Source organism: Bathymodiolus japonicus methanotrophic gill symbiont, from assembly GCF_019721995.1.
Lineage (GTDB): Bacteria > Pseudomonadota > Gammaproteobacteria > Methylococcales > Methylomonadaceae > Methyloprofundus.
Genome location: NZ_BLYC01000009.1, coordinates 1 through 108,993, shown reverse-complemented (window position 1 = coordinate 108,993; position 108,993 = coordinate 1). Strand labels below are relative to the sequence as shown.

The following is a 108,993-nucleotide window of genomic DNA, read 5'->3' as shown; positions in this document are numbered from 1 at the left end:
CCTCCAATGTTCAGTGGACACACTTCTTTCCCCATGCCAAACGTGGCACAGAGGCAATGAATGACATTGGTATTTTACCCCATTTTCATGGGATTTTATGTCATGATCATTGGAAGCCCTACTATAAATATGATTGTACTCATTCGCTTTGTAATGCACATCATTTGAGGGAATTAACGCGCGCCTGGGAGCAGGATAAACAGGAGTGGGCGCTTGAAATGAAACGACTACTTGAAAAAATGAATGATGCCGTCAATGAAGCAGGTGGCATGCTACTACATAAAGAAGCAGAAAAATGGAAGGTAGAATACAGAGAATTACTTGGCAAAGCGGAGATCGAATGCCCACCACCCGATAAGCCTAAAGAAGTAAAACGGGAGCGAATAAAACGCAGTAAAGCTAGAAACTTACTGGAAAGGCTGATTAATTATGAAGAGGATGTCTTGCGCTTCATGACAAATACCTGGGTGCCATTTACCAATAATGCCGCAGAAAATTCGATTCGGATGGCCAAGGTTCAACAGAAAATATCCGGCTGCTTTCGTAGTACCAAGGGTGCAGAGATATTTTGTCGTGTCAGAGGGTATTTATCAACGTGCCGTAAACAAGGTCTAAGTGCAACTCAGGCAATGACCTTGGTCTTTGAGGGAAAGTTACCTGAATTTGCTTTATAATTTCATTGAACTACTCAGCTTCGCTGAGTAGTTACGTCTATGCTTAATTCCGGTGTATTAGGGCTATCAGGAAATTCGGCAAAAACCATGGCACTGGTGCGTGTTTCTGTCGCCAGTATTTCAACTAGCCGTGCTGCAGAATATAAGCCATCATCAAAGCCAAACCAGCGGTCATTAAAAAACAGATGACCACTCATTTCTCCTGCAAAAATAGCGTTATTTTCCTTAAGCTTGGCTTTCATCAGCGAGTGCCCGGTTTTCCAGATAGTGGGTGTGCCGCCATTTCTTATTATTTGCGCTGGTAAATTACGGCTACACTTTACATCATAGATAATTTCAGCTCCGGGTTTTTTAGCCAGAATAAATTTGCTAAACAGCATCATTTGCCGATCTGGCCAAATAATTTTTCCATAGCTATCCACGACACCCAGTCGGTCTCGATCTCCATCAAAAGCAAGTCCCACATCGGCCTGATGCTTTTCAACTGCTGCAATTAAATCAACCAGGTTTTTAGGATTACTCGGATCGGGGTGGTGATTTGGAAAAGTACCATCTATGTTGCAAAACAACTCAACCACTTCACAGCCCAGGGTTCTAAATAATATTGGCGCTATTTTACCGGCAACACCATTGCCTGCATCGATCACTACTTTTAAGCCGCGGGCAAGTTTAATACTGAAGTTTCCCAATTATTGAGTAGCTGAAATACACAATGCTGGTGTATCGAGGTTTATTTTAGGTGGTTTTGCCATGTTTATCATCAGTGTTCCCATTGAAAGAAGAAGTACCTAAACAAAGCAGCCTATAACCTACCTGAAGGTAGCACCACTCGAATATTTCCATCTTTTTGATTTTAATCACTTATAACAGCAAATAGACACTCTGTAGGCACCGTAAAGAAACAACAAATAATTTCAAATAAAGCTTGCAATTGCCGAAAAAATTTTCTAAAAATTTCCGTTTTAATCACCTCATAAACGGATATCACCCATGCTTAAAGACCTACCACTCTCTGAACATATTCACCAACACTGCAATGAAAGTATGGAACGTGCCCTGTTAGCAGAGCGTCATCCTTTGTGGGCTCGTTCATGCCCAGAGTTGAAGGATATCGACTTTATTCGCCTTGGGTTATTACGCTGTATCAGTGTAGTCGATAGTGGTCGCCATTTCCTCCAAACCAATGAACAGATTTATGGCCAGCGGCTTCCCCACTCAACGTATTTTAAATCACTGAAGTCGCATAGACGAACAAGTATGCTTGAGGCATTTGAACAGCAGAGCTATCATCTTCACGCTGAAACACTGCTATCGTAAGGCATTGATTATCTTAAAGCATTCCCGGAACTTGACGAATACACCATAGAAGCAGCGGATGGACATTTTATTGATCATGCCTGCCATACTGAAAAAAACAGCAAGGGAAAGTTTATGCAGCCGGGGGGATTTACGCGTTGAATCTCAGAAGTGGGTTTCTCAGATTTCTTTGTCTGGTGACAAACGGAACTCAGAGACATCAAGAAATACCTGTGTTACGAGATCATATTGAAAAGCAAAACAAGGGAAATAACAGCTCTCAGAAACATCTCTATGTCTACGATAAAGCCGTCACCGACTTTGTCTGGTGGGATCGGCAGAAACGACATGCTAATTACATGATTTCAATGCTAAAAGAAAATTCAATTGCGACTCTGGTTGAGTCTATCCCTTTTGACTCCCGCCATGAGATCAATACAGGGGTTGAAGCATACAGTGTGTACGAAAACAAGGGCATCAAATTTAACGTGGTGGATTACCGTGATCCAGAAACCGGAAAACTTCACCGGTTTGTGACAACCTTGCCAATGACTATTAACCATGGAACCATTGCCATGCTGTATTTCAAGCGATGGACGATTGAAAAGACATTCAATAACACTAAAAGTAATTTCAAGGAAACTAAAGCTTGGTCTTCCAATACCCGCTCACTTGAAAATCAAATGCGCCTGACTGCAATGAGCTATAATTTAATGCGCGTGTTTGAAGAGATTTCAAAAACACAACTGCCAGAATTGATTCATCCATCGGATAAAAAATATAGCGAGGCTCTGGAGATAAGGCAGCAACAGGCTCAAAAACGAGATCGTTTTGTGAATCCATTATTTTTCTAGGCAAGAATATCTCGTATCAGCTCGTATACCATTCGGGCAGTTCAAAACGCAATAATAACAGGAATGTCTTTACAGTGCTTTATGAGCTCTCTTGTGGCGAGGTTAGTTTCACGGCCTCAATTGATAGGGGAGCACTGATGCATCTGCCAGAACCTTACTAAAGTCTGGGCTGGATATGCGACCATCTTTGGCAGTAACAAGAGTTTTAATGCCTTTATCTACTGCTTCGCTGCCTAGAGCCCGGCCTATATCGTAGATAATCTCTGTAGTCAGCGTTTTATCAACGATACCGCGGATATCATAAGCGCGAAAAATAACATCCGTTGGACTGGATTTTTTCACTGCAACGGCTTGTTCGGTTTTGGGCAGAGGGCTTAAAGTCGGTTCAATTTTAGTGTTTGTGCAGGGCTTTTTATGGGTAAATTCAGGTAGCGAAATGATGGCTTAGGCCTCTTCGCCTTGCACATCCTTTACTTCAATTCCGACTAGTTGCGTGTCAAGAAAAGGCGTATCGGTTTCCTGAGTGTGGATCTCAAATGCTTTTGGGGTATTCGTGCCGGCGATGTCGTTTTCTCGCTTAAACTGAATAATGGAAGAAATAAAACTGCCCATCACTTTCAACTTAACCGGGTAGTTACCATTTGCATGTCCTAGTAATAAATCCTTAGTAGCTTGCAGAATAGAGTGCTGGTCGGTAATTAATAATGAGCGTAATTTTCTATAGCCTAGATAGCAAGTAAGAGCTGAAATAATAGCGGCAAAAAATATAATTCCCGGAACGGTGTACGCGAGCGTTAAATCAAGGCTGTCCTGATACCAATACGAGATAGTCCAGGCAGTATTTTTTACTTTGAATTCGTGATGCCTTGCTGATGATTTTAGAGCCGCTTTGCCATGAGAAAATAGCACGACATTGGCCTGCTTCAGTTCGATATAAGTCTGCTCATCGGTGAGTATTTTAAAATTTTGTTGCAGATCTTGAAAATCGACACTTGCCAGAATTACCGTAATAACCTGTCCATCCTGCTCGATACCATGGGTAATTGCCAAGTGACTATTTTCGCCCTGCTCGCCTTGAATTAAAGGGTGTTGCGGCTTTTGAAAAGTATTTTTTACCAGGTCTAAATCCGCATAGCCCATATGCGGGGTAATTGAATTATCCGGTTTATTGTCGGAGGGTAGCAATAATCTGAAGGCCATTGCATCCGGCAAATAGGCGCTCATCTGTTGCACCTGGACTTTAGCGCGTGGCAGATCCGATCGATTCAATGTATTAACAATCTCGGGTGATTGAGCTATATTACGTAGGGTTTCGCTTAATAACTGAGTGCGGGTAGATATGCTTTGTGCAATGCCTTTTACTAATCCATTTAAGGCGGTAGCTTTTATCTGATCATCGTGGGCTTGTGCGAGATAGAAAACACCAGCGCCGGTCAGTGTCGTTATTAGAATAACGGCTATGGCGATAAAAGAAAAAATACGTCCCATATATACTGATACCTGTAGTTTAAGCTAGTGCAGCATTCATTGACTGCTATGTTCCGCAGATAATAAATGTATTTGCCTCTTCTACTTCCTGCTCCTAGTGGATGAATTAAACGTTTGTTAATGACGCCCCGTATGCCCAAAGCCGCCAGCGCCACGCTCTGATTGCTCAAATTCAGTAACTATTTCAAAGTCAGCCTGTACTACTGGTACAAATACCATCTGGGCAATCCGTTCGGCTATTTTAATGGTAAACGCTTGCTGTCTTCGATTCCAGCAGGAGACAAATACCTGACCCTGGTAATCAGAGTCAATCAGTCCGACCAGGTTGCCGAGTACGATACCATGCTTATGTCCTAGACCAGAGCGTGGTAATAAAACTGCTGCAAGCTGAGGGTCATCGATATGCAGGGCGATACCAGTGGGAATTAGTATTGTTTCGCCTGGCTGTAGAAGCGTATCGGCCTGCAGACAGGCACGCAAATCAAAGCCTGCAGAGCCATTAGTCGCATAAGCGGGCATAGGAATTTCATTACCCAGACGTGCGTCCAGTATTTTAAGCTGTATTTTTTGCATGTAATCTCTCGGCAATTAAAGTCAATAGCTGACTGGCAAGCTGTGGTTTATCCGTCATAGCGAGTGTTTTCTGGCCGTTTTGCCAATACACTTGTAATGCATTATGATCAGAGTCAAAGCCCCCTTCTGCCAGGCCGACCCAGTTAGCAGCAATCATATCCAGGTTTTTACGCTTTAACTTGGTTTTGGCGTAGTGCTTCAGATCCTGGGTTTCTGCAGCAAAGCCAACGCTAAATGGCGGATTGTCTAAATTAGCTACACTGGCAACGATATCTTTGGTTTTGACTAAGTTTAGTTCAGTTTGCTCATTTTGTTTTTTGATTTTTTCCGGCTGTACATTTTCTGGGGTGTAATCCGCGACGGCAGCAGCGGCAATCATAATATCTTGTCCGATAATATGCTGCATGACAGCGTTATACATATCGGCGGCGCTCTCTATTAAAATGGTATTAACATGCCTTGGCGCCGAAAGTGCAACCGGGCCACTGATCAGAGTAACTTGTGCACCGAGACGTTGTGCCTGCTCTGCCAATGCATAACCCATTTTTCCAGAGCTGTGATTACTAATATAGCGTACTGGGTCTAATCGTTCACGGGTGGGGCCTGCTGTAATCAGGACGTTTTTTCCTTGTAAAAGGGCAGGAGCACTCTGTGCCATTATATGTTGCAAAATGGCTTGCGGCTCTCTCATGCGCCCGGGACCTACATCCCCACAGGCTTGACTACCTTGGTCTGGGCCAATAAATATCACGCCATGGCTGCTTAAGCGCTGAATATTTTCCTGCGTTGCAGGTTTGAGCCACATTGCCTGGTTCATTGCGGGGGCTATATAAACCGGACATGTAACTGCAAGATATAAAGTGCTTAATAAATCATCTGCCAGCCCATGGCTGAACTTCGCCATGCTGTTTGCTGTTGCTGGGGCAATTAATAGCAGATCTGCCCAGCGTGCCAGATTGATATGTCCCATGGCATTTTCCTGATCCGCGTCCAGCAACTGAGTGTGCACGGGGTGAGCAGATAGGGCCTGAAAAGTCAGCGGGCTAATAAACTGGGTCGCAGATGCGCTCATAACGACTCTGACATCATAGTTATGCTGGGTTAATAGCCTAAGCAATTCGGCTGACTTATATGCGGCAATACCACCAGTGATACCTAAGAGGATGCGCTTCAATGAGAAATACCCTGAAATATTTAAAGTTGGTATTATGGCAAGACTTGGGTTTTTCTTCTATGCTTAAATCAATAAATTAACGTTGTTGCAGTAAATGTATTCAATGTATGGGAATTAAAGACTGGCCTGCCGATCAGCAGTCTAGAGAAAAATTATTGGCTCATGGCACTAAAGAATTAACCGACGCGGAACTATTGGCGATATTCCTGCTTACTGGGAGTCCGGGAAAATCAGCGGTAGATTTAGCGCAGGATTTATTACTTGAATTTACCTCCTTGCGCGCCTTGATGCAGGCCGACTGTGCCACTTTTACTCAGGCTAAAGGGCTGGGTAATGCAAAATATGCACAATTGCAGGCAGTATTGGAAATGGCGCGAAGGCATACTTTTGAAGAGCTGGATCATGGCGATGTATTAACCAGCCCAGAAGCGACGGGTGCTTATCTAAGTAATCAGTTAAGGCATTATCCGCATGAAGTGTTTGCCTGCCTGTTTTTAGACAATCAGCACCATATCCTGAAATTTGAGGAATTGTTCAGCGGGACAATTGATGGTGCCAGTGTCTATCCCCGTGAAGTCGTCAAAAAAGCCCTGCAGCATAATGCCGCCGCAGTAATTTTTGCGCATAATCACCCGTCCTGAATTTCCGAACCTAGTCAGGCTGACCAGATGATTACGGCTAAATTAAAAGATGCTTTAGCATTAATGGACTGAAGTTTCCCAATTATTGAGTAGCTGAAATACACAATGCTGGTGTATCGAGGTTTATTTTAGGTGGTTTTGCCATGTTTATAGCAAACCCCTACTTAATTCCCCTTAGGCAATAGCATTTGAAACGAATGAAAAGACTATTTTTTCATATAGTTGTAGCATAGTTTCAATTTTACCATAAATAATTATTGGGAAACTTCAGTTAATGGATATACGCGTACTGGATCATTTTATTATTGGTGATGGTATGCCGTATTCATTCGCAGAGCATGGATTATTGTAGGGCGGTATAACGTAGCGTTTTCCGCCCTTTATGCAGCATTGAGTTGTATTAGATGGAGTCTAACGCATTTAATCGTTCGGATTACTGCCGGAAAACGTTACGCTATTCCAGCCTACGCGCTAGCGGTTAATTTAAGCTCTGCTTCATGGTATTTCTGGCTACTGATTGCGGCAATCTCATCCGGTAATTTAGGTCCTGGTGCAGTTTTATCCCAGTCTAATGTTTCTAAATAATCACGGATAAACTGCTTGTCAAAGCTGGGTGGGCTGATACCTGGCCGGTATTGATCTGCAGGCCAGAAACGTGAGGAGTCAGGGGTTAATGCCTCATCTATTAAATAAAGAGTGCCTTTATCATCCAGGCCAAATTCAAATTTGGTATCTGCAATAATAATGCCGCGCTGTTTTGCGTATGCAGCAGCAGTGGTATAAAGCTCTAGGCTAATATCCCGTACTTGTGTTGCTAATGCTTCGCCTAATAAGTGGATGGTTGCTGCAAAAGATATATTTTCATCATGATCACCAACCGCTGCTTTGGTTGATGGTGTATAAATTGCAGCAGGTAATTGTTCTGCCTGTTGTAGTCCTGGGGCTAGTTTAATACCACAGACACTGCCAGTTTGCTGATAGTCTTTCCAGCCAGAGCCAATTAAATAGCCGCGTACTATCGCTTCTACCGGAAGTGGCTGCAATTTTTTGACAATAATGGCGCGACCCTCGATTTGTGCACGCTCATTTGCATCGGGAACAACGTCCTCTAATTTAAGGTCAGTCAAATGATTGGGAATAATACCCTGCATTTTGTTAAACCAGAAATTAGATACCGATGTCAGAACCCGACCTTTGCCTGGAATGGGGTCAGGTAAAACCACGTCAAATGCCGATAAACGATCAGTAGTGACGATTAGCAGGTGATGCTTGTCTACATCATAAATATCACGCACTTTTCCGCGCGCACGTAATTTAAGATTAGAGATAGACGATTCAAATAAAGCCGCAGGTGCATGCATATTGATCTGATGGGATTAAATAAAAGAATGCGCACTATTTTATATGATTATCCGGTTTGCAGCTAAAAAATGCGCTTTTCTGGCTTGCCTGATAGACAGGCATCGGCCTATTACAGGTATGGGGTGTGTCGTGATCTAACTTACGTTAGGTGAAACAGCCTAGTGTGGAGAGGGGCGCTTGAATTCAGCGAAAGCTTAGTCAAGTCAGGCGATTTAATTTTTACTGCTATGCGCCGGGCAGAAGTGACAGTACACTGGGTATTAAGCAACAAAACAGAATAAGCTTTCATATAAGCGCTTTTTTTTCCAGCCAGCAAACTGACTATCATCAAAAGGCAGGTCATTATCAATGGCATATTCATAACAGCTTCTGAATAAACGCGCGGTTCTAAAAGCATGTAACTCGTCATCAGGGCTAATAGTGTTGACATTGCCAACCTGAAAAGTTTTATTTTTAGCTTTGCCGTCACAAACCCAGAAAACGGTGTAGCACAGATAGCTTTTATCTTTTCTACGGTCGAACTTAATGGTTCTGGAGACGCCGGTTAATCCGGTTGTGGTTTTATTCTTGGCTTTAAAAAACGGGGCTTGCTACCTTTTAAAACAATTAACATTTGATCACGCCACGCAATAGCAGCTTTTATGGATTTTCCCTTGCCACCCCAGAGCTTATGTGAAAAATATCGGCTATTTTCTTTACCGCGTCTTACAATTCGAACCTGAAACCCCAAAGGATCCGGCTCGGTAATATGTTTCTGCTTTATCATAATAAGCTGAAGTTTCCCAATAATTATTTATGGTAAAATTGAAACTATGCTACAACTATATGAAAAAAATAGTCTTTTCATTCGTTTCAAATGCTATTGCCTAAGGGGAATTAAGTAGGGGTTTGCTATAAACATGGCAAAACCACCTAAAATAAACCTCGATACACCAGCATTGTGTATTTCAGCTACTCAATAATTGGGAAACTTCAGATAATAAGTTCACCTAGCGCAATTAAGTTACTTTGTCGATAAATCATGTTGTAGTGTTTCCTTGTTGTATCTGGTTTATTTCTACGGTATTTATCGGTAAAGACAGCTATCCTTTGCTGTCATAAAAATTGTCACATGGCGATTATCTTCGGGGAGTCGCTATTTTTGCGAAAGCTTGTTTTGGGCATCCCAGCCCAAGCAAGCAGCAAAAACTTAACGCGACCACTTATGCCTCCGGCGGCCCCGATTCGTCCTCGTCACCTCGTCCCGACCCAACAAGGGGTCGGAACATAGGCTCCAAATGACTTGACGCCGTGTCGGATGGCCTTTTATTTTGTCTCCACCTTCGCTAACGCTCAGACTCCGACAAAACAACGGCCCTACGGCTATCGCGGACTAAAAATCTTCACTTCGCTAAAGCTCCGTTTCCAGGATTTTCAGCGAATGTTTCCAGATAAAAATAAGAAAGGGCTTGCTGTTTTGTGAGCGACTCCGAGAATTTTTTTCTGTTTTGTGAAATACCTAGCATTTTAGTGTAGAATTTCACAATCCCACTTTAAGAGTGGGCATGATTTTTGAACATATTCACGAGCATTAAACTTAGGAGAAACACATGAGTGTATTAGTAGGTAAGCAAGCACCAGATTTTACGGTTCCTGCTGTTTTAGGTAACGGCGAAATTGTTGACTCTTTCAGTTTTTCTGAAGCAACACAGGGTAAATATGCGGTTGTGGTGTTTTATCCATTAGACTTCACGTTCGTTTGCCCTAGCGAATTAATCGCACTGGATCATAGAATGGACGAATTTACGAGTCGCGGGGTAGAAGTGATTGCGGTTTCAATTGACTCGCATTTTACGCATAATGCATGGCGTAATACACCGATCAATGACGGTGGTATTGGCCAGGTTCGTTACACAATGGCAGCGGATATGGCACATTCAATTGTTAAAGATTACGATGTAGAATGTGATGCACCTGCGGTAGCTTATCGAGGTAGTTTTTTAATTGATAAAGAAGGGTTGGTTCGTCATCAAGTTGTTAACGACTTACCTTTAGGACGTAATATTGATGAAATGTTGCGCATGGTTGATGCGCTGCAATTCCATGAAGAGCATGGTGAAGTTTGCCCCGCAGGCTGGAGCAAAGGTGATGCAGGTATGGACGCATCGCCAGCGGGTGTTGCTTCATATCTAAGTGAAAATTCAGACAAACTATAAATCAGTTTATAGTAAATAACTGAAGTTTCCCAATTATTGAGTAGCTGAAATACACAATGCTGGTGTATCGAGGTTTATTTTAGGTGGTTTTGCCATGTTTATAGCAAACCCCTACTTAATTCCCCTTAGGCAATAGCATTTGAAACGAATGAAAAGACTATTTTTTTTCATATAGTTGTAGCATAGTTTCAATTTTACCATAAATAATTATTGGGAAACTTCAGTAAATAATAAAGCGGGCTATTTTTTATAGCCCGCTTTTTTTGTGCCAGCAAGATACTCATAGTAAGCAAAAAAAGAATTAAGCTGGTATGTTCTTTGACAGAAACCACCTAAGTGCTTTTGGTTTTAGTCAGCATTTTTAATAGCTGTCCACGTGTAAAGTAAACGCCGATACAGGCAAGTACGATAGAAATAAGCGTTTCGCCTATCACTGTCATGGAAATGGCAAAGCCCAGGGTAAATCCAATAAAGCCTATTAAGGCCCATTTAAAGCCATTTTCCCCGTGACGCTTGCCGGTCTGGAAAAAGATGATGACGGTGGCAATTGCCGCTAGCTTAATTAAAATTAACATTTTCAATTCCTAATTTTTGTCGTCATGAAAAATTTTCTGATAAACAGAGTGTTTTTTTGAAGTCTAAATAATTGGGTAGTTTATAATGTCAAATAGAACTTGCATAGAACTGTTTATCAAAAGAATTCAATAGCTGCGCTCATAAACAGTATAGCCAGGCAATGGAACTGCGCCGCGAGATATGTGCAGTCGTTTTAAAAACTTAGCATTAATTCCGGGAGATAAGTGATGGGAAAGATACTTAAAGGTATTTTAATATTTGTTTTTGCACTGGTATTCCTGATCGTTTCTGCGGCAATCATTATTCCATTAGTAGCCGATTTAAACGATTATAAAACTGAAATGGAAGTTGCTGTGCATGAGCAAACAGGACGAAACCTAAAGATAGAAGGTGAGCTGGATTTATCTGTATTTCCATGGCTAGGTGTATCTACGGGAAAAATAATTTTAAGTAATGCAGCCGGGTTTGCAGGCCAGCCTTTTGTCATAATTGGCGAGGCGGATATTAAAGTCAAATTACTGCCGTTATTTTCCAAACATATAGAAGTAAGTACCGTGGTATTAAAAGGCCTGGAATTACATCTGGAAAAAAACCAGCAAGGCATGGCTAACTGGGAAGACCTAGGAGCACAAAATACGGGCGATGAACAGCCAGCTGAGCTAACTGAAAAGGAGGTCAGCAAAGCAAAGTCAGCTGGTGTGCAGGCACCAGAGCAGGAAATGGCGACAGAAGAAGCGGCTATAGATTTAACTGCAATCAAAATTGGCGGACTTGTTATACAAGACTCTCTGGTCAGCTGGGATGACCAGCAAGCGGGACAACATATCGTTGTTAAAGAATTTAACTTTAGTTCTGGCGCCGTCGTTTTTAATCAACCTATCGCCCTTAAAATGGGGTTTTTGCTGGAAAATGCCGACCCTGCAGTAACCGAGCGATTAACGCTATCGACCAGCCTGGTTATTGATGAGGCATTACAGAAAATTCAACTGGCAAATTTTCATCTGGATTCTGCGACCAAAGGCGAGTCTATTCCGGGGGGGCAAATAGATACACAGCTGGAATCCGAGTTTAGTCTGGATCTGCAGGCACAAACACTAGCTGTAAAAAATATACAGCTAGCCACAAATTTAATGCAATTAACGGGCGAATTAAATGCCAGCAAGCTAAACACTGATTTGCAATATACTGGAGCTATACAGATTGCACCTTTTAGCCCTAAAAAGCTGATGCAGCAATTAGCGATAGATGTACCTGAAACAAGTGATAAACAGGTGTTACAACAGTTTGCAATGGGTTTTGACTTACAAGGTAGCGCGGACTCGGTAGTGCTGGAAAGTCTAAAAATCATCCTGGATGATACGAATATTAAAGGCTCTGTAAGTGTTCGGCAATTTAACCAGCCAGCCATTACATTTCAGTTAGCGGTAGATAATATTGATGTTGACCGTTACTCTGCGCCCAAGCAGAAATCCAGTCCGGCAAAAACATCACCAGCGGTGAAACGCAAAGCACATGCTACTGAAACTGACTTGCTACCAATGGACACCCTGCGCACACTCGATATCAATGGCGACTTAAAAATCGCCAGACTAAAAGCAGCGCAATTAAACATGGCGGGAGTCAGCTTAAATCTACAGGCTAGGCAGGGAATATTAAAGACCCGACAAACGATTGATCAGCTTTATCAAGGAAATTATAAGGGGCAAATCACTATCAATGCCAAGGGAAAAATGCCGGTCATTTCTCTTAATGAAAAAATTGCCAATGTTCAGTTAGAGCCTTTGTTAACGGATCTGCAGCCCAATAGCAAAGCAAAAATAAAAGGTCTTGCGAATATTGCCGCTAAACTAAGAACCACTGGTAATACTATGCCGGCGATAAAATCTGCACTGGGCGGTACGCTGAATTTTTCATTAGATAAAGGCGCGGTCAGAGGGTTTAACCTGCAAAAAATAATAGACTTGGGCAGACTTGCTGCCCAAGGTAAGAAAATGCGGCAGAGCTATGCTGATGAACAAACCCTGTTTACTGTTATTAAAGGCTCCGCGACGATTAAAAAGGGCATAATTAATAACCCCGATTTCCTGGCAGAATCCTCAACCATAGAAGTTAAAGGCGGAGGAACAGCAAACTTAGTTAATGAAGCACTGGATTATAGGGTTGTTGCAAAAGCTAAAAAAGGCGGTAAGAATATTGCTAACCGCCCAGTTGCTATAAAGGTAGGGGGGACATTCTCAGAACCGAATTATGTAGTCGATTTAACAGCGATAAACGAAATGATGACCGATGAAGAAAAACAAAAAGTGAACAAATTTATCGATAAACGCGAAAAAGAAATCGATAAAGCTCTGGGAGAAGGCACCGGTAAAGCCGTTAATAAATTATTAAAAGGCTTTTTTAACTAGTGTCGCAGCTATTTTGATGAATAGGATGATTATAAGCTGTTGATTATAAAAAACAGCACAATGAACAATTGAATCATCCAGTACGGTGCTGCACTATGTTGATTTGATGGGGGGGGCTGAGATTTGCTGATCTAGCTACGCCCCCAAAAAAATAATTAAATCCCATATTGCCGCTGATATGCTTTGATCGCAGCAATATTTATATTATAAGATTTATCGGCAGCAATAAATTCAATAATATGCTCTAGGGCAACTATTGAGATAACCGGCATGGCAAAGCGCTCGCTCACTTCCTGTATCGCAGAAATATCATTTTCGCCTTTTTCCTGTCTATCCAGCGCAATTAATACGCCTGCGGGCGTTGCTCCAGCATCATTTATGATGATTACTGACTCGCGTACAGACGTTCCTGCCGTAATGACGTCATCCAGAATCAGTACATTGCCTTTTAAAGGTGCGCCAACCAGACATCCCCCTTCGCCATGATCTTTGGCTTCTTTACGGTTAAAGGCAAACGGAATATCGCTGTCCTGGATTTGTGCATATGCGATAGCGGCCGCACTGACTAATGGAATTCCTTTATAAGCGGGGCCATATAAAATATCCACTTTTATACCTGAATGTATTAGTGCCTGCGCGTAAAATTGTCCAAGTTTAGCTAATTGCGCACCGCTGTTAAATAGACCCGTATTAAAAAAATAAGGGCTGGTACGCCCAGATTTTAATTGAAATTCGCCAAATTTTAAGACCCCGCAATCCAGCGAATATTGAATAAATTGTTTTTGATAATCAAGCATCTGTAGTATCCGTGCCAAGAAAGTTTTCTAAAATATTGTCCAGAAAATGCCAGCCTTTTTCTGAGCACTGGTAGTAGTGTTGTTGGTGTTCTAGTAGCAGCTCTTGCTGCAGACAATTTGTCAGAGCCGGCTGTAGGGATTGTGCAGGTAGCCCTGTTCTTTGCATATACGTGGCAAGACTAAAGCCCTGTTTTAAGCGCAAGTGATTCATAATAAATTCCAGTGGCAAGTCACCCTGCTTAATTTCCTGGCATAGTCTATCATCTTTAATTTGCCTGAGATATTGCTCCGGCTGTTTCGGTTTTGAGGTACGTACGATGTTGTTTGGCAAGCTGCGCGTAATTTTGCCATGCGCGCCTGCGCCTATGCCTAAATAATCACCGAAAGACCAGTAGTTAAGATTATGTCTGCATTGCTTACCCTTTTTTGCATAGGCAGAAATCTCATATTGCTGATAACCGTGTTCAGCTAATAGCTTTTGACAAGCGAGTTGCTGGTTAAAAATAGCATCATCACCCGGTAATACCGGCGGGTATTTATGAAAATAGGTATTTGGCTCCAGCGTTAGCTGATAAAAGGAAATATGCGCTGGTTGTAGTTCTATGGCTTGTTGTACATCATGCAAGCTATCATGCTCCTCACTCTCTGGCAGGCCAAACATTAAGTCCAGATTAAAATTATCAAAGCCTGCCTGCCTGGCGATTGCTACTGCGTGAATAGCTTCGTCTGCTGAATGCACTCGTCCCAGGCGTTTTAAATGTGCATCGTTAAAGCTCTGTATCCCAATTGATAAGCGGTTAATGCCAATCGCCCGGTAATCAGTAAATTTATCACTTTCAAAAGTGCCTGGATTAGCCTCCAGGGTAATTTCTATATCATCGGCAAACACTAGATACTGTTGCATAGCTGTTAGCAAACGGTCTAGCTGATTGGCTGAAAACAGGCTAGGCGTTCCCCCACCCATAAAAATGCTTTGAATAGGTCGTGCTTCATGGAACTCGGCGATATCCTGATCCAGGTCGTTAAGCAGCGCATCAATATAATGAACTTCTGGCAAGTCACCTTTAACCGCATGTGAGTTAAAATCACAATAAGGACATTTTTGAATACACCAGGGAAAGTGTATATACAAACTAAGCGGCGGTAAGGGGGTGTTTTGCATAAAGTGATGATAATATTGCAGCAAATACTGCGCTAGCATGCGTTTACTGGCAGTTATACAGGCGTATTAAATTTTTCTGATTATACGCAAATTATGTAGCTGAAGCGTAATAATGATCAGCTTGTTTTTTGATCAATTTAAAGCATAAGAGTCTAGTTTAAATTTCTTATCGATAAATACTGAAATATATATGCCCAGCATATATACTCATATGTTCTGACTGTTCTTAATCTATGTACAAGGTCCTCAATGAATATTCATGAATTTCAGGCTAAGCAGCTATTTAGAGACTACCTGATTCCTGTTCCCGACAGTATTGTCGTGACGACTGCCGATGCGGCATCTACTGCTGCACAAACTTTAGCCGGCGATAGCTGGGCAATTAAAGCGCAGGTGCATGCCGGTGGGCGTGGCAAAGTAGGAGGTGTGAAAATTGCGCAAACGGCGGTAGCGGCAAGCGAATTAACCGCAGCAATGCTGGGCCAACGTCTAGTAACCAAGCAAACTGGCACGGAAGGTCTGCCCATTAATTCAGTGTTAGTAGAGAAAACCTCGGACATTAAACGTGAATTTTACCTTAGTTTACTAGTCGACCGGCAAAAGGAAAAGCTCTGTTTTATTGCCTCTGCATCAGGTGGAATGGATATCGAAGCCGTTGCCGAGCAAAATCCGGAAAAAATCATCAGCGTATTTATTAATCCGGCTGCTGGTCTGCAGCCTTATCAGTGCAGGCAAATAGCCTTTGCACTTTCCTTGCAAGGCTTACAAATAAAAGCTCTGCACAGCATTATGTCCGGTATGTTAAGGCTGTTGCTGGATAAAGATGCTAGTCAAATAGAGATCAATCCCTTAGTTGAAATAGCAGACGACAGCCTTATTGCCCTAGATGCTAAAATCAATTTCGATGATAACGCACTGGCCTTGCATAAGGACATCACGGCATTACGCGACACCACTCAAGAGGATGAAAAAGAAAACAAGGCAAAGCAATTTGACCTTAGCTATATTACTCTGGACGGCAATATAGGCTGCATGGTTAACGGCGCAGGTCTTGCGATGGCTACCATGGACCTAGTAAAGCTTAAAGGTGGGACACCTGCCAATTTCCTGGATGTCGGTGGTGGGACTAACATAGAAAAAGTTACCGAGGCATTTAAGCTGATTGTCTCGGATAAAAATGTACAGGCGGTACTGGTGAATATATTTGGTGGTATCGTGCATTGTGATGTTATTGCCCAGGGTATTCTTGGCGCGTTACAGCAAATTAAAACTAACTTGCCGGTTATAGTCCGGCTGGAAGGAACCCACGCAGAAGAAGGACGTTTGCTATTGCAGGGGGCCGCGCCAAATATATTTTCTGCGGATAATCTGGATCATGGAGCCGAACAAGCGGTCAGCCTTGCAGGAGCACGTTTATGAGTATTCTGATTGACGAGCACACCAAAGTTATTTGCCAGGGCTTTACCGGCAAGCAAGGCACCTTTCACTCGCAGCATGCTTTAAACTATGGGACCAAATTGGTTGCAGGCGTGACTCCAGGGCGAGGTGGTTCCGAGCATTTAGGCTTACCAGTATTTGATACAGTACAACAAGCCTATGCAATCACTAAGCCTGATGCCAGCGTTATTTATGTACCGCCATTTTTTGCTGCGGATGCTATTTTAGAAGCGGTAGATGCAGACATTAAATTAATCATCTGCATTACCGAAGGCATTCCAGTATTACAAATGTTGCGGGTCAAAGCGGCAATGGCAACAAGCGATGCGTTGCTCATCGGCCCTAACTGCCCAGGTATTATCACCCCTGAAGCCTGCAAAATAGGTATTATGCCCGGCAGTATACATCTGCCCGGATCTATCGGCATCGTCTCCCGCTCCGGAACATTAACTTACGAAGCTGTGCATCAGACTACCCAGCAAGGCCTGGGGCAAAGTACCTGTGTCGGTATCGGCGGCGATCCTATCCACGGCATGAATTTTATTGATGTAATCAGCCGCTTCCAGGCAGATGACTCGACTCAGGGTATTATTATGGTCGGTGAAATTGGCGGTGGCGAAGAGGAAGAAGCGGCCGAATATATTAAAAATCATGTGACTAAGCCTGTGGTAGCCTATATTACCGGCTTAACCGCGCCAGCAGGCAAACGCATGGGACATGCAGGCGCTATCGTCACCGGCGGCAAGGGAACAGCAGAAGGTAAAGTTTCTGCATTAAAAGCGGCAGGAGTTGAGGTGGTTAATTCACCTTCAAAAATGGGCATAGCCATGAAAGAACTTATTTCAAATGGCTAACAGTATAAATAACATCAGTGTTCCCATTGAAAGAAGAAGTACCTAAACAAAGCAGCCTATAACCTACCTGAAGGTAGCACCACTCGAATATTTTCATCTTTTTGATTTTAATCACATCATAAACGGATATCACCCATGCTTAAAGACCTACCACTCTCTGAACATATTCACCAACTCGGGGAGTCGCTATTTTTGCGAAAGCTTGTTTTGGGCATCCCAGCCCAAGCAAGCGGCAAAAACTTAACGCGACCACTAATGCCTTCGGCGCCCCAGACGTCCTGCGTACGTGCCACTTCGCCATTACCATCGTAAACTCGGTGCTGGCTTCGTAACACTCCCTCAAATGACTGGACGGCGTTTCGGAATGCCTTTTATTTTGTCTACACCTACGCTAGCGCTACGATTCCGACAAAACAACGGCCCTACGCCTTCTGGGGACTACCAGCCCTCGCTTTCGCTCTCCATGGCTGGCAGCGACTGCAATGAAAGTATGGAACGTGCCCTGTTAGCAGAGCGTCATCCTTTGTGGGCTCGTTCATGCCCAGAGTTGAAGGATATCGACTTTATTCGCCTTGGGTTATTACGCTGTATCAGTGTAGTCGATAGTGGTCGTCATTTCCTCCAAACCAATGAACAGATTTATGGCCAGCTGCTTCCCCACTCAACGTATTTTAAATCACTGAAGTCGCATAGACGAACAAGTATGCTTGAGGCATTTGAACAGCAGAGCTATCATCTTCACGCTGAAACACTGCTATCGCAAGACATTGATTATCTTAAAGAATTCCAGGAACTTGACGAATACACCATAGAAGCAGCGGATGGACATTTTATTGATCATGCCTGCCATACTGAAAAAAAACAGCAATCGGGGAGTCGCTATTTTTGCGAAAGCTTGTTTTGGGCATCCCAGCCCAAGCAAGCAGCAAAAACTTAACGCGACCACTTATGCCTCCGGCGGCCCCGATTCGTCCTCGTCACCTTGTCCCGACCCAACAAGGGGTCGGAACATAGGCTCCAAATGACTTGACGCCGTGTCGGATGGCCTTTTATTTTGTCTCCACCTTCGCTAACGCTCAGACTCCGACAAAATAACGGCCCTACGGCTATCGCGGACTAAAAATCATCACTTCGCTTAGGCTCCGTTTCCCTGATTTTCAGCGGGGGAAAGTTTATGCGGCCGGGGGGATTTACGCGTTGAATCTCAGAAGTGGTTTGCTCAGATTTCTTTGTCTGGTGACAAGCGGAACTCAGAGACATCAAGAAATACCTGTGTTACGAGATCATATTGAAAAGCAAAACAAGGGAAATAACAGCTCTCAGAAACATCTCTATGTCTACGATAAAGCCGTCACCGACTTTATCTGGTGGGATCGGCAGAAACGACATGCTAATTACATGATTTCAATGCTAAAACTCGATGTTCAAGTTTTTCCATCCCATTGCCATCAAACTCTTACCTTCACCCAGCAGAACAATACTTTAATGATGGTGTTGGCTCTAAGCGCCCTAAATCTCTGCCAATCATATGTTTTCCTGATGGCATCAGTTGAAACACATCCTTTATTAATTCACCTAACTCTTTCAGCTTATCACCAGGATCTGGAAACTCTAGCAATGACGTGATGAACTCAAGCAGTACATCCATTTGAGACTTGCGCTGTAAGCTTCCTACGGTATACGCAGGTAGTTTGCTTTCAATGTGGGCTATTTGCTCTGGGTGAAGGAGAAGGCAATGGTCAAACAAAAGACTCAGAATCAGGCCACGGCTTGATCCCTCTTCATCTAATTGTTTGGCCTCACGCCCCCATCCTTCATAAAGCTTCCAGTCCTCAAAGAAAACCTTAATCAGCCATCTCAGCGTATAGGCTTGAATAATATCTTGTGTGCGCCAAGTCAGGTCTGTCGCCACTAAATAGCGATAGTCGTTTTCACCGTCATATTTTAAGGCAATGACAAAGCGTTTTTTACTGTGAGAACTCACCTTTAATCGTGCACTGCTGACAGTCACTTTAATCTCTTTTCCGCCACGTACACGTATTATCTGATCAATGCCTTTGTTAATCGAATTAAAGTAGCTCTCGACTGACCTTATTCTACCTCTATATTCAATATTTTGGTTTTTACGTAATTGGCTAATCACCTGCGAGCCTCCAGATTCTTTAGCGGCTTCGTCCATAAAGGCTTTTTCACCATACAGCGCATCAAGCCAGTACGCCTTTAATTTTAATCAGGCTATGCGCAACTTTAAACTCTTTTAATAAGCCTAATGCAATCTCTGTTTTGGTCGGGTAGGCACTGTCACGTTCAGGCTTAATAGGCCGATCTTTTTTTGCTATACCGCTCTTTTTCAACCGTTTATCTTCTTTATCCCACTGCTTTAAGGCTGGATCCGGCATATAAAAGAAAAAACCGACAGGCACTGTAATGGATGAGGTAACTAGCAGCAATAATACTATCGTTTGTCCATTAACATACCCGCCGGAGCCTTTGTGTTTCTGCTTGTAAACCTTATAAATACGTTTTGTAGACTTAGATCGTGCTCGGTCTGATTCATCAAAGGCCAACACACCTTCAGTAATGCCATAACGTTTTAAAATTAAGACCACACTCACCCGTAGCAACCAGTCCCAGGGTATACTTGCTTTACGAAACCCCCAGGATAATGCGGCTACTTTGCAATCTCCAAGGCTTGCTCGCTCAAACTTAGCCCAGCAAACAGAGTTCATTAGCAGTATGCCCGTTAAACAAGTGCCCAACCAAGCGGCTTGAATCCGTGTCAAAGCGGCTCTGGGTTTTAGCTGATTGAGCGCATCATTTAAATCGTCAATATAGCTTTGGATAAAGGTGGCTGGGGCATTCATTAACATGGGCTTACACCGATAAAATTACAACAACTTCAGAATACCTGATTTTACCTTCTCAATATCAAAAACTTGAACATCGAGTAAAAGAAAATTCAATTGCGACTCTGGTTGAGTCTATCCCTTTTGACTCCCAGCATGAGATCAATACAGGAGTTGAAGCATACAGTGTGTACGAAAACAAGGGCATCAAATTTAACGTGGTGGATTTCCGTGGTCCAGAAACCGGAAAACTTCACCGGTTTGTGACAACCTTGCCAATGACTATTAACCCTGGAACCATTGCCATGCTGTATTTCAAGCGATGGACGATTGAAAAGACATTCAATATCACTAAAAGTAATTTCAAGGAAACTAAAGCTCGGTCTTCCAATACCCGCTCACTTGAAAATCAAATGCGCCTGACTGCAATGAGCTATAATTTAATGCGCGTGTTTGAAGAGATTTCAAAAACACAACAGCCAGAATTGATTCATCCATCGGATAAAAAATATAGCGAGGCTCTGGAGATAAGGCAGCAACAGGCGCAAAAACGAGATCGTTTTGTGAATCCATTATTTTTCCAGGCAAGAATATCTCGTATCAGCTCGTATACCATTCGAGCAGTTCAAAACGCAATAATAACAGGAATGTCTTTACAGTGCTTTATGAGCTCTCTTGTGGCGAGGTTAGTTTCACGGCCTCAATTGATAGGGGAACACTGATGATGAATAATGTAATTAACTAATCATTTAGATATCGAGGATAACATGAAAAAAACGACCCAAACTTTAACAACTATCGGTTCTGCAGTTGCTGCAACATTCGCGGCAGGTGCTGTTAATGCAGAGAGCAACCCATTTGCCATGAGTGAACTGAGCAGTGGCTATATGCAACTTGCAGAGTCGGATAAAGCGGGCGAAATGAAGTGGGGTTCTAAAATGAACATGAACAAGCAAAAAGAAGCTTCGTGTGGTGAAGGTTCATGTGGCAGCATGATGGAAAATGGCAAAATGAAAAAAGGTCTGGAAAATGCCTGTGGCGCAATGATGAAAGGCAAAGAAGGTGCTTGTGGCGATATGCAAGGAAAACCAGCCGCTAAAAAAGTAAAAAATAAAGGCTATTCAGTCAGTAAAACAGGCTGGGGTAAAAAATCCACATCTGATGACATGCAAAAAGGCATGGACATGAAAGGTATGGAAGGAAAATGCGGGGAAGGAAAGTGCGGCGGCATGATGCAGGGTGGACAAATGAAAAAGGGCATGGAAGGCTCATGCGGTGACATGATGAAAGGCAGTGAAGGTAGTTGTGGCGCGATGATTTCACCTGAAAAAGCAGCGGGTGAGTAAATTAAGAGTATTCCACATAAATTGATTTATCCGTCAGGTTTTTAATGTAAAGTTTGTTTGGAATCTAAGTTAAAAGCCCGGCTTGATTACAACCGGGCTATTTTTTGTCTATTACTCGATGTTCAAGTTTTTCCATCCCATTGCCATCAAACTCTTACCTTCACCCAGTAGAACAATACTTTAATGATGCTGTTGGCCCTAAGCGCCCTAAATCTCTGCCAATCATATGTTTTCCTGATGGCATCAGTTGAAACACATCTTACGCTGAAAATCATGGAAACGGAGCTTAGCGAAGTGGTGATTTTTAGTCCCTGATAGGCGACAGGGCAATTCGCTGATTCGACGTGTGCTAGCAGCACGCGAGAGGAGCAAGAATTGCATTCCGAATAGCCGTCCAGCCAGTGAGGTAGTAATGACGAAGCGGCTTTTGTGCGTAGTCGTTGCGGACGCAGGGCGTTCAGGGCATCTCCCATCCGCTGCGTAGGTGACGAATTATGGCGACAGGAGTCCCGGAATTTCGTGAGGTAGCATGGCGCGGCCTGAATGCCGCTTGATATGGTTGGCTATTCCATGTAAGAGGGCCGACTGCAGGGAAGAGTGTACTACCGCAGTTTCTGCCTTGCTTACGCGCCTGATTAATGAGATGTAGTATCTCGGATTTAGAACTGGCTTCGATACTGTCGTCAGTTTCATCATCATTGTCATCGCCGTTATTGTCTCCCCAGCTATAATTAACTGAGGCTACACCAGACTGATAACCAAAGGCTTTCATGGTTAGGTTGACGGTTGTAGCCCCGGTAAATTTGATATATTCTTTGCCTGGATTTGAGCCATCGCCGTTATATCCAGACCACTCTATGTCTATGCCCTGGTAAGTGATTGATGCTGCTGAACTGCCATGTAAAAGCCCATTGGGCCAGGCGATAATAGCGGAACTCGTCGCTGTATCATAGAGCTGGATATCCACATCCGACTGTGCATCCATGTCAATTTTAAGATTGTTGACCCCTGTGGGTATATCACCAACCTTTACGGTGGCATCTTTTGCAATTTGCTGCTGAAAAGAACCATTGCCACTAGCAGGCGTATCACAATTTGTCCCTCCCCAGGAATAATTAACATTTGCAATACCAGCATGATAACCAAAAACTTTCATAATAAAAGCCCGGCTTATTGGGGCTGATGGATCGTTGTTATCAGATAACTTTATAAATTCATTGCCAACTCCGGTATCATCGCCATTATATCCTGACCATTCAATTTTAATTCCATGGTATACGGTACTTTGATGTCCCGAACCAGATAAAATTCCATTAGACCAATGAATGGTTTTCTCTCCCGTTTTCTTATCGTAGAGCTGAATATCAATATCTACCGTAGCCGTTAAAAAAAATCAATTACTGAAAGTCCAATAGGTACTTCTCCTATTTCAACAATACCGTTTAATGGAATTTCTTGCTGAAAAGCCCCGCTTCCTCTTCGGCATTATGATTTTCAGGGCAAAAATCAAATGCAGCATTAGCCGCATTTGGAGTTAGTAAAAACAGGTAAATAAGTGAATATAAAAATAATTTTAGTTGCATAACAGCCCTCTTTTAACCCATCTTCGTCACTATTGATGATGTAGTTGTTATAAATCAATTGGTTGAAATTTTAAAAAGTAGCCAGTTGGCACTACAGATTTTGTGTTTTTGTATAAAACGTTGGATTTTTTAGAGTATTTTTGTCGCATGTAAATTACACTCAAATAATGATGATTTTTTTGACAAAAGTCAATGAATTTATCGACAAAAATAATATAAATGGCACTACAAAACTTTCAAAAAAAACACCATTGATTTTAAAGAGAATTTTTCGACAAAAAATCGCTTAAACCGATGAATCAATGGCTTAGAAAGATGAAAGTGACGAAGATGGGTTAATAAGTTGAGCCTAGGGCTCTAACTCAGATTCTAGTTAATGATGTAGTGCATCATTCGCTGAAAATCAGGGAAACGGAGCCTAAGCGAAGTGATGATTTTTAGTCCGCGATAGCCGTAGGGCCGTTATTTTGTCGGAGTCTGAGCGTTAGCGAAGGTGGAGACAAAATAAAAGGCCATCCGACACGGCGTCAAGTCATTTGGAGCCTATGTTCCGACCCCTTGTTGGGTCGGGACGAGGTGACGAGGACGAATCGGGGCCGCCGGAGGCATAAGTGGTCGCGTTAAGTTTTTGCTGCTTGCTTGGGCTGGGATGCCCAAAACAAGCTTTCGCAAAAATAGCGACTCCCCGAAGTATTAAGCAATTACTATGCCAATATGACTGTATGTCAATGCTGTTTGTAATCTTATTGATTCTCTGCATATTTTAATAAGCTGAAAGGAATGGGTTGATATCAACTTGTCTAATATGCCCGACAAATGCTTAACTTTTCTAGCAGTGTATAAAATGTGATGGAAGTTAATGTTATGTCATACTTTGAAATAAAAAGAAAGATAGAGGTCTTGTAGATGAAATAATCTAATTTTTTCTTGTCATATACAAGCGACGAGCTCAGGGGTAGAGCTAATGATTTCCAATTAAGCTAAAACATCAGTTGAGCACGCTGTTGAGCAGCATCTGGGCGCGAAAGACAAAACAGGCGCGCCATGCTACCTCACGAAATTCCGGGACTCCTGTCGCCGTAATTCGTTCACCTACGCAGCGAATAGGAGATGCTCCAGCCGCCCTGCGTCCGCCACAGACTGAGCACAAAGCAGCTCAGTCATGGCTACCACAAATGGCTCTACGGCTATTCGGGATAAAATTTTAGCCTCCCTCGCGCGCTATCGCGCACTTCGGATTGGCAAATTTCCCTGCGCCTTCTGGAGACTATCAGCCCGTCCGGGGCTGACAGCGAAAGCTTGAAGAGAATGGCCTCGGTCCTTGTCGAGATCTATCGCTGAAAATCCTGGAAACGGAGCTTTAGCGAAGTGAAGATTTTTAGTCCGCGATAGCCGTAGGGCCGTTGTTTTGTCGGAGTCTGAGCGTTAGCGAAGGTGGAGACAAAATAAAAGGCCATCCGACACGGCGTCAAGTCATTTGGAGCCTATGTTCCGACCCCTTGTTGGGTCGGGACGAGGTGACGAGGACGAATCGGGGCCGCCGGAGGCATAAGTGGTCGCGTTAAGTTTTTGCTGCTTGCTTGGGCTGGGATGCCCAAAACAAGCTTTCGCAAAAATAGCGACTCCCCGATCTGCAAGATTTTGTATGCAGATTGCTTTACAAAACCTGAAGTGGGTTCGACTCACTAAATGGGTGAGTGGGGAAAAGTTGATTAGACTCAATATGCAATAACTTATGCAGTTAGTTAGTGTTTAACTGATCTTTTATACTCGATGTTCAAGTTTTTGATATTGAGAAGGTAAAATCAGGTATTCTGAGGTTGTTGTAATTTTATCGGTGTAAGCCCATGTTAATGAATGCCCCTGCCACCTTTATCCAAAGCTATATTGACGATTTAAATGATGCGCTCAATCAGCTAAAACCCGGAGCCGCTTTGACACGGATTCAAGCCGCTTGGTTGGGCACTTGTTTAACGGGCATACTGCTAATGAACTCTGTTTGCTGGGCTAAGTTTGAGCGAGCAAGCCTTGGAGATTGCAAAGTAGCCGCATTATCCTGGGTGTTTCGTAAAGCAAGTATACCCTGGGACTGGTTGCTACGGGTGAGTGTGGTCTTAATTTTAAAACGTTATGGCATTACTGAAGGTGTGTTGGCCTTTGATGAATCAGCCCGAGCACGATCTAAGTCTACAAAACGTATTTATAAGGTTTACAAGCAGAAACACAAAGGCTCCGGCGGGTATGTTAATGGACAAACGATAGTATTATTGCTGCTAGTTACCTCATCCATTACAGTGCCTGTCGGTTTTTTCTTTTATATGCCGGATCCAGCCTTAAAGCAGTGGGATAAAGAAGATAAACGGTTGAAAAAGAGCGGTATAGCAAAAAAATATCGGCCTATTAAGCCTGAACGTGACAGTGCCTACCCGACCAAAACAGAGATTGCATTAGGCTTATTAAAAGAGTTTAAAGTTGCGCATAGCCTGATTAAAATTAAAGGCGTACTGGCTGATGCGCTGTATGGTGAAAAGCCTTTATGGACGAAGCCGCTAAAGAATCTGGAGGCTCGCAGGTGATTAGCCAATTACGTAAAAACCAAAATATTGAATATAGAGGTAGAATAAGGTCAGTCGAGAGCTACTTTAATTCGATTAACAAAGGCATTGATCAGATAATACGTGTACGTGGCGGCAAAGAGATTAAAGTGACTGTCAGCAGTGCACGATTGAAGGTGAGTTCTCACAGTAAAAAACGCTTTGTCATTGCCTTAAAATATGACGGTGAAAACGACTATCGCTATTTAGTGGCGACAGACCTGACTTGGCGCACACAAGATATTATTCAAGCCTATACGTTGAGATGGCTGATTGAGGTTTTCTTTGAGGACTGGAAGCTTTATGAAGGATGGGGGCGTGAAGCCAAACAATTAGATGAAGAGGGATCAAGCCGTGGCCTGATTCTGAGTCTTTTGTTTGACCATTGCCTTCTCCTTCACCCAGAGCAAATAGCCCGCATTGAAAGCAAACTACCTGCGTATACCGTAGGAAGCTTACAGCGCAAGTCTCAAATGGATGTACTGCTTGAGTTCATCACGTCATTGCTAGAGTTTCCAGATCCTGGTGATAAGCTGAAAGAGTTAGGTGAATTAATAAAGGATGTGTTTCAACTGATGCCATCAGGAAAACATATGATTGGCAGAGATTTAGGGCGCTTAGGGTCAACAGCATCATTAAAGTATTGTTCTGCTGGGTGAAGGTAAGAGTTTGATGGCAATGGGATGGAAAAACTTGAACATCGAGTTATAGGAATAATGGCTTATTGCTTTTTAATACGCTCAATTGTAGTCGTAGTCGATTTGCCAGCTACAAAATCAAGAATTTCAACTTTGCCGCCTGCGGTAATTACAGCTTCTGCGCCGACAACGTCTTCAGGCTTATAGTCACCGCCTTTTACCAGCACATCCGGTAAAAATTTATGATAAATACGTTCTGGGGTTTCCTCAAAGAATGGAATCACCCAATCCACACAACCTAGTGCAGCAATAATAGTCATTCGGTCGGCTAATTTATTAATCGGGCGCGACTCGCCTTTTAATTGCTGTACTGATTCATCGGAATTGATGGCGACTACCAGTCGGTCACCTAGTAGCCTGGCTTGCTCAAGATAGGCAACATGGCCAGCATGTAAAATATCAAAGCAGCCATTGGTCATCACGACTTTTTCACCGCTATGCTGGGAAAAGTTGATTTCTTTTTGTAATTCATCTTCAGTGACCACACCGCTAATATTTTCCTTATCGCCATGCAAGGCTCGATTAAGTTCATGGCTACTCACGGTCGATGTTCCAAACTTCCCTACGACGATCCCTGCCGCCATATTTGCCAGGTGCATGGCATGTTGTAAGTCTAAACCTGAAGCCACTCCTAGCGCCATGCTGGAGATTACGGTGTCTCCTGCGCCTGTAACGTCAAAGACTTCCCGTGCATGGGTGGGTAAAAAATGCGCTGCATCTTGTTTAATTAATGCCATGCCATGCTCACTTAAAGTGACCAACAAGGCATCGATATTATATTGTGTTAATAAAGTCTGGCCTTTGCTGACTAGTTGCTTATTGTCCTGACATTCGCCTACAACTGCCTGAAATTCAGCCCGATTGGGTGTGATTAATGTGGCTCCCTGATAACGGGAAAAATCGCTACCTTTTGGATCGACAAAACTTTGCACACCTTGTTTATTCGCAAGTTCCAGTAATTGTGGAATATGCGCTAAAACACCTTTAGCATAATCTGAAAAGATAACTACATCTACGGTTGTCAGTGCTTTACTATAGTGTTCTAGCAATTCTGCATAGTTAAAGTCGACTAATGACTCTTCAAAGTCCAGGCGTATTAGCTGCTGATGCTGGGCAACGATACGTAATTTACATGTGGTAGGTGCATGAGTACTTTTAATAAAATCACAGGAAACCCCCTTTGCTGCTAGCAAATTTTCTAGCTCTCCAGCTTTGGTATCATTTCCAACAATGCCCAATAGCTTCACATTAGCTGCTAAGGAGGCAATATTTAATGCGACATTTCCGGCACCGCCTGCGCGTGCATCTTTCTTGGTGACTTTGACGATAGGGACAGGCGCCTCTGGCGATACGCGTGAGGTTTGGCCTGACCAGTAATAATCCAGCATTAGGTCGCCGACCACCAGGATATTCAAGCCTTTAAAGTCAGGTATTTCACTAATCATTATCGACCTCGTTCATTTTCAATTTCATCTACCATTTCACACCACCAGTGGTAAATTAATTGGTGTGCTTCCTGAATACGTGCGGTAGTTTTGGACGGTATAACAATTGCCATATCGACCTGCGCTTTTAAGCGCCCACCATCACCGCCCATTAAACCAATGACTGACATGTTTTGTTGTTTTGCAGCAAGGCTCGCCTGAATAATATTTTCGCTATTACCTGAAGTTGAAAAGGCAATTAAGCAATCGCCTTCCGCACCCAGCGCTGCAACCTGACGGGAATACAGGCTATCAAAGCTGAAGTCATTGGGGTGTGCGGTTAGTATTGAGGTATCAGTAGTCAAGGCAATAGCTGGATAAGCGCGGCGATTTTTATGGTAACGAATTACTAGCTCGGCAGCAAAATGTTGGCAATCTGCCGCGCTACCGCCATTACCGCAGAGCAGTATTTTGTGGCCGGAAATCAGGGTGCTGATAATCAGCTTGGATGCGGCGCTGATCAGTGGCTTATAGTCAGCTAACTGCTTAATCAGTTGCTGGTGTTCTTGTAGAACATCAGTAAAGTCATTTGTTACTGTCGACATTTGAATCCTGATTGTTTGGTTTGAGACGTGTAATTAGCACTATAGATTTCTGCTGCTTAGCGATTTACCGTTCTGATAAGCGGCATACTTATGTTATTTACTGATAATATAGTATTACGTGCAGGACAGGATATCAGCATTGCCGACTAAAGATTATGGGATAATATTTGTGCTTGAATTATAACACCTTAAGCTATGACCCAAAAATACATAGAAAAAATTTTACGTTCCAAAGTATATGATGTCGCCATAGAGAGTCCGCTGGATTTCGCACCGGCCTTGTCGAAGCGCTTTAATAATCAGATTTTATTAAAGCGTGAAGACCTGCAAGCGGTCTTCTCATTTAAATTGCGTGGTGCCTATAATAAAATTGTATTTCTTAGTGACCACGCCAAACAGCGCGGTGTAATAGCGGCGTCAGCAGGAAATCATGCCCAGGGTGTGGCATTATCCGCGCATAAGCTCGGCATTAAAGCGCTGATTGTCATGCCTATAACAACACCCGAAATCAAGGTGAATTCAGTACGTTCGTGGGGGGCAAAAGTCGTTCTGTATGGCGATTCATTTGATGATGCCTATACGCATGCACTGGAGTTGGCAACGCAGAAACAGCTAACTTTTATACACCCTTACGATGATTCCGATGTGATAGCCGGGCAAGGCACAGTGGCGATGGAAATATTGCGCCAGAAAACAGATACGATAGACGCGATTTTTGTGCCTGTAGGCGGGGGTGGTTTGATTGCAGGTATAGCGGTGTATGCAAAATTTGTTCGCCCGGATATTAAGATTATCGGGGAGTCGCTATTTTTGCGAAAGCTTGTTTTGGGCATCCCAGCCCAAGCAAGCAGCAAAAACTTAACGCGACCACTTATGCCTCCGGCGGCCCCGATTCGTCCTCGTCACCTCGTCCCGACCCAACAAGGGGTCGGAACATAGGCTCCAAATGACTTGACGCCGTGTCGGATGGCCTTTTATTTTGTCTCCACCTTCGCTAACGCTCAGACTCCGACAGAATAACGGCCCTACGGCTATCGCGGACTAAAAATCTTCACTTCGCTAAAGCTCCGTTTCCAGGATTTTCAGCGTTGGTGTCGAGCCGGATGATGCCGATTGTTTAAATCAGGCACTTAAGGCAAACAGGCGGGTGACTCTAAAGCAGGTTGGGCTGTTTGCCGATGGCGTGGCAGTCAAGCAGATAGGTAAAGAGCCGTTTCGCTTGGTCAGAAACCTGGTAGATGAAGTGATTACGGTTAATACCGATGAAATTTGTGCGGCTATTAAGGACATTTTTGATGATACCCGTTCCGTCTCGGAGCCTGCTGGTGCGCTAGCAGTCGCAGGCTTAAAAAAATATATCGAAACAGAGCGGGTAAATGATAAAAGCCTGGTTGCCATAGAAAGCGGAGCAAATATGAATTTTGATCGCTTGCGTTATGTTGCGGAGAGAGCTCAGGTCGGTGAGCATAGAGAGATACTATTGGCGGTCACTATACCCGAGCACCCCGGGAGCTTTCTGGCTTTTTGTAAATTATTAGGCAAACGCAGTATTACCGAATTTAACTATCGCTATTTTGATTCAGCATCAGCACAGATCTTTGCCGGTATTTCCAGTAGAGGTATTGATGCAGATAAAGCGGAAATTATTAGCCAGTTGCAAAGCAGAGGCTTTGCTGTCACCGATATGACGCATAATGAGCTGGCAAAAGAACATATTCGTTATATGGTCGGAGGTCATGCGCCTCGTGCATTAAATGAAGTGATTTTCAGCTTGCAGTTCCCCGAACGGCCAGGTGCATTACTGCGCTTTTTAAGCGCTTTGGGGAGTCAATGGAATATCAGTTTATTTCATTATCGTAATCATGGCGCGGCTTTTGGCAAGGTTTTACTCGGGGTGCAAATCGCAAAGTCCGAGCAAGCTGCGCTGCAATTATGCTTTGATGCCTTGGCCTTTCGTTATACCGAGGAAACCAGCAACCCCACAACCCCACATATCAATTGTTTACTGGTGGACAGGGTTAGGCTTTAGGATTCCAGTATTTGCTTTAACGCAGAATGGCCCTGCTTAAATACTGGCCAGCCATCACCCGTTAATACAGTACCTATCGCTGATAGATTTGCAAGGCGCGTGACGGATTGTAGAGCTAGGTTCCGGTCAGATAGTTTTGCATCGGGTAGCAAGCATAGTTCTCCAGCGATGTGCGAGCGGATTAAGTCGCCCGTTATCAGCGTACTATCGTCTAGCACTAAAGCGAGTTCACCCGGGGTTTTAGAGCCGTTCAGTTGATAAGCAATGAGTTCTGAAACAATTTCTTCATTATCAGTAATCCAGCGCTCACAGGCGATAGGAAATGTTTCGCGCTCCCCTATCGGACCGACAATTGTAGCCCCAGTTTGCGTAGCAATATTTAGCGCATCGCGGCAATGATCGCTGTTCGTTATAACGATAATACTCGCACCGCCTAATGCTTGCAGGTGTTTAAAATCATGCTCCGATAGTTCTATTGGGTCAATCAGCACATTGCCTGACACACGTACCCAGAGGACACTGTGAAAATCCAGGTTGCGTTCCTGATTAAATTCGGACCAGCCAAACAGGTCCTTTCTATGTAGTTGTTTCATATTTAATTCTCATTATTTAGGGAGTAAAAAAGCTTTAGCTTTTTTCAATGACAGAAAGAACTAAAGCGATCATCAGTGTTCCCCTATCAATTGAGGCGGTAAAACTAACCTTGCCACAAGAGAGCTCATAAAGCACTGTAAAGACATTCCTGTTATTATTGCGTTTTGAACTGCCCGAATGGTATACGAGCTGATACGAGATATTCTTGCCTGGAAAAATAATGGATTCACAAAACGATCTCGTTTTTGAGCCTGTTGCTGCCTAATCTCCAGAGCCTCGCTATATTTTTTATCCGATGGATGAATCAATTCTGGCTGTTGTGTTTTTGAAATCTCTTCAAACACGCGCATTAAATTATAGCTCATTGCAGTCAGGCGCATTTGATTTTCAAGTGAGCGGGTATTGGAATACCAAGCTTTAGTTTCCTTGAAATTACTTTTACTCGATGTTCAAGTTTTTGATATTGAGAAGGTAAAATCAGGTATTCTGAGGTTGTTGTAATTTTATCGGTGTAAGCCCATGTTAATGAATGCCCCAGCCACCTTTATCCAAAGCTATATTGACGATTTAAATGATGCGCTCAATCAGCTAAAACCCGGAGCCGCTTTGACACGGATTCAAGCCGCTTGTTTGGGCACTTGTTTAACGGGCATACTGCTAATGAACTCTATTTGCTGGGCTAAGTTTGAGCGAGCAAGCCTTGGAGATTGCAAAGTAGCCGCATTATCCTGGGTGTTTCTTAAAGCAAGTATACCCTGGGACTGGTTGCTACGGGTGAGTGTGGTCTTAATTTTAAAACGTTATGGCATTACTGAAGGTGTGTTGGCCTTTGATGAATCAGACCGAACACGATCTAAGTCTACAAAACGTATTTATAAGGTTTACAAGCAGAAACACAAAGGCTCCGGCGGGTATGTTAATGGACAAACGATAGTATTATTGCTGTTAGTTACCTCATCCATTACAGTGCCTGTCGGTTTTTTCTTTTATATGCCGGATCCAGCCTTAAAGCAGTGGGATAAAGAAGATAAACGGTTGAAAAAGAGCGGTATAGCAAAAAAAGATCGGCCTATTAAGCCTGAACGTGACAGTGCCTACCCGACCAAAACAGAGATTGCATTAGGCTTATTAAAAGAGTTTAAAGTTGCGCATAGCCTGATTAAAATTAAAGGCGTACTGGCTGATGCGCTGTATGGTGAGAAGCCTTTATGGACGAAGCCGCTAAAGAATCTGGAGGCTCGCAGGTGATTAGCCAATTACGTAAAAACCAAAATATTGAATATAGAGGTAGAATAAGGTCAGTCGAGAGCTACTTTAATTCGATTAACAAAGGCATTGATCAGATAATACGTGTACGTGGCGGAAAAGAGATTAAAGTGACTGTCAGCAGTGCACGATTAAAGGTGAGTTCTCACAGTAAAAAACGCTTTGTCATTGCCTTAAAATATGACGGTGAAAACGACTATCGCTATTTAGTGGCGACAGACCTGACTTGGCGCACACAAGATATTATTCAAGCCTATACGTTGAGATGGCTGATTGAGGTTTTCTTTGAGGACTGGAAGCTTTATGAAGGATGGGGGCGTGAGGCCAAACAATTACAGGCGCGCCATGCTACCTCACGAAATTCCGGGACTCCTGTCGCCATAATTCGTTCACCTACGCAGCGGATGGGAGATGCCCTGAACGCCCTGCGTCCGCAACGACTACGCACAAAAGCCGCTTCGTCATTACTACCTCACTGGCTGGACGGCTATTCGGAATGCAATTCTTGCTCCTCTCGCGTGCTGCTAGCACACGTCGAATCAGCGAATTTCCCTGTCGCCTATCAGGGACTAAAAATCACCACTTCGCTAAGCTCCGTTTCCATGATTTTCCATCAGTGTTCCCATTGAAAGAAGAAGTACCTAAACAAAGCAGCCTATAACCTACCTGAAGGTAGCACCACTCGAATATTTCCATATTTTTGATTTTAATCACTTATAACAGCAAATAGACACTCTGTAGGCACCGTAAAAGAACAACAAATAATTTCAAATAAAGCTTGCAATTGCCGAGAAAATTTTTCTAAAAATTTCCGTTTTAATCACCTCATAAACGGATATCACCCATGCTTAAAGACCTACCACTCTCTGAACATATTCACCAACACTGCAATGAAAGTATGGAACGTGCCCTGTTAGCAGAGCGTCATCCTTTGTGGGCTCGTTCATGCCCAGAGTTGAAGGATATCGACTTTATTCGCCTTGGGTTATTACGCTGTATCAGTGTAGTCGATAGTGGTCGCCATTTCCTCCAAACCAATGAACAGATTTATGGCCAGCTGCTTCCTCACTCAACGTATTTTAAATCACTGAAGTCGCATAGACGAACAAGTATGCTTGAGGCATTTGAACAGCAGAGCTACCATCTTCACTCTGAAGCACTGCTATCGCAAGACATTGATTATCTTAAAGCATTCCCGGAACTTGACGAATACACCATAGAAGCAGCGGATGGACATTTTATTGATCATGCCTGCCATACTGAAAAAAACAGCAAGGGGAAAGTTTATGCGGCCGGGGGGATTTACGCGTTGAATCTCAGAAGTGGGTTGCTCAGATTTCTTTGTCTGGTGACAAACGGAACTCAGAGGCATCAAGAAATACCTGTGTTACGAGATCATATTGAAAAGCAAAACAAGGGAAATAACAGCTCTCAGAAACATCTCTATGTCTACGATAAAGCCGTCACCGACTTTGTCTGGTGGGATCGGCAGAAACGACATGCTAATTACATGATTTCAATGCTAAAAGAAAATTCAATTGCGACTCTGGTTGAGTCTATCCCTTTTGACTCCCGCCATGAGATCAATACAGGGGTTGAAGCATACAGTGTGTACGAAAACAAGGGCATCAAATTTAACGTGGTGGATTACCGTGATCCAGAAACCGGAAAACTTCACCGGTTTGTGACAACCTTGCCAATGACTATTAACCCTGGAACCATTGCCATGCTGTATTTCAAGCGATGGACGATTGAAAAGACATTCAATAACACTAAAAGTAATTTCAAGGAAACTAAAGCTTGGTCTTCCAATACCCGCTCACTTGAAAATCAAATGCGCCTGACTGCAATGAGCTATAATTTAATGCGCGTGTTTGAAAAGATTTCAAAAACACAACAGCCAGAATTGATTCATCCATCGGATAAAAAATATAGCGAGGCTCTGGAGATAAGGCAGCAACAGGCCCAAAAACGAGATCGTTTTGTGAATCCATTATTTTTCCAGGCAAGAATATCTCGTATCAGCTCGTATACCATTCGGGCAGTTCAAAACGCAATAATAACAGGAATGTCTTTACAGTGCTTTATGAGCTCTCTTGTGGCGAGGTTAGTTTCACGGTCTCAATTGATAGGGGAACACTGATGTGATTTTCAGCGGATGAAGAGGGATCAAGCCGTGGCCTGATTCTGAGTCTTTTGTTTGACCATTGCCTTCTCCTTCACCCAGAGCAAATAGCCCGCATTGAAAGCAAACTACCTGCGTATACCGTAGGAAGCTTACAGCGCAAGTCTCAAATGGATGTACTGCTTGAGTTCATCACGTCATTGCTAGAGTTTCCAGATCCTGGTGATAAGCTGAAAGAGTTAGGTGAATTAATAAAGGATGTGTTTCAACTGATGCCATCAGGAAAACATATGATTGGCAGAGATTTAGGGCGCTTAGGGCCAACAGCATCATTAAAGTATTGTTCTGCTGGGTGAAGGTAAGAGTTTGATGGCAATGGGATGGAAAAACTTGAACATCGAGTATAAGCAATACGCTGAATTTTATATTGCTGACGTAGATATTCTATGGCGATACCACAGTCGTTAAACACACAAAATCCTGCTGCGATATTTCGGCGCGCATGATGCAAGCCCGCAATCGGAATAAACGCGCGCTGGTATTCATTGCGCATAATGCGATCTACTGCAGCACAAACTGTACCGGCGACGAATGAAGCGGCTTCATACATACCAGTAAATGCGGGCGTGTCACCCTGATCTGGGTATCCTGTACCCAGTATTGATTGCTGCTTTACCTGTTCGACATAAGCATGGGTGTGAAATAATTCCAGCACTTTTTGACCTATTGTCTGTGGGGGCAGTATATCAACTTTTTCTTGTAGCGATTGCCGGTAGAATTCCTGCTCAAAGACATGATGTCGCATAGGACCGAAAGGATGGTCATTGCCAAAACCATACGCCGCTAGCTCATTGCCTAGATATACGCAGCAGGAATGTTGGATCATCTTTATGCTGTGTCCAATTTAAGCTGGCGTTTATTCATCTGCATTATGAAACTCAGGTACTAATTGCTTTAACTGTGCCTGAATTTCTGCATCGTTGCGGGTTTTGCAGGCGGCTAATAAATTTGCCATTTGCTGCTCCCAGACATCCTGCTCATAGCGCCTGGCTTTTGCTAAAAACAGCTTTTCAAAGCCGGTGCCGAGTAATTGCTCCTGCTCGTGAAATAATTCTTCATGTAATTTCTCACCTGCGCGTAGGCCGATATATTCTATTTTAATATCTGAGCCGACACTTAAGCCGCTTAGCTGTATCATTTCCTCTGCCAGGTAACTGATCTTTATTGCCTTGCCCATATCCAGTACATAGATTTCGCCACCTGCGCCGACAGCTTCGGCATTCATAATCAGCCGGCAGGCCTCGGGTATCGTCATAAAGAAACGGGTGACATCAGGGTGAGTCACGGTAACAGGCCCGCCCGCTTTAATTTGCTCTCTAAATAAAGGCACGACACTACCGGCTGAATCCAGTACATTGCCAAAGCGTACGGTGATAAAAGATGTGTTTTCTGCCAGTGTATTCAAGTTCTGGCATAAAATTTCGGCGGCTCGCTTGGTTGCACCCATGATATTGCTGGGATTAACCGCCTTATCGGTAGAGATTAAAACAAAGCGCTCAATATTTTTAGCCAGGGCAACTTCCGCGACATTTTTTGTACCGATTAAATTATTGGTCACTGCAGCCAGTACCTGCTCTTCTAATAATGGCACATGTTTATAAGCCGCCGCATGAAAGATAACGTCCGGCTTTTCATTGCGAATTAGCTCCTCTACAGCAGTACGGTCAACCACATCACCTAATACAGCACTGAGCTTTAAGTCAGGAAAGCTTCTCCGCAAATTTGAGTGAATTTGATATAAATTAAATTCAGAGTGCTCGTAAATAATTAGCGCTGCAGGTGCCACTCCGGCAAGTTGACGACACAATTCAGAGCCGATAGAGCCACCTCCGCCAGTAATTAGAATTCTCTTGCCCGAGAGACTGGATTTAATCTGTTTCCAGTTCAGGTTGACTGGCTCACGACCTAGAATATCATCAATAGCAACGTCGCGCAGATTGCCCCTGGAGATAGTATTAGAGAGTAGCTCTTTAACTGAAGGCAGGGTTTTAAATGGGGTTTGGGCGCGCTCACACGACTCCACCATACGTCTCATTTCCAGGTCAGAAGCTGATGGAATCGCAATTAGAATAATATCGGCATTCAATCTAGTGGTATATTCTACAATTCTGCTGGTATCAAAAAGAACTTGCAGACCACGTATTGAACGGCCTTTTTTGCGCTTATCATCGTCCACAAAAGCGATGGGTAATAAAGAGACTTCATCCTGCAATAAATCTCTGGCCAGCATCTCTCCAGCAGCACCTGCACCGATAATCAGAGCGCGCTGGGCAGCAGATTCATGTTTTACCCAGTCCTTGTAGTAGCGGTAGAATAGCCGTGGAATGCTAAGAAACAGCAACAAAAAGCTGGTATATAGTGGTAATACCGAGCGCGGCATAAATTCCATGCGGTTATAAACGAACAGGCTACCGGCAAGAAAGAATACACCGAAAAAAACTGCCTTAAAGATCCTGATTAAATCAGGTAAGGAGGAAAAACGCCAGACCCCCATATATAGGCCGAAATACCAGAAAATAACGGACTGGCTGATAATAACATAGGGTAAATAGGCCAAGGCATTATTAAGGTAGTCGCTAGGAATAAGTTCTAAATCAAAGCGAAGCCAGAAAGCAAGTAGCCAGGCACATGCGACCATAAAAGCATCATGGCTAGCAATGGTTAAGCGTGATCTAAATGCAAAGTTACTATTGAGCACTTAATGCCTCGGTAAGTTGTAGGTGGTTATATGACTATGTTGTAATAATTATAGCGGTGACAAAGCAAAGACTATATTGGCATTGAATAGGTAGATAATCAATAAAATTCAATTTGCTTAATAAAGTTTCATTACTGAAGTTTCTTAGAAATTCATCAAGCAACCATTCGCAATAAAACGGCTACCACCGAATTTACAGGGGAGCTGCTGTATTTGGGGCAAACCCTTTCAAAATCCGGATCCAAAGCCGCTTCGGCAATGATGCGGCGGATATCTGAAAATGCGAAACTGGCTCGCCCCTTCACTTTGTGCCGACGTTCCGGATCGGTTTTTAAACGATCCGCGTAAATCCACGTCAGCGTTGTTGCCATCATACAGAAGTTCAAATGGTTGGTCACTGCCTGCGCATTTCGACACTGACTTTTCTGACTCCCTATGTCTTGCTTGAGCGCTTTGAACCCGGATTCTATTTTCCATCGCGCACCATAATACTCAATAATCTGTGTGACGGATAAACTTAGATCGGTCGTAAACAAAGCAATCCACTGTGTGCGACGAAACACCCAGACAACCTGAACGGGTCGTTTCAATGTTTTCAGCATGACAACGCGACTATAAGCCCTGACTTCACGCTGTTTTCCATAGAGATTCACGGTATACGATCGGGCCTTCGCTGAAAATCATGGAAACGTAGCTTAGCGAAGTGGTGATTTTTAGTCCCTGATAGGCGACAGGGCAATTCGCTGATTCGACGTGTGCTAGCAGCACGCGAGAGGAGCAAGAATTGCATTCCGAATAGCCGTCCAGCCAGTGAGGTAGTAATGACGAAGCGGCTTTTGTGCGTAGTCGTTGCGGACGCAGGGCGTTCAGGGCATCTCCCATCCGCTGCGTAGGTGAACGAATTATGGCGACAGGAGTCCCGGAATTTCGTGAGGTAGCATGGCGCGCCTGTAGCTTTGTAAACAGGCTTCCATAGGCCATTGTTGCCAAACCAGCTATCAGTGACTGTCAATATCGGAGCGGTGGAAAAATGTTCTGCAATTGCAATCAGCATTTGAGCCGCCTGAGCCATCTTGGTCTGGAAAGGAACGACATCACCTCTTATCGTGGCGGTTTCTTTTTTTGCCTGAATTGTTTTTAAGGGGAGATAAAATCGGAAATCTAAAAATAAGTACGCCCAGCGACCTTTGACCTGTTTCAGCAACCTTACCGATACAATATTTTGTGCCCATGGATATTTGCTTTGATTCGATTTGGCCGCGTGGTCAAAAATGGCTTCACAGCCGAAGATATTTTTGCCTACTTTAGCGATAATGGAGTCATCCAGTGCAACCAATATGCGCCCATCTGTTTCAGGAGACGGAATCAGCTCCCAGATAGTTTTCCACAGCCCAGCCCACGGCAAAGTTGAAGAAGCCATGAAAGTGTAAAAGCGCTTATTCTTGATCTCAAACCCAAACAACGTATCAAGGCAACGCCAAAGATTAGAGGTCATTGATGACGTAAAAGGAACGATAATGGACAGGATCGTGTAAACGAACAGAGAGGCTCGTTCGCGGCCTAAAGTGGTTTTGGAAAAATGATCTTGAAGCGGGAGTAAAATATCGCGTAAAATGAACATGAATGAGGTCGTTTTATTTGTATAATCAATGTGTTATAAACTTTCATTATACAGTAAAACTAGGCCTCATTCACGATTAACCTGTTGTTTTTAAAAGGAATTCAAGGCTTTTAATCAGCGGAATGCCATTAATATTAGTAATATCTAATATTTCAGAAAAATAAGCATTAGTTGATATTCTTATGCTTTAAAAACCAGGAAACTTCAGTTTCATTATAATAGTGCAAAAAAGTAACTAAGGGATTTAAGCAATGATTTTTGTAACAGGCGGTGCTGGTTTTATAGGTGCAAACTTTGTGCTGGATTGGCTGGTTGAAAATGATGAGTCAGTGGTGAATATCGACAAGCTCACTTATGCAGGAAACCTCGAAAGCCTGGCTTCATTGGAGAGTGATAAGCGGCATATCTTTGTACAGGGCGATATAGGCGATGCTAGCTTAATGGCGGAGTTGCTGGAAAAACATCACCCGCGCGCAGTGATTAATTTTGCTGCCGAATCTCATGTAGACCGGTCGATTCACGGCCCTGAAGCATTTGTACAAACCAATGTTGTCGGTACATTCCATTTACTAGAAACGATACGTGCCTACTGGAATAAACTTGAGGGAGATAATAAAGCTGATTTTCGCTTGCTACATGTCTCTACAGATGAGGCCTATGGCTCATTGGCAAAGGATGATCCTGCATTTACTGAAATGCATCGGTATGAGCCGAATAGTCCTTATTCAGCCAGTAAGGCAGCGAGTGATCACCTGGTTCGCTCATACCATCATACTTATGGCCTGCCGGTGCTCACGACCAATTGTTCCAATAATTATGGGCCGTATCATTTCCCCGAAAAGCTGATCCCGTTAATCATTGTTAATGCACTGGCTGGTAAGCCTTTACCTGTTTATGGTGATGGCCAGCAGATACGTGACTGGCTATATGTAAAAGATCATTGCAGTGCCATCCGGCGAGTTTTGTCTGCAGGGACGACAGGTGAAACCTATAATGTTGGCGGCTGGAATGAAAAGCCTAATCTTGAGATAGTGTATACCGTTTGTAGTTTACTAGACGAATTACGCCCGCGCGCAGATAAACAAAACTATGCCGAGCAAATTAGCTTTGTCACTGATCGCCTGGGGCATGATCGGCGCTATGCTATTGATGCGCGGAAAATCGAGCATGAATTGGGCTGGAAACCTGCAGAAACTTTCGTTACCGGAATACGTAAAACAGTGCAGTGGTATTTAGATAATCAGCAGTGGGTCGTAAATGTGCAATCGGGTGCTTATCGAGACTGGCTGGAAACAAACTATCAGGATTAAGCCGTGAAAATACTTTTACTAGGTAAAAACGGACAGGTGGGCTGGGAGCTTCATCGCAGCCTGGCTCCTCTAGGTGAGTTGACCGCTTTAGATAGAAACAGCAAGAACTATTGTGGCGATTTATCAAACCTTTCGGGTTTGGCAGATTCTATTAGAGCTATTCGGCCTGATATTATTGTTAATGCTGCAGCGTATACCGCTGTAGATAAAGCCGAAGATGACATCGAGCTAGCACAAACAATTAATGCCTCTGCAGTTGCTGTGCTGGCTGCAGAGGCAAAGGCTCAGGGTGCATGGCTGGTGCATTACTCGACAGATTATGTTTTTGCAGGGGATGGGACAAAGCCGTGGCAGGAAAGCGATGCAACCGGACCGTTAGGCATTTATGGCGCAACTAAATTGGCTGGGGAGCAAGCGATACAACAGTCTCACTGCAAACATCTTATTTTTCGTACCAGTTGGGTTTATGGGGCACGGGGCAATAATTTTGCTAAAACAATGCTGCGCCTGGCCGGAGAACACGATAGCCTAACGGTGATTAATGACCAGATTGGCGCGCCCACCGGGGCTGATTTACTGGCGGATGTAACTGCCCATGCAATTCGCGCGGTATACTCACAACCTGAATTAGGCGGACTGTATCACTTGGCCGCCGCAGGTGAAACGTCATGGCATGGCTATGCGAGCTATGTGGTCGATACCGCGCAAAAAATGGGACATCCTTTAAAAACGGGACTTGATGCTATTAAGCCAGTGCCAACCAGCGCATTTCCTACGCCAGCCAAACGACCTAATAATTCCCGCTTGAATACCGCCAGGCTACAAGCTAAATTTGCGTTAACGCTACCACCTTGGCAGGTAGGTGTATCGCGTATGTTAACTGAATTTTTAGAAAAATAAGCTGATGCATTATCCTAGAAAAATCAGTTGAGCGCGGACACTAGTGCAAGATATTGGTTTCGCAGTGCTTTCAAAAAATCTTAGATTCACCTATAGGATAATTGGACATTTTTTGAAAGTGCTGTGGGATCAATAGTTTGTACTAGAAACCGTGAGCAACTGATTTTTTAGGATTATGCCTGGCAAAGGCTAGCTGCTCGAAGAGCAGCATATCTTCTATGCAATTACTTTAAAACTGTATGTTATGAAAATTATCCAGACTAATATTCCCGATGTTATTATTCTTGAACCTAAAGTCTTTGGCGACAGCCGAGGTTTTTTCTTTGAAAGTTTTAACCAGCAGGCATTTAACCAGGCAACTGGTTTAGATGTGCAATTTGTTCAGGATAATCATAGCCGTTCTGCACAAGGAGTTTTGCGCGGCCTGCATTACCAGGTTCAGCAAGCACAGGGAAAATTGGTGCGCGTTACCAGTGGCTCAGTCTACGATGTAGCCGTAGATATTCGTCAATCGTCTCCGACGTTTGGTCAGTGGGAAGGGGTGGAATTAAATGCAGAGAACCATCGCCAGCTCTGGGTGCCAGCAGGATTTGCGCATGGCTTTGTGGTGTTAAGCGAGAGTGCTGATTTTCTGTATAAAACCACCGATTATTATGCACCGGAATATGAGCGTTGTATTGCCTGGGATGACCCTGCTATTGGTATAGACTGGCATTTTGATGGGGAGCCGCTGCTTTCAGGAAAAGATCAGCAAGGGGCATTATTAAAAGACGCTGAGCTTTTTGCTTGAGCAGTAGATAAAAATATAATAGTGTAGGGCGTGGCTTTAGCCTGCAAATATGCTGGGGTTATGAGTGGCAGGCTAAAGTCACGCCCTACTCTGAAGTGTAAGCAAAGCAAGGATTAGTTAAATGAGTGCGGAAAAAATATTAGTTACAGGCGGTGCAGGCTATATTGGTAGCCATGCCTGTGTTGAGCTACTACAGGCCGGTTATGATGTAGTGGTTATCGATAATTTATCCAATAGTAAACCTGAGTCTTTAGTACGGGTAGCAAAAATTACAGGCAAAGTGTTGAACTTTGTAGAAGCGGATATTTGCGATAAGCAGGCGTTAAGGGATATTTTTAGCCAGCATAAAATATATGCAGTGATGCATTTCGCGGGGCTTAAAGCGGTAGGCGAATCCTGTGAGCAGCCGATCAAATATTATCAAAATAATGTGTACGGCACCTTGGTTTTAACCGAAGTAATGCAGCAATTTGGCGTTAAAAAAATTATATTTAGTTCCTCTGCAACAGTTTATGGCGAGCCAAATACAGTCAAATATACGGAAGACCTGCCGGTGTTCGGTGCAACTAACCCTTATGGCAAATCGAAAGCAATGGTCGAAGATATGTTACAGGATCTGCCTGTAGCGGATGCTTTGTCTAAAAGCAGAGACCCTTGGAAAATTATCTTATTGCGCTACTTCAATCCGATCGGTGCGCATATTAGCGGCTTGATCGGTGAAGATCCTAATGGCATTCCCAATAATCTGGTACCTTATGTTTCGCAGGTTGCAGTGGGTAAACTGGAGCAATTATCTGTATTTGGGGATGATTATCCAACCCTAGATGGAGCCGGGGTGCGCGATTATGTCCATGTTGTGGATCTGGCAAAAGGGCACTTAAATGCACTGCAGGCCTTAAACAAAATTACTGGCTGCAAGGCCTATAATCTCGGGGCTGGTAAAGGTTACAGTGTACTGGAAATAATCGCTGCCTTTGAGCGTATTACCGGAAAATCTATTAGCTATAAAATTGTCGAGCGCCGTGTAGGAGATATTGCCGAGAATTATGCGGACCCCGGTTTGGCTTTGCGCGAACTAAACTGGCAAACAGAAAAAAACCTGGATGATATGGTTGCAGACACCTGGCGCTGGCAAAGTGCCAACCCGAATGGATATGAGTAGCAGTGATGGCTATAGAAATCGAACGTAAATTTTTACTCGCAAATGATAACTGGCGCGCCTTAGTCTCAAAATCAATCAACTATCGCCAGGGCTATTTAAATAGTGACCAGCATAGTTCGGTCAGGATTAGAGTCAGTGATGACACCGCTAAGATCAATATTAAAAGCGCGACTATCGGCGCTCAGCGTCATGAATATGAGTACGATATACCGGCGCAAGATGCGCATGAGCTTTTAAATACCCTGTGCCATCAGCCGCTGGTAGAAAAAACTAGACGCCTTGTTGTAATTAATCAACATACCTGGGAGATTGATGAATTTGCAGGTGAAAATCAGGGCTTGATTGTTGCAGAAATTGAGCTATCAGATGTCAATGAGACATTTGAGAAGCCTGGCTGGGTAGGCAAAGAGGTCACAGAAGATGTGCGCTATTACAATAACCAGCTAGCCAAACAGCCATATACGCGCTGGTAGCTGTGTCTTTTTTGCAACCGCTGTCAGCCCCGGACGGGCTGATAGTCTCCAGAAGGCGCAGGGAAATTTGCCAATCCGAAGTGCGCGATAGCGCGCGAGGGAGGCTAAAATTTTATCCCGAATAGCCGTAGAGCCATTTGTGGTAGCCATGACTGAGCTGCTTTGTGCTCAGTCTGTGGCGGACGCAGGGCGGCTGGAGCATCTCCTATTCGCTGCGTAGGTGAACGAATTACGGCGACAGGAGTCCCGGAATTTCGTGAGGTAGCATGGCGCGCCTGAAATGTTGTAAAAATGTAAATTAGCAATTATACTTATTCTCATGAAACAGATAATTGCTATATTCTTTTTGCTTTCGCTAACCTTAATGCCGAGCCTTGTTAATGCTGACACGTTAGCGCTATCCGTCGCTGAAAATCATGGAAACGGAGCTTAGCGAAGTGGTGATTTTTAGTCCCTGATAGGCGACAGGGCAATTCGCTGATTCGACGTGTGCTAGCAGCACGCGAGAGGAGCAAGAATTGCATTCCGAATAGCCGTCCAGCCAGTGAGGTAGTAATGACGAAGCGGCTTTTGTGCGTAGTCGTTGCGGACGCAGGGCGTTCAGGGCATCTCCCATCCGCTGCGTAGGTGACGAATTATGGCGACAGGAGTCCCGGAATTTCGTGAGGTAGCATGGCGCGCCTGTCGCGGCCATGGCTTTAGCATCTAAAGTAATATCACCTAACGGCGTTCTGAATGCCTCGGCATGAAAAAGTGACAGCCCGGTAAAAGCGACGGTATGAGACGGACCTAATAATAGTACCCGCTTGATACTGCTACATTGGGGTTGCAGACGGGCATAAGCAAAGCACATGCAGCGATCGCGCCTGAATAAATATAGCCTGCATGCGGTACGATAATCGCTGGTGGTGCTTTATCTACTGGAGAAACTTTCAGCAGGTAGTCAGCAATCATGGCTTTTAAAATGTCCGGATTATCAGGATAAAACGAGCCAGCGACTGCAGGTTGACGTATACGCTTCATATTTTTTTCCCTGTAATTATTCTCTTTATTTTTTAACTATATAGGCTAATTGATGTTAAATTACAAGTTCCTAAGTAGGAGTTTATGATAAACAATGTTGGAGGGGAGTTATGCATACTAAAGAAAATGATACAACAGTCATCGCAACCCACTACTGGCATGACCTGGGTGATGGGCGCATACAATGTGACTTGTGTCCTCGGTTTTGTAAATTACATGAGGGACAGCGAGGCTTGTGTTTTATGCGCCCAAATCAAGGTCAGCAAATTGTCCTGACCAGTTATGGACGCTCTAGTGGTTTTGCCATTGACCCGATTGAAAAAAAGCCACTGAATCATTTTTATCCAGGCTCCTCAGTACTTTCATTTGGTACGGCAGGTTGTAATCTGGCCTGTAAATTCTGCCAAAACTGGGATATTAGTAAGTCACGCGAAATGGACTCGATAATGAGCATTGCCGGGGCTGAAAAAATTGCCCAGAAAGCGGCCGAACTCGGTTGTTTAAGTGTTGCCTATACCTATAATGATCCGGTTATCTTCCACGAATACGCTATTGATACGGCAATAGCCTGTCGCGAATTAGACATCAAATCCGTTGCTGTTTCAGCAGGCTATGTATGTCCAGAACCCAGAGCCGAGTTTTATCAAGTGATGGATGCGGCAAATATAGACTTAAACTCGATGTTCAAGTTTTTGATATTGAGAAGGTAAAATCAGGTATTCTGAAGTTGTTGTAATTTTATCGGTGTAAGCCCATGTTAATGAATGCCCCAGCCACCTTTATCCAAAGCTATATTGACGATTTAAATGATGCGCTCAATCAGCTAAAACCCAGAGCCGCTTTGACACGGATTCAAGCCGCTTGGTTGGGCACTTGTTTAAGGGGCATACTGCTAATGAACTCTGTTTGCTGGGCTAAGTTTGAGCGAGCATGCCTTGGAGATTGCAAAGTAGCCGCATTATCCTGGGTGTTTCGTAAAGCAAGTATACCCTGGGACTGGTTGCTACGGGTGAGTGTGGTCTTAATTTTAAAACGTTATGGCATTACTGAAGGTGTGTTGGCCTTTGATGAATCAGACCGAGCACGATCTAAGTCTACAAAACGTATTTATAAGGTTTACAAGCAGAAACACAAAGGCTCCCGCGGGTATGTTAATGGACAAACGATAGTATTATTGCTGCTAGTTACCTCATCCATTACAGTGCCTGTCGGTTTTTTCTTTTATATGCCGGATCCAGCCTTAAAGCAGTGGGATAAAGAAGATAAACGGTTGAAAAAGAGCGGTATAGCAAAAAAAGATCGGCCTATTAAGCCTGAACGTGACAGTGCCTACCCGACCAAAACAGAGATTGCATTAGGCTTATTAAAAGAGTTTAAAGTTGCGCATAGCCTGATTAAAATTAAAGGCGTACTGGCTGATGCGCTGTATGGTGAAAAAGCCTTTATGGACGAAGCCGCTAAAGAATCTGGAGGCTCGCAGGTGATTAGCCAATTACGTAAAAACCAAAATATTGAATATAGAGGTAGAATAAGGTCAGTCGAGAGCTACTTTAATTCGATTAACAAAGGCATTGATCAGATAATACGTGTACGTGGCGGCAAAGAGATTAAAGTGACTGTCAGCAGTGCACGATTGAAGGTGAGTTCACACAGTAAAAAACTCTTTGTCATTGCCTTAAAATATGACGGTGAAAACGACTATCGCTATTTAGTGGCGATAGACCTGACTTGGCGCACACAAGATATTATTCAAGCCTATACGTTGAGATGGCTGATTGAGGTTTTCTTTGAGGACTGGAAGCTTTATGAAGGATGGGTGCGTGAGGCCAAACAATTAGATGAAGAGGGATCAAGCCGTGGCCTGATTCTGAGTCTTTTGTTTGACCATTGCCTTCTCCTTCACCCAGAGCAAATAGCCCGCATTGAAAGCAAACTACCTGCGTATACCGTAGGAAGCTTACAGCGCAAGTCTCAAATGGATGTACTGCTTGAGTTCATCACGTCATTGCTAGAGTTTCCAGATCCTGGTGATAAGCTGAAAGAGTTAGGTGAATTAATAAAGGATGTGTTTCAACTGATGCCATCAGGAAAACATATGACTGGCAGAGATTTAGGGCGCTTAGGGCCAACAGCATCATTAAAGTATTGTTCTGCTGGGTGAAGGTAAGAGTTTGATGGCAATGGGATGGAAAAACTTGAACATCGAGTTATAACTTTAAAATCGAAGGCCGGGCTAACTCATGACTAGTTGCCAGATTTCAGTAACCTGTTTGCGTATGTCAACAAGTTCATCTTGATTTATGATGGGTTTATTCCCTTGCAAGGTTGCTTTATGACCACGATCACGAAAAATAACATAGGCTTGCCTGAGTGTATCAACATACTCCTGGCTGAGTAACTGCAGTCCTGCCAAGGTATTTAATAAACGTACGTTATCGGTAAACTGGGTTAATTCGGGGTGGTTTTCCGAGTAAGCTAGTACATAGTACTGTACGATAAACTCTATATCGGTAATGCCACCAGTCCCTTGTTTTAAGTAAAAGATATTCTGGTCGCTCTTATCCAGAGATGCGCGCATTTTTTCGCGCATTTCACGTACTTCCTGTTTTAAATCAGCCGTATTTCTAGGTAAACATAAAACTCTCTGCCGAATCGCAGTGTATTTTTCCTGTGTTGCTGGGTCGCCAGTAACAAACCGTGCGCGAACCAGCGCCTGGTGCTCCCAGGTCCAGGCATCTTTGTTCAGGTAACTCTCATAGCTATTTAAAGGCGAAGCCAGTAAGCCGGAATCACCATTTGGGCGCAAACGCATATCTATTTCATAGGTCATGCCGGATAACAATTGCGTGTTAAGCAGGCTGCGGATACGCTGGCTTAAGCGAGCATAAAATTGCGCGCTACTGATTTGCTTAGCACCATTGGTCAAGGCATTGGCATCAGGGTAGTCGTAAATAAAAATTAAATCCAGATCAGACGTATAGCTGAGTTCCATGCCACCCAACTTGCCAAACCCTACGATGCCAAAGCGTATATTATCCTTATTGGTTCCGAGAGGTATACCATGTTTTTCCGCTAACAAGCCCCAGGCAATATTGACTGTCTGCTGCAAAATAACGTCAGCGATATAGCTTAAATAATCACTCACCACCATTAACGGCGCAGCGCCCATAATATCGGCAGCAGCGACACGAAGTACATTAATCTGCTTGAATTTACATAGCGCGATCATCAGTTGCTCTATATCAGCCTGAGCTATTTTTGCCAGTAGTTCGACTAATTGCTGCTCTAATTCGGCCCTGTCTAATGGGTCATACAGTGAGCGTGTGTCCAGTAACTCATCAAATAATGCCGGATATTTGGATAAATACTCACTAATCCATGAGCTGGATGCTGTCAGTTCAATTAATTGCTGCAGAGCATGTTCATTTTCTGCTAATAAGGATAAATAAACGTTTCGCCCGGCCATGGTTTTAAATATGCTGCACAAGCGCTGTAAGATGATGTGGGCGTTGTTAGTATGCGCAAGGGAAGCAAGTATTTGTGGCACTAACTTGTCCAGTGTCTGCATTCCTTTACTGGATAAGCGCTTTATAGCCGAACTGCTTTTAAGTTGTTGCAGGATATTTAAAATTGTCTCCGGCTTACGATAGCCCAGTTCTGCTAACAGGTTTAAACTGGTTTCCTCGTCGGCTTTGCCCATCCAGATTTTCTCACTGCTGGTAGGCGGAGCGACCGATTCCTGTATGGAAAACACCTCGACAAATACATTCTCTACTTGTTCGCGGACTAGCTCTAGGTCAGTTTTAAAACTGTGCCAGTCAGGATAACCCAGAGAAAAAGCTAAAATAGCCTTACCCTGTTCAGAGCTGGGTAAGTTGTGCGTCTGTTTGTCCTGAAATTCCTGAATATGGTTTTCAACGCGGCGCAGAAAACGATAGGCGCTACGTAATTGCGCGCTTTCTTCGCTAGAGATTAAGTTCTTTTCGCCTAATAGCCTAAGAATAAGCTGGATACGACGCTCTTGTAATTCAATATCCTGTCCGCCACGGATAAGTTGAAATGCCTGGCCTATAAACTCGATTTCACGAATACCACCAGGGCCTAGCTTAATATTATCCAGGCTATCTTTACGTTGTAATTCCTGAGTAATTTGCAGTTTCAGTGTGCGTAACTCTTCAAATGCACCATAGTCCAGGTAGCGACGATACACAAACGGCTTGATCATTGCCATAAACTGCTTACCACCCTGCTTATCGCCTGCGACGGGGCGAACTTTGACCATAGCATAGCGTTCCCATTCGCGCGCCTGTGTTTGGTAATAATGAACCAGCCCATCAAATGTCATGATCACCGGACCACTATCACCAAACGGGCGTAGGCGTATATCGGTTCTGAACACAAACCCATCAGCAGTAATTTCATCCAGAATTTTAACCAGTTGCCGACAGATACGGCTAAAAAATTCGCCATAGCTGGTTGTTTTGCGGTCTGCTAAAACACCGTCTTGTTGGTAGGCAAAAATAAGATCTATGTCTGACGAATAATTAAGTTCCCAGGCACCCAGTTTGCCCATGCCTAAAACCACCAGCCCTTGCTCAGTGCCGTCGGTTAAAACCGGAGTACCAAATCTATTGCAAGCCTGCTGATATAAAAAATCGAGGGTAAATTGAATACAGCTTTCGGCTAATGCAGTTAAATCAGACAGCGTTTCATCCAGCTCAGACCAGTCAGCTAAGTCACGCCAAGCGATGCGTAGCATTTTCTTATTGCGGAACTGGCGTAGCAGTTGCATCAATGCTGCGTCATTCTGAATCGTGTTGCTGTCGAGCAGGCTTTTATACTGACCACATACATCAGCATTAAATAAGTCTCCACTGTTAATTAAATCCAGCAGAAACTTAGGTTGACGCATACAAGTCTGGGCAACATATTCGCTACAACAAAAGATCTTAGGTAGTGTGCTGATGACTTGCTGGTTTTCAGGTAACTCAAGCGAGAGCCGCTGCAGTGAATCAGCGAAATGCTGGATATGCAGGTTTGTAGTATCGTGCAGTTGGGAGGGAATATTTTCCAGGGAAAACATGAGCTTCTCTATGTTAAATACTGTACGCAGTGGCATGTCTAGCGGACTTTAGTCCGCTAGACAAAATATACAGCAAGCATGCGGACTAATTCCGCTCTACGCCAGTTTGTTAATTGTTAAGAAGATTTACTTCTACGCGGATTTCTACGTGGTTTTTTATCCGCTTTGCCCACGCTTCTACGTGAATCTTTATTCTGCCTGGGGACTTCGCCTTCTTTAACTGGAGAGATATTTAATTTTTGTCCGGCTACACGGGGAGCTTGCAAGCCTTGAAAAACCTCGGCCGGCATTCCTTTAGGTAAATCTACGATGCTAAAGTCAGCGTGCATATCAATCTGGCCGATTTCCTTGCCATTTAACCCTGCTTCATTAGCAATTGCACCCACGATATTACCCGGTTTGGCACCATGGTCTTTACCTACTTCTATACGGTAACGCTGCATACTACCCTGTAATGTTGCGCCGCCTTTACGCTTGACTGAGCCCCTGTCACGCTCTCGTCCGGCCCGCTCTTTAGTTTTTGCAGGTTTTTTCAGCAATAAAGGTTCGTCACCCTGTACTAGTTTCGCCAGGGCAGCTGCAACTTCAATTGCCGGAACATCATGTTCAGCTTCGTATTGCTCAATTATGTTAGTGTAGAATTCTAATTCTTCATTAGCCAGGGTGTCGGTAATTTGCTGCTTAAACCGGTTAACGCGCTTGTCGTTAATCATCTCGGTCGAAGGCATTTCCATGAGTTCGATACGTTGCTTGGTCGCACGCTCTATTGCGCCTAGCATGCGCTTCTCTCGGGGCGCGACAAACAAGATCGCATCTCCGGTTCTACCGGCACGACCGGTACGGCCTATACGATGTACATAGGCTTCGGTATCGTAAGGAATATCATAGTTTATCACGTGGCTAATACGTTGCACATCCAGGCCTCGTGCAGCGACATCGGTAGCAATAAGGATATCCAGCTTGCCATTTTTTAATTTAGCGATGGTTTTTTCACGCTGGCTTTGTGCTAAATCGCCATTAATCGCAGCAGCAGAAAAACCGCGTGCGGCTAGTTTTTCAGCCAGTTCGATAGTTGAGTTTTTAGTGCGCACAAAAATAATCATGCCATCAAAGGTTTCAGCTTCCAGGATACGCGTGAGCGCATCAAGTTTATGCATGCCACTGACAGTCCAGTATCGCTGGCGTATGGTTTCAGCGGTAGTCGTTTTGACTTTAATAGTGACGTGTTCAGGGGCGCGCAAATAATTATTCGCAATACGGCGAATCGCGGTTGGCATGGTAGCTGAAAACAGGGCAATCTGGCGTTGCTCGGGCAATTGCTCTAAGACCCATTCGACATCATCGATAAAGCCCATGCGTAACATTTCGTCCGCTTCATCCAGAACCAGGCATTTTAAGTTATTCAGCTTTAAAGTCCCTTTGCGCATATGATCCATCACTCGACCCGGTGTACCTACCACGACATGTGCACCGCGTCGTAGCATGCGCAGTTGTCCTGAGTAATCCTGGCCGCCATAAATGGGCGCGACATGAAATCCTTTAATAAATTTAGCGTATTTTTGAAATGCTTCAGCAACCTGTATCGCCAGTTCACGGGTAGGGGCTAAAACTAATACTTGAGGGTCTTTTTGTTGCAGGTCTAGATTTGACAATAACGGCAAGGCAAAGGCGGCTGTCTTACCGGTTCCGGTCTGCGCCTGGCCCAGCACATCCCTGCCTTGCAGAATTAATGGAATTGTCAGTGCCTGAATCGGTGAAGGCGTTTCATAGCCTACCGCATCCAGAGCTTTAAACAGTGGATCAATAAGTTTTAAATCGGAAAATTTTGGAAGTGATGGTACTTCGGAGGTCATTAAGCGTTCCTACTTGTGCAGCATCTATATTGGATAGATGCGTAAATGGTTATAATTTTAATTTAATATCAATGGGGTATACAAATAACTCTATCTATTAGGGCTACGCGGTGCAGTACTAGTGTGTTTGAGTCAACATGGTTTATAGAATCCTGTGGCGATGTATGATGAGTGTCGCGTGGCAGAATAAAAAAAGCTACCAGATATTAAAATGTTACTCATTATGATACCCTACATACTCGTTTTATGCGCGGCTTATTATAGAAACGATGCTGGGCAAGCTATTTTTGCTAACGGGTTCATCAGTGTTCCCCTATCAATTGAGGCCGTGAAACTAACCTCGCCACAAGAGAGCTCATAAAGCACTGTAAAGACATTCCTGTTATTATTGTGTTTTGAACTGCCCGAATGGTATACGAGCTGATACGAGATATTCTTGCCTGGAAAAATAATGGATTCACAAAACGATCTCGTTTTTGGGCCTGTTGCTGCCTTATCTCCAGAGCCTCGCTATATTTTTTATCCGATGCAGGCGCGCCATGCTACCTCACGAAATTCCGGGACTCCTGTCGCCGTAATTCGTTCACCTACGCAGCGAATAGGAGATGCTCCAGCCGCCCTGCATCCGCCACAGACTGAGCACAAAGCAGCTCAGTCATGGCTACCACAAATGGCTCTACGGCTATTCGGGATAAAATTTTAGCCTCCCTCGCGCGCTATCGCGCACTTCGGATTGGCAAATTTCCCTGCGCCTTCTGGAGACTATCAGCCCGTCCGGGGCTGACAGCGGATGAATCAATTCTGGCTGTTGTGTTTTTGAAATCTCTTCAAACACGCGCATTAAATTATAGCTCATTGCAGTCAGGCGCATTTGATTTTCAAGTGAGCGGGTATTGGAAGACCAAGCTTTAGTTTCCTTGAAATCTGAAGTTTCCCAATAATTATTTATGGTAAAATTGAAACCATGCTACAACTATATGAAAAGAATAGTCTTTTCATTCGTTTCAAATGCTATTGCCTAAGGGAAATTAAGTAGGGGTTTGCTATAAGCATGGCAAAACCACCTAAAATAAACCTCGATACACCAGCATTGTGTATTTCAGCTACTCAATAATTGGGAAACTTCAGCTTGAAATTACTTTTACTCGATGTTCAAGTTTTTCCATCCCATTGCCATCAAACTCTTACCTTCACCCAGCAGAACAATACTTTAATGATGCTGTTGGCCCTAAGCGCCCTAAATCTCTGCCAATCATATGTTTTCCTGATGGCATCAGTTGAAACACATCCTTTATTAATTCACCTAACTCTTTCAGCTTATCACCAGGATCTGGAAACTCTAGCAATGACGTGATGAACTCAAGCAGTACATCCATTTGAGACTTGCGCTGTAAGCTTCCTACGGTATACGCAGGTAGTTTGCTTTCAATGCGGGCTATTTGCTCTGGGTGAAGGAGAAGGCAATGGTCAAACAAAAGACTCAGAATCAGGCCACGGCTTGATCCCTCTTCATCTAATTGTTTGGCCTCACGCCCCCATCCTTCATAAAGCTTCCAGTCCTCAAAGAAAACCTCAATCAGCCATCTCAACGTATAGGCTTGAATAATATCTTGTGTGCGCCAAGTCAGGTCTGTCGCCACTAAATAGCGATAGTCGTTTTCACCGTCATATTTTAAGGCAATGACAAAGCGTTTTTTACTGTGAGAACTCACCTTTAATCGTGCACTGCTGACAGTCACTTTAATCTCTTTGCCGCCACGTACGCGTATTATCTGATCAATGCCTTTGTTAATCGAATTAAAGTAGCTCTCGACTGACCTTATTCTACCTCTATATTCAATATTTTGGTTTTTACGTAATTGGCTAATCACCTGCGAGCCTCCAGATTCTTTAGCGGCTTCGTCCATAAAGGCTTTTTCACCATACAGCGCATCAAGCCAGTACGCCTTTAATTTTAATCAGGCTATGCGCAACTTTAAACTCTTTTAATAAGCCTAATGCAATCTCTGTTTTGGTCGGGTAGGCACTGTCACGTTCAGGCTTAATAGGCCGATCTTTTTTTGCTATACCGCTCTTTTTCAACCGTTTATCTTCTTTATCCCACGGCTTTAAGGCTGGATCCGGCATATAAAAGAAAAAACCGACAGGCACTGTAATGGATGAGGTAACTAGCAGCAATAATACTATCGTTTGTCCATTAACATACCCGCCGGAGCCTTTGTGTTTCTGCTTGTAAACTTTATAAATACGTTTTGTAGACTTAGATCGTGCTCGGTCTGATTCATCAAAGGCCAACACACCTTCAGTAATGCCATAACGTTTTAAAATTAAGACCACACTCACCCGTAGCAACCAGTCCCAGGGTATACTTGCTTTACGAAACACCCAGGATAATGCGGCTACTTTGCAATCTCCAAGGCTTGCTCGCTCAAACTTAGCCCAGCAAACAGAGTTCATTAGCAGTATGCCCGTTAAACAAGTGCCCAACCAAGCGGCTTGAATCCGTGTCAAAGCGGCTCCGGGTTTTAGCTGATTGAGCGCATCATTTAAATCGTCAATATAGCTTTGGATAAAGGTGGCTGGGGCATTCATTAACATGGGCTTACACCGATAAAATTACAACAACCTCAGAATACCTGATTTTACCTTCTCAATATCAAAAACTTGAACATCGAGTTTTAGTGTTATTGAATGTCTTTTCAATCGTCCATCGCTTGAAATACAGCATGGCAATGGTTCCAGGGTTAATAGTCATTGGCAAGGTTGTCACAAACCGGTGAAGTTTTCCGGTTTCTGGATCACGGTAATCCACCACGTTAAATTTGATGCCCTTGTTTTCGTACACACTGTATGCTTCAACTCCTGTATTGATCTCATGCTGGGAGTCAAAAGGGATAGACTCAACCAGAGTCGCAATTGAATTTTCTTTTACTCGATGTTCAAGTTTTTCCATCCCATTGCCATCAAACTCTTACCTTCACCCAGCAGAGCAATACTTTAATGATGCTGTTGGCCCTAAGCGCCCTAAATCTCTGCCAGTCATATGTTTTCCTGATGGCATCAGTTGAAACACATCCTTTATTAATTCACCTAACTCTTTCAGCTTATCACCAGGATCTGGAAACTCTAGCAATGACGTGATGAACTCAAGCGCTGTCAGCCCCGGACGGGCTGATAGTCTCCAGAAGGCGCAGGGAAATTTGCCAATCCGAAGTGCGCGATAGCGCGCGAGGGAGGCTAAAATTTTATCCCGAATAGCCGTAGAGCCATTTGTGGTAGCCATGACTGAGCTGCTTTGTGCTCAGTCTGTGGCGGACGCAGGGCGGCTGGAGCATCTCCTATTCGCTGCGTAGGTGAACGAATTACGGCGACAGGAGTCCCGGACTTTCGTGAGGTAGCATGGCGCGCTTGGGCTTGACCCCCTCTTCATCCGCTGAAAATCATGGAAACGTAGCTTAGCGAAGTGGTGATTTTTAGTCCCTGATAGGCGACAGGGCAATTCGCTGATTCGACGTGTGCTAGCAGCACGCGAGAGGAGCAAGAATTGCATTCCGAATAGCCGTCCAGCCAGTGAGGTAGTAATGACGAAGCGGCTTTTGTGCGTAGTCGTTGCGGACGCAGGGCGTTCAGGGCATCTCCCATCCGCTGCGTAGGTGAACGAATTATGGCGACAGGAGTCCCGGAATTTCGTGAGGTAGCATGGCGCGCCTGAACGTTTTAAAATTAAGACCACACTCACCCGTAGCAACCAGTCCCAGGGTATACTTGCTTTACGAAACACCCAGGATAATGCGGCTACTTTGCAATCTCCAAGGCTTGCTCGCTCAAACTTAGCCCAGCAAACAGAGTTCATTAGCAGTATGCACGTTAAACAAGCGCCCAACCAAGCGGCTTGAATACGTGTCAAAGCCGCTCCGGGTTTTAGCTGATTGAGCGCATCATTTAAATCGTCAATATAGCTTTGGATAAAGGTGGCTGGGGCATTCATTAACATGGGATTACACCGATAAAATTACAACAACCTCAGAATACCTGATTTTACCTTCTCAATATCAAAAACTTGAACATCGAGTAACACTAAAAGTAATTTCAAGGAAACTAAAGCTTGGTCTTCCAATACCCGCTCACTTGAAAATCAAATGCGCCTGACTGCAATGAGCTATAATTTAATGCGCGTGTTTGAAGAGATTTCAAAAACACAACAGCCAGAATTGATTCATCCATCGGATAAAAAATATAGCGAGGCTCTGGAGATAAGGCAGCAACAGGCTCAAAAACGAGATCGTTTTGTGAATCCATTATTTTTCCAGGCAAGAATATCTCGTATCAGCTCGTATACCATTCGGGCAGTTCAAAACGCAATAATAACAGGAATGTCTTTACAGTGCTTTATGAGCTCTCTTGTGGCGAGGTTAGTTTCACGGCCTCAATTGATAGGGGAACACTGATGAATTTTTTGTGGATAAAGTCAGCTCATAAATCAACAGCAAATCGGTTCCTGGGTACTTGAGTTCTGTTTGATTCAGTTGTTCAAATAACTTTTCTATAGACTTTATTACTTATGAGTAGAGAAGTACAATGTATGCAAATTAGAAGCTATTTCTTCACTTTTTCGGGCAATATATCTGCTTCTGTCACAAACAACGATTGTCATAGCTGCCTTGCCATTGGAAAATCGATTGTCGATGAAGTCAGCCGGGCAGCCATTGTGCAAACTTATCTTCAACTCTCAACTCTTTCCAAGCCATGTGCAGGGGTATTCAACCTAAAAACCACCAAACACCTGCTCGTCTATTTCCTTGCGCAGGTGATTCAGCACGACCTTTCCCGATCCAGGTGAAAACACCGCCAGATCCAGTGCTTTCTGCGGCATTAAAATAGCCCTTTTGTTTAGTAATTTTTTTAATTGTAATTTTTCATTACTGCTAAAGCGCCATTGGGCGGCAACTTCATCAAAGTAACTTTCTTTAACTTGTTTATCCAGCAGAGCTAATTGACGTAGCTGCTGATTATATTCTTCTATCATTGGCAAAGCACTCTGTATCCAGAGGCTAACCTGAGCAGCTTTGATTTGTCCGGTGTGATTGAGCTTATTATCTGAAATAACTTTTATGCACTGGATTAATTCGCTAGAACTAAAACGCATTGCTGTTTCATAAAAAGCGGCGGCCTCCATTTCATACAGCGATGCGGACGGGTAGTCCGACTGTGGTCTGGAAACCGTGGTAACAGTGAGAGTGGAACAAGGCGGTGTAGCGACTAATTGCGGATAATAACTACGCCCACTATCCTGATCGACAATTTTGTCAGCAGAAAAAACACTGCCTAATGCATGCATACCATGCCCTGCAATACCGATATTAAGTAACACCGGCAAAGCAGGGCTGGGAAATAACGCCAGGCAATAGGCCACACCAGCGGCCATTGCTGATTTACCAATACCGGTTACTGTTACTGTTACTGTTACGGTGAAATTGTTATTTCTATAAATACCAAACGCAGTGGTCGACAGGTCTTTTTTTAACTTAAAATGCTCGATTAACGGCTTCGCTTCACAGGGCAAGGCAACGAAGATATAGCAAAAGGGATCAGACATAGTATCTTAGAGCGACTAGTGCAGCACCGTGTTGAATAAATGAACACATAGGTGAAACATTAATGTTAAATCAACAACATAAAAAACCTATCTATCAAAGAAAAACAGGTGCTGCATTAAATAAACCCATGTTTTGTAACCGCGACCGAAATAATATAGCCAAAACAGGCTAAGGCCAGTACAAAAGCAGCCCAGCGTTTTATGCCCGTACTGCGCATTGCCATCACCCCAAAGCCTATATAGGCGATTAACATCACTAACTTCGTCAAAATCCAACCAAATTCACCTGCCATCCAGTTGCGCTGAAAGACCAGACCAATACCACTCAACAATAAAATTGTATCAATCACATGCGGGGCAATTTTAGCTATCTTAGGCTGCAACCAGGAAGGTTTAAATTGCACCAGAATAATACGGGTGATAAAGCCGCCAACAGACAGCACGATAAAAAGCATATGTATAGATTTAAGCATCGATTTTCCTCAGAGAAAGTTGCCTGCACACCAATCTGTCAATATAGGTGCACAGCTAAAATTTATTTCATTTTTTTATATAGCCAGTCAAAACCATCTTTTATCATTGCAAATAATTTAGGAAAAAACTCTAACCTGATTATTCTTCCTATAACTCGATGTTCAAGTTTTCAGCTATAACTGGGCTAAGAAAAGTAAATTTTTCCGGCTTTGTTTTATAAGTGATTGATTTACAATGATGTTGATGCTTTCTTTGTCAGTAAAATTATCAATAAAATCAATCAGTTAAAAAACTTGAACATCGAGTATAACTGAAGTTTCCCAATTATTGAGTAGCTGAAATACACAATGCTGGTGTATCGAGGTTTATTTTAGGTGGTTTTGCCATGTTTATCATCAGTGTTCCCCTATCAATTGAGGCCGTGAAACTAACCTCGCCACAAGAGAGCTCATAAAGCACTGTAAAGACATTCCTGTTATTATTGCGTTTTGAACTGCCCGAATGGTATACGAGCTGATACGAGATATTCTTGCCTGGAAAAATAATGGATTCACAAAACGATCTCGTTTTTGAGCCTGTTGCTGCCTAATCTCCAGAGCCTCGCTATATTTTTTATCCGATGGATGAATCAATTCTGGCTGTTGTGTTTTTGAAATCTCTTCAAACACGCGCATTAAATTATAGCTCATTGCAGTCAGGCGCATTTGATTTTCAAGTGAGCGGGTATTGGAAGACCAAGCTTTAGTTTCCTTGAAATTACTTTTAGTGTTATTGAATGTCTTTTCAATCGTCCATCGCTTGAAATACAGCATGGCAATGGTTCCAGGGTTAATAGTCATTGGCAAGGTTGTCACAAACCGGTGAAGTTTTCCGGTTTCTGGATCACGGTAATCCACCACGTTAAATTTGATGCCCTTGTTTTCGTACACACTGTATGCTTCAACCCCTGTATTGATCTCATGGCGGGAGTCAAAAGGGATAGACTCAACCAGAGTCGCAATTGAATTTTCTTTTAGCATTGAAATCATGTAATTAGCATGTCGTTTCTGCCGATCCCACCAGACAAAGTCGGTGACGGCTTTATCGTAGACATAGAGATGTTTCTGAGAGCTGTTATTTCCCTTGTTTTGCTTTTCAATATGATCTCGTAACACAGGTATTCCTTGATGCCTCTGAGTTCCGTTTGTCACCAGACAAAGAAATCTGAGCAACCCACTTCTGAGATTCAACGCGTAAATCCCCCCGGCCGCATAAACTTTCCCCTTGCTGTTTTTTTCAGTATGGCAGGCATGATCAATAAAATGTCCATCCGCTGCTTCTATGGTGTATTCGTCAAGTTCCGGGAATGCTTTAAGATAATCAATGCCTTGCGATAGCAGTGTTTCAGCGTGAAGATGATAGCTCTGCTGTTCAAATGCCTCAAGCATACTTGTTCGTCTATGCGACTTCAGTGATTTAAAATACGTTGAGTGGGGAAGCAGCTGGCCATAAATCTGTTCATTGGTTTGGAGGAAATGGCAACCACTATCGACTACACTGATACAGCGTAATAACCCAAGGCGAATAAAGTCGATATCCTTCAACTCTGGGCATGAACGAGCCCACAAAGGATGACGCTCTGCTAACAGGGCACGTTCCATACTTTCATTGCAGTGTTGGTGAATATGTTCAGAGAGTGGTAGGTCTTTAAGCATGGGTGATATCCGTTTATGAGGTGATTAAAACGGAAATTTTTAGAAAATTTTTTTTCGGCAAATGCAAGCTTTATTTGAAATTATTTGTTGTTTTTTTTACGGTGCCTACAGAGTGTCTATTTGCTGTTATAAGTGATTAAAATCAAAAATATGGAAATATTCGAGTGGTGCTACCTTCAGGTAGGTTATAGGCTGCTTTGTTTAGGTACTTCTTCTTTCAATGGGAACACTGATGATGTTTATAGCAAACCCCTACTTAATTCCCCTTAGGCAATAGCATTTGAAACGAATGAAAAGACTATTTTTTTCATATAGTTGTAGCATAGTTTCAATTTTACCATAAATAATTATTGGGAAACTTCAGTTCTATAAAAGCCAGGCTATTTATAGAACTGAAGTTTCTTAGAAACTACCCACATAAAGGCGAATGAAGCGCCCATGCCAACACCTGCGACCATTATCAAAGAAGCAAACATCGGCGATAACTTAGTTAACCACCAGGATAGAATATCAACAATCAGGAACGCATACGGCATGCTAATAGCAACACTTTTGTAAAAAGTTGAAGCCGTAGTAGAAAAGCTAAAAATCAGCCCGACAAACATAAAAATAAAGCTGATACCAAATAAATGAATATGCGACACCCGGGTTAATGAGCTAAATGTTGCGCCTTCATCCTGTTTTGCAAGTTCTTTGATATTTTCAAATTTAGTAAAGTCAGGAATCCCTGATGCGCCTTCGTTATGGCACATTTGACACTTCGCTTCAATAATTTTCTGCGGCTTTAGATGTGTGAATTCCTTCTCTAATGCACCATCGCGCACCCATTGCATCAAGGTAAACCGTTCTTGCTCGGTGGCTTTATCTTTCATAGAACCATTGAGCTTAGTCTCCAAAACAGTTCCCGAGGGGTTACCATAATAACTGTAAACAATCTGAAGTTTCTTAGAAATTCATCAAGGAACCATTCGCAATAAAACGGCTACCACCGAATTTACAGGGGAGCTGCTGTATTTGGGGCAAACCCTTTCAAAATCCGGATCCAAAGCCGCTTCGGCAATGATGCGGCGGATATCTGAAAATGCGAAACTGGCTCACCCCTTCACTTTGTGCCGACGTTCCGGATCGGTTTTTAAACGATCCGCGTAAATCCACGTCAGCGTTGTTGCCATCATACAGAAGTTCAAATGGTTGGTCACTGCCTGCGCATTTCGACACTGACTTTTCTGACTCCCTATGTCTTGCTTGAGCGCTTTGAACCCGGATTCGATTTTCCATCGCGCACCATAATACTCAATAATCTGTGTGACGGATAAACTTAGATCGGTCGTAAACAAAGCAATCCACTGTGTGTGACGAAACACCCAGACAACCTGAACGGGTCGTTTCAATGTTTTCAGCATGACAACGCGACTATAAGCCCTGACTTCACGCTGTTTTCCATAGAGATTCACGGTATACGATCGGGCCTTTTGTTGTACTGTTTTTGCCATGTCTGTGGCTGCCCCCAGACGCTGCCCGTACTTTTTATTCCGCCCCCTCTGCTTGGGTTTTCTTTTTTCTGGACGATCGTACAGTACATTATTGCACCTTAACCTAGAGAGAATATTAAACAGGCTTCCATAGGCCATTGTTGCCAAACCAGCTATCAGTGACTGTCAATATCGGAGCGGTGGAAAAATGTTCTGCAATTGCAATCAGCATTTGAGCCGCCTGAGTCATCTTGGTCTGGAAAGGAACGACATCACCTCTTATCGTGGCGGTTTCTTTTTTTGCCTGAATTGTTTTTAAGGGCAGATAAAATCGGAAATCTAAAAATAAGCACGCCCAGCGACCTTTGACCTGTTTCAGCAACCCTACCGATACAATATTTTGTGCCCATGGATATTTGCTTTGATTCGGCCGCGAGGTCAAAAATGGCTTCACAGCCGAAGATATTTTTGCCTACTTTAGTGATAATGGAGTCATCCAGTGCAACCAATATGCGCCCATCTGTTTCACTCGATGTTCAAGTTTTTGATATTGAGAAGGTAAAATCAGGTATTCTGAGGTTGTTGTAATTTTATCGGTGTAAGCCCATGTTAATGAATGCCCCAGCCACCTTTATCCAAAGCTATATTGACGATTTAAATGATGCGCTCAATCAGCTAAAACCCGGAGCCGCTTTGACACGGATTCAAGCCGCTTGGTTGGGCACTTGTTTAACGTGCATACTGCTAATGAACTCTGTTTGCTGGGCTAAGTTTGAGCGAGCAAGCCTTGGAGATTGCAAAGTAGCCGCATTATCCTGGGTGTTTCGTAAAGCAAGTATACCCTGGGACTGGTTGCTACGGGTGAGTGTGGTCTTAATTTTAAAACGTTATGGCATTACTGAAGGTGTGTTGGCCTTTGATGAATCAGACCGAGCACGATCTAAGTCTACAAAACGTATTTATAAGGTTTACAAGCAGAAACACAAAGGCTCCGGCGGGTATGTTAATGGACAAACGATAGTATTATTGCTGCTAGTTACCTCATCCATTACAGTGCCTGTCGGTTTTTTCTTTTATATGCCGGATCCAGCCTTAAAGCAGTGGGATAAAGAAGATAAACGGTTGAAAAAGAGGGGTATAGCAAAAAAAGATCGGCCTATTAAGCCTGAACGTGACAGTGCCTACCCGACCAAAACAGAGATTGCATTAGGCTTATTAAAAGAGTTTAAAGTTGCGCATAGCCTGATTAACCCATCTTCGTCACTATTGATGATGTAGTTGTTATAAATCAATTGGTTGAAATTTTAAAAAGTAGCCAGTTGGCACTACAGATTTTGTGTTTTTGTATAAAACGTTGGATTTTTTAGAGTATTTTTGTCGCATGTAAATTACACTCAAATAATGATGATTTTTTTGACAAAAGTCAATGAATTTATCGACAAAAATAATATAAATGGCACTACAAAACTTTCAAAAAAAACACCATTGATTTTAAAGAGAATTTTTCGACAAAAAATCGCTTAAACCGATGAATCAATGGCTTAGAAAGATGAAAGTGACGAAGATGGGTTAAAATTAAAGGTAACTACTCAGCGTACGCTTAAAATCAGGGAAACGGAGCCTAAGCGGAGTGATGATTTTTAGTCTCTGGTAGGCGACAGGGCAATTCGCTGATCCGAAGTGCGCTAGTAGCGCGCGAGGGAGGCAAGAATTGCATTCCGAATAGCCGTCCAGCCATTTGAGGTAGACTTAACTGAGCAGGGTTTTGTGCGTAGTTGAGTAGTTGAGACGGACGCAGGGCGACCAGGGCATCTCCCATTCGCTGCGTAGGCGAATGAATGTTGGTGACAGGAGTCCCAGAATGTTGTGAGGTAGCATGGCGCGCCTGAATAATTAAAAAAGTTCTTGACAGGGTTTTAGTCTGGTTTTTGTGATTTTTAGTAAACTGCCCAACAGTCGATTAATCCACGCTTTATTGCTTCTATCGCTATAGTCATCACAAAATGTCCCCTTAAACATCTACGACCTCGAAGAACTTTTTTATTCGCCTTACAATCGCTTAAAACAAGGAAAATTCGGGATTTAAAACCCATGAGATAATAAGCCTGTCCTTAAAGCAATACAGGTTACCCTTTGAAAATAGACTTCATCGATGTTGATTCCGCAATCAGTCATGCCAAACAGTTACTTGAAACTGAGCGTGATATATCGCCTGCGCTAAAATCAGCACTGGAAGTGATTCTATTATTAGTCACGGTATTACTCAATCGAGTGACACTGAACAGCAAAAATAGCAGTAAACCACCTGCAAGTGATCCCAAACGTAAAAAAGGGAATCGAAAAAAATCAGATAAGCCTTCTGGCGGACAAAAATCGCATGTCGGCACGACACTTCAAAAAATAGATGACCCGGATGAAATCGAGATCATTACCATTGATCGCCGTACCTTGCCAAAAGGGCGATACACGGCAGATGGCTTTGAAACACGCCAGGTATTCGATATTGATATCTCAAGGGTAGTGACAGAATACCAGGCGCAACGGTTGATAAATGGAAAAGGTCAGTGTTTTATCGCTCCTTTTCCAGATGAGGTTACTAAGGCTGCGCAATATGGTAATGGGATAAAAGCCCATGTGGTTTATCTTTCGCAATATCAGTTATTGCCCTACAACCGAATACAGGAGTATTTCGCTGATCAATTAGGTATGCCGATTAGTGAAGGCTCTATCTATAATTTCAATGAACTGGCCTATGAGAAGTTGGCTGGGTTTGAAACTATCAGTAAAGAACACTTAGTCGAATCAGCGTGCATTCATGCGGATGAAACAGGCATTAATATTAATGGTAAGCGCCATTGGCTACATGGGGCCTCCAATGTTCAGTGGACACACTTCTTTCCCCATGCCAAACGTGGCACAGAGGCAATGAATGACATTGGTATTTTACCCCATTTTCATGGGATTTTATGTCATGATCATTGGAAGCCCTACTATAAATATGATTGTACCCATTCGCTTTGTAATGCACATCATTTGAGGGAATTAACGCGCGCCTGGGAGCAGGATAAACAGGAGTGGGCGCTTGAAATGAAACGACTACTTGAAAAAATGAATGATGCCGTCAATGAAGCAGGTGGCATGCTACTACATAAAGAACAGGCGCGCCATGCTACCTCACGAAATTCCGGGACTCCTGTCGCCGTAATTCGTTCACCTACGCAGCGAATAGGAGATGCTCCAGCCGCCCTGCGTCCGCCACAGACTGAGCACAAAGCAGCTCAGTCATGGCTACCACAAATGGCTCTACGGCTATTCGGGATAAAATTTTAGCCTCCCTCGCGCGCTATCGCGCACTTCGGATTGGCAAATTTCCCTGCGCCTTCTGGAGACTATCAGCCCGTCCGGGGCTGACAGCGGCAGAAAAATGGAAGGTACAATACAGAGAATTACTTGGCAAAGCGGAGATCGAATGCCCACCACCCGATAAGCCTAAAGAAGTAAAACGGGAGCGAATAAAACGCAGTAAAGCTAGAAACTTACTGGAAAGGCTGATTAATTATGAAGAGGATGTCTTGCGCTTCATGACAAATACCTGGGTGCCATTTACCAATAATGCCGCAGAAAATTCGATTCGGATGACCAAGGTTCAACAGAAAATATCCGGCTGCTTTCGTAGTACCAAGGGTGCAGAGATATTTTGTCGTGTCAGAGGGTATTTATCAACGTGCCGTAAACAAGGTCTAAGTGCAACTCAGGCAATGACCTTGGTCTTTGAGGGAAAGTTACCTGAATTTGCTTTATAATTTCATTGAACTACTCAGCTTCGCTGAGTAGTTACAATTAAAGGCGTACTGGCTGATGCGCTGTATGGTGAAAAAGCCTTTATGGACGAAGCCGCTAAAGAATCTGGAGGCTCGCAGGTGATTAGCCAATTACGTAAAAACCAAAATATTGAATATAGAGGTAGAATAAGGTCAGTCGAGAGCTACTTTAATTCGATTAACAAAGGCATTGATCAGATAATACGTGTACGTGGCGGCAAAGAGATTAAAGTGACTGTCAGCAGTGCACGATTAAAGGTGAGTTCTCACAGTAAAAAACGCTTTGTCATTGCCTTAAAATATGACGGTGAAAACGACTATCGCTATTTAGTGGCGACAGACCTGACTTGGCGCACACAAGATATTATTCAAGCCTATACGTTGAGATGGCTGATTAAGGTTTTCTTTGAGGACTGGAAGCTTTATGAAGGATGGGGGCGTGAGGCCAAACAATTAGATGAAGAGGGATCAAGCCGTGGCCTGATTCTGAGTCTTTTGTTTGACCATTGCCTTCTCCTTCACCCAGAGCAAATAGCCCGCATTGAAAGCAAACTACCTGCGTATACCGTAGGAAGCTTACAGCGCAAGTCTCAAATGGATGTACTGCTTGAGTTCATCACGTCATTGCTAGAGTTTCCAGATCCTGGTGATAAGCTGAAAGAGTTTGGTGAATTAATAAAGGATATGTTTCAACTGATGCCATCAGGAAAACATATGATTGGCAGAGATTTAGGGCGCTTAGGGCCAACAGCATCATTAAAGTATTGTTCTGCTGGGTGAAGGTAAGAGTTTGATGGCAATGGGATGGAAAAACTTGAACATCGAGTTTCAGCAACCTTACCGATACAATATTTTGTGCCCATGGATATTTGCTTTGATTCGATTTGGCCGCGTGGTCAAAAATGGCTTCACAGCCGAAGATCTTCTTGCCTACTTTAGTGATAATGGATTCATCCAGTGCAACCAATATGCGCCCATCTGTTTCAGGAGACGGAATCAGCTCCCAGATAGTTTTCCACAGCCCAGCCCACGGCAAAGTTGAAGAAGCCATGAAAGTGTAAAAGCGCTTATTCTTGATCTCAAACCCAAACAACGTATCAAGGCAACGCCAAAGGTAAGAGGTCATTGATGACGTAAAAGGAACGATAATAGACAGGATCGTGTAAACAAACAGAGAGGCTCGTTCGCGGCCTAAAGTGGTTTTGGAAAAATGATCTTGAAGCGGGAGTAAAATATCGCGTAAAATGAACATGAATGAGGTCGTTTTATTTGTATAATCAATGTGTTATAAACTTTCATTATACAGTAAAACTAGGCCTCATTCACGATTAACCTGTTGTTTTTAAAAAGAATTCAAGGCTTTTAGCCAACGGAATGCCATTAATATTAGTAATATCTAATATTTCAGAAAAACAGGCGCGCCATGCTACCTCACGAAATTCCGGGACTCCTGTCACCATAATTCGTTCACCTACGCAGCGGATGGGAGATGCCCTGAACGCCCTGCGTCCGCAACGACTACGCACAAAAACCGCTTCGTCATTACTACCTCACTGGCTGGACGGCTATTCGGAATGCAATTCTTGCTCCTCTCGCGTGCTGCTAGCACACGTCGAATCAGCGAATTGCCCTGTCGCTTATCAGGGACTAAAAATCACCACTTCGCTAAGCTCCGTTTCCATGATTTTCAGCATAAGCATAAGCATAAGCATAAGCATAAGCATAAGCATTGGCTGATATTCTTATGCTTTAAAAACTAGGAAACTTCAGTAATATTAATTAGGAGTAGGTAATGGGCTTGTTAGATATGTTATGGTTGATGTTTTTATTTTTCTTGATGATCGCCTGGATATGGGTAATTATCGGAGTGATTAGCGATATTTTTCGCAGCAAGGACTTAGGTGGTTGGGGTAAGGGCTTCTGGGCATTGTTTATTATCATTCCCTGGCTGGGAGTCTTGTGCTATCTGATTGCCAGAGGCTCGGAAATGCATGAGCGCTCTCTGCATATGCTGGCCGAATCTGAAAAAATACAGCGGGCACTCCCTCTGTTGCTGATGAACTTGCCAAGCTAGCAGAGCTTAAAGATAAAGGCGTTATTAGCGAAGCAGAGTTTAACGCGCATAAAGCCAAATTGCTTGCCTGATTTACAAAACTAGAGTTTTAATATGTGGTTAGTAGTGTCTGGAATAGCAGGTTTATTTGCAATTTCAGATACTGTTTTTTCTTTTAGCTGCTGCAGCCGCTTTCATTTTATTAATCGCAGCTTGGCGTTTTTCTGCTTTGGCTTGTTTATCTTGCGCTTCTTTTGCTCTGCGTTGCTGCTGATTTTGATAGCGTTTTTTTGCTAAACTAGTCTGAGTTGACTGTTGATCTTTAATAATCAGCTCACCTTTTGCGCTGCGAAAAAATTGTACTAAGGGAATATGGCTAGGGCAGACTATATCGCAACAGCCGCATTCTATGCAATCAAATAACTGGTGGTCCTGACATTGCTCTAATTGCCTGGAGCGGCTATACCAGTATAGTTGTTGCGGCAGTATTTCAACCGGGCAAACACTTGCGCAATCACCACAGCGGATGCAAGGCATAGGTGCTTGGCTTTGTACAAGTTCACTAGTCGTCATTGCTAACAGACAGTTAGTCGTCTTGGTTACGGCAATATCATCAGTACTCAATGCGATGCCCATCATCGGGCCACCCATAATAAGGCGTTGTACATTGGGGTTGTACCCGTTGCATTGTTCGATTAAGTGCTTTATCGGCGTGCCAATTCTTGCGCGTATATTTTTAGCCTGCTTTATCCCTGCGCCGGTGACGGTAATAATGCGCTCAATTAACACCAGGCCTAAACAAATAGCCTGATAGACAGCGTAAGCCGTGCCTACATTCTGACAAACAATACCATGCTCTGAGGGGAGTGCGTTTGCGGGTATTTTTTGTCCGGTTAATACATTAATTAATTGCTTTTCGCCGCCCGTGGGATAAATAGCTGGAACTGTGGCTATTTGAATGCCTTGTCTGCTGGCCGCCTCAAGCAAAGCTTGCCGGACTGCTGGCGGGGTATTTTCTATGGCAATCATGCAGCGTTTAGCTTGCAAGATATACTGTATGATTAAAGCACCCTGTATAACTTGCTCAGCATGGGCTTGCATTAAACTGGCATCGCAACTGATATAGGGTTCGCACTCTGCGCCATTGATAACCAGGGTATGTATAGACTGGCCAGTGGCTAACTTTTCAGCTGTAGGAAAAGCAGCCCCGCCTAACCCGACGATACCGGCTTGAGCGACTTTATTGCGTAACTCATCGGGAGTTTCGAGTTTATAATCAAGACAGGGGGTTAGAGGATTCGCTTCATCCATTCCATCAGTTTCGATGATAATGCAGGTATCCTCCAGGCCAGAGGGGTGTGCGATGATACGCGATGCAATTGCTTTTACTATGCCCGAGCTTGCCGCATGGATTGGGGTAGCAAAAGGGCTTTGAGGGGTGGCAATAATTTGTCCTTTAAGTACTCGTTGCCCAGGCCCAACTATAGGTTGGGCATAGTTGTCTGAGCGTTGTAATAAAGGATAAATTAATTCCGGCGGTAGCGTAGGTTCACTAATTTCAGTGACCTGTTTATGGCCTTCCAGAGCTATCCCCCCAGGAAACGACCATTGTTTAATCATCAGCTGATTTCCATTGCCATAACTCAGGGCTGTTTTCCAGCGGTTGCATAATAATGCAATCAACAGGGCAAGGCGCAATACAGAGTTCGCAACCTGTACATTCAGAGGCGATGACTGTGTGCATCTGTTTAGAAGCCCCTAAAATAGCATCAACCGGACAAGGGGGGATACATTTAACACAGCCTATGCAGTCCTGTTCAATGATAAAGGCAACAGCAGGAGCGCTGGTTTTGCCAAATTCTGAATTTAATGGTTTGACTTCTACACCTAGCAAATTTGCTAGTGCAGCGACTGCTTCTTCGCCTCCTGGTGGGCATTGGTTGATATCAGCTACACCACTGGCAAGCGCTTCAGCATAAGGGCGACAACCCGGGTATTTACATTGCCCGCATTGAGTCTGGGGTAATAAGGCATCAATTTGCTCAATCAGAGGATCCCCCCGCACTTTTAAATGCCTGGCTGCAAAGCCTAAGCCTAGGCCTAGTAGGGCAAATAAAATACACAGATATAGCATTAGGCGAGGCCAATAAATCCCATAAAAGCCATCGACATTAAGCCTGCTGTAATCAGCCCTATCGATGCGCCCTGAAAAGCAACGGGAACATCGGCGACATCAATACGTTCGCGTAGGGCGGCAAATAAAACTAACACTAGTGTAAAGCCCATTGCAGTGCCTATACCAAAAAGTATAGATTCAATAAATGTGTGCTCAGCCTGAATATTTAATAATGCGACGCCTAAAACCGCGCAGTTAGTGGTGATTAACGGTAAATACAAACCTAATAAGCGGTGTAGTGTTGGACTGAGTTTATGCAATAAAATTTCAGTAAACTGTACCACGACAGCAATGACTACGATAAAACTAATGGTACGCAGGTATTGAAGCTCTAGTGGTAATAGCAGATATTCATATAATAAATAACTACTGACTGAAGCCAGGGTTAAGACAAAAGTGGTTGCCATCCCCATGCCTATCGCTGATTCTAATCTCCTGGACACGCCCAGAAAGGGACATAGCCCGAGGAATTTTACCAGCACAAAGTTATTAACCAGAATAGTACTGAGTAGTAGCAGTAGGTAGTGCTTCATACCTTATGTTTATCGACAATATTTCAGCAATAATTGATTAGTTTCCCTTCTGCTTACATAGGCAGGATCAAATTCACCGCCAAGCCACTCAAGCATTTCTGTATATGCTCCATGCTCAGGGTCCTTCAGAACCTCCAGTAAATCAGCATAGCCCCAGGTACCTCCACAATCTTCAGGAGGGCAAGCGCGTTTGCTAGTAATACAGTAGGGAAGTTTTTTGTCAGGATCAAAAGCTAATATTTTTTTCCAGGGTAATTTTATGCATCCAGCCATCACCAAAATCATATTCATAGATTATGTGGTCTTTCTCTGCTTTGAGTAGCTGTGACAAGCGTGTCGTTGTTTTATCTTGAATTTCAAAGCCCTCGATTGCAAAATCAGCATCTTTGATGCCATAAAATTTCTGATCTTGAGAAATAAACTGGTGTAAGTGTGAATTTGTCCAGCCCATAGCTATCTGCAGTGCCAGGTGGAAGGTATCCAGCTTAATATCACTATTGACTAGCAAGCGTCGCCAGATAGGCGGTTTTGTACCTTCCAGCGAGATTTTTAACTGATACGTGGAGCGTAGCTGTTTAATATTCATTAATCAGGTGCCTGTGTTAATGCAAATGCGAAGCCAGCCAGCGCTCTGCTGCTTCTATAGTTAATCCTTTGCGTTTAGCATAATCTTCCAGTTGCTCGGGGGTGATTTTTCCGACATTAAAATATTGCGAATCAGGATGAGCAAAGTACCAGCCACTTACTGCCGCTGTGGGATACATGGCGAAACTGTCGGTTAATTCAATCGTTGTATTGGCCTTTACATCCAGTAGTTCAAATAGTTTTGCTTTCTCTGTATGGTCTGGGCAGGCAGGATAACCCGGTGCTGGGCGTATGCCTTTATAAGACTCTTTAATTAGCTGCTCATTACTCATCTGTTCATCATCAACATAACCCCAGTGATTTTTACGTACCTCAAGGTGCATGTATTCAGCTAATGCCTCTGCCAAGCGGTCAGCCAGGGCTTTGAGCATAATGGAGTTATAGTCGTCATGGTCTTTTTCAAATTCGGTCAATTTTTCTTCTATGCCTATGCCAGCAGTCACGGCAAAGCCGCCTATATAGTCTTCTAGGCCACTCTCTACAGGCGCAATAAAGTCAGACAAACAGTAATTAGGTCGCCCCGGGGCTTTAATATTTTGTTGACGTAAGTGATGCAAAACGTCTAACTGTTGGTTACGTGATTCATCTGTATAAAGAATAATATCATCACCGTCGCTATTCGCAGGGAAAAAGCCAATTACTGCTTTTGCCTCTAGCCACTGTTCAGCAATGATTTGCTTAAGCATTTGTTGCGCATCTGTAAATAAATTACGCGCATGTTTGCCTACCAGTTCATCTTCCAGAATCTTTGGGTATTTCCCGGCTAATTCCCAAGTCTGGAAAAAAGGGGTCCAGTCTATATAATCCACTAGTTTTTCCAGCGGGAAATGGTCGATGACTTCGACACCTAATTTTTTAGGCGGTATCGGGCTGTGATTTTTCCAGATAAATTTATTAGCGCGAGCAGCCTGTAGGTTATGCTGCTTGGTTTTTGCCTTACGGCCTTTATGACGTTCACGTACGACCTCGTATTCCTCTTTGATACCTTTAACATAAGCATCTCTATGCTCGTCACTCAATAAATTAGAGGCAACACCTACCGCGCGGGAGGCATCAGGTACATAGATGGTTGCACCCGAGTAATGCTCTTCAATTTTAACCGCAGTATGTGCGCGTGAAGTGGTGGCGCCGCCAATTAATAGAGGAGCGGTGAAGTTAAGGCGTTGCATTTCTTTAGCCACATGCACCATTTCTTCCAGTGAGGGCGTAATCAGTCCGCTTAAGCCGATAATATCAACATTTTTCTCTTTGGCTACTTGTAGTATTTGCGGTGTAGGCACCATTACGCCTATATCAATCACATCATAGTTATTGCACTGTAAAACTACGCCAACGATATTTTTACCAATATCATGTACATCTCCTTTTACAGTTGCCATCAGAATTTTACCGTTGCTCTGAATATCACCTGATTTTTCGGCTTCCATAAATGGCATTAAATAGGCCACAGATTTTTTCATTACCCGTGCAGATTTTACTACTTGAGGTAAAAACATTTTTCCTGCGCCGAACAAGTCTCCTACAACATTCATACCATCCATGAGGGGGCCTTCGATTACATGTAGGGTTTTTTCGGCTTGTAGGCGAGCCTCTTCAGTATCTTCGATGATAAAGTCGGTAATGCCTTTGACTAAAGCATGTTCTAGGCGTTTATTCACCGGCAGATTACGCCATTCCAGGTCTTCGACCTTATTAACAGCGGCATCACCACGATATTTTTCAGCGACTTCCAGAAGTTTATCAGTGCCTTCAGCATCGCGGTTAAGCACGACGTCTTCGACGGCATTGCGTAATTCATCAGGAATATCCGCGTAGATAGCGAGCTGTCCAGCATTGACAATCCCCATGTCCATGCCTGCTTGCACTGCATGGTAAAGAAATACGGCATGAATGGCTTCACGTACCAGGTTATTTCCGCGAAAGGAAAAGGAAACATTGGATACGCCGCCTGAAATCATCGCATGAGGGCAAGTGCGTTTGATTTCACGTGTTGCTTCGATAAAGTCTACGCCATAATTATTATGTTCTTCTATGCCGGTTGCGATAGCAAAGATATTAGGGTCGAAAATAATATCCTCAGGGGGGAAGCCCACTTGCTCGATCAGAATTTTATAGGCACGCTGACAGATATCGACTTTTTTATCAAAGGTATCGGCTTGTCCTTGTTCGTCAAAGGCCATGACGATAACTGCTGCACCATATCGGCGGACAAGTTTTGCCTGCTGAATAAAGTTGTCTACCCCTTCTTTCATAGAAATGGAATTAACAATCCCTTTTCCCTGTATGCACTTTAATCCGGCCTCAATAATTTCCCACTTAGATGAGTCGATCATAATAGGGACTTTGGAGATATCCGGCTCGGAAGCGATTAGGTTAAGAAAATGCACCATTGCTTCTTTGGATTCCAGCATGCCTTCATCCATGTTGATATCGATGATTTGCGCACCATTAACCACTTGCTCGCGCGCGACATCCAGTGCAGTGTCGTAATCTTCTTCAACAATTAGTCGTTTAAAGCGTGCAGAACCTGTGACGTTAGTACGTTCGCCCACATTAACAAATAACGAGTCACTGTCTATGGAAAAAGGCTCAAGTCCTGCAAGCTGGCAGCGCGTTCCGATCTCGGGTATTTTTCGGGGCGCATAAGGGCTTACTGCATCAATAATTGCTTTAATATATTCAGGAGAGGTGCCACAGCAGCCGCCAATAATATTTAGATAACCATTTTTTGCCCAGTCGGCAATTTCTGCCGCCATATCTTCTGGCAATTCATCATATTCACCAAATTCATTGGGCAGGCCTGCATTGGGGTGAGCTGAGACATAAGTATTTGCATGGTCTGCTAACTCCTCCACGTATTGGCGCATTTTCTGTGCACCTAATGCACAGTTAAAGCCAATGGATATGGGGTTTATATGGTTAAGTGAGTTCCAGAATGCAAGCGCAGTTTGACCGGATAGTGTACGGCCTGACGCATCGGTAATGGTGCCAGAAATCATTACCGGTAATTCGATATTATGCTCTCCAAAATAGCTGTCGATAGCAAAAATTGCGGCTTTAGCATTGAGTGTATCAAATACGGTTTCAATCAATAAGATATCGGTGCCACCGTCAACCAGCCCTTTTACGGCTTCGCTATACGCCTCTACTAATGCATCAAAGCTGATATTGCGAAACGCAGGCGCATTGACATCAGGTGACATCGAGGCCGTTCTATTGGTTGGACCCAATGTGCCAGCTACAAAACGAGGTTTGTCGGGTGTTTCCCTGGTTGCTTCTTCTGCCGCCTGTTTTGCAATTTTTGCTGACTCAAAATTAATCTCATACGCCAGTGACTGCATATTGTAGTCAGCCATTGCAATAGTTGTGGCGTTAAAGGTGTTGGTTTCGATAATATCGCAACCAGCATCCAGATAAGCCTTGTGAATCGCTTTGATAATATCTGGCTGAGTCAGCGACAGTAAATCATTATTACCTTTTAAATCAGAATCCCAATCTTTAAAGCGCTCCCCTCTATAGTCTTGTTCTTCCAGATGGTAGTCCTGAATCATAGTGCCCATTGCGCCGTCTAAAAATAAAATGCGTTGAGCAAGTTGCTGGGTTAAAAATTCTTTTTTATTCATGTGGATCACTTGACGTTGTAGCTATTAGGTTTGCTTGCTAAGGCTAAAGATGGTTTACTAAGTAACGTTGATAATATTACTCTACTGAAGTTTCCCAATTATTGAGTAGCTGAAATACACAATGCTGGTGTATCGAGGTTTGTTTTATGTGGTTTTGCCATGTTTATAGCAAACCCCTACTTAATTCCCCTTAGGCAATAGCATTTGAAACGAATGAAAAGACTATTTTCTTCATATAGTTGTAGCATGGTTTCAATTTTACCATAAATAATTATTGGGAAACTTCAGTTACTCTATATGTATGGAGGGTTCATGTTTAAGCCTACACTTAAACAAGTTATTCAAAGCGTATTAGCAGCGGCTATTGGTGTGCAAAGTAACGCAAATCGTGAGAGAGATTTTGAACAGGGTTCATTAACTAGTTATCTGGTTGTTGGTGCAATTGCGACAGTACTGTTTATCGTAATATTGCTCTCCATTGTATCGCTTATTCTTTAAGTCGTGTTTTCGATACATGCACTCTTTATGCTTAAAAGTAAAAAGCCCAGCTAGAAACTGGGCTTTTTTGTTATACGCTATGTGTGAAGCTTAGTCAGATGTCTTGAAGCTGTTTATAATGCCGACAAAAACATCAGATATGCCACTGACAAGATTTGCAACGTTTAAATCCTCTTTTAAAATGTACTTTGTTCTAACAAAGGCAACGCTTAACCAGCCCATAAGCAGAGGCAAAAGTTCAAATAGAATACCTAATACGGAGCCAAAGAAGCCTTCTTGAAGACCGCCACTACCACCACTGCTTGTTACTCGGTCGCCAATGTCGGTTAGATCGCGCTCATATTCACCACCTATATCATTGCCAAAACCATCAATAATAAATATATTTAAATTATAAAACAGTACCTGCACAACAATAAATAATACCGCTGCACCTGCTGTCCAGTATAGGACGTTACCTGCTTTTGCGCGCACTGTTGTTCTATATATCCAGATTGCAATCAAAATTGTTAATACGCCACCAAACATTATTATCCCCTTGTGTTTTTGTTATTTTTTAAACCCGAATCCTACTAAATTATTTTTATTCTGTGTAATGCTGACGACACAGTTTCAAAGCAACTAGTATTATAAACATCTAAACATTATTATGACAATTTATCAGGAAAAAATATAGCAGCCTGACAAGATTAGCGACTACGTCTTAAGGTTCAAAGTAGAAAACTGAAACAAGATTGTTGCTGTGGAATAGTAAGAAATTCTTGACTTCAAAAAATCATTCCGTATCATATAACGTTCATTTACTGTCATATTTTGACGTAATAACTATTAATAAATCACAAGAAGGTAGAACACTCATGGGTGCAATATTAGACGTTACTGAAATGTTAAAAGAGCCAGAAGGTATGGCTATCGCTGCAGTAGTTATCGCTGCAGGTTATTTCTTCGTAAAGTGGGTTTTCGCAGAGCATGAAGACGACGAATAAGTAAAAAGCTTTTTAGCATTACTTACTATAAAACCTGTGAGTTTCTTAACTTGCGGGTTTTTTATGGCTGTCACTTTTTAACATGTAAATTCTAGTCGCAGGTTTTGAAGGCTCCCATTTATGCCTGTTCTAGTCACGCGCTGTCACAGTACTTTACATCTTTAGTTTCCCCGCCCCTGCTATTTATTTTTGCGAAAGCGAACGCAGGTTGTTGTGTCTTTACTACCCTGTGCATCAGTGTTCCCCTATCAATTGAGGCCGTGAAACTAACCTCGCCACAAGAGAGCTCATAAAGCACTGTAAAGACATTCCTGTTATTATTGCGTTTTGAACTGCTCGAATGGTATACGAGCTGATACGAGATATTCTTGCCTGGAAAAACAATGGATTCACAAAACGATCTCGTTCGCTGAAAATCATGGAAACGGAGCTTAGCGAAGTGGTGATTTTTAGTCCCTGATAGGCGACAGGGCAATTCGCTGATTCGACGTGTGCTAGCAGCACGCGAGAGGAGCAAGAATTGCATTCCGAATGGCCGTCCAGCCAGTGAGGTAGTAATGACGAAGCGGCTTTTGTGCGTAGTCGTTGCGGACGCAGGGCGTTCAGGGCATCTCCCATCCGCTGCGTAGGTGAACGAATTATGGCGACAGGAGTCCCGGAATTTCGTGAGGTAGCATGGCGCGCCTGTATAAGTGATTAAAATCAAAAAGATGGAAATATTCGAGTGGTGCTACCTTCAGGTAGGTTATAGGCTGCTTTGTTTAGGTACTTCTTCTTTCAATGGGAACACTGATGACCCTGTGAGTAAAATTCCATTATAATTTGTACTCTTATTACCGATAGGCGAGTATCAAATGCTAAGCATGGTTTCACAAATTATTGAGCGCTATCATCGGCGCCGAGCTCCTGCCTTTATCATTGGCATGTTTCGTATTCTCTATGGCATGGTTGTGCTCCAGGAAGTAATATTCCTACTCTATTTTAATCATCTTATCTTTGACCCTGTCCCTTATATAGATGTAGAGTTCCCGATGATCCCGTTGTTTCTGGGCTTGTGGGCGATAGTTGCTGGCTGCATTATCCTGGGATATAAAACGCAAACAACCATTATTGCAAACTATATTTTCTGGATAGTCTTCGTTAATTTCACGCCCATGCAGCGGGATTTTGATGGAGGCTTTGATTTATTTATGGTCGGTATCGGCTTTTTCCTGATCTTTATGCCGATAGGGCGAGCCGTATCTATTGACAATTTAGTTTATAAATTGCAATTCAAATTTCAGCATCAGCCTGCACTGCCTAAAACCTGTAGTGCATTGAGTTTATTGTTTCCGGTGCTGATTTGCCTGGGCTTTTTATATCTGGATTCGGCAATTCATAAATTATTTGCACCGCACTGGCTTAATGGCCTAGGTGCGTGGCTGCCATCTACCATGCCCTATTATGTGTCGGCACTGGATTTATCGTGGATGTTGAATCAGCAGGTTTTACAAAAATTCATTGGTTATCTAATACTGGTTTTTCAATTTAGCTTTATGTTTTTTTTCTATCGGCGCTGTTTTCGTCCCATATACTTGCTAGTGGGTGCGGGCTTGCATATAGGCATTAGCATTAGCCTAAATATTTACCCCTTTGGTCTGGGTATGCTAGCTGTGTATATACTAATGGTGCCATTTTCCTGGTGGCAGGCATTGGCAGACCAGTTTATCTATCAGAAGTCAGCGCTAGCTGTTTTTTATGATGGCGATTGTCCTTTGTGTAATCGCACCGCCACAATTATTAATCACTTTGATGTATTGCAAGGCGTGGTTTTTAAAGATCTGCAGACCCAGGCAGATTCTGCGCCACAGTTGCAGGTCTATGATCAGCAGGTTTTATTAGCGGATTTATATGCAGTTGATTTGCAAGGTAAGGTTTATTCCGGGGTTGATACTTATATTCAGATTTTCCATAAAATGCGTTATATGGCGATATTTTCTTGGCTTATGCGTGTGCCGGGGATTTATCATTTGGCGCGAGCAATATACCGCCGCATTGCCGATAATCGTGCGCGCAATGCCTGCTATGAATTTTGTTTGCCAGCAGTTGCCGAAAAATCCTATCCGCTGGATTTGTATACCCGTATCTTTGAAAATTATGCGCAACATAAGCCTCGGCAATTCAGGTTCAGAATGGCCAAGATTTTTATGGTGCTGGTGATATTGCAGCTTAATAGCAGTATTCATTATGGGTTTTTATATCGCTTTTACGATTTATCCCGTATCGAAAGCCCGCTGGTTAATCAGGCTCGCTTGCTGAGTAATTCGGTATTAATGCTATCGACTACCTTTTTAGGTATTACTCCACATGCGCTTTATTTGCATGACCACTTTGAGGGGTATGAGGATTTGCTGGCAATCAGCTATATTGATGCACAAGGGCATGAGCAGTGGTTGCCGTTTATTAATGAGCAGGGACGAATGTTGGCGCCGAACTGGGGGAGAGTGCATTCGATGTGGGCTAATATTGCAGTGACGCCGAATATCAATACTGACAGATTGAGTAAGTTTATTATGAAAGTAACTGCATTCTGGGGAGCTAAAGTAGGCCTGGACCTAAATCAGGCGCAGTTTATTATTAAGCATAAAAAAATTAAATCGCCGCAGCAGTGGGTGTTTAATTTGCGCAAAGAGAACTTATCTGGAGCCTGGACAAATATAGGTACAGCAACCTGGACTAATAAGCATTATCAGCTGGAATTGCAAACTATTAAATAGCATTATTAATAATTTCAATGGTCTATGGGTTTTATGAGATGGTGCGTGATGTTTTTAATAGTCAACTTATACGACTTAAGAGATAAAATTCAAAAAAATGGTGTTGCATCAAAACTATTGCCGTGATATAAATTGTCCCGTGCTTTTAATTAGTACGAAACAACAATAATAATTTCTATCCTGAGGAGGATTACATGAAAAAAGTATTATCACTAATAGCTATCTCTCTAATGTTAATCGGCGGAACTGGTTGCATGGATGATCCAGATATGAGTAGACAAAAAGTTTCTAGCTCTATCTCTTTGTAAGAAATTTTTATAGAAGAGCCTGGGGAAGCTTTCCGGGCTTTTTTATGTTAAAAAAGCCGTAAGGCTTATGCTAATTGATTTCGCAATTAGTTCTAAATTCTAGTAGTACCCCGTCATTTCAGTAGCAACACATTGCTTGGTCGCACTATCAGTGAGACTAATAGAAAACACATCTTCTATGCAAATAATTTATTCGTTATAAAAAAGTTAAAATTCAGAGTTAAAATAACTGGGTAGGTCGTTGTGAGACACAAGAGGAGTGTAATACTCGATGTTCAAGTTTTTCCATCCCATTGCCATCAAACTCTTACCTTCACCCAGTAGAACAATACTTTAATGATGCTGTTGGCCCTAAGCGCCCTAAATCTCTGCCAATCATATGTTTTCCTGATGGCATCAGTTGAAACACATCCTTTATTAATTCACCTAACTCTTTCAGCTTATCACCAGGATCTGGAAACTCTAGCAATGACGTGATGAACTCAAGCAGTACATCCATTTGAGACTTGCGCTGTAAGCTTCCTACGGTATACGCAGGTAGTTTGCTTTCAATGCGGGCTATTTGCTCTGGGTGAAGGAGAAGGCAATGGTCAAACAAAAGACTCAGAATCAGGCCACGGCTTGATCCTTCTTCATCTAATTGTTTGGCCTCACGCCCCCATCCTTCATAAAGCTTCCAGTCCTCAAAGAAAACCTCAATCAGCCATCTTAACGTATAGGCTTGAATAATATCTTGTGTGCGCCAAGTCAGGTCTGTCGCCACTAAATAGCGATAGTCGTTTTCACCGTCATATTTTAAGGCAATGACAAAGCGTTTTTTACTGTGAGAACTCACCTTTAATCGTGCACTGCTGACAGTCACTTTAATCTCTTTGCCGCCACGTACACGTATTATCTGATCAATGCCTTTGTTAATCGAATTAAAGTAGCTCTCGACTGACCTTATTCTACCTCTATAGTTTCTCAGATAAATAATTTCCAAATTTGGAGCGCTTAAACTTAGGCGGTAACAACGAAATCTTCCCGCAATTTTTGCATAACACAAATCACTTTACTGGCATCATGCATATAAGTGTTAAAAGTTTGCACAACTGAATCATGAAGATCTTCAAAAGTTTTAAAATACTTCATATGAGTCGAATCGCGTTTCGTATTTTTCCATAATTTCTCAATCGGATTAAAATCCGGCGAGAACGCAGGGAGACGTTCTACTGTCAAACGATCTACATTAGCTAACTTAAATTCCTTAATAACACCGCTTCCATGATACGGGGCACCATCTTCAATTAGAATAATCTTGCCTTTATAATAAGCCAGCAATTGTGTTAAAAACTCAACATAGCTTTCACCATTAAAACGCCCAGATGTTTCAGCGTGTTGTAATATCATTGGCTTATAACTCTCGATTAAGACGTTGTCGGCAATAGAATATATCGCTTCCATAAAAAGCTTCTGTGTTGGATATTTCTCATTCGCTGAAAATCAGGGAAACGTAGCCTAAGCGAAGTGATGATTTTTAGTCCGCGATAGCCGTAGGGCCGTTGTTTTGTCGGAGTCTGAGCGTTAGCGAAGGTGGAGACAAAATAAAAGGCCATTCGACACGGCGTCAAGTCATTTGGAGCCTATGTTCCGACCCCTTGTTGGGTCGGGACGAGGTGACGAGGACGAATCGGGGCCGCCGGAGGCATAAGTGGTCGCGTTAAGTTTTTGCTGCTTGCTTGGGCTGGGATGCCCAAAACAAGCTTTCGCAAAAATAGCGACTCCCCGATTTTAAGCTTTTAAGAATAGCTAAAAATTCTTGAGGCAGCCCAGCTTCTTTTAAAAGTCTAAGTGACTTTGGTTTTATCTCATAAGCCAATGATTCTCGGTATTGAAAACTCCCTCCTTCGAGTTCGATCGTACCAAACATTTTCAACCCTTTTCGAATCCCTGATGTTTTCACTGTGGGTTGCTCTCCTATTGGAGCCCAGGTTCGTGCCAATGAACCCCACATAGCAAATGACACCTCATCACCGAATAAAACGACACTCTTTTCTTCTACCGCCTTTTCCATCAATTTATTTTTCTGGTCTTTAGTTAACTTTGACTTCCGACCACGTCCTTGATAGTGTTGCCCTATTAACCAACCGACACCTTTATGCATGAATGTTTTCAGCCAATTTATAATGGTTTTTTCACAGACTCCCATTAGGCGTGCTATTTCTTTGATTCCCATGCATTCACTGAACCAGAGTAGAGCTTGAGTTAATCGATATAAACGAATATTACTTAGCTTGAGAGCTGTCGCCATATTTTTTTTTAGTCGGTCTACAATTGACTTTGAAAAAGTGAGGGATACCATTTTTGACTGTTTCCGTTAGTGTTGGGACGAAAATTATAAGCCAGTTTCCCCTCTGTCGTTTTTGTTTGTTCGGAAATTAATTTTCTGAAAGTCTATAGCAGCAATAATACTATCGTTTGTCCATTAACATACCCGCCGGAGCCTTTGTGTTTCTGCTTGTAAACCTTATAAATACGTTTTGTAGACTTAGATCGTGCTCGGGCTGATTCATCAAAGGCCAACACACCTTCAGTAATGCCATAACGTTTTAAAATTAAGACCACACTCACCCGTAGCAACCAGTCCCAGGGTATACTTGCTTTACGAAACACCCAGGATAATGCGGCTACTTTGCAATCTCCAAGGCTTGCTCGCTCAAACTTAGCCCAGCAAACAGAGTTCATTAGCAGTATGCACGTTAAACAAGTGCCCAACCAAGCGGCTTGAATCCGTGTCAAAGCGGCTCCGGGTTTTAGCTGATTGAGCGCATCATTTAAATCGTCAATATAGCTTTGGATAAAGGTGGCAGGGGCATTCATTAACATGGGCTTACACCGATAAAATTACAACAACCTCAGAATACCTGATTTTACCTTCTCAATATCAAAAACTTGAACATCGAGTAATAGCATAGCTCTTTCGTTATTGCAGTTAAAAAGCTAAAGCTTTAATATTCCTGTGTTGGAGTAATCAGTGGCTGGAACTAACAGACATCGGAAAATGGCAACCCATTTTTTATAGAATGCCTGCATTGCATAAAAAATGGGTCGAAGCTTTTGTGTTTCGCCTTGCGCTGATATTTACTCTTATCTTTGAAAATAATGGCCTTGTTAAAAGAATGTGCATATTTAGCGACCAGATTTCTGGCCTCTGGAGCACTGTTTTTCTGTTGCTTTTTGCGTTTCTTCATAGCATCGCTCCTGCTAGTTTGGTGATAAAATCATTTCTTTTGTGCAAAACTCCCGCGAACAAATTAAAATACTTGTTTGATCAATTTTAAGACAAGTCTGTGTTATTTACAAAAGAATTTGATGTCATTATTATCGGGGGCGGTCATGCGGGTACTGAAGCTGCATTGGCCGCTGCACGCACCGGGGCGCAAACGCTATTATTAACGCAAAGCATTGAAACTTTGGGGCAAATGAGTTGTAACCCTGCGGTAGGGGGTATCGGTAAAGGACATTTAGTTAAAGAAGTGGATGCGCTAGGCGGGGTCATGGCGCGTGCAATCGATCATGCGGGCATACATTTTCGTATATTAAATGCTAGTAAAGGCCCTGCCGTGCGGGCAACCCGTGGGCAGGCTGACCGAGAGTTATATAAGCAATTTATTAGAAATACCCTGGAAAACCAGCCAAAGCTGATGCTATTTCAGCAGGTGGTGTCGGATTTACTGGTTGAGTCTGGAGCGGTGGTCGGAGTGGAAACCCAAATGGGTTTGCAGTTCAGGGCAAAGTCTGTGGTGTTAACGGCGGGTACTTTTCTAGGAGGTAGAATTCATATCGGCCTGCAGAACTATACCGGTGGGCGCGCAGGCGATGCCGCATCGATTGCTTTGGCGGAGCGCTTACGCGAGCTACCTTTTAAAGTGGCTCGCTTGAAAACTGGAACGCCGCCACGGATTGATAGGCGCACGATTGATTTTTCTAAATTAGAGCAGCAGCATGGCGATACGCCGGTGCCGGTTTTTTCCTTTATGGGAAAAGCCAGTGATCATCCGCAGCAGGTTCCGTGCTATATAACCCGTACTAATGAACAGACGCATGATATTATTCGTGGCGGACTGGATCGGTCGCCTATGTATGCCGGTGAGATCGAAGGTGTTGGGCCGCGCTATTGTCCCTCGATAGAAGATAAAGTCGTGCGCTTCGCCGAGCGGACTTCGCATCAGATTTTTATCGAGCCTGAAGGCTTGAATACCAATGAATATTACCCAAATGGTATTTCAACCAGCTTGCCCTTTGATGTGCAGTATCAATTTGTACGCTCTATGCAGGGTTTTGAGCAGGCGGAAATTGTGCGCCCGGGTTATGCGATAGAATATGATTTTTTTGACCCCAGAGATTTAAAGACATCTTTAGAAACAAAACATATGCCAGGGCTATTTTTTGCTGGGCAGATTAATGGTACAACGGGCTATGAAGAAGCGGCAGCGCAAGGCTTGATAGCAGGGTTGAATGCTGCCCGCAAAGCACAGGATAAAGAAAGCTGGTGTCCGGGACGGGATGAAGCCTATATTGGCGTGATGATTGATGATTTAATTGCCAACGGAACCATAGAGCCTTATCGAATGTTTACCAGTCGTGCTGAATATCGTTTATTATTGCGTGAAGATAATGCTGATTTGCGCTTAACTGAGAAGGGGCGGGAATTAGCTTTAGTCAGTGATGCGCAATGGCAGTTTTTTAATGAAAAGCAGGCGAGTATCACTAATCTTCAGCAACAGCTAAAAGCAAAGTGGATAAGAAAAGCAAGTCCAGAAGCTGAGAAGGTTGCAGCAATCTGGGGTAAGCCTTTATCGAAGGAGGCTAATTTAATGGGTCTATTAAGCCGGCCTGAAGTGGATATTATTCGGTTGATGCAGTTTTCAGGTGTGTCGGGCATGACTGAGCAGGTTGCTCAGCAGGTTGAGATACAGGCGAAGTATGCGGGATATATAGAACGACAACAGCAGGATATTGATAAAGCAAGGCGCTATGATCATTTGCAGATTCCGGGGGATTTAGATTTTAATCTGGTTAAAGGCTTATCTAATGAGGTGCGAGAAAAATTCAATACGCAGCGCCCTGAAACGCTGGGACTGGCTTCCAGAATACCTGGCATTACGCCTGCGGCTATTTCCTTGTTGCTTATTTATATGAAAAAGAAAAATGGTTGATGCTCGTCAGCTACTATGCGCAGGAATGGAGCAGTTAGGGATAGCCGCAACGGCGGAGCAAGTGGATTTATTGCTGGCCTTTGTCGGTCTGATCGAGAAGTGGAATAAAGCATATAATCTCACGGCGATACGCAATCGTGATGAAATGCTGCGCTTGCATATATTGGATAGCCTGTCGATCTTGCCTTATATTTCGGGGCAAAAAATTATTGATGTGGGCACGGGAGCGGGTCTGCCGGGTATTCCTCTTGCGATTTTTATGTCTGATGTGCAGTTTACTTTGCTGGACAGTAATTCCAAGAAGACGCGCTTTGTACAGCAAGTGATATTGGAATTAAAATTAAGCAATGTAGAAGTTGTACACAGCCGGGCTGAAAATCTGGGACGAGAGGGAGAATATGGCGCGGTATTGAGCCGGGCTTTTGCTAGTGTAAATGACATTAAAAATTTAACCGAATATTTGTTACAGCCCGAGGGTGTTTTAATCGCCATGAAAGGCCAGGTTCCTGAGGTAGAATTAAAAAAAATTAAGCAAAACTATACAGTGAATTCTATTGTACTCCCGGGTGTTGAGGCGGAGCGGTGCGTGCTACGGATAAATAAAACATGACAAAAATAATTGCAGTAACCAATCAGAAAGGCGGCGTAGGTAAAACCACCACGAGTGTAAATCTAGCTGCATCTTTAGCCGTTGCTAAGCGTAAAGTGTTGTTAATTGACCTAGATCCACAGGGCAACGCTGCAATGGGTTGTGGTATTGATAAATCTAATGTTGCCTATTCAAGCTGTGATTTGTTAATTGAAGATATGCCCATATCGGAAATAATTATTCATATGCCAGAAGTGGGTTTTGATGTCATTGCGGGAAATGCCGATTTAACCATGGCCGAAGTGCAGCTAATGAAGATGACTCAGCGTGAGCGTCGTCTGGCAAGCGCATTGCAGCAGGTTCGGGGTGTGTATGATTATATTCTGATTGATTGTCCGCCTTCCTTGAATATGCTGACCTTGAACGCCATGGTTGCAGCGGATAGTGTTTTAGTTCCTATGCAGTGTGAGTATTATGCCCTGGAAGGTTTGTCGGCGCTGATGGATAGTTTGCGCAATATCCAGGAAACTGCGAACCCAGGTTTATATCTGGAAGGTATCCTGCGTACTATGTTTGATAATCGTAGTCGTTTAACAAAGGATGTCTCTGAGCAGTTACTTGAATATTTTGATGATAAAATTTTTCGCACCTGTGTGCCAAGAAATATAAGGCTAGCTGAAGCGCCGAGCCACGGTATGCCAGTTTTGCAATATGATAAAAATTCGCGTGGAGCGATTGCGTATATTGCGCTGGCTGGTGAGTTAATTAGAAAAGAAAATAAATAAGCTTATGGCAGAAAAGAAAAGAGGATTAGGCAAGGGGCTGGGTGCTTTAATGGGCGAGCTGGGAGGTGGTGCAAAGGAGCAGGAAAAAAATAATGCATCTACTTTGCCTGTAGAGCATCTGCAACGCGGAAAATACCAGCCGAGAAAAGATATAGACCCTGAGCGCTTGCAAGAGCTTGCTGAGTCGATCAAGGTCCAGGGCATAGTGCAGCCTATTGTGGTTAGAGAGGTTGGTTATAACCGCTATGAAATTATTGCCGGTGAGCGTCGCTGGCGAGCCGGGCAGTTAGCTGGTTTGGCCGATGTGCCCGTACTGATAAAGGACATTGATGATCGTGCCGCAATCGCAATTTCTTTGATAGAAAATATTCAGCGTGAAGACTTAAATCCTCTGGAAGAGTCAGGCGCGTTTCATAGGTTGATAGACGAATTTGATTTAACCCACCAGCAAGTTGCAGAAGCAGTAGGCAAGTCAAGGGCTGCGGTGACAAACTTGTTGAGGCTTAATGATTTGCAGTCTGAAGTTAAGGGTCTGCTGACAGAAGGAATGCTAGGTATGGGGCATGCGCGTGCCTTATTGAGCCTGGAGCCTGAAAAGCAGATTGTTCTGGCGAAAAGAGTCGCGGAAGAAAGCTTGTCGGTACGTGTGACAGAAAAATTAGTACACGATGCGCAACAAGATAAGCCTGAAAACAACGCGCATATTAGTGTGCAGGGGCATGAAAGGGTAATAGACCGAGATACACGGCGATTGCAAGAGGCAATGACTGACTTTCTGGGTGCTAAAACCACCATTAAGCATAAGCAAAATGGACAGGGCTCTGTGGTTATCAGCTATAACAGTCTGGATGAATTAGATGGTATCGTTTCGCGCTTCGATATAAATACTGATAGCTGAGTTGTTGCAGCGTGCCAACTTTAGCGTCTTGCTTAGAACAAGAACCAGCTTGCTTTGTACGCGATATATTTAAGCCCGGAAAATCCATCCTTGCTAAAATTTGTTCTGAAAGATATAATTCCTCTATTATTTTATCGGGTTTTGTGTGAGAAAAATACAAAAGCTCTCAGTTGTAAACATGATTCTTGTTGGGCAAGCACTTATTATTTTGCTTGTTATTGCAGGATTTTTTATGCTGGGTGATGGTTTAAGTGCTAAATCTGCTTTTTATGGTGGCTTAGCAGCATTAATTCCTAACTGGTATTTTGCACGTAAAATCAAGCAACACAATGGTCAGGAAGCCAGAATAATAGTCCGGGCGTTTTATGCTGGTGAATCTGGCAAGTTAATACTTACAGCAATACTATTTGCACTGATTTTACAGGATCCAAGAATAGATTTTATGGCTGTATTAACAGGCTATATGGCAGCATTAACAGTTTTTTGGTTTGCGTTATTTATACGCAAATATTAATTATTTTGAAAGCGAGGAAAAATGGCTTCTGAAGAACACGCGGCGGAAGGCGCAACAGGATATATTGTCCACCATCTAACACCGTTGTCAGTAGGTGAAGGTTTCTGGGCTTTACATTTAGATACCTTGTTTTTCTCTGCCGTTTTAGGTGCGCTATTTATCTGGTTTTTCAAAACAGCGGCTGAAAAGGCAACTATCGGAGTGCCGGGAACAGTGCAATCCATAGCTGAAATGCTGGTCGAGTTTGTCGATCAGCAAGTTAAAGATACTTTTCATGGTAAAAGCGCACTAATTGCGCCGCTGGGACTGACGATTTTTGTCTGGGTATTCTTGTGGAATTTTATGGATTTATTTCCGGTCGATATATTGCCTTTGGTCGCTGGCATGATGGGCATGGAATATATGCGCGTGGTTCCCAGTACTGATTTAAACGCGACCTTTGCGCTTTCAATCAGTGTGTTTATCCTGATTATCTTTTACAGTATTAAAATTAAAGGTGTTTTTGGTTTTGCCAAAGAGCTGACCTGTACGCCTTTTGGTCCATGGATGATGCCATTCAACTTGCTATTAAAGCTGGTTGAAGAAATAGCAAAACCTATTTCACTTGCTTTACGACTCTTTGGTAATTTATATGCGGGCGAGCTGATCTTTATCCTGATCGCTTTGCTACCCTGGTATATACAGCCACTGTTAAGTTTTCCGTGGGCTATCTTTCATATTCTGATTATTACTCTGCAAGCGTTTATCTTTATGGTATTAACTATCGTATACCTAAGTATGGCGCATGAAGATCATTAATATAAGAACAACACTAACTATTCAACTTTAAATATAACAATACTTTTGGAGGTATTATGGAACTTGCAGCGTTGATTGCTGATGTACAAGGTATGACTGCTATTGCAGTAGGTCTGGTTTTAGGTATGGGTGCGATGGGGACTGCGATAGGCTTTGGTCTATTGGGTGGTAAGTTCCTTGAAGGCGCTGCTCGTCAACCAGAAATGGTACCTATGTTACAAGTTAAAATGTTCGTTGTTGCGGGTCTATTGGATGCGGTAACTATGATTGGTGTTGGTATGGCGTTATTCTTCACATTCGCTAACCCATTCCTGTCTGCTGTTGAAGCGGTTGCAGGATAAGACACTCGCGTAAGTTATTTTAACCGCAACATGAGGAAGGCTAGTGAGTATTAATGCTACGCTAATCGGTCAAATGATAACCTTTACACTTCTGGTATGGTTTACCATGAAGTATATTTGGCCACCACTAATTGGCGCTATCGAAGAACGTAAAGAAAAAATTGCCGAAGGATTGGCAGCGGCAGAAAAAGGCCAGGAAGATATGGAACGCGCAGCAAAAAGAGCTGCAAGCGTTTTGAAAGAAGCCAAGCAACAATCAGCTGATATAGTGAATCTTGCGCAAAAGCGGGCGAATGAGATCGTAGAAGAATCAAAAGATACCGCTAAAAAAGAAGGCGAGCGGTTGCTTGAAGCGGCTCAGGCGCAGATTGCCCAAGAAATGCAAAGAGCGCAAGAGCAAATGCGTAAAGAAGTCTCTGCGCTAGCGTTAAAAGCAGCAGGACAGATTCTATCGCAGGAAATTGACAAAGCTAAGCACAAAGAGCTACTCGGCAAAGTATCTGAGCAATTAGGTCAAGCGTAATGAGTGAACTAGCAACTTTGGCAAGACCCTATGCAGAAGCCGTATTTAAAAGAGCAAAGGAAACAGGCAATTCTGAGGAATGGTCTGATACTTTAGCTTTTCTAACGGCAATTATGCAGGACGAGAGCTTGGCTGCAATTGTGAATAACCCACGAGTTGACGAAGATAAATTAAAGGCACTATTGCTGGATATTTGTCAGGATCAAACCACTGAAGAAGCTAAAAACTTACTTAATCTATTAATCGAAAATGGCAGGTTAAATTTAGTGTCACATATTGCGGAATTATTCGAGAAATATAAGGCTGAAGATGAAGGTTATGTCGATGTTGATGTGATAACGGCTTATGCTTTAACCAAAGTAGAAGAGAAAAGTTTTGCGACATCACTACAAAAGAAATTCAATAAAAAAGTAAATATCACAGCAAGTATTGATAAAACTTTAATGGGTGGCTTTTTAGTAAAAGCAAGTGACCGTGTGATTGACGGCTCAATCAGTGGTCAACTTCAACAACTAGCTAAAAGGATCTAACAGCTTAGACTGAGAAAAAATATGCAATTAAATCCATCTGAAATAAGTGATCTGATTAAGAAACGGATCGAAAATTTCGACGTTAACGTCGAAGCGCATACGGAAGGTACCGTAGTCAGTGTGACTGACGGTATTTTAAGAGTGCATGGTTTGTCTGAAGTGATGCAGGGCGAAATGCTTGAATTCCCTGGTGACTCTTATGGTATGGCTCTGAACCTAGAAAGAGATTCTGTGGGTGTGGTAATGCTAGGTGCTTACCAGCATATCACTGAAGGCGATATTGTTAAATGTACCGGTAAAATTTTAGAAGTACCCGTCGGTGAAGCATTACTAGGGCGTGTCGTAGATGCACTAGGTAATCCTATTGATGGTAAAGGTGAAATTGATACGGAGCTATCATCACCGGTAGAAAAAATTGCTCCGGGCGTTATTGCCAGACAATCAGTTGATCAACCAGTACAACTAGGTTTGAAATCTATTGATTCGATGATTCCGGTAGGTCGTGGACAGCGCGAATTAATTATTGGTGACCGCCAGACTGGTAAAACAGCGATTGCGATTGATGCGATTATCAATCAAAAAGGCACAGGTATTAAATGTATCTATGTAGCCATTGGTCAAAAGCGATCTTCAGTTGCCAATTTGGTACGTAAATTAGAAGAGCATGGCGCGATGGATCATACCATCATCGTTTCTGCAACGGCTTCTGAATCAGCTGCTTTACAATTCATTGCGCCTTATACAGGGTGTTCAATGGGTGAGTTCTTTAGAGATAAAGGCGAAGATGCGCTAATTATTTATGATGATTTGACTAAACAAGCCTGGGCTTATCGTCAAATGTCATTATTATTACGTCGTCCACCAGGCCGTGAAGCCTATCCTGGAGACGTTTTCTATATCCACTCGCGTTTATTAGAAAGAGCATCACGTATTAATGTGGATGAAGTAGAAAAGCTAACCGGCGGTAAAGTTAAAGGTAAAACGGGCTCATTAACAGCCTTACCTATTATTGAAACGCAGGGTGGTGATGTATCTGCATTCGTCCCTACCAACGTTATTTCAATTACTGATGGACAGATTTTCCTTGAGTCTGATTTATTCAACTCAGGTATACGTCCAGCGGTTAATGCGGGTTTATCTGTCTCTCGAGTGGGTGGTGCAGCGCAAACTAAAATCATCAAGAAATTAGGTGGTGGTATTCGTCTTGATTTAGCTCAATACCGTGAATTAGCAGCGTTTGCTCAATTCGCCTCGGACCTGGATGAAGCGACACGTAAGCAAATTGAACGTGGACAGCGCGTTACCGAGCTAATGAAGCAGGATCAGTATTCACCGATGTCTGTTGCGCAAATGGCTGTTTCATTATATGCCGCAAACGAAGGATTTCTGGATGACTTAGAAGTCAATAAAGTCCGTTATTTTGAAGATGCATTGCAGTCATACATGGGCTCAGAGCAATCTGCGCTAATGGCGAAAATTAATGAGAAAGGCGATTTTAGTGATGAAATCAAGCAGGGTATTCGTACTGCGATAGAAAGTTTCATTAAAACAAGTAGCTGGTAAAAAGGGTCGCAAATGGCTGTTGGTAAAGAAATACGTACCCAGATCTCGAGTATTAAAAATACTCAGAAGATCACGCGAGCAATGGAAATGGTTGCTGCAAGTAAAATGCGTAAGACAAGGGAAAGGATGGAGGCAACACGCCCCTACTCAAAAAAGATTAGTCAGATTATTAAACATCTGGCACATGCTAATCCTGAGTACAAACACCCTTTTCTGGTTGAGCGTGAAGTAAAGCGGATTGGTGTTATTATTGTTAGTTCTGACCGGGGCTTATGTGGTGGTCTGAATTCAAATTTATTCAGAAAAACCCTAAGGCAGTTAACCCAGTGGGATGGTGATAATATCGAAGTCGATATTTGTACGATAGGTGGCAAAAGCGCAAGTTTTTTTAGCCGCTTAGATACAAATATGGTTGGACAGGCTGCTAAATTAGGTGACACGCCACATTTAGATGACGTTATCGGTGTCATTAAAGTGATGCTGGATGCCTATCATGTGGGCACCATTGATGAACTATATGTTATGTACAATGAGTTCGTTAACACCATGACACAAGAGCCTACCGTTAGCCAATTACTTCCTGTTGTAGCAACTGACTTAGAAGATGACACACTAAAAGGTCACTGGGATTATTTATATGAGCCAGATGCCAAAGAAGTTTTAGAAAATCTTTTAACACGTTATATAGAATCCATTGTTTATCAAGGCTTGGTTGAGAATAACGCCTGTGAACAGGCAGCCAGAATGGTTGCAATGAAAAGTGCTTCAGATAACGCGGGGAACCTTATTGATGAATTGCAACTTGTTTATAATAAAGCAAGACAGGCGGCGATTACTCAGGAAATTTCAGAAATTGTTGCTGGTGCTGCGGCAGTTTAATGCTTGCAGAGCAATTTAGTATTTAAGAGGACGACACAATGAGTTCGGGTAAAATCGTTCAAATTATTGGTGCGGTAGTGGATGTTGAATTTCCACGGGAAGCGTTACCAAAAGTTTATGACGCACTAAATGTAGAAAGTGCAGGGCTGACTTTAGAAGTTCAGCAACAATTAGGTGATGGTATAGTTCGCTCTATTGCCATGGGTACTACAGATGGTTTAAGCCGTGGATTGGAAGTTAGCAATTCTGGCGAAGCAATCAAAGTGCCGGTAGGAACAAAAACTTTAGGACGTATTATGGACGTGCTGGGTAATCCTATTGATGAAAAAGGCCCTATTGGCGAAAAAGACAAATGGGTTATTCATCGTGAAGCACCTTCTTATGAAGACCAGGCTCCGGCTAACGAGCTTTTAGAAACAGGTATCAAGGTTATCGACCTGGTTTGCCCGTTTGCTAAAGGGGGTAAGGTTGGACTGTTCGGTGGTGCCGGTGTGGGCAAGACCGTAAATATGATGGAGTTAATCCGTAATATTGCGATTGAGCACAGTGGTTACTCAGTATTTGCCGGTGTTGGAGAGCGTACTCGTGAGGGTAATGATTTCTACCACGAAATGACAGATTCAAACGTAATTGACAAGGTATCGTTAGTTTACGGTCAGATGAATGAGCCACCAGGAAACAGATTACGTGTTGCCCTTACGGGTTTAACTATGGCGGAATACTTCCGTGAAGAAGGCAATGATGTACTCTTCTTCGTGGATAATATATACCGTTATACACTAGCGGGAACTGAAGTATCGGCGCTACTAGGTCGTATGCCATCAGCGGTAGGTTACCAGCCTACACTAGCTGAAGAAATGGGCGTACTACAAGAGCGTATTACTTCGACTAAGACAGGTTCAATTACTTCAATCCAGGCGGTCTACGTACCGGCGGATGATTTAACCGATCCATCACCTGCAACAACGTTTGCTCACTTAGACGCCACCGTTGTACTTTCTCGTCAGATTGCCGAGCTAGGTATTTATCCAGCGATTGACCCTCTGGATTCAAATAGTCGCCAGTTAGATCCATTAGTGATTGGCCAAGATCATTATGACGTAGCTCGTGGTGTACAAGGTATCTTGCAGCGCTATAAAGAATTACGCGATATTATTGCGATTCTGGGAATGGACGAATTATCTGAAGAAGATAAGTTAACCGTCACCAGAGCACGTAAAGTACAGCGTTTCTTATCGCAGCCTTTCTTTGTTGCTGAAGTCTTTACAGGCTCGCCAGGTAAGTACGTAACACTAAAAGATACAATTGCGGGTTTCAAAGGTATTATTGATGGTGAATATGACGAACTTCCTGAGCAGGCTTTCTATATGGTGGGTACCATAGATGAAGCGGTTGAGAAAGCGAAAGGAATGTAATCTGTTGATTAATAGGAAACATTATGGTTATGCAAGTACATGTTGATATAGTAAGCCCAGAGAAAGAAATTTTCTCTGGGCTTGCAGAAATGGTTTTTGCACCAGCTGAACTGGGAGAAGTAGGTATTTCACCTCGTCATGCGCCATTAATATCTAAACTAAACCCAGGGGAAGTTCGCGTCAAAGTAAGCGATAAAGAAACCCATGAGTTTTTTGTTTCCGGTGGGTTATTAGAAGTACAGCCACATTTAGTGACGGTACTCGCTGATGCTGCAATCAGAGCAAAAGATATTGATGAAGCCGCTGCATTAGAAGCAAAAGCTAAGGCAGAAGAAGTACTAGAAGATAAGTCTGGTAAGATTGATTATGCAACCGCTCAGGCGCAACTAGACGAAGCGATGTTGCAATTAAGAGCACTGGATAGACTTAGGAAACGTGCTTCGTAAGTAATTCGTACGTTTTAAACACAAAAGCCCGATAATGGAAACGTTATTGGGCTTTTTTTGTTTTTGGGAAGACGTTAAATATATTCCTGAATCCAGTTAATTAGTTTATAATTTTTATAGTGTGTAGAATACACACAATGAACAGTCGAGAGATTATTAAAAAGTTAAAGAATGATGGCTGGGTACTTTACCATGTGAAAGGTGATCACCATCAATTTAAACACCCAGAGAGACAGGGAAAGTGTAATGGTCAACAAAAACCGGACACTGTTTAAGACACTTTCCTATAAAATCCACTCTCAAATTGTAATGGTGATTGATAACCTAATTTTGAGTGAGCACGTTTACCGTTATAAAAAGCTACACATCAATAATGCTATTGATTGCTGCTTCTTTGGTTCTAAAGTTTTGGTCATTTAACTCCTCATGCTTAAGGCTGCGGAAAAAGCGTTCTGTTGGCGCATTGTCCCAACAGTTACCTTTTCGACTCATACTCTGCTGCATTTGCATGATATTCAGGTGTTGACGATACTCATTGCTTGCATATTGGTGGCCTCTATCCGAGTGGTGCAATACACCGGGCGCGGGTTTTCTTCCCCCGCTGTCAGCCCCGGACGGGATGATAGTCTCCAGAAGGCGCAGGGAAATTTGCCAATCCGAAGTGCGCGATAGCGCGCGAGGGAGGCTAAAATTTTATCCCGAATAGCCGTAGAGCCATTTGAGGCAGCCATGACTGAGCTGCTTTGTGCTCAGTCTGTGGCGGACGCAGGGCGGCTGGAGCATCTCCTATTCGCTGCGTAGGTGAACGAATTACGGCGACAGGAGTCCCGGAATTTCGTGAGGTAGCATGGCGCGCCTACCCCCCCCGCTGTCAGCCCCGGACGGGATGATAGCCTCCAGAAGGCGCAGGGAAATTTGCCAATCCGAAGTGCGCGATAGCGCGCGAGGGATGCTAAAATTTTATCCCGAATAGCCGTAGAGCCATTTGTGGTAGCCATGACTGAGCTGCTTTGTGCTCAGTCTGTGGCGGACGCAGGGCGGCTGGAGCATCTCCTATTCGCTGCGTAGGTGAACGAATTACGGCGACAGGAGTCCCGGAATTTCGTGAGGTAGCATGGCGCGCCTGCTCAAATTCACGACTCAGCGTATTCGGTGAAATGGAATGGTTATGATCACTGTCAGTTGTCACTTTAACTACTTAGGGTAGCGTACTTCCAGGCCTAGCCGTGCCATTGCTTGTCTGACTTTATAGCGTCCCGCATTAATACCTGATTTTTTCAATTCTTTAGAGATGCGACGTGACCCATAGATTTTTCTGTTCCCTTAAAAAAATATCGCGTACTTTAATATCAAACTCTGTCAGCCCCGGACGGGCTGATAGTCTCCAGAAGACGCAGGGAAATTTGCCAATCCGAAGTGCGCGATAGCGCGCGAGGGAGGCTAAAATTTTATCCCGAATAGCCGTAGAGCCATTTGTGGTAGCCACAGACTGAGCTGCTTTGTGCTCAGTCTGTGGCGGACGCAGGGCGGCTGAAGCATCTCCTGTTCGCTGCGTAGGTGAACGAATTACGGCGACAGGAGTCCCGGAATTTCGTGAGGTAGCATGGCGCGCCTGCGCCTCTCTTTTCCTGGCTTTATCTGTCATTTCAGGGGTTGTCGATTCCACGTATAAAAAGCACGGCTACTCACTCTCATACGCTGTCAGCCCCGGACGGGCTGATAGTCTCCAGAAGGCGCAGGGAAATTTGCCAATCCGAAGTGCGCGATAGCGCGCGAGGGAGGCTAAAATTTTATCCCGAATAGCCGTAGAGCCATTTGTGGTAGCCATGACTGAGCTGCTTTGTGCTCAGTCTGTGGCGGACGCAGGGCGGCTGGAGCATCTCCTATTCGCTGCGTAGGTGAACGAATTACGGCGACAGGAGTCCCGGAATTTCGTGAGGTAGCATGGCGCGCCTGGCTCGACATAACGCCGTAACAGGGCAGGTCTTCTGTTGCTCTCGAATAAAAACATACTTTACTCGACTTCTTTCGCAAAGAAGACCGCTGCCTTTTTTAATATTTTGCGCTCCATACGCAATTGCTCAACTTCCTTACGTAACCTGACTAATTCGGTCTGACCACATAAGCCAGGCGTTGATTTTGTTTCAACTGTTGGGCCTTGTTCTGCTCTAACCCAGCGCCTAATCGCACTTAAGGAGACGCCTAAGCTGTCTGCGGCTTGTTGCTGGGTATATCCTTTCTTAATAACTAATTTGGCTGCATCTTGTTTGAATTCAAGATTATATACAGGTCTTTTTGGTTTATTTTGCTTACTCATATTCACCTCTAATGATATTATAAATCTGTCTTTAGAAGTGTCCTGTTTTATTAAACCATTTCAAAGCAGCATGGGCAGAACGCCCTAATGAACAGTTCATTAGGGCGTTCTCTGTCAAAGGGACCGTTTATGTCACAACGCTAATGGATGCCAACATTTACCCCAAACAATCCCTAGCTGGACTATATCAGCAGCGCTGGCAAATCGAGGGGATTTTAGAACCATAAAAACACAGATGGGGATGGAGATGTTACGCTGCAAAACAGCAGAAATGATTAAGCAGGAGAATGCAGTGCATCTCTTGGCCTATAATCATATACGTGCAAATATTGCCAGGGCTGTCTGTCTCAATGACAAGGAGCCACGCCACCTCAGCTTTATGGCGGTTGTTCTGCTGATGCGTAATACTGCAAGCTTGTGTATTACGCTAACGGGAGCGGCTTTAGGGAAAATAGTACACCCTCTCATAATAGCTATGGCTCAAACGGAAATTGGGCAACGAACTAGACCAAATCAACCAAGAGTTGTTAAGCGAAGACCGAAGAGCTATTCATGCATGACCAAACGAAGAAGTGAGTATGCATGTGGTTGATTTAGAAAAATTAGTGTGACTGGTAGCGGTATTTAACTCTGCCCCCTTGACTCTTTTTTAAGCACTTACCTCTTGTTACAAGGCAAACAACTCACGCATTTTAGCACCGGGCTGTGCTGCCCGCATAAAAGCTTCGCCTACTAGAAATGTGTAAATACCATTATCCATCATTAAGCGCACATCTTCAGACGTGTGTATACCACTTTCAGTAATCACCAGGCGATCATCTGGCACCATCTTCTGCAGGTCTAGCGTGGTTTGTAGCGAGGTTTCAAAGCTGCGTAAATTGCGGTTGTTAATACCCATTAATGGCGTATCCAGTTTTAAGGCTCGCTCCATTTCCGCCTGATCATGCACCTCAACCAGTATATCCATACCCAGCTCCTTGGTAGTATCGGCTAGCTCATGCATTTGCGTATCCGCTAATGCAGAAACAATCAATAAGATACAATCCGCACCTAAAGCGCGTGACTCATGTATCTGGTATGGGTCAATCATAAAGTCCTTACGTAAAACAGGGATAGGGCAGGCCTGTCTAGCGAGCTGCAAATTAACTTCACCGCCTTGAAAATATTCTTTGTCAGTCAGTACAGAAAGACAGGTCGCGCCGGTCATCGCATAGTCCTGTGCAATTTCTACTGGCTTGAAATTTTCCCTAATCACCCCTTTGCTCGGCGATGCTTTCTTCACTTCTGCAATTATAGCTGGTTTTTTAGTGGCAGCTTTTTCTTGTAATGCCCGGGCAAAACCGCGTGGCGTTTCGGTATCGCTGATTATTCCAGCTAAATCAGCAATGCTCATACGTAACTTACGCTTTGCGACTTCTTCTGCTTTAGTGGCCAGTATTTTTTTTAAAATATCAGGGGTATCTGTCATAGTGTATTTTATGGTTGTACTGTAGGGCGTAGCTTTAGCCCGCTTGTATCTCAAGTCATGTTTAAGGCGGGCTGAAGCCACGCCCTACAGGTAATATTAGAAATATCGCGATTAAGCAGGTTTAAAATCAATTAATGCATTTAGCTTGTCTTTTGCTGCACCTGATGCAATAACATCATCTGCTTTAGCTATTCCCTCTGCAAGTGAAGCTACCAGGTTTGCGGTATAAATTGCTGCTCCTGCATTTAATACCACAATATCTCTTGCCGGACCCGGTTGATTATCCAGTACAGCTTGCAGCTTGGTTAAGCTATCTTGCACATTAATCACTGCCAGCGTAGATAAATCCGCACGTTGCAGGCCAAACTGTTCAGGGTTTATGCAATATCGATTAATTATGCCGTCTTTTAATTCGGCAACCGAGGTGCTGCTGGCAATGCTGATTTCATCCAGACCATCGTCTGCATTAACCACCAGAACATGCTCACTGCCTAGAGCTTGCAGCGCCTTTGCAAGTGGCTCTACCCAGTGCTGGTCAAAAACGCCAATCAGCTGATTCGCAGCGCCAGCAGGATTTGCCAGAGGGCCAAGTAAATTAAACAAGGTCCGCAAGCCCATTTCTTTACGTGGCGCGGCAACATGCTTCATTGCGCCATGATGCTTTTGCGCAAATAAAAAGCCTACACCTATTTCGTTCACACATTGCGCGACCTGTTCTGCAGATAAATCTAAATTCACTCCCGCCGCTTCCAGCACATCGGCACTGCCCGAGCGACTGGAAACTGAGCGGTTGCCATGTTTGGCAACAGTGCCACCCGCTGCTGCAACGACAAAAGCGCAGGTAGTAGAAATATTAAAGGTATTCGCACCATCACCACCGGTACCACAGGTATCAATAATATGCTCACCCTGTATATCCACTTTCGTGGCAAGCGCGCGCATGACTTCGGCAGCGGCAATAATCTCATCGACTGTTTCACCTTTGCAGCGCAGGGCGATTAAAAACCCTGCTATTTGCGCAGATGTCGCCTTGCCGCTCATAATGCTATGCATTACATCGCGCATTTCCTGGCGAGTAAGGTCTTGTTTATCCAGAACTGTCTGTAGGGCTGTTTGTATATTCATTTTTTGGTAGGGTGCGTTTTACGCACCGTTTTTTACGCAAACGATAAGGAGGCGCAGTTACATTTATTTCTCGAGAAAATTACGCAGCATATCGTGACCATGCTCGGTCAAAATAGATTCAGGGTGAAACTGCACCCCTTCTATATCTAACCCTTTATGGCGCACACCCATAATTTCATCCATATTTCCCTGCTCATCCTGTGTCCAGGCCGTAACTTCCAGGCAATCGGGTAAAGTTTGCTGATCGATCACCAGAGAATGATAGCGCGTTGCCGTAAACGGGTTATTCAAGCCTTTAAATACGCCGCTATTACTATGGTAAACAGGTGATACTTTTCCGTGCATAATGCTCTTTGCATGCACAATATTTCCGCCAAAAGCATGGCCTATACTTTGATGCCCCAGACATACGCCAAGAATAGGGGGCTTGCCAGCAAAGTCCAGAATAGTAGCAACTGAAATACCCGCTTCTTTTGGCGTACAAGGCCCGGGAGAAATAACTATCTTATCGGGATTTAGCGCACGTATATCATCAACACTGACCTCATCATTACGCACCACCACAACATCGGCTCCTAATTCGCCTAAATACTGCACCAGATTATAAGTAAATGAATCGTAATTATCGACCATCACAACTTTACATGTACTCATAAGCCGCCTCTGTTTAATCCAGCTTCGGCCATAGTGACTGCACGGAATATTGCGCGTCCTTTATTCATGGTTTCATCCCATTCATTCTGGGGTACTGAATCATAAACGATGCCTGCTCCAGCTTGTATATGTAAGGTTTTATCTTTAATCACTGCAGTTCTAATAGCAATTGCTGTATCCATATTTCCAGACCAGGAAATATAGCCTATCGCGCCTGAATACACGCCACGCTTGACAGGCTCAAACTCATCGATGATTTCCATTGCCCGTATTTTAGGCGCGCCACTCACTGTGCCGGCAGGAAAAGCCGCTGCCAATACATCAAATGCATCCTTACCCGCTTGTAATTCTCCCGTGACATTAGAAACTATATGCATAACATGCGAATAACGCTCTATCATCATGGTATCTGTGAGTTCAACTGTGCCAATCTTTGCCACACGCCCAGCATCATTGCGTCCTAAATCAATCAACATCAAATGTTCTGCTAACTCTTTTGGATCGGCCAATAAGCCCTTTTCCAGCGCCACATCTTCAGCAGGCGTTTTGCCACGTGGGCGCGTGCCCGCTATCGGTCTGACTGTTACCATCTCATCTTCCAGTCGCACCAGAATTTCAGGTGAAGAACCAACGATATGAAAATTCTCTAAATTCAAATAATACATATAGGGCGATGGATTTAAGCAACGTAAGGCGCGATATAAATCCATTGGCGCGGCGTTAAAAGGAATCGATAAGCGTTGCGATAACACCACCTGCATAATATCGCCGGCAATTATATATTCCTTCGCTTTTAATACTGCTTCTTTAAACCCTTCTTCAGTAAAGCCTGAGACAAAGTCGGCCTCATTTACCTGCTTAGGGGTATGCTCGGTTTTGATTTCTTCTTTTAACTCACGTAACTTAATGATCAGCTCATCAAGGCGCGCCTGTGCATTTTCATAGGCGTTTGCTTGCTCAGGATTCGCATGCGTTAATAACATTAATTTACCTGATAGATTATCGAAAACTAATATTTCTTCGGAGACCATCAATAAAATATCGGGGCTGCCGATAGGGTCATCTTTTGCAGTTGCTTTTAAGCGTGGCTCTATATAACCTATGGTTTCATAACCAAAATAACCGACCAAACCACCATTAAAGCGCGGTAACGCATCAATATCAGGCACTTTAAAGCGCTGCTTAAATTCTTCTATCCAGAGCAGTGGATTATCATGTTCGAAGCTCTCCACAAGCTTGCCAGATTCTTCGATGTGAATTTCATTGCCAAAGATTTTTATAATAGACTGGCATGGCAGACCGATAATGGAATAGCGCCCCCATTGCTCGCCGCCATGTACCGATTCAAATAAATAAGAATAAGCGCCATCAGCTAATTTAAGGTACGCGCTCAGAGGGGTATCTAAATCTGCCAGCACTTCTCGTGCGATAGGAATGCGGTTATAGCCTTGCTCGGCATATTGCTTGAATTGTTCTGGTGTCATGTGGGGGTGTATAGTCTATTGGAGACACGGGGGCCTAGGTAATGCTGCACCTGGGTATAAATCTAACTACCTGGATAAAAAACTAGTATTTTAAACGAATGTCGCTGTATTTAATAATGTTATTCAATATATTCTGGTTGCAGTCTTTAGCTGCGATACTGATACTCGCTAATTTCCCAATATTTGCTAAAAATACTGCTAGAACCCTGCCAGCCTTTTGCCCGTAATTGCCTGGCAATAAAGTTGTTGAAAATACTATGCCCGACCAAGACCAGCGTATGATTGCATCGTGCTAGACTATGCAATGTATCTGCTGCATTATAGGCTCTCTGTCGCGCCAACGTTTTAGATTCACAATTGCCCGCATAGCCCATAAACCAGAGAATTCTAAACCCTAGCGCCCAGATAGCCGGAGATAGTTTAGGCGATGGTAGTATGCAATAAGGGAGTTCCACCTCACGAAATAATGCATCTACATACTCTATATTCCGCGCGCGCAGTAGCTTTGCTGATTCAATCGAGCGCCTCAAGTCACTACAGACTAGAACATCACTCTCAAGTACTAGCGTAATTAGCTGCTCAGGGAGAACTGGGGGTTTAGCAAGACTCGCGTTATTATATGCCTCAATCCAGCGTTGAAATTCACTGGCACTCAGCTTGCCTAATTCTGGCACTTTGGGCTTGCCATGCCTGATAAAGATAATTTTCATCTGCTTCAGAGTTAAATCCGCCGAACTATAGCGCTGGCTTCAAGGTATTAATTCACCCCACCAGCAGCCAGATGTTTGGGCTCCAGAATTTTCTCCAGTTCAACGCGTGGAATATCGGTCATCTCTTCTGCCACATCAATAATCGCACGCCCTTGCTTATATGCAGATTTAGCTATTTCGGCGGCTTTTGCGTAACCGATGATCGGATTTAGCGCAGTCACCAGTATCGGATTTCTGGCCAGAGCTTGCTGTAAATTATCTTCACGCACTATAAAGTCAGCTATCGCCTTATCCGCAAGAGCGAGACTAACCTGACTGATAATTTCTATACTTTGCAAGATGTTGTAGGCAATAACAGGCAGCATTACGTTCAACTGGAAAGAGCCAGCCTGCCCCGCTATGGTAGTCGTGGCATCATTGCCTATCACCTGCGCGGCAACCATCGCCGTTGCTTCGGGAATCACTGGATTCACTTTGCCCGGCATAATACTGCTCCCTGGTTGCAGCGCAGTTAATTCAATTTCTCCCAGTCCAGCTAAAGGGCCACTGTTCATCCAGCGCAAATCATTGGCAATTTTCATTAAACTCACGGCAATGGTCTTTAATTGTCCGGATAATTCAACAATGGAATCCTGGCAGCTTAAGCTTTCAAAGAAAGAGTCATTTGGACTAAAGCTAATACCTGTCGCGTCACTCATAGAGCTAGCAAATTTTTGTGCAAATTCAGGATGTGCATTAATTCCAGTCCCAACAGCAGTCCCACCCTGCGCCAGCTTTTGAACTCTGGGCAAAGCGCTATTAATCCGCGCAATGCCATTACGAATTTGCAGCGCCCATGCACCCAACTCCTGTGCCAGCGTCATCGGCATGGCATCCATTAAATGCGTGCGCCCGGTTTTAGTATACTCGTTACACGAGCTAGCTTTGCTTTCGATGGTTTTAGCTAAATGCTCTAAAGCAGGTAATAACTGACGATGGCACTCTATTGCAGTACTGATATGAATCGCAGTAGGAATCACATCATTGCTGCTCTGCCCCATATTTACATGGTCGTTTGCTCCAACGGCTTCAGGGCTAATTTCTGAAGCGAGGTGTGACAAGACTTCGTTGACATTCATATTGGTACTGGTGCCCGAACCCGTCTGAAAAATATCCACAGGAAACTGATCGGCATGCTCACCCTGAATAATCTGCTCGGCAGCCTGAATAATCGCCTCACCTCTTACTGTATCTAATACTCCCAGACCTATATTCACTTTAGCTGCAGTTTGTTTAATTAAAGCCACGGTTTTAATAAAAGCAAGCGGTAGCGCTAGGCCGCTAATAGGAAAATTATTAATAGCACGCTGGGTTTGCGCGCCATATAAAGCGCTTGCTGGGACTGGTAATTCGCCCATACTATCTTTTTCAATTCGGTAATTATTATTCATGTCTTCAACGTATGTAGGGCGGACTTAAGTCCGCTAGCCTGGGGAATCGAGGATCATACAAACGAACTAACACCGCTACAGGGCAATAAAATTCGTTTATAAATTAATAAACGGATTGAGAACTTTAGTCCCACCTATTTGTTGCCCATGTTGCATATCTTCTGAATATAAAATAGTGCAACTGGTTTTTTGAGCCATCCTGATAATCAGTGAATCCCAAAATGAAAAACTGTGCAAACGGTGTATATCTATTGCCTGTACAATGTCAGCATGTTCAATACTGACTATATCCAAATGTGCCAATAGTTCTATTTTTCGTTGTGCTGTTTTTGGTGAGACTCCAAGTTTACGAGTACTTGCTGCAAAGTACTCTTGTAAAACCTGGGTAGAAAGTACTATATTTCCACTATTCCAGCCTTCTTCTAAAAGCTGTATTGCTATAAACTGTTTTTCTGGAAAAGCACTATCATCCGTATAAATCAGAATATTTGTATCAATAAAAACTACGTTCTTTCATGTAGCTCGTCTCGACCAAACTTCCAGCCTCTGGAGTCCCCTTGCCCTGTTAAGCCTTTCAATTCTTCCAATGCGCTATTGCGACTATTCTTGTGCGTTAGTCGTTCGAGGTCTTCACGAATTATTTGATTTAAGCTTTTTCCCATTAAGACAGCAACTTTTCGCGCCTCAATAACAATTTTTTCATCAACAGAAAGTGTAATGTTCATAACCCATATCCTGTGTACACATAATGCGTGTTGATCTTAACATGATAGATTAAGCTACTTCAAGTCACTTTAGCTCTACGAAAACCTGAATATCTCATCAGTGTTCCCCTATCAATTGAGGCCGTGAAACTAACCTCGCCACAAGAGAGCTCATAAAGCACTGTAAAGACATTCCTGTTATTATTGTGTTTTGAACTGCCCGAATGGTATACGAGCTGATACGAGATATTCTTGCCTGGAAAAATAATGGATTCACAAAACGATCTCGTTTTTGAGCCTGTTGCTGCCTTATCTCCAGAGGCTCGCTATATTTTTTATCCGATGGATGAATCAATTCTGGCTGTTGTGTTTTTGAAATCTCTTCAAACACGCGCATTAAATTATAGCTCATTGCAGTCAGGCGCATTTGATTTTCAAGTGAGCGGGTATTGGAAGACCAAGCTTTAGTTTCCTTCGCTATCAGCCCCGGACGGGCTGATAGTCTCCAGAAGGCGCAGGGAAATTTGCCAATCCGAAGTGCGCGATAGCGCGCGAGGGAGGCTAAAATTTTATCCCGAATAGCCGTAGAGCCATTTGTGGTAGCCATGACTGAGCTGCTTTGTGCTCAGTCTGTGGCGGACGCAGGGCGGCTGGAGCATCTCCTGTTCGCTGCGTAGGTGAACGAATTACGGCGACAGGAGTCCCGGACTTTCGTGAGGTAGCATGGCGCGCCTGGAAATTACTTTTAGTGTTATTGAATGTCTTTTCAATCGTCCATCGCTTGAAATACAGCATGGCAATGGTTCCAGGGTTAATAGTCATTGGCAAGGTTGTCACAAACCGGTGAAGTTTTCCGGTTTCTGGATCACGGTAATCCACCACGTTAAATTTGATGCCCTTGTTTTCGTACACACTGTATGCTCCAACTCCTGTATTGATCTCATGCTGGGAGTCAAAAGGGATAGACTCAACCAGAGTCGCAATTGAATTTTCTTTTAGCATTGAAATCATGTAATTAGCATGTCGTTTCTGCCGATCCCACCAGACAAAGTCGGTGACGGCTTTATCGTAGACATAGAGATGTTTCTGAGAGCTGTTATTTCCCTTGTTTTGCTTTTCAATATGATCTCGTAACACAGGTATTTCTTGATGCCTCTGAGTTCCGTTTGTCACTAGACAAAGAAATCTGAGCAACCCACTTCTGAGATTCAACGCGTAAATCCCCCCGGCCGCATAAACTTTCCCCTTGCTGTTTTTTTCAGTATGGCAGGTATGATCAATAAAATGTCCATCCGCTGCTTCTATGGTGTGTTCGTCAAGTTCCGGGAATGATTTAAGATAATCAATGCCTCGCGATAGCAGTGTTTCAGCGTGAAGATGATAGCTCTGCTGTTCAAATGCCTCAAGCATACTTGTTCGTCTATGCGACTTCAGTGATTTAAAATACGTTGAGTGGGGAAGTAGCTGGCCATAAATATGTTCATTGGTTTGGAGGAAATGGCGACCACTATCGACTACACTGATACAGCGTAATAACCCAAGGCGAATAAAGTCGATATCCTTCAACTCTGGGCATGAACGAGCCCACAAAGGATGACGCTCTGCTAACAGGGCACGTTCCATACTTTCATTGCAGTGTTGGTGAATATGTTCAGAGAGTGGTAGGTCTTTAAGCATGGGTGATATCCGTTTATGAGGTGATTAAAACGGAAATTTTTAGAAAAATTTTTTCGGCAATTGCAAGCTTTACAGGCGCGCCATGCTACCTCACGAAATTCCGGGACTCCTGTCGCCATAATTCGCTCACCTACGCAGCGGATGGGAGATGCCCTGAACGCCCTGCGTCCGCAACGACTACGCACAAAAGCCGCTTCGTCATTACTACCTCACTGGCTGGACGGCTATTCGGAATGCAATTCTTGCTCCTCTCGCGTGCTGCTAGCACACGTCGAATCAGCGAATTGCCCTGTCGCCTATCAGGGACTAAAAATCACCACTTCGCTAAGCTCCGTTTCCATGATTTTCAGCGTTTGAAATTATTTGTTGTTTTTTTACGGTGCCTACAGAGTGTCTATTTGCTGTTATAAGTGATTAAAATCAAAAAGATGGAAATATTCGAGTGGTGCTACCTTCAGGTAGGTTATAGGCTGCTTTCGCTGTCAGCCCCGGACGGGCTGATAGTCTCCAGAAGGCGCAGGGAAATTTGCCAATCCGAAGTGCGCGATAGCGCGCGAGGGAGGGCTAAAATTTTATCCCGAATAGCCGTAGAGCCATTTGTGGTAGCCATGACTGAGCTGCTTTGTGCTCAAGTCTGTGGCGGACGCAGGGCGGCTGGGGCATCTCCTATTCGCTGCGTAGGTGAACGAATTACGGCGACAGGAGTCCCGGAATTTCGTGAGGTAGCATGGCGCGCCTGGTTTAGGTACTTCTTCTTTCAATGGGAACACTGATGATTCTGTACGTAATTTTCATGTCTTCAAAGTCCGCTCTACAGTTCAGTAAGCACGACCTGAATATCTGCAATAGTAAATGGCCAGCATAGCTCTTTTTTTTCTTCAACATTAAGCAACACCGGAATTTTATTTGCATAGCGTTCCTGCCACTGCTCTTGTTCGGCTATATCAATTTTTTCATAGACGATATCAAGCTGCTGTAATAACTCTTCCGCCTGCTCACATAAATGACAGGCAGATGTGCCCAGGAGTATTGGTTCAATCACTGCTTTAATTTTTCCAGATAACCCATCAGAAAAGCGGATAGCACAAAGGTAAGATGAATCAGCACATACCAGGTCAATTTATCATTCGCAATTTGCTCTACATTCATAAACACTTTTAATAAATGTATCGATGAAATCGCCACAATCGATGAGGCGACTTTCATTTTTAGCGAGCCATAATCATGCGTGCCCAGCCAGGATAGTTTTTCCGTTCCTTCCGCTACATCCAGACGCGAAACAAAATTATCATAGCCACTAAACATCACGATTATAGTCAGGCTGCCGACCAAAGTTAAATCGATAAAGGTTAGTAGCTTTAGAATTAACTGGTTGTCTTCTATCGCTAAAATCAGTGGAATAAAGTGATATAACTCCTGAAAGAATTTAACCGTTAAAGCCATCAGTGCAAAACTCATACCTAGATAAATAGGCGCCAATAGCCAGCGGCTTGCATAGATTAAACGTTCAATATAAGTTTCCATTACCCCAGGTTACTATGTAAAGGCTGTTCAGGTGTTTTGTTTAGCATAGGAAGTGTGATTAACCGCTTCACTTACCTTCCAGCATAGCGGCAACATCGTTTTCAACGGTATCTATGCCTTTAACAGCCAGGTCATCGGTTAATTTTTGTAAAATTCCTGCACTGAAAAATGGCGGCAAGGTAGGGCCTATACGCAGATTTTTAACACCCAGGGCAAACAGCGCCAGCATCATTAAAATAGTTTGCTGCTCATACCAGGCAATATTAAATGCCACCGGCAATTGGTTAATATGCTCCAGTTGCATGGTTTTTTGTAGCTGCGCTAAAAAGGTAATTACCGCATAAAAATCTTGCGCCTGCCCTGCATCTAATAGGCGCGGTATACCGTTAATTGTACCTAAGACCAGATTATGAAACCGGTATTTAGTATCGCCCGCAGTTAGTATCAGCGTATCTGCAGGCAAGGCCTCAACCAGCTGTGTGTAATAGCGGCGCTCCTTATGCCGCCCGTCGCAGCCTACTAACACAATAATTCGCTGTATATCACCAGCCTTAATAGCTGCCGCAACAGTCTCTGTTAAAGACAGTAGAGCCTCGCGTCCATAGCCCACGCTGACACTTCCTGCAGTTAAAGGCAATGGCGGCTCACACTGTAGTGCCTGCTGAATGATTTTAGAAAAACCTTTGGCCTCATCAGTTCTGCGTTTAGTGATATGCGCAACATCAGGCCAACCCACCATACCCGAAGTATAGGCTTTTTCGATGTAGCCTTTTTTCGGTTGCTGTAAGCTGTTGCTAGTCACCAGCACAGGCCCCTGAAATTTACCAAACTGAGTTTTTTGATCCTGCCATGCGCCGCCATAATTCGCGACCAGGTTAAAATATTTTTTAAATGCTGGATAACCGTGAGCGCTAATCATTTCACCATGAGTATAAATATCGACACCTGAACCTGCGCTTTGTTCTAGCAAGTCCTGTAAATCCTGAAAATCATGTCCGGATACCAGAATCCCTGGCTTATCCCAGGTGTCTAGGTGTACCGTTGTTGCCGAGGGCTGGCCAAACTTTTCGATATTGATACGCTCTAACACAGCCATTGCCCGTATAGACTGCTCGCCGCATTTATAATTTTTAACAAGCACATCATTTAAACTGCGCTCTTTTTGCAAAGTATAGGCAACGGCTTCGTGCATAAACACATATAGTTCTGGCTCATAAACACCCAGCACCTGTATATGCTCTAATAATGCACCCAGGCCTTTAGCTGCATAGATCAGCATTTCACGGGCGGCATGTAAATCAGCCGCATCGCCGGATAACTCTCCAGCTGCATTAACTCCAACTGTTTCGCCTTTTTTTACAAAAGCTGTTAGTTCAATACTGTCATATTGCCACTGAGCTTCAGCAGGCTCCTGCTCCTTGATATCAACGCCTTTAGTATTTAATATTCGCTTTAAATATTCACGCCGCTGCACCGTTTCAGCAATTAATTGCACAAAGGTTTGCGGGTCGAAATTTACATTGGTGACCATTGAATACAATGCACGCGCAGCGAATTTATCTATATTTTCGTCAGCAATGCCAGCCGCAGCTGCCTTTACCGCATAAAAAGACAAGCCCTTTAGAACATAGCTTAATAAATCATGCAAGCTAGAAACATCTGCTTTTTTTCCACAAATTTCCATCAGTGTTCCCATTGAAAGAAGAAGTACCTAAACAAAGCAGCCTATAACCTACCTGAAGGTAGCACCACTCGAATATTTACATCTTTTTGATTTTAATCACTTATAACAGAAAATAGACACTCTGTAGGCACCGTAAAAAAACAACAAATAATTTCAAATAAAGCTTGCAATTGCCGAAAAAATTTTTCTAAAAATTTCCGTTTTAATCACCTCATAAACGGATATCACCCATGCTTAAAGACCTACCACTCTCTGAACATATTCACCAACACTGCAATGAAAGTATGGAACGTTCCCTGTTAGCAGAGCGTCATCCTTTGTGGGCTCGTTCATGCCCAGAGTTGAAGGATATCGACTTTATTCGCCTTGGGTTATTACGCTGTATCAGTGTAGTCGATAGTGGTCGCCATTTCCTCCAAACCAATGAACAGATTTATGGCCAGCTGCTTCCCCACTCAACGTATTTTAAATCACTGAAGTCGCATAGACGAACAAGTATGCTTGAGGCATTTGAACAGCAGAGCTATCATCTTCACGCTGAAACACTGCTGTCGCAAGGCATTGATTATCTTAAAGCATTCCCGGAACTTGACGAATACACCATAGAAGCAGCGGATGGACATTTTATTGATCATGCCTGCCATACTGAAAAAAACAGCAAGGGGAAAGTTTATGCGGCTGGGGGGATTTACGCGTTGAATCTCAGAAGTGGGTTGCTCAGATTTCTTTGTCTGGTGACAAACGGAACTCAGAGGCATCAAGAAATACCTGTGTTACGAGATCATATTGAAAAGCAAAACAAGGGAAATAACAGCTCTCAGAAACATCTCTATGTCTACGATAAAGCCGTCACCGACTTTGTCTGGTGGGATCGGCAGAAACGACATGCTAATTACATGATTTCAATGCTAAAAGAAAATTCAATTGCGACTCTCGTTGAGTCTATCCCTTTTGACTCCCGCCATGAGATCAATACAGGGGTTGAAGCATACAGTGTGTACGAAAACAAGGGCATCAAATTTAACGTGGTGGATTACCGTGATCCAGAAACCGGAAAACTTCACCGGTTTGTGACAACCTTGCCAATGACTATTAACCCTGGAACCATTGCCATGCTGTATTTCAAGCGATGGACGATTGAAAAGACATTCAATAACACTAAAAGTAATTTCAAGGAAACTAAAGCTTGGTCTTCCAATACCCGCTCACTTGAAAATCAAATGCGCCTGACTGCAATGAGCTATAATTTAATGCGCGTGTTTGAAGAGAGTTCAAAAACACAACAGCCAGAATTGATTCATCCATCGGATAAAAAATATAGCGAGGCTCTGGAGATAAGGCAGCAACAGGCTCAAAAACGAGATCGTTTTGTGAATCCATTATTTTTCCAGGCAAGAATATCTCGTATCAGCTCGTATACCATTCGGGCAGTTCAAAACGCAATAATAACAGGAATGTCTTTACAGTGCTTTATGAGCTCTCTTGTGGCGAGGTTAGTCTCACGGCATCAATTGATAGGGGAACACTGATG

134 protein-coding genes and 14 pseudogenes (1 of these 148 only partly in view) are annotated in these 108,993 nt (G+C 43.4%); 66 read left to right on the top strand and 82 right to left on the bottom strand.

What is annotated here, in order from left to right; genetic code table 11:
- Window positions 1-674: pseudogene (gene tnpC, locus K6984_RS14010) on the top strand (IS66 family transposase); it begins 737 nt to the left of the window's first position.
- A 32-nt stretch (window positions 675-706) separates the two neighbouring features.
- On the opposite strand, the pseudogene K6984_RS14005 reads toward tnpC (K6984_RS14010), so the two are convergent.
- Window positions 707-1,348: pseudogene (locus tag K6984_RS14005) on the bottom strand (phosphohexomutase domain-containing protein); the annotation flags it as partial.
- A 316-nt stretch (window positions 1,349-1,664) separates the two neighbouring features.
- On the opposite strand from K6984_RS14005, the gene K6984_RS14000 reads away from it, so the two are divergent.
- On the top strand, window positions 1,665-1,991 hold the full coding sequence (locus K6984_RS14000) for a hypothetical protein (RefSeq protein ID WP_221896087.1): 327 nt from the start codon (window positions 1,665-1,667) through the stop codon (window positions 1,989-1,991).
- A 137-nt stretch (window positions 1,992-2,128) separates the two neighbouring features.
- Window positions 2,129-2,824: a transposase gene (locus K6984_RS13995; protein WP_221896086.1), complete on the top strand. Its 696-nt coding sequence runs from the start codon at window positions 2,129-2,131 to the stop codon at window positions 2,822-2,824.
- A 108-nt stretch (window positions 2,825-2,932) separates the two neighbouring features.
- Here the strand turns inward: K6984_RS13995 and K6984_RS13990 are convergent, their stop codons facing one another.
- From K6984_RS13990 to coaBC, 4 genes are all read right to left on the bottom strand, one after another.
- Window positions 2,933-3,166 (bottom strand): hypothetical protein, encoded by a 234-nt coding sequence (locus K6984_RS13990; protein WP_230988088.1) that lies wholly within the window; start codon window positions 3,164-3,166, stop codon window positions 2,933-2,935.
- 102 nt (window positions 3,167-3,268) lie between these two features.
- Window positions 3,269-4,312, bottom strand: a complete 1,044-nt coding sequence (locus K6984_RS13985; protein ID WP_221896085.1) for a hypothetical protein — start codon at window positions 4,310-4,312, stop codon at window positions 3,269-3,271.
- A 117-nt stretch (window positions 4,313-4,429) separates the two neighbouring features.
- Window positions 4,430-4,885 carry a dUTP diphosphatase gene (gene dut / locus K6984_RS13980; protein ID WP_221896084.1) on the bottom strand — a complete coding sequence of 152 codons (456 nt, stop codon included), beginning with the start codon at window positions 4,883-4,885 and terminating at the stop codon, window positions 4,430-4,432.
- Window positions 4,866-6,059, bottom strand: coding sequence for a bifunctional phosphopantothenoylcysteine decarboxylase/phosphopantothenate--cysteine ligase CoaBC (coaBC, locus tag K6984_RS13975; protein WP_230988087.1), 1,194 nt, complete (start codon window positions 6,057-6,059; stop codon window positions 4,866-4,868). Before coaBC ends, dut begins: the two co-directional genes overlap by 20 nt.
- A gap of 107 nt (window positions 6,060-6,166) precedes the next feature.
- Here coaBC and radC point away from each other — a divergent pair.
- Window positions 6,167-6,769, top strand: a pseudogene (gene radC, locus K6984_RS13970) (RadC family protein); the annotation flags it as partial.
- 205 nt (window positions 6,770-6,974) lie between these two features.
- Window positions 6,975-7,052: a JAB domain-containing protein gene (locus K6984_RS13965; RefSeq protein WP_420831672.1), complete on the top strand. Its 78-nt coding sequence runs from the start codon at window positions 6,975-6,977 to the stop codon at window positions 7,050-7,052.
- A 112-nt stretch (window positions 7,053-7,164) separates the two neighbouring features.
- On the opposite strand, the gene K6984_RS13960 is transcribed toward K6984_RS13965, so the two are convergent.
- Together K6984_RS13960 and K6984_RS13955 are read right to left on the bottom strand one after the other, a co-directional pair.
- Window positions 7,165-8,061, bottom strand: a complete 897-nt coding sequence (locus K6984_RS13960) for a phosphoribosylaminoimidazolesuccinocarboxamide synthase (protein WP_221896083.1) — start codon at window positions 8,059-8,061, stop codon at window positions 7,165-7,167.
- A gap of 261 nt (window positions 8,062-8,322) precedes the next feature.
- Window positions 8,323-8,828, bottom strand: a pseudogene (locus K6984_RS13955) (hypothetical protein).
- A 375-nt stretch (window positions 8,829-9,203) separates the two neighbouring features.
- On the opposite strand from K6984_RS13955, the gene K6984_RS33540 reads away from it, so the two are divergent.
- The 3 genes from K6984_RS33540 to K6984_RS13945 all read left to right on the top strand — a co-directional run bounded on the left by K6984_RS33540 (window position 9,204) and on the right by K6984_RS13945 (window position 10,257).
- Complete coding sequence (locus K6984_RS33540) at window positions 9,204-9,332, top strand: hypothetical protein (RefSeq protein ID WP_263458596.1); 129 nt, start codon at window positions 9,204-9,206, stop codon at window positions 9,330-9,332.
- A gap of 27 nt (window positions 9,333-9,359) precedes the next feature.
- Window positions 9,360-9,524: a hypothetical protein gene (locus K6984_RS13950; RefSeq protein WP_221896082.1), complete on the top strand. Its 165-nt coding sequence runs from the start codon at window positions 9,360-9,362 to the stop codon at window positions 9,522-9,524.
- 127 nt (window positions 9,525-9,651) lie between these two features.
- On the top strand, window positions 9,652-10,257 hold the full coding sequence (locus K6984_RS13945; protein WP_221896081.1) for a peroxiredoxin: 606 nt from the start codon (window positions 9,652-9,654) through the stop codon (window positions 10,255-10,257).
- 332 nt (window positions 10,258-10,589) lie between these two features.
- Here K6984_RS13945 and K6984_RS13940 read toward each other — a convergent pair whose 3' ends face one another.
- Window positions 10,590-10,832 carry a hypothetical protein gene (locus tag K6984_RS13940; protein WP_221896080.1) on the bottom strand — a complete coding sequence of 81 codons (243 nt, stop codon included), beginning with the start codon at window positions 10,830-10,832 and terminating at the stop codon, window positions 10,590-10,592.
- Window positions 10,833-11,060: 228 nt separating this feature from the next.
- On the opposite strand from K6984_RS13940, the gene K6984_RS13935 reads away from it, so the two are divergent.
- On the top strand, window positions 11,061-13,238 hold the full coding sequence (locus K6984_RS13935) for an AsmA family protein (RefSeq protein WP_221896079.1): 2,178 nt from the start codon (window positions 11,061-11,063) through the stop codon (window positions 13,236-13,238).
- Window positions 13,239-13,393: 155 nt separating this feature from the next.
- Here the strand turns inward: K6984_RS13935 and pyrE are convergent, their stop codons facing one another.
- Window positions 13,394-14,035 carry an orotate phosphoribosyltransferase gene (pyrE, locus tag K6984_RS13930; RefSeq protein ID WP_221896078.1) on the bottom strand — a complete coding sequence of 214 codons (642 nt, stop codon included), beginning with the start codon at window positions 14,033-14,035 and terminating at the stop codon, window positions 13,394-13,396.
- A complete protein-coding gene (hemW, locus tag K6984_RS13925) occupies window positions 14,028-15,197 on the bottom strand; it encodes a radical SAM family heme chaperone HemW (RefSeq protein WP_221896139.1) in 1,170 nt (389 codons plus the stop codon). The genes pyrE and hemW overlap by 8 nt, the downstream gene beginning before the upstream one ends.
- 249 nt (window positions 15,198-15,446) lie before the next feature.
- Here hemW and sucC point away from each other — a divergent pair, with 249 nt between their 5' ends.
- The 4 genes from sucC (at window position 15,447) to K6984_RS33535 (ending at window position 18,502) form a co-directional block, all read left to right on the top strand.
- Window positions 15,447-16,616, top strand: a complete 1,170-nt coding sequence (gene sucC, locus K6984_RS13920) for an ADP-forming succinate--CoA ligase subunit beta (RefSeq protein WP_221896077.1) — start codon at window positions 15,447-15,449, stop codon at window positions 16,614-16,616.
- Window positions 16,613-17,488, top strand: coding sequence for a succinate--CoA ligase subunit alpha (sucD, locus tag K6984_RS13915; RefSeq protein WP_221896076.1), 876 nt, complete (start codon window positions 16,613-16,615; stop codon window positions 17,486-17,488). The genes sucC and sucD overlap by 4 nt, the downstream gene beginning before the upstream one ends.
- Before the next feature lie 463 nt (window positions 17,489-17,951).
- Entirely contained in the window at window positions 17,952-18,425 is a 474-nt protein-coding gene (locus K6984_RS13910) for a hypothetical protein (protein ID WP_221896075.1), read from the top strand.
- Entirely contained in the window at window positions 18,374-18,502 is a 129-nt protein-coding gene (locus tag K6984_RS33535; RefSeq protein WP_263458596.1) for a hypothetical protein, read from the top strand. Before K6984_RS13910 ends, K6984_RS33535 begins: the two co-directional genes overlap by 52 nt.
- A 448-nt stretch (window positions 18,503-18,950) precedes the next feature.
- On the opposite strand, the gene K6984_RS31060 is transcribed toward K6984_RS33535, so the two are convergent.
- Together K6984_RS31060 and K6984_RS31055 are read right to left on the bottom strand one after the other, a co-directional pair.
- Window positions 18,951-19,667: a hypothetical protein gene (locus tag K6984_RS31060; protein WP_230988086.1), complete on the bottom strand. Its 717-nt coding sequence runs from the start codon at window positions 19,665-19,667 to the stop codon at window positions 18,951-18,953.
- 25 nt (window positions 19,668-19,692) lie between these two features.
- The gene (locus tag K6984_RS31055) at window positions 19,693-20,358 is read right to left on the bottom strand and encodes a transposase (protein ID WP_230988085.1); all 666 of its coding nucleotides are present in this window, start codon (window positions 20,356-20,358) and stop codon (window positions 19,693-19,695) included.
- Here K6984_RS31055 and K6984_RS13900 point away from each other — a divergent pair.
- Together K6984_RS13900 and K6984_RS13895 are read left to right on the top strand one after the other, a co-directional pair.
- A complete protein-coding gene (locus K6984_RS13900) occupies window positions 20,340-21,056 on the top strand; it encodes a transposase (RefSeq protein ID WP_338024518.1) in 717 nt (238 codons plus the stop codon). The genes K6984_RS31055 and K6984_RS13900 overlap by 19 nt on opposite strands.
- A gap of 45 nt (window positions 21,057-21,101) precedes the next feature.
- The gene (locus K6984_RS13895) at window positions 21,102-21,680 is read left to right on the top strand and encodes an HvfA family oxazolone/thioamide-modified RiPP metallophore (protein ID WP_221896073.1); all 579 of its coding nucleotides are present in this window, start codon (window positions 21,102-21,104) and stop codon (window positions 21,678-21,680) included.
- Between the two features lie 146 nt (window positions 21,681-21,826).
- On the opposite strand, the gene K6984_RS13890 is transcribed toward K6984_RS13895, so the two are convergent.
- The 4 genes from K6984_RS13890 to K6984_RS13880 all read right to left on the bottom strand — a co-directional run bounded on the left by K6984_RS13890 (window position 21,827) and on the right by K6984_RS13880 (window position 24,413).
- On the bottom strand, window positions 21,827-22,153 hold the full coding sequence (locus K6984_RS13890) for a hypothetical protein (protein ID WP_221896072.1): 327 nt from the start codon (window positions 22,151-22,153) through the stop codon (window positions 21,827-21,829).
- A 969-nt stretch (window positions 22,154-23,122) separates the two neighbouring features.
- Window positions 23,123-23,263, bottom strand: a complete 141-nt coding sequence (locus K6984_RS13885; RefSeq protein ID WP_221896071.1) for a hypothetical protein — start codon at window positions 23,261-23,263, stop codon at window positions 23,123-23,125.
- A gap of 543 nt (window positions 23,264-23,806) precedes the next feature.
- Window positions 23,807-23,935: a hypothetical protein gene (locus K6984_RS33530; protein ID WP_263458596.1), complete on the bottom strand. Its 129-nt coding sequence runs from the start codon at window positions 23,933-23,935 to the stop codon at window positions 23,807-23,809.
- 316 nt (window positions 23,936-24,251) lie between these two features.
- Window positions 24,252-24,413 (bottom strand): hypothetical protein, encoded by a 162-nt coding sequence (locus K6984_RS13880; protein WP_221896070.1) that lies wholly within the window; start codon window positions 24,411-24,413, stop codon window positions 24,252-24,254.
- Between the two features lie 12 nt (window positions 24,414-24,425).
- Between K6984_RS13880 and K6984_RS13875 the strand changes: the two genes are divergently transcribed.
- The gene (locus K6984_RS13875; RefSeq protein WP_221895447.1) at window positions 24,426-24,566 is read left to right on the top strand and encodes a hypothetical protein; all 141 of its coding nucleotides are present in this window, start codon (window positions 24,426-24,428) and stop codon (window positions 24,564-24,566) included.
- A 28-nt stretch (window positions 24,567-24,594) separates the two neighbouring features.
- Here K6984_RS13875 and K6984_RS33525 read toward each other — a convergent pair whose 3' ends face one another.
- Together K6984_RS33525 and K6984_RS33520 are read right to left on the bottom strand one after the other, a co-directional pair.
- Window positions 24,595-24,720, bottom strand: a complete 126-nt coding sequence (locus tag K6984_RS33525) for a hypothetical protein (RefSeq protein ID WP_263458618.1) — start codon at window positions 24,718-24,720, stop codon at window positions 24,595-24,597.
- Between the two features lie 27 nt (window positions 24,721-24,747).
- Window positions 24,748-24,876, bottom strand: a complete 129-nt coding sequence (locus K6984_RS33520) for a hypothetical protein (RefSeq protein ID WP_263458596.1) — start codon at window positions 24,874-24,876, stop codon at window positions 24,748-24,750.
- Between the two features lie 234 nt (window positions 24,877-25,110).
- Between K6984_RS33520 and K6984_RS31050 the strand changes: the two genes are divergently transcribed.
- A complete protein-coding gene (locus tag K6984_RS31050; protein WP_230988084.1) occupies window positions 25,111-25,839 on the top strand; it encodes a transposase in 729 nt (242 codons plus the stop codon).
- Window positions 25,800-26,516 (top strand): hypothetical protein, encoded by a 717-nt coding sequence (locus tag K6984_RS31045; RefSeq protein WP_230988083.1) that lies wholly within the window; start codon window positions 25,800-25,802, stop codon window positions 26,514-26,516. Before K6984_RS31050 ends, K6984_RS31045 begins: the two co-directional genes overlap by 40 nt.
- 62 nt (window positions 26,517-26,578) lie before the next feature.
- Here K6984_RS31045 and hldE read toward each other — a convergent pair whose 3' ends face one another.
- Window positions 26,579-28,000 carry a bifunctional D-glycero-beta-D-manno-heptose-7-phosphate kinase/D-glycero-beta-D-manno-heptose 1-phosphate adenylyltransferase HldE gene (gene hldE / locus K6984_RS13865; RefSeq protein ID WP_221896069.1) on the bottom strand — a complete coding sequence of 474 codons (1,422 nt, stop codon included), beginning with the start codon at window positions 27,998-28,000 and terminating at the stop codon, window positions 26,579-26,581.
- Complete coding sequence (locus K6984_RS13860) at window positions 28,000-28,584, bottom strand: D-sedoheptulose-7-phosphate isomerase (protein WP_221896068.1); 585 nt, start codon at window positions 28,582-28,584, stop codon at window positions 28,000-28,002. The genes hldE and K6984_RS13860 overlap by 1 nt, the downstream gene beginning before the upstream one ends.
- A 195-nt stretch (window positions 28,585-28,779) precedes the next feature.
- Here K6984_RS13860 and K6984_RS13855 point away from each other — a divergent pair.
- The 3 genes and pseudogenes from K6984_RS13855 to ilvA form a co-directional block, all read left to right on the top strand.
- A pseudogene (locus K6984_RS13855) lies at window positions 28,780-29,379 on the top strand (pyridoxal-phosphate dependent enzyme); the annotation flags it as partial.
- A 15-nt stretch (window positions 29,380-29,394) separates the two neighbouring features.
- Window positions 29,395-29,523 carry a hypothetical protein gene (locus K6984_RS33515; protein WP_263458596.1) on the top strand — a complete coding sequence of 43 codons (129 nt, stop codon included), beginning with the start codon at window positions 29,395-29,397 and terminating at the stop codon, window positions 29,521-29,523.
- A gap of 151 nt (window positions 29,524-29,674) precedes the next feature.
- Window positions 29,675-30,613 (top strand): annotated as a pseudogene (ilvA, locus tag K6984_RS13850) (threonine ammonia-lyase, biosynthetic); the annotation flags it as partial.
- On the opposite strand, the gene K6984_RS13845 reads toward ilvA, so the two are convergent.
- Both K6984_RS13845 and K6984_RS13840 read right to left on the bottom strand, forming a co-directional pair.
- Window positions 30,610-31,206 carry an MBL fold metallo-hydrolase gene (locus K6984_RS13845; RefSeq protein WP_221896066.1) on the bottom strand — a complete coding sequence of 199 codons (597 nt, stop codon included), beginning with the start codon at window positions 31,204-31,206 and terminating at the stop codon, window positions 30,610-30,612. The pseudogene ilvA and the gene K6984_RS13845 overlap by 4 nt on opposite strands.
- A gap of 72 nt (window positions 31,207-31,278) precedes the next feature.
- The gene (locus tag K6984_RS13840; protein WP_221894176.1) at window positions 31,279-31,587 is read right to left on the bottom strand and encodes a hypothetical protein; all 309 of its coding nucleotides are present in this window, start codon (window positions 31,585-31,587) and stop codon (window positions 31,279-31,281) included.
- 139 nt (window positions 31,588-31,726) lie between these two features.
- On the opposite strand from K6984_RS13840, the gene K6984_RS13835 reads away from it, so the two are divergent.
- The 4 genes from K6984_RS13835 (at window position 31,727) to K6984_RS13820 (ending at window position 34,954) form a co-directional block, all read left to right on the top strand.
- The gene (locus tag K6984_RS13835) at window positions 31,727-32,455 is read left to right on the top strand and encodes a transposase (RefSeq protein ID WP_221896065.1); all 729 of its coding nucleotides are present in this window, start codon (window positions 31,727-31,729) and stop codon (window positions 32,453-32,455) included.
- Complete coding sequence (locus tag K6984_RS13830) at window positions 32,416-33,102, top strand: hypothetical protein (protein ID WP_221896064.1); 687 nt, start codon at window positions 32,416-32,418, stop codon at window positions 33,100-33,102. Before K6984_RS13835 ends, K6984_RS13830 begins: the two co-directional genes overlap by 40 nt.
- Window positions 33,103-33,317: 215 nt before the next feature.
- On the top strand, window positions 33,318-34,616 hold the full coding sequence (locus K6984_RS13825) for a transposase (RefSeq protein ID WP_221896063.1): 1,299 nt from the start codon (window positions 33,318-33,320) through the stop codon (window positions 34,614-34,616).
- Between the two features lie 53 nt (window positions 34,617-34,669).
- On the top strand, window positions 34,670-34,954 hold the full coding sequence (locus K6984_RS13820) for a hypothetical protein (RefSeq protein ID WP_221894916.1): 285 nt from the start codon (window positions 34,670-34,672) through the stop codon (window positions 34,952-34,954).
- Here K6984_RS13820 and K6984_RS36225 read toward each other — a convergent pair.
- The 3 genes and pseudogenes from K6984_RS36225 to K6984_RS36930 all read right to left on the bottom strand — a co-directional run bounded on the left by K6984_RS36225 (window position 34,864) and on the right by K6984_RS36930 (window position 38,977).
- Complete coding sequence (locus K6984_RS36225; RefSeq protein ID WP_420831669.1) at window positions 34,864-35,484, bottom strand: arginase family protein; 621 nt, start codon at window positions 35,482-35,484, stop codon at window positions 34,864-34,866. The genes K6984_RS13820 and K6984_RS36225 overlap by 91 nt on opposite strands.
- A 30-nt stretch (window positions 35,485-35,514) precedes the next feature.
- Window positions 35,515-37,356 (bottom strand): polysaccharide biosynthesis protein, encoded by a 1,842-nt coding sequence (locus K6984_RS13810; RefSeq protein WP_230988082.1) that lies wholly within the window; start codon window positions 37,354-37,356, stop codon window positions 35,515-35,517.
- 155 nt (window positions 37,357-37,511) lie between these two features.
- Window positions 37,512-38,977, bottom strand: a pseudogene (locus K6984_RS36930) (transposase).
- A gap of 251 nt (window positions 38,978-39,228) precedes the next feature.
- Here K6984_RS36930 and rfbB point away from each other — a divergent pair.
- The 5 genes from rfbB to K6984_RS13775 all read left to right on the top strand — a co-directional run bounded on the left by rfbB (window position 39,229) and on the right by K6984_RS13775 (window position 43,612).
- Window positions 39,229-40,287, top strand: coding sequence for a dTDP-glucose 4,6-dehydratase (gene rfbB, locus K6984_RS13795; protein WP_221896061.1), 1,059 nt, complete (start codon window positions 39,229-39,231; stop codon window positions 40,285-40,287).
- A 3-nt stretch (window positions 40,288-40,290) separates the two neighbouring features.
- Window positions 40,291-41,187 carry a dTDP-4-dehydrorhamnose reductase gene (rfbD, locus tag K6984_RS13790; protein WP_221896060.1) on the top strand — a complete coding sequence of 299 codons (897 nt, stop codon included), beginning with the start codon at window positions 40,291-40,293 and terminating at the stop codon, window positions 41,185-41,187.
- A 244-nt stretch (window positions 41,188-41,431) separates the two neighbouring features.
- A complete protein-coding gene (gene rfbC / locus K6984_RS13785) occupies window positions 41,432-41,977 on the top strand; it encodes a dTDP-4-dehydrorhamnose 3,5-epimerase (protein WP_221896059.1) in 546 nt (181 codons plus the stop codon).
- Between the two features lie 121 nt (window positions 41,978-42,098).
- On the top strand, window positions 42,099-43,139 hold the full coding sequence (gene galE, locus K6984_RS13780) for a UDP-glucose 4-epimerase GalE (protein WP_221896058.1): 1,041 nt from the start codon (window positions 42,099-42,101) through the stop codon (window positions 43,137-43,139).
- A gap of 5 nt (window positions 43,140-43,144) precedes the next feature.
- Complete coding sequence (locus K6984_RS13775) at window positions 43,145-43,612, top strand: CYTH domain-containing protein (RefSeq protein WP_221896057.1); 468 nt, start codon at window positions 43,145-43,147, stop codon at window positions 43,610-43,612.
- Here K6984_RS13775 and K6984_RS13770 read toward each other — a convergent pair.
- The 4 genes and pseudogenes from K6984_RS13770 to amrB (K6984_RS13760) all read right to left on the bottom strand — a co-directional run bounded on the left by K6984_RS13770 (window position 43,583) and on the right by amrB (K6984_RS13760) (window position 44,635).
- Window positions 43,583-43,762 carry a hypothetical protein gene (locus K6984_RS13770; RefSeq protein ID WP_221896056.1) on the bottom strand — a complete coding sequence of 60 codons (180 nt, stop codon included), beginning with the start codon at window positions 43,760-43,762 and terminating at the stop codon, window positions 43,583-43,585. The two genes, K6984_RS13775 and K6984_RS13770, sit on opposite strands and share 30 nt — an antisense overlap.
- Before the next feature lie 247 nt (window positions 43,763-44,009).
- Window positions 44,010-44,228, bottom strand: coding sequence for a hypothetical protein (locus tag K6984_RS31025; RefSeq protein WP_230988079.1), 219 nt, complete (start codon window positions 44,226-44,228; stop codon window positions 44,010-44,012).
- A gap of 99 nt (window positions 44,229-44,327) precedes the next feature.
- Window positions 44,328-44,465 (bottom strand): annotated as a pseudogene (gene amrB, locus K6984_RS36220) (AmmeMemoRadiSam system protein B); the annotation flags it as partial.
- Window positions 44,402-44,635, bottom strand: a complete 234-nt coding sequence (gene amrB / locus K6984_RS13760) for an AmmeMemoRadiSam system protein B (RefSeq protein ID WP_221896054.1) — start codon at window positions 44,633-44,635, stop codon at window positions 44,402-44,404. The pseudogene amrB (K6984_RS36220) and the gene amrB (K6984_RS13760), both read right to left, overlap by 64 nt.
- Window positions 44,636-44,745: 110 nt before the next feature.
- On the opposite strand from amrB (K6984_RS13760), the pseudogene amrS reads away from it, so the two are divergent.
- Both amrS and K6984_RS13750 read left to right on the top strand, forming a co-directional pair.
- Window positions 44,746-45,315, top strand: a pseudogene (amrS, locus tag K6984_RS13755) (AmmeMemoRadiSam system radical SAM enzyme); the annotation flags it as partial.
- Between the two features lie 74 nt (window positions 45,316-45,389).
- Complete coding sequence (locus tag K6984_RS13750) at window positions 45,390-46,796, top strand: transposase (protein WP_221896053.1); 1,407 nt, start codon at window positions 45,390-45,392, stop codon at window positions 46,794-46,796.
- A 72-nt stretch (window positions 46,797-46,868) separates the two neighbouring features.
- On the opposite strand, the gene glnE is transcribed toward K6984_RS13750, so the two are convergent.
- The 4 genes from glnE to K6984_RS33510 form a co-directional block, all read right to left on the bottom strand.
- Window positions 46,869-49,754, bottom strand: a complete 2,886-nt coding sequence (glnE, locus tag K6984_RS13745) for a bifunctional [glutamate--ammonia ligase]-adenylyl-L-tyrosine phosphorylase/[glutamate--ammonia-ligase] adenylyltransferase (protein WP_230988078.1) — start codon at window positions 49,752-49,754, stop codon at window positions 46,869-46,871.
- Window positions 49,755-49,834: 80 nt separating this feature from the next.
- Window positions 49,835-51,571: a DEAD/DEAH box helicase gene (locus tag K6984_RS13740; protein ID WP_221896052.1), complete on the bottom strand. Its 1,737-nt coding sequence runs from the start codon at window positions 51,569-51,571 to the stop codon at window positions 49,835-49,837.
- Window positions 51,572-51,873: 302 nt separating this feature from the next.
- Window positions 51,874-52,032 (bottom strand): hypothetical protein, encoded by a 159-nt coding sequence (locus tag K6984_RS13735; protein WP_221896051.1) that lies wholly within the window; start codon window positions 52,030-52,032, stop codon window positions 51,874-51,876.
- A gap of 58 nt (window positions 52,033-52,090) precedes the next feature.
- On the bottom strand, window positions 52,091-52,216 hold the full coding sequence (locus K6984_RS33510; protein WP_263458755.1) for a hypothetical protein: 126 nt from the start codon (window positions 52,214-52,216) through the stop codon (window positions 52,091-52,093).
- A 12-nt stretch (window positions 52,217-52,228) separates the two neighbouring features.
- Between K6984_RS33510 and K6984_RS13730 the strand changes: the two genes are divergently transcribed.
- Window positions 52,229-52,483: a hypothetical protein gene (locus K6984_RS13730; RefSeq protein ID WP_221896050.1), complete on the top strand. Its 255-nt coding sequence runs from the start codon at window positions 52,229-52,231 to the stop codon at window positions 52,481-52,483.
- A 278-nt stretch (window positions 52,484-52,761) separates the two neighbouring features.
- Here the strand turns inward: K6984_RS13730 and K6984_RS31020 are convergent, their stop codons facing one another.
- The 4 genes from K6984_RS31020 to K6984_RS13715 are packed head-to-tail and all read right to left on the bottom strand — an operon-like array spanning window position 52,762 to window position 54,854.
- Window positions 52,762-53,478, bottom strand: coding sequence for a hypothetical protein (locus K6984_RS31020; RefSeq protein ID WP_230988077.1), 717 nt, complete (start codon window positions 53,476-53,478; stop codon window positions 52,762-52,764).
- Window positions 53,479-53,503: 25 nt separating this feature from the next.
- On the bottom strand, window positions 53,504-54,169 hold the full coding sequence (locus K6984_RS31015; protein WP_230988076.1) for a transposase: 666 nt from the start codon (window positions 54,167-54,169) through the stop codon (window positions 53,504-53,506).
- 58 nt (window positions 54,170-54,227) lie between these two features.
- Window positions 54,228-54,524, bottom strand: coding sequence for a hypothetical protein (locus K6984_RS13720; protein ID WP_221896049.1), 297 nt, complete (start codon window positions 54,522-54,524; stop codon window positions 54,228-54,230).
- A 24-nt stretch (window positions 54,525-54,548) separates the two neighbouring features.
- Entirely contained in the window at window positions 54,549-54,854 is a 306-nt protein-coding gene (locus K6984_RS13715; protein WP_221896048.1) for a hypothetical protein, read from the bottom strand.
- A gap of 12 nt (window positions 54,855-54,866) precedes the next feature.
- On the opposite strand from K6984_RS13715, the gene K6984_RS33505 reads away from it, so the two are divergent.
- On the top strand, window positions 54,867-54,989 hold the full coding sequence (locus tag K6984_RS33505; protein ID WP_263458754.1) for a hypothetical protein: 123 nt from the start codon (window positions 54,867-54,869) through the stop codon (window positions 54,987-54,989).
- 8 nt (window positions 54,990-54,997) lie between these two features.
- Here the strand turns inward: K6984_RS33505 and K6984_RS13710 are convergent, their stop codons facing one another.
- A complete protein-coding gene (locus K6984_RS13710) occupies window positions 54,998-55,213 on the bottom strand; it encodes a hypothetical protein (protein ID WP_221895414.1) in 216 nt (71 codons plus the stop codon).
- A gap of 497 nt (window positions 55,214-55,710) precedes the next feature.
- On the opposite strand from K6984_RS13710, the gene K6984_RS13705 reads away from it, so the two are divergent.
- A complete protein-coding gene (locus K6984_RS13705; protein ID WP_221894087.1) occupies window positions 55,711-56,019 on the top strand; it encodes a hypothetical protein in 309 nt (102 codons plus the stop codon).
- A gap of 317 nt (window positions 56,020-56,336) precedes the next feature.
- Here the strand turns inward: K6984_RS13705 and K6984_RS13700 are convergent, their stop codons facing one another.
- From K6984_RS13700 to K6984_RS13675, 6 genes and pseudogenes are all read right to left on the bottom strand, one after another.
- Window positions 56,337-57,167, bottom strand: coding sequence for a nucleoside phosphorylase-I family protein (locus K6984_RS13700; protein WP_221896047.1), 831 nt, complete (start codon window positions 57,165-57,167; stop codon window positions 56,337-56,339).
- 116 nt (window positions 57,168-57,283) lie between these two features.
- A complete protein-coding gene (locus K6984_RS13695) occupies window positions 57,284-57,640 on the bottom strand; it encodes a SirB2 family protein (protein ID WP_221896046.1) in 357 nt (118 codons plus the stop codon).
- Between the two features lie 396 nt (window positions 57,641-58,036).
- On the bottom strand, window positions 58,037-59,335 hold the full coding sequence (locus K6984_RS13690; RefSeq protein ID WP_221896045.1) for a transposase: 1,299 nt from the start codon (window positions 59,333-59,335) through the stop codon (window positions 58,037-58,039).
- Between the two features lie 380 nt (window positions 59,336-59,715).
- Window positions 59,716-60,270 (bottom strand): annotated as a pseudogene (locus K6984_RS13685) (hypothetical protein); the annotation flags it as partial.
- Between the two features lie 159 nt (window positions 60,271-60,429).
- A complete protein-coding gene (locus tag K6984_RS13680) occupies window positions 60,430-60,966 on the bottom strand; it encodes an IS701 family transposase (protein WP_221896043.1) in 537 nt (178 codons plus the stop codon).
- On the bottom strand, window positions 60,944-61,189 hold the full coding sequence (locus tag K6984_RS13675) for a transposase (protein WP_221896042.1): 246 nt from the start codon (window positions 61,187-61,189) through the stop codon (window positions 60,944-60,946). Before K6984_RS13675 ends, K6984_RS13680 begins: the two co-directional genes overlap by 23 nt.
- Before the next feature lie 224 nt (window positions 61,190-61,413).
- Here K6984_RS13675 and K6984_RS13670 point away from each other — a divergent pair, with 224 nt between their 5' ends.
- Window positions 61,414-62,085 carry a transposase gene (locus K6984_RS13670; RefSeq protein ID WP_221896041.1) on the top strand — a complete coding sequence of 224 codons (672 nt, stop codon included), beginning with the start codon at window positions 61,414-61,416 and terminating at the stop codon, window positions 62,083-62,085.
- 343 nt (window positions 62,086-62,428) lie between these two features.
- Here K6984_RS13670 and K6984_RS13665 read toward each other — a convergent pair whose 3' ends face one another.
- Window positions 62,429-62,626, bottom strand: a complete 198-nt coding sequence (locus tag K6984_RS13665) for a hypothetical protein (protein WP_221894617.1) — start codon at window positions 62,624-62,626, stop codon at window positions 62,429-62,431.
- A gap of 314 nt (window positions 62,627-62,940) precedes the next feature.
- Between K6984_RS13665 and tnpC (K6984_RS13660) the strand changes: the two are divergent.
- The 3 genes and pseudogenes from tnpC (K6984_RS13660) to K6984_RS13650 form a co-directional block, all read left to right on the top strand.
- A pseudogene (gene tnpC, locus K6984_RS13660) lies at window positions 62,941-63,975 on the top strand (IS66 family transposase); the annotation flags it as partial.
- 242 nt (window positions 63,976-64,217) lie between these two features.
- Window positions 64,218-64,610: pseudogene (locus tag K6984_RS13655) on the top strand (IS66 family transposase); the annotation flags it as partial.
- An 81-nt stretch (window positions 64,611-64,691) separates the two neighbouring features.
- Window positions 64,692-65,408, top strand: coding sequence for a hypothetical protein (locus K6984_RS13650; protein WP_221896038.1), 717 nt, complete (start codon window positions 64,692-64,694; stop codon window positions 65,406-65,408).
- A 43-nt stretch (window positions 65,409-65,451) separates the two neighbouring features.
- On the opposite strand, the pseudogene K6984_RS36925 reads toward K6984_RS13650, so the two are convergent.
- Both K6984_RS36925 and K6984_RS13640 read right to left on the bottom strand, forming a co-directional pair.
- Window positions 65,452-65,880 (bottom strand): annotated as a pseudogene (locus tag K6984_RS36925) (IS701 family transposase); the annotation flags it as partial.
- A 76-nt stretch (window positions 65,881-65,956) separates the two neighbouring features.
- The gene (locus K6984_RS13640) at window positions 65,957-66,154 is read right to left on the bottom strand and encodes a hypothetical protein (protein ID WP_221896036.1); all 198 of its coding nucleotides are present in this window, start codon (window positions 66,152-66,154) and stop codon (window positions 65,957-65,959) included.
- Between K6984_RS13640 and K6984_RS13635 the strand changes: the two genes are divergently transcribed.
- The 3 genes and pseudogenes from K6984_RS13635 to K6984_RS35730 form a co-directional block, all read left to right on the top strand.
- Window positions 66,111-66,365, top strand: coding sequence for a hypothetical protein (locus K6984_RS13635; protein WP_221896035.1), 255 nt, complete (start codon window positions 66,111-66,113; stop codon window positions 66,363-66,365). The genes K6984_RS13640 and K6984_RS13635 overlap by 44 nt on opposite strands.
- 61 nt (window positions 66,366-66,426) lie before the next feature.
- Window positions 66,427-66,702 (top strand): hypothetical protein, encoded by a 276-nt coding sequence (locus K6984_RS13630; RefSeq protein ID WP_338024511.1) that lies wholly within the window; start codon window positions 66,427-66,429, stop codon window positions 66,700-66,702.
- Between the two features lie 20 nt (window positions 66,703-66,722).
- Window positions 66,723-66,773: pseudogene (locus K6984_RS35730) on the top strand (hypothetical protein); the annotation flags it as partial.
- A gap of 64 nt (window positions 66,774-66,837) precedes the next feature.
- Here the strand turns inward: K6984_RS35730 and rsxC are convergent.
- From rsxC to metH, 6 genes are read right to left on the bottom strand one after another with little or no spacing between them, the layout of a single operon-like run.
- Window positions 66,838-68,379 carry an electron transport complex subunit RsxC gene (rsxC, locus tag K6984_RS13625; RefSeq protein ID WP_230988075.1) on the bottom strand — a complete coding sequence of 514 codons (1,542 nt, stop codon included), beginning with the start codon at window positions 68,377-68,379 and terminating at the stop codon, window positions 66,838-66,840.
- Window positions 68,294-68,815, bottom strand: coding sequence for an electron transport complex subunit RsxB (gene rsxB / locus K6984_RS13620; RefSeq protein WP_221896034.1), 522 nt, complete (start codon window positions 68,813-68,815; stop codon window positions 68,294-68,296). Before rsxB ends, rsxC begins: the two co-directional genes overlap by 86 nt.
- On the bottom strand, window positions 68,815-69,390 hold the full coding sequence (gene rsxA, locus K6984_RS13615) for an electron transport complex subunit RsxA (RefSeq protein ID WP_221896033.1): 576 nt from the start codon (window positions 69,388-69,390) through the stop codon (window positions 68,815-68,817). Before rsxA ends, rsxB begins: the two co-directional genes overlap by 1 nt.
- Before the next feature lie 9 nt (window positions 69,391-69,399).
- A complete protein-coding gene (locus tag K6984_RS33500) occupies window positions 69,400-69,663 on the bottom strand; it encodes a plasmid pRiA4b ORF-3 family protein (RefSeq protein ID WP_263458759.1) in 264 nt (87 codons plus the stop codon).
- Window positions 69,617-69,976: a plasmid pRiA4b ORF-3 family protein gene (locus K6984_RS33495; RefSeq protein WP_263458753.1), complete on the bottom strand. Its 360-nt coding sequence runs from the start codon at window positions 69,974-69,976 to the stop codon at window positions 69,617-69,619. The genes K6984_RS33500 and K6984_RS33495 overlap by 47 nt, the downstream gene beginning before the upstream one ends.
- Window positions 69,977-69,992: 16 nt before the next feature.
- Window positions 69,993-73,658 (bottom strand): methionine synthase, encoded by a 3,666-nt coding sequence (gene metH / locus K6984_RS13605; protein ID WP_221896032.1) that lies wholly within the window; start codon window positions 73,656-73,658, stop codon window positions 69,993-69,995.
- A gap of 312 nt (window positions 73,659-73,970) precedes the next feature.
- Here metH and K6984_RS13600 point away from each other — a divergent pair, with 312 nt between their 5' ends.
- A complete protein-coding gene (locus tag K6984_RS13600; protein ID WP_221896031.1) occupies window positions 73,971-74,156 on the top strand; it encodes a DUF2970 domain-containing protein in 186 nt (61 codons plus the stop codon).
- Window positions 74,157-74,246: 90 nt separating this feature from the next.
- Here K6984_RS13600 and K6984_RS13595 read toward each other — a convergent pair whose 3' ends face one another.
- The gene (locus K6984_RS13595) at window positions 74,247-74,684 is read right to left on the bottom strand and encodes a hypothetical protein (RefSeq protein ID WP_221896030.1); all 438 of its coding nucleotides are present in this window, start codon (window positions 74,682-74,684) and stop codon (window positions 74,247-74,249) included.
- Between the two features lie 233 nt (window positions 74,685-74,917).
- On the opposite strand from K6984_RS13595, the gene K6984_RS13590 reads away from it, so the two are divergent.
- The gene (locus tag K6984_RS13590; protein ID WP_221896143.1) at window positions 74,918-75,142 is read left to right on the top strand and encodes a hypothetical protein; all 225 of its coding nucleotides are present in this window, start codon (window positions 74,918-74,920) and stop codon (window positions 75,140-75,142) included.
- 234 nt (window positions 75,143-75,376) lie between these two features.
- On the opposite strand, the gene K6984_RS13585 is transcribed toward K6984_RS13590, so the two are convergent.
- Window positions 75,377-75,760, bottom strand: a complete 384-nt coding sequence (locus K6984_RS13585; RefSeq protein ID WP_221896029.1) for a hypothetical protein — start codon at window positions 75,758-75,760, stop codon at window positions 75,377-75,379.
- Here K6984_RS13585 and K6984_RS33490 point away from each other — a divergent pair.
- A complete protein-coding gene (locus K6984_RS33490; RefSeq protein WP_263458752.1) occupies window positions 75,717-75,842 on the top strand; it encodes a hypothetical protein in 126 nt (41 codons plus the stop codon). The genes K6984_RS13585 and K6984_RS33490 overlap by 44 nt on opposite strands.
- Window positions 75,843-76,005: 163 nt before the next feature.
- Window positions 76,006-77,898 carry a DCC1-like thiol-disulfide oxidoreductase family protein gene (locus K6984_RS13580; RefSeq protein WP_230988074.1) on the top strand — a complete coding sequence of 631 codons (1,893 nt, stop codon included), beginning with the start codon at window positions 76,006-76,008 and terminating at the stop codon, window positions 77,896-77,898.
- A gap of 621 nt (window positions 77,899-78,519) precedes the next feature.
- On the opposite strand, the gene K6984_RS13575 is transcribed toward K6984_RS13580, so the two are convergent.
- The 7 genes from K6984_RS13575 to K6984_RS36215 form a co-directional block, all read right to left on the bottom strand.
- Complete coding sequence (locus K6984_RS13575; RefSeq protein ID WP_221896027.1) at window positions 78,520-79,188, bottom strand: hypothetical protein; 669 nt, start codon at window positions 79,186-79,188, stop codon at window positions 78,520-78,522.
- A gap of 17 nt (window positions 79,189-79,205) precedes the next feature.
- Window positions 79,206-79,649, bottom strand: a complete 444-nt coding sequence (locus tag K6984_RS13570) for a transposase (protein ID WP_221896026.1) — start codon at window positions 79,647-79,649, stop codon at window positions 79,206-79,208.
- Window positions 79,613-79,801 (bottom strand): hypothetical protein, encoded by a 189-nt coding sequence (locus K6984_RS13565; protein ID WP_221896025.1) that lies wholly within the window; start codon window positions 79,799-79,801, stop codon window positions 79,613-79,615. Before K6984_RS13565 ends, K6984_RS13570 begins: the two co-directional genes overlap by 37 nt.
- Window positions 79,802-79,828: 27 nt before the next feature.
- Window positions 79,829-79,957 carry a hypothetical protein gene (locus tag K6984_RS33485; protein ID WP_263458596.1) on the bottom strand — a complete coding sequence of 43 codons (129 nt, stop codon included), beginning with the start codon at window positions 79,955-79,957 and terminating at the stop codon, window positions 79,829-79,831.
- Window positions 79,906-80,547, bottom strand: coding sequence for a helix-turn-helix domain-containing protein (locus K6984_RS13560; protein ID WP_221896024.1), 642 nt, complete (start codon window positions 80,545-80,547; stop codon window positions 79,906-79,908). The genes K6984_RS33485 and K6984_RS13560 overlap by 52 nt, the downstream gene beginning before the upstream one ends.
- A 92-nt stretch (window positions 80,548-80,639) precedes the next feature.
- Window positions 80,640-81,071, bottom strand: a complete 432-nt coding sequence (locus K6984_RS13555; protein WP_221896023.1) for a hypothetical protein — start codon at window positions 81,069-81,071, stop codon at window positions 80,640-80,642.
- Between the two features lie 158 nt (window positions 81,072-81,229).
- Window positions 81,230-81,436 (bottom strand): DUF7230 family protein, encoded by a 207-nt coding sequence (locus K6984_RS36215; protein WP_420831667.1) that lies wholly within the window; start codon window positions 81,434-81,436, stop codon window positions 81,230-81,232.
- A 99-nt stretch (window positions 81,437-81,535) separates the two neighbouring features.
- Between K6984_RS36215 and mnmG the strand changes: the two genes are divergently transcribed.
- The 14 genes from mnmG (at window position 81,536) to K6984_RS13485 (ending at window position 92,960) form a co-directional block, all read left to right on the top strand.
- On the top strand, window positions 81,536-83,404 hold the full coding sequence (mnmG, locus tag K6984_RS13550) for a tRNA uridine-5-carboxymethylaminomethyl(34) synthesis enzyme MnmG (RefSeq protein ID WP_221896022.1): 1,869 nt from the start codon (window positions 81,536-81,538) through the stop codon (window positions 83,402-83,404).
- Window positions 83,397-84,014: a 16S rRNA (guanine(527)-N(7))-methyltransferase RsmG gene (rsmG, locus tag K6984_RS13545; protein ID WP_221896021.1), complete on the top strand. Its 618-nt coding sequence runs from the start codon at window positions 83,397-83,399 to the stop codon at window positions 84,012-84,014. The genes mnmG and rsmG overlap by 8 nt, the downstream gene beginning before the upstream one ends.
- Complete coding sequence (locus K6984_RS13540) at window positions 84,011-84,778, top strand: ParA family protein (RefSeq protein WP_221896020.1); 768 nt, start codon at window positions 84,011-84,013, stop codon at window positions 84,776-84,778. Before rsmG ends, K6984_RS13540 begins: the two co-directional genes overlap by 4 nt.
- A 4-nt stretch (window positions 84,779-84,782) precedes the next feature.
- Window positions 84,783-85,676 carry a ParB/RepB/Spo0J family partition protein gene (locus K6984_RS13535; protein ID WP_221896019.1) on the top strand — a complete coding sequence of 298 codons (894 nt, stop codon included), beginning with the start codon at window positions 84,783-84,785 and terminating at the stop codon, window positions 85,674-85,676.
- A 145-nt stretch (window positions 85,677-85,821) separates the two neighbouring features.
- Window positions 85,822-86,190, top strand: coding sequence for an ATP synthase subunit I (locus K6984_RS13530; protein WP_230988073.1), 369 nt, complete (start codon window positions 85,822-85,824; stop codon window positions 86,188-86,190).
- 21 nt (window positions 86,191-86,211) lie between these two features.
- Complete coding sequence (atpB, locus tag K6984_RS13525) at window positions 86,212-86,988, top strand: F0F1 ATP synthase subunit A (protein ID WP_221896018.1); 777 nt, start codon at window positions 86,212-86,214, stop codon at window positions 86,986-86,988.
- 56 nt (window positions 86,989-87,044) lie between these two features.
- On the top strand, window positions 87,045-87,329 hold the full coding sequence (atpE, locus tag K6984_RS13520; RefSeq protein WP_147635930.1) for a F0F1 ATP synthase subunit C: 285 nt from the start codon (window positions 87,045-87,047) through the stop codon (window positions 87,327-87,329).
- A gap of 43 nt (window positions 87,330-87,372) precedes the next feature.
- A complete protein-coding gene (locus K6984_RS13515; protein ID WP_221896017.1) occupies window positions 87,373-87,852 on the top strand; it encodes a F0F1 ATP synthase subunit B in 480 nt (159 codons plus the stop codon).
- Window positions 87,852-88,382, top strand: coding sequence for a F0F1 ATP synthase subunit delta (locus K6984_RS13510; RefSeq protein ID WP_221896016.1), 531 nt, complete (start codon window positions 87,852-87,854; stop codon window positions 88,380-88,382). The genes K6984_RS13515 and K6984_RS13510 overlap by 1 nt, the downstream gene beginning before the upstream one ends.
- 21 nt (window positions 88,383-88,403) lie before the next feature.
- A complete protein-coding gene (gene atpA / locus K6984_RS13505; RefSeq protein WP_221896015.1) occupies window positions 88,404-89,945 on the top strand; it encodes a F0F1 ATP synthase subunit alpha in 1,542 nt (513 codons plus the stop codon).
- A gap of 12 nt (window positions 89,946-89,957) precedes the next feature.
- Entirely contained in the window at window positions 89,958-90,824 is an 867-nt protein-coding gene (gene atpG, locus K6984_RS13500; RefSeq protein ID WP_221896014.1) for a F0F1 ATP synthase subunit gamma, read from the top strand.
- Window positions 90,825-90,862: 38 nt separating this feature from the next.
- Window positions 90,863-92,239: a F0F1 ATP synthase subunit beta gene (atpD, locus tag K6984_RS13495; RefSeq protein WP_221896013.1), complete on the top strand. Its 1,377-nt coding sequence runs from the start codon at window positions 90,863-90,865 to the stop codon at window positions 92,237-92,239.
- A gap of 23 nt (window positions 92,240-92,262) precedes the next feature.
- Window positions 92,263-92,685, top strand: a complete 423-nt coding sequence (locus tag K6984_RS13490; RefSeq protein WP_221896012.1) for a F0F1 ATP synthase subunit epsilon — start codon at window positions 92,263-92,265, stop codon at window positions 92,683-92,685.
- A gap of 137 nt (window positions 92,686-92,822) precedes the next feature.
- A complete protein-coding gene (locus K6984_RS13485) occupies window positions 92,823-92,960 on the top strand; it encodes a type II toxin-antitoxin system HicA family toxin (protein ID WP_221896011.1) in 138 nt (45 codons plus the stop codon).
- Between the two features lie 85 nt (window positions 92,961-93,045).
- Here K6984_RS13485 and K6984_RS36210 read toward each other — a convergent pair whose 3' ends face one another.
- From K6984_RS36210 to K6984_RS13475, 3 genes are read right to left on the bottom strand one after another with little or no spacing between them, the layout of a single operon-like run.
- On the bottom strand, window positions 93,046-93,177 hold the full coding sequence (locus tag K6984_RS36210) for a hypothetical protein (RefSeq protein ID WP_420831666.1): 132 nt from the start codon (window positions 93,175-93,177) through the stop codon (window positions 93,046-93,048).
- Between the two features lie 23 nt (window positions 93,178-93,200).
- Window positions 93,201-93,416 (bottom strand): hypothetical protein, encoded by a 216-nt coding sequence (locus K6984_RS13480; RefSeq protein WP_221896010.1) that lies wholly within the window; start codon window positions 93,414-93,416, stop codon window positions 93,201-93,203.
- 18 nt (window positions 93,417-93,434) lie between these two features.
- Window positions 93,435-93,683, bottom strand: coding sequence for a hypothetical protein (locus K6984_RS13475; protein WP_221896009.1), 249 nt, complete (start codon window positions 93,681-93,683; stop codon window positions 93,435-93,437).
- Window positions 93,684-93,695: 12 nt separating this feature from the next.
- On the opposite strand from K6984_RS13475, the gene K6984_RS13470 reads away from it, so the two are divergent.
- Window positions 93,696-93,857 (top strand): hypothetical protein, encoded by a 162-nt coding sequence (locus K6984_RS13470; RefSeq protein ID WP_221896008.1) that lies wholly within the window; start codon window positions 93,696-93,698, stop codon window positions 93,855-93,857.
- Between the two features lie 22 nt (window positions 93,858-93,879).
- Here K6984_RS13470 and K6984_RS36205 read toward each other — a convergent pair whose 3' ends face one another.
- Complete coding sequence (locus K6984_RS36205) at window positions 93,880-93,966, bottom strand: hypothetical protein (protein ID WP_420831671.1); 87 nt, start codon at window positions 93,964-93,966, stop codon at window positions 93,880-93,882.
- Between the two features lie 4 nt (window positions 93,967-93,970).
- Window positions 93,971-94,171 (bottom strand): hypothetical protein, encoded by a 201-nt coding sequence (locus tag K6984_RS13460; RefSeq protein WP_221896007.1) that lies wholly within the window; start codon window positions 94,169-94,171, stop codon window positions 93,971-93,973.
- Window positions 94,172-94,184: 13 nt separating this feature from the next.
- Here K6984_RS13460 and K6984_RS13455 point away from each other — a divergent pair, with 13 nt between their 5' ends.
- The gene (locus K6984_RS13455; protein ID WP_221896006.1) at window positions 94,185-94,454 is read left to right on the top strand and encodes a hypothetical protein; all 270 of its coding nucleotides are present in this window, start codon (window positions 94,185-94,187) and stop codon (window positions 94,452-94,454) included.
- Window positions 94,455-94,525: 71 nt separating this feature from the next.
- Window positions 94,526-94,660 carry a hypothetical protein gene (locus K6984_RS33480; RefSeq protein WP_263458751.1) on the top strand — a complete coding sequence of 45 codons (135 nt, stop codon included), beginning with the start codon at window positions 94,526-94,528 and terminating at the stop codon, window positions 94,658-94,660.
- Window positions 94,661-94,699: 39 nt separating this feature from the next.
- Here K6984_RS33480 and K6984_RS13450 read toward each other — a convergent pair whose 3' ends face one another.
- The 11 genes from K6984_RS13450 to K6984_RS13395 form a co-directional block, all read right to left on the bottom strand.
- Window positions 94,700-95,002, bottom strand: a complete 303-nt coding sequence (locus K6984_RS13450; protein WP_221896005.1) for a transposase — start codon at window positions 95,000-95,002, stop codon at window positions 94,700-94,702.
- Window positions 95,003-95,669: 667 nt separating this feature from the next.
- Window positions 95,670-96,470 carry an indole-3-glycerol phosphate synthase TrpC gene (gene trpC, locus K6984_RS13440; RefSeq protein WP_221896130.1) on the bottom strand — a complete coding sequence of 267 codons (801 nt, stop codon included), beginning with the start codon at window positions 96,468-96,470 and terminating at the stop codon, window positions 95,670-95,672.
- A gap of 111 nt (window positions 96,471-96,581) precedes the next feature.
- On the bottom strand, window positions 96,582-97,595 hold the full coding sequence (trpD, locus tag K6984_RS13435) for an anthranilate phosphoribosyltransferase (RefSeq protein WP_221896004.1): 1,014 nt from the start codon (window positions 97,593-97,595) through the stop codon (window positions 96,582-96,584).
- A 63-nt stretch (window positions 97,596-97,658) separates the two neighbouring features.
- Window positions 97,659-98,249: an anthranilate synthase component II gene (locus tag K6984_RS13430; RefSeq protein ID WP_221896003.1), complete on the bottom strand. Its 591-nt coding sequence runs from the start codon at window positions 98,247-98,249 to the stop codon at window positions 97,659-97,661.
- A complete protein-coding gene (gene trpE / locus K6984_RS13425; protein WP_221896002.1) occupies window positions 98,246-99,733 on the bottom strand; it encodes an anthranilate synthase component I in 1,488 nt (495 codons plus the stop codon). The genes K6984_RS13430 and trpE overlap by 4 nt, the downstream gene beginning before the upstream one ends.
- Window positions 99,734-99,879: 146 nt before the next feature.
- A complete protein-coding gene (locus tag K6984_RS13420; protein WP_221896001.1) occupies window positions 99,880-100,443 on the bottom strand; it encodes a histidine phosphatase family protein in 564 nt (187 codons plus the stop codon).
- Window positions 100,444-100,490: 47 nt separating this feature from the next.
- The gene (locus K6984_RS13415) at window positions 100,491-101,873 is read right to left on the bottom strand and encodes a class II fumarate hydratase (protein WP_221896000.1); all 1,383 of its coding nucleotides are present in this window, start codon (window positions 101,871-101,873) and stop codon (window positions 100,491-100,493) included.
- A gap of 96 nt (window positions 101,874-101,969) precedes the next feature.
- A complete protein-coding gene (locus K6984_RS36200) occupies window positions 101,970-102,371 on the bottom strand; it encodes a PIN domain-containing protein (protein WP_221896129.1) in 402 nt (133 codons plus the stop codon).
- A 324-nt stretch (window positions 102,372-102,695) separates the two neighbouring features.
- On the bottom strand, window positions 102,696-103,184 hold the full coding sequence (locus K6984_RS13405; protein ID WP_221895999.1) for a hypothetical protein: 489 nt from the start codon (window positions 103,182-103,184) through the stop codon (window positions 102,696-102,698).
- Window positions 103,139-104,254: a transposase gene (locus K6984_RS13400; RefSeq protein ID WP_221895998.1), complete on the bottom strand. Its 1,116-nt coding sequence runs from the start codon at window positions 104,252-104,254 to the stop codon at window positions 103,139-103,141. Before K6984_RS13400 ends, K6984_RS13405 begins: the two co-directional genes overlap by 46 nt.
- Window positions 104,182-104,439: a hypothetical protein gene (locus K6984_RS13395; RefSeq protein WP_221895997.1), complete on the bottom strand. Its 258-nt coding sequence runs from the start codon at window positions 104,437-104,439 to the stop codon at window positions 104,182-104,184. Before K6984_RS13395 ends, K6984_RS13400 begins: the two co-directional genes overlap by 73 nt.
- Here K6984_RS13395 and K6984_RS13390 point away from each other — a divergent pair.
- Window positions 104,396-104,611: a hypothetical protein gene (locus K6984_RS13390; protein WP_147660483.1), complete on the top strand. Its 216-nt coding sequence runs from the start codon at window positions 104,396-104,398 to the stop codon at window positions 104,609-104,611. The genes K6984_RS13395 and K6984_RS13390 overlap by 44 nt on opposite strands.
- A 106-nt stretch (window positions 104,612-104,717) precedes the next feature.
- On the opposite strand, the gene K6984_RS13385 is transcribed toward K6984_RS13390, so the two are convergent.
- Window positions 104,718-104,864: a hypothetical protein gene (locus tag K6984_RS13385; RefSeq protein WP_221895996.1), complete on the bottom strand. Its 147-nt coding sequence runs from the start codon at window positions 104,862-104,864 to the stop codon at window positions 104,718-104,720.
- Here K6984_RS13385 and K6984_RS13380 point away from each other — a divergent pair.
- Window positions 104,854-105,027 (top strand): hypothetical protein, encoded by a 174-nt coding sequence (locus K6984_RS13380; protein WP_221895995.1) that lies wholly within the window; start codon window positions 104,854-104,856, stop codon window positions 105,025-105,027. The genes K6984_RS13385 and K6984_RS13380 overlap by 11 nt on opposite strands.
- Before the next feature lie 38 nt (window positions 105,028-105,065).
- Here K6984_RS13380 and K6984_RS13375 read toward each other — a convergent pair whose 3' ends face one another.
- The 3 genes from K6984_RS13375 to hcp all read right to left on the bottom strand — a co-directional run bounded on the left by K6984_RS13375 (window position 105,066) and on the right by hcp (window position 107,474).
- Window positions 105,066-105,296 carry a glutaredoxin family protein gene (locus K6984_RS13375; RefSeq protein WP_230988072.1) on the bottom strand — a complete coding sequence of 77 codons (231 nt, stop codon included), beginning with the start codon at window positions 105,294-105,296 and terminating at the stop codon, window positions 105,066-105,068.
- Window positions 105,293-105,778 (bottom strand): TIGR00645 family protein, encoded by a 486-nt coding sequence (locus K6984_RS13370; protein ID WP_221895994.1) that lies wholly within the window; start codon window positions 105,776-105,778, stop codon window positions 105,293-105,295. The genes K6984_RS13375 and K6984_RS13370 overlap by 4 nt, the downstream gene beginning before the upstream one ends.
- Window positions 105,779-105,845: 67 nt before the next feature.
- A complete protein-coding gene (gene hcp, locus K6984_RS13365; protein WP_221895993.1) occupies window positions 105,846-107,474 on the bottom strand; it encodes a hydroxylamine reductase in 1,629 nt (542 codons plus the stop codon).
- 218 nt (window positions 107,475-107,692) lie between these two features.
- Between hcp and K6984_RS13360 the strand changes: the two genes are divergently transcribed.
- Window positions 107,693-108,991, top strand: coding sequence for a transposase (locus K6984_RS13360; protein ID WP_221893851.1), 1,299 nt, complete (start codon window positions 107,693-107,695; stop codon window positions 108,989-108,991).
- Window positions 108,992-108,993 lie beyond the last annotated feature (2 nt).

Excerpts from the sequence above, each read along its gene's own strand:
- K6984_RS13985 (WP_221896085.1), bottom strand. The coding sequence starts at position 4,312 with ATGGGACGTATTTTTTCTTTTATCGCCATAGCCGTTATTCTAATAACG.
- K6984_RS13560 (WP_221896024.1), bottom strand. The coding sequence starts at position 80,547 with ATGGTATCCCTCACTTTTTCAAAGTCAATTGTAGACCGACTAAAAAAA.
- K6984_RS36210 (WP_420831666.1), bottom strand. The coding sequence starts at position 93,177 with ATGAGTCGAAAAGGTAACTGTTGGGACAATGCGCCAACAGAACGCTTT.
- K6984_RS13580 (WP_230988074.1), top strand. The coding sequence starts at position 76,006 with ATGGTTTCACAAATTATTGAGCGCTATCATCGGCGCCGAGCTCCTGCC.
- K6984_RS13775 (WP_221896057.1), top strand. The coding sequence starts at position 43,145 with ATGGCTATAGAAATCGAACGTAAATTTTTACTCGCAAATGATAACTGG.
- K6984_RS13770 (WP_221896056.1), bottom strand. The coding sequence starts at position 43,762 with ATGGCTACCACAAATGGCTCTACGGCTATTCGGGATAAAATTTTAGCC.
- sucD (WP_221896076.1), top strand. The coding sequence starts at position 16,613 with ATGAGTATTCTGATTGACGAGCACACCAAAGTTATTTGCCAGGGCTTT.
- K6984_RS13715 (WP_221896048.1), bottom strand. The coding sequence starts at position 54,854 with ATGGCTACCACAAATGGCTCTACGGCTATTCGGGATAAAATTTTAGCC.
- K6984_RS13830 (WP_221896064.1), top strand. The coding sequence starts at position 32,416 with ATGGACGAAGCCGCTAAAGAATCTGGAGGCTCGCAGGTGATTAGCCAA.
- K6984_RS31045 (WP_230988083.1), top strand. The coding sequence starts at position 25,800 with ATGGACGAAGCCGCTAAAGAATCTGGAGGCTCGCAGGTGATTAGCCAA.
- atpE (WP_147635930.1), top strand. The coding sequence starts at position 87,045 with ATGGAACTTGCAGCGTTGATTGCTGATGTACAAGGTATGACTGCTATT.
- K6984_RS31025 (WP_230988079.1), bottom strand. The coding sequence starts at position 44,228 with ATGGGAGATGCCCTGAACGCCCTGCGTCCGCAACGACTACGCACAAAA.
- K6984_RS13565 (WP_221896025.1), bottom strand. The coding sequence starts at position 79,801 with ATGGCCTTTTATTTTGTCTCCACCTTCGCTAACGCTCAGACTCCGACA.
- K6984_RS13835 (WP_221896065.1), top strand. The coding sequence starts at position 31,727 with ATGTTAATGAATGCCCCAGCCACCTTTATCCAAAGCTATATTGACGAT.
- K6984_RS13860 (WP_221896068.1), bottom strand. The coding sequence starts at position 28,584 with ATGTCGACAGTAACAAATGACTTTACTGATGTTCTACAAGAACACCAG.
- K6984_RS13405 (WP_221895999.1), bottom strand. The coding sequence starts at position 103,184 with ATGGCTACCACAAATGGCTCTACGGCTATTCGGGATAAAATTTTAGCC.
- trpE (WP_221896002.1), bottom strand. The coding sequence starts at position 99,733 with ATGACACCAGAACAATTCAAGCAATATGCCGAGCAAGGCTATAACCGC.
- atpD (WP_221896013.1), top strand. The coding sequence starts at position 90,863 with ATGAGTTCGGGTAAAATCGTTCAAATTATTGGTGCGGTAGTGGATGTT.
- K6984_RS13665 (WP_221894617.1), bottom strand. The coding sequence starts at position 62,626 with ATGGGAGATGCCCTGGTCGCCCTGCGTCCGTCTCAACTACTCAACTAC.
- K6984_RS13420 (WP_221896001.1), bottom strand. The coding sequence starts at position 100,443 with ATGAAAATTATCTTTATCAGGCATGGCAAGCCCAAAGTGCCAGAATTA.
- atpG (WP_221896014.1), top strand. The coding sequence starts at position 89,958 with ATGGCTGTTGGTAAAGAAATACGTACCCAGATCTCGAGTATTAAAAAT.
- trpD (WP_221896004.1), bottom strand. The coding sequence starts at position 97,595 with ATGAATATACAAACAGCCCTACAGACAGTTCTGGATAAACAAGACCTT.
- pyrE (WP_221896078.1), bottom strand. The coding sequence starts at position 14,035 with ATGCTTGATTATCAAAAACAATTTATTCAATATTCGCTGGATTGCGGG.
- K6984_RS36215 (WP_420831667.1), bottom strand. The coding sequence starts at position 81,436 with ATGAAGAAACGCAAAAAGCAACAGAAAAACAGTGCTCCAGAGGCCAGA.
- K6984_RS13710 (WP_221895414.1), bottom strand. The coding sequence starts at position 55,213 with ATGGGAGATGCCCTGAACGCCCTGCGTCCGCAACGACTACGCACAAAA.
- K6984_RS13490 (WP_221896012.1), top strand. The coding sequence starts at position 92,263 with ATGGTTATGCAAGTACATGTTGATATAGTAAGCCCAGAGAAAGAAATT.
- glnE (WP_230988078.1), bottom strand. The coding sequence starts at position 49,754 with ATGCCACTGCGTACAGTATTTAACATAGAGAAGCTCATGTTTTCCCTG.
- K6984_RS13690 (WP_221896045.1), bottom strand. The coding sequence starts at position 59,335 with ATGCTTAAAGACCTACCACTCTCTGAACATATTCACCAACACTGCAAT.
- K6984_RS13650 (WP_221896038.1), top strand. The coding sequence starts at position 64,692 with ATGGACGAAGCCGCTAAAGAATCTGGAGGCTCGCAGGTGATTAGCCAA.
- galE (WP_221896058.1), top strand. The coding sequence starts at position 42,099 with ATGAGTGCGGAAAAAATATTAGTTACAGGCGGTGCAGGCTATATTGGT.
- K6984_RS13570 (WP_221896026.1), bottom strand. The coding sequence starts at position 79,649 with ATGGAAGCGATATATTCTATTGCCGACAACGTCTTAATCGAGAGTTAT.
- K6984_RS13480 (WP_221896010.1), bottom strand. The coding sequence starts at position 93,416 with ATGGCTGCCTCAAATGGCTCTACGGCTATTCGGGATAAAATTTTAGCC.
- hemW (WP_221896139.1), bottom strand. The coding sequence starts at position 15,197 with ATGCAAAACACCCCCTTACCGCCGCTTAGTTTGTATATACACTTTCCC.
- K6984_RS13935 (WP_221896079.1), top strand. The coding sequence starts at position 11,061 with ATGGGAAAGATACTTAAAGGTATTTTAATATTTGTTTTTGCACTGGTA.
- K6984_RS13730 (WP_221896050.1), top strand. The coding sequence starts at position 52,229 with ATGGCTACCACAAATGGCTCTACGGCTATTCGGGATAAAATTTTAGCC.
- K6984_RS13840 (WP_221894176.1), bottom strand. The coding sequence starts at position 31,587 with ATGCGCCTGACTGCAATGAGCTATAATTTAATGCGCGTGTTTGAAGAG.
- K6984_RS13965 (WP_420831672.1), top strand. The coding sequence starts at position 6,975 with ATGGATATACGCGTACTGGATCATTTTATTATTGGTGATGGTATGCCG.
- K6984_RS13670 (WP_221896041.1), top strand. The coding sequence starts at position 61,414 with ATGTTAATGAATGCCCCAGCCACCTTTATCCAAAGCTATATTGACGAT.
- atpB (WP_221896018.1), top strand. The coding sequence starts at position 86,212 with ATGGCTTCTGAAGAACACGCGGCGGAAGGCGCAACAGGATATATTGTC.
- K6984_RS13875 (WP_221895447.1), top strand. The coding sequence starts at position 24,426 with ATGGCTACCACAAATGGCTCTACGGCTATTCGGGATAAAATTTTAGCC.
- K6984_RS13600 (WP_221896031.1), top strand. The coding sequence starts at position 73,971 with ATGTTTAAGCCTACACTTAAACAAGTTATTCAAAGCGTATTAGCAGCG.
- K6984_RS13450 (WP_221896005.1), bottom strand. The coding sequence starts at position 95,002 with ATGAGTAAGCAAAATAAACCAAAAAGACCTGTATATAATCTTGAATTC.
- hldE (WP_221896069.1), bottom strand. The coding sequence starts at position 28,000 with ATGATTAGTGAAATACCTGACTTTAAAGGCTTGAATATCCTGGTGGTC.
- K6984_RS13385 (WP_221895996.1), bottom strand. The coding sequence starts at position 104,864 with ATGGCTACCACAAATGGCTCTACGGCTATTCGGGATAAAATTTTAGCC.
- K6984_RS13885 (WP_221896071.1), bottom strand. The coding sequence starts at position 23,263 with ATGCAACTAAAATTATTTTTATATTCACTTATTTACCTGTTTTTACTA.
- metH (WP_221896032.1), bottom strand. The coding sequence starts at position 73,658 with ATGAATAAAAAAGAATTTTTAACCCAGCAACTTGCTCAACGCATTTTA.
- K6984_RS13595 (WP_221896030.1), bottom strand. The coding sequence starts at position 74,684 with ATGTTTGGTGGCGTATTAACAATTTTGATTGCAATCTGGATATATAGA.
- K6984_RS33525 (WP_263458618.1), bottom strand. The coding sequence starts at position 24,720 with ATGGCCTTTTATTTTGTCTCCACCTTCGCTAACGCTCAGACTCCGACA.
- rsxA (WP_221896033.1), bottom strand. The coding sequence starts at position 69,390 with ATGAAGCACTACCTACTGCTACTACTCAGTACTATTCTGGTTAATAAC.
- K6984_RS13960 (WP_221896083.1), bottom strand. The coding sequence starts at position 8,061 with ATGCATGCACCTGCGGCTTTATTTGAATCGTCTATCTCTAATCTTAAA.
- hcp (WP_221895993.1), bottom strand. The coding sequence starts at position 107,474 with ATGGGAACACTGATGGAAATTTGTGGAAAAAAAGCAGATGTTTCTAGC.
- K6984_RS13890 (WP_221896072.1), bottom strand. The coding sequence starts at position 22,153 with ATGGGAGATGCCCTGAACGCCCTGCGTCCGCAACGACTACGCACAAAA.
- K6984_RS13360 (WP_221893851.1), top strand. The coding sequence starts at position 107,693 with ATGCTTAAAGACCTACCACTCTCTGAACATATTCACCAACACTGCAAT.
- rsxB (WP_221896034.1), bottom strand. The coding sequence starts at position 68,815 with ATGCTATATCTGTGTATTTTATTTGCCCTACTAGGCCTAGGCTTAGGC.
- K6984_RS13540 (WP_221896020.1), top strand. The coding sequence starts at position 84,011 with ATGACAAAAATAATTGCAGTAACCAATCAGAAAGGCGGCGTAGGTAAA.
- atpA (WP_221896015.1), top strand. The coding sequence starts at position 88,404 with ATGCAATTAAATCCATCTGAAATAAGTGATCTGATTAAGAAACGGATC.
- K6984_RS14000 (WP_221896087.1), top strand. The coding sequence starts at position 1,665 with ATGCTTAAAGACCTACCACTCTCTGAACATATTCACCAACACTGCAAT.
- K6984_RS13585 (WP_221896029.1), bottom strand. The coding sequence starts at position 75,760 with ATGGGAGATGCCCTGAACGCCCTGCGTCCGCAACGACTACGCACAAAA.
- K6984_RS13400 (WP_221895998.1), bottom strand. The coding sequence starts at position 104,254 with ATGCTTAAAGACCTACCACTCTCTGAACATATTCACCAACACTGCAAT.
- K6984_RS13825 (WP_221896063.1), top strand. The coding sequence starts at position 33,318 with ATGCTTAAAGACCTACCACTCTCTGAACATATTCACCAACACTGCAAT.
- rfbB (WP_221896061.1), top strand. The coding sequence starts at position 39,229 with ATGATTTTTGTAACAGGCGGTGCTGGTTTTATAGGTGCAAACTTTGTG.
- K6984_RS33495 (WP_263458753.1), bottom strand. The coding sequence starts at position 69,976 with ATGAATATTAAACAGCTACGCTCCACGTATCAGTTAAAAATCTCGCTG.
- K6984_RS13370 (WP_221895994.1), bottom strand. The coding sequence starts at position 105,778 with ATGGAAACTTATATTGAACGTTTAATCTATGCAAGCCGCTGGCTATTG.
- K6984_RS31055 (WP_230988085.1), bottom strand. The coding sequence starts at position 20,358 with ATGTTAATGAATGCCCCAGCCACCTTTATCCAAAGCTATATTGACGAT.
- K6984_RS31015 (WP_230988076.1), bottom strand. The coding sequence starts at position 54,169 with ATGTTAATGAATGCCCCAGCCACCTTTATCCAAAGCTATATTGACGAT.
- K6984_RS13510 (WP_221896016.1), top strand. The coding sequence starts at position 87,852 with ATGAGTGAACTAGCAACTTTGGCAAGACCCTATGCAGAAGCCGTATTT.
- K6984_RS13390 (WP_147660483.1), top strand. The coding sequence starts at position 104,396 with ATGGGAGATGCCCTGAACGCCCTGCGTCCGCAACGACTACGCACAAAA.
- K6984_RS13535 (WP_221896019.1), top strand. The coding sequence starts at position 84,783 with ATGGCAGAAAAGAAAAGAGGATTAGGCAAGGGGCTGGGTGCTTTAATG.
- K6984_RS13740 (WP_221896052.1), bottom strand. The coding sequence starts at position 51,571 with ATGACCTCCGAAGTACCATCACTTCCAAAATTTTCCGATTTAAAACTT.
- K6984_RS13750 (WP_221896053.1), top strand. The coding sequence starts at position 45,390 with ATGTTAATGAATGCCCCAGCCACCTTTATCCAAAGCTATATTGACGAT.
- sucC (WP_221896077.1), top strand. The coding sequence starts at position 15,447 with ATGAATATTCATGAATTTCAGGCTAAGCAGCTATTTAGAGACTACCTG.
- K6984_RS31020 (WP_230988077.1), bottom strand. The coding sequence starts at position 53,478 with ATGGACGAAGCCGCTAAAGAATCTGGAGGCTCGCAGGTGATTAGCCAA.
- K6984_RS13940 (WP_221896080.1), bottom strand. The coding sequence starts at position 10,832 with ATGTTAATTTTAATTAAGCTAGCGGCAATTGCCACCGTCATCATCTTT.
- trpC (WP_221896130.1), bottom strand. The coding sequence starts at position 96,470 with ATGACAGATACCCCTGATATTTTAAAAAAAATACTGGCCACTAAAGCA.
- rsmG (WP_221896021.1), top strand. The coding sequence starts at position 83,397 with ATGGTTGATGCTCGTCAGCTACTATGCGCAGGAATGGAGCAGTTAGGG.
- K6984_RS13680 (WP_221896043.1), bottom strand. The coding sequence starts at position 60,966 with ATGGCCTATGGAAGCCTGTTTAATATTCTCTCTAGGTTAAGGTGCAAT.
- K6984_RS13910 (WP_221896075.1), top strand. The coding sequence starts at position 17,952 with ATGGCTGGCAGCGACTGCAATGAAAGTATGGAACGTGCCCTGTTAGCA.
- rfbC (WP_221896059.1), top strand. The coding sequence starts at position 41,432 with ATGAAAATTATCCAGACTAATATTCCCGATGTTATTATTCTTGAACCT.
- K6984_RS31050 (WP_230988084.1), top strand. The coding sequence starts at position 25,111 with ATGTTAATGAATGCCCCTGCCACCTTTATCCAAAGCTATATTGACGAT.
- K6984_RS13720 (WP_221896049.1), bottom strand. The coding sequence starts at position 54,524 with ATGGAAAAACTTGAACATCGAGTAAAAGAAAATTCAATTGCGACTCTG.
- K6984_RS31060 (WP_230988086.1), bottom strand. The coding sequence starts at position 19,667 with ATGGACGAAGCCGCTAAAGAATCTGGAGGCTCGCAGGTGATTAGCCAA.
- K6984_RS36225 (WP_420831669.1), bottom strand. The coding sequence starts at position 35,484 with ATGATCCAACATTCCTGCTGCGTATATCTAGGCAATGAGCTAGCGGCG.
- K6984_RS13475 (WP_221896009.1), bottom strand. The coding sequence starts at position 93,683 with ATGGCTACCACAAATGGCTCTACGGCTATTCGGGATAAAATTTTAGCA.
- K6984_RS33500 (WP_263458759.1), bottom strand. The coding sequence starts at position 69,663 with ATGGCTGGATGCATAAAATTACCCTGGAAAAAAATATTAGCTTTTGAT.
- K6984_RS13945 (WP_221896081.1), top strand. The coding sequence starts at position 9,652 with ATGAGTGTATTAGTAGGTAAGCAAGCACCAGATTTTACGGTTCCTGCT.
- amrB (WP_221896054.1), bottom strand. The coding sequence starts at position 44,635 with ATGAAGCGTATACGTCAACCTGCAGTCGCTGGCTCGTTTTATCCTGAT.
- K6984_RS13555 (WP_221896023.1), bottom strand. The coding sequence starts at position 81,071 with ATGTTAATGAATGCCCCTGCCACCTTTATCCAAAGCTATATTGACGAT.
- K6984_RS13845 (WP_221896066.1), bottom strand. The coding sequence starts at position 31,206 with ATGAAACAACTACATAGAAAGGACCTGTTTGGCTGGTCCGAATTTAAT.
- K6984_RS13415 (WP_221896000.1), bottom strand. The coding sequence starts at position 101,873 with ATGAATAATAATTACCGAATTGAAAAAGATAGTATGGGCGAATTACCA.
- K6984_RS13705 (WP_221894087.1), top strand. The coding sequence starts at position 55,711 with ATGCGCCTGACTGCAATGAGCTATAATTTAATGCGCGTGTTTGAAGAG.
- K6984_RS13895 (WP_221896073.1), top strand. The coding sequence starts at position 21,102 with ATGAAAAAAACGACCCAAACTTTAACAACTATCGGTTCTGCAGTTGCT.
- K6984_RS13950 (WP_221896082.1), top strand. The coding sequence starts at position 9,360 with ATGGCCTTTTATTTTGTCTCCACCTTCGCTAACGCTCAGACTCCGACA.
- K6984_RS13700 (WP_221896047.1), bottom strand. The coding sequence starts at position 57,167 with ATGTCTGATCCCTTTTGCTATATCTTCGTTGCCTTGCCCTGTGAAGCG.
- K6984_RS13635 (WP_221896035.1), top strand. The coding sequence starts at position 66,111 with ATGGGAGATGCCCTGAACGCCCTGCGTCCGCAACGACTACGCACAAAA.
- K6984_RS13485 (WP_221896011.1), top strand. The coding sequence starts at position 92,823 with ATGAACAGTCGAGAGATTATTAAAAAGTTAAAGAATGATGGCTGGGTA.
- dut (WP_221896084.1), bottom strand. The coding sequence starts at position 4,885 with ATGCAAAAAATACAGCTTAAAATACTGGACGCACGTCTGGGTAATGAA.
- K6984_RS13695 (WP_221896046.1), bottom strand. The coding sequence starts at position 57,640 with ATGCTTAAATCTATACATATGCTTTTTATCGTGCTGTCTGTTGGCGGC.
- K6984_RS13430 (WP_221896003.1), bottom strand. The coding sequence starts at position 98,249 with ATGAGTACATGTAAAGTTGTGATGGTCGATAATTACGATTCATTTACT.